This is a genomic window from Vibrio sp. B172a (genome assembly GCF_030248355.1).
Taxonomy (GTDB): domain Bacteria; phylum Pseudomonadota; class Gammaproteobacteria; order Enterobacterales; family Vibrionaceae; genus Vibrio; species Vibrio owensii.
Window position 1 is genome coordinate 57,672 of the sequence record NZ_JAHGAC010000029.1, and the last position, 85,140, is coordinate 142,811.

74 protein-coding genes and 1 pseudogene (1 of these 75 cut by a window edge) are annotated in these 85,140 nt (G+C 44.1%); 19 read left to right on the forward strand and 56 right to left on the reverse strand.

Translation table 11 applies throughout. From position 1 onward, the window contains the following. A protein-coding gene (gene tagH / locus KIT90_RS22905) for a type VI secretion system-associated FHA domain protein TagH (protein WP_285378893.1) crosses the window boundary here: on the reverse strand, positions 1 to 368 show its beginning. 802 nt of this gene lie to the left of the window's left edge; only the first 368 of its 1,170 coding nucleotides appear in the window; it begins with the start codon at positions 366 to 368; its stop codon lies off the left edge, out of view. Between the two features lie 318 nt (positions 369 to 686). Between tagH and KIT90_RS22910 the strand changes: the two genes are divergently transcribed. From KIT90_RS22910 to KIT90_RS22925, 4 genes are all read left to right on the forward strand, one after another. Beyond that, positions 687 to 2,831 (forward strand): serine/threonine-protein kinase, encoded by a 2,145-nt coding sequence (locus KIT90_RS22910; protein WP_285378894.1) that lies wholly within the window; start codon positions 687 to 689, stop codon positions 2,829 to 2,831. Between the two features lie 122 nt (positions 2,832 to 2,953). Then, the gene (locus KIT90_RS22915) at positions 2,954 to 4,498 is read left to right on the forward strand and encodes a response regulator (RefSeq protein WP_285378896.1); all 1,545 of its coding nucleotides are present in this window, start codon (positions 2,954 to 2,956) and stop codon (positions 4,496 to 4,498) included. 3 nt (positions 4,499 to 4,501) lie between these two features. Continuing rightward, complete coding sequence (locus tag KIT90_RS22920) at positions 4,502 to 4,837, forward strand: Hpt domain-containing protein (RefSeq protein ID WP_009705291.1); 336 nt, start codon at positions 4,502 to 4,504, stop codon at positions 4,835 to 4,837. Between the two features lie 45 nt (positions 4,838 to 4,882). Then, positions 4,883 to 5,062, forward strand: a complete 180-nt coding sequence (locus tag KIT90_RS22925) for a hypothetical protein (protein ID WP_285378899.1) — start codon at positions 4,883 to 4,885, stop codon at positions 5,060 to 5,062. A gap of 96 nt (positions 5,063 to 5,158) precedes the next feature. On the opposite strand, the gene KIT90_RS22930 is transcribed toward KIT90_RS22925, so the two are convergent. The 4 genes and pseudogenes from KIT90_RS22930 to KIT90_RS22945 all read right to left on the reverse strand — a co-directional run bounded on the left by KIT90_RS22930 (position 5,159) and on the right by KIT90_RS22945 (position 7,092). Then, positions 5,159 to 5,596, reverse strand: coding sequence for an N-acetyltransferase (locus tag KIT90_RS22930; RefSeq protein ID WP_285378901.1), 438 nt, complete (start codon positions 5,594 to 5,596; stop codon positions 5,159 to 5,161). Between the two features lie 46 nt (positions 5,597 to 5,642). Next, a pseudogene (locus KIT90_RS22935) lies at positions 5,643 to 6,154 on the reverse strand (GNAT family N-acetyltransferase). After that, positions 6,151 to 6,489 (reverse strand): DUF3465 domain-containing protein, encoded by a 339-nt coding sequence (locus KIT90_RS22940; RefSeq protein WP_020196297.1) that lies wholly within the window; start codon positions 6,487 to 6,489, stop codon positions 6,151 to 6,153. The pseudogene KIT90_RS22935 and the gene KIT90_RS22940 overlap by 4 nt, the downstream one beginning before the upstream one ends. A gap of 87 nt (positions 6,490 to 6,576) precedes the next feature. After that, on the reverse strand, positions 6,577 to 7,092 hold the full coding sequence (locus tag KIT90_RS22945) for a MazG-related protein (protein ID WP_285378903.1): 516 nt from the start codon (positions 7,090 to 7,092) through the stop codon (positions 6,577 to 6,579). Positions 7,093 to 7,383: 291 nt separating this feature from the next. Here KIT90_RS22945 and gloA point away from each other — a divergent pair, with 291 nt between their 5' ends. Together gloA and KIT90_RS22955 are read left to right on the forward strand one after the other, a co-directional pair. Then, positions 7,384 to 7,770 carry a lactoylglutathione lyase gene (gene gloA / locus KIT90_RS22950; protein ID WP_010452114.1) on the forward strand — a complete coding sequence of 129 codons (387 nt, stop codon included), beginning with the start codon at positions 7,384 to 7,386 and terminating at the stop codon, positions 7,768 to 7,770. A gap of 11 nt (positions 7,771 to 7,781) precedes the next feature. Then, a complete protein-coding gene (locus tag KIT90_RS22955; protein WP_285378905.1) occupies positions 7,782 to 8,882 on the forward strand; it encodes an alkene reductase in 1,101 nt (366 codons plus the stop codon). A 149-nt stretch (positions 8,883 to 9,031) separates the two neighbouring features. On the opposite strand, the gene KIT90_RS22960 is transcribed toward KIT90_RS22955, so the two are convergent. Then, on the reverse strand, positions 9,032 to 9,307 hold the full coding sequence (locus KIT90_RS22960; RefSeq protein WP_285378907.1) for a nitrogenase-stabilizing/protective protein NifW: 276 nt from the start codon (positions 9,305 to 9,307) through the stop codon (positions 9,032 to 9,034). A 255-nt stretch (positions 9,308 to 9,562) separates the two neighbouring features. On the opposite strand from KIT90_RS22960, the gene KIT90_RS22965 reads away from it, so the two are divergent. Beyond that, positions 9,563 to 11,410, forward strand: a complete 1,848-nt coding sequence (locus tag KIT90_RS22965) for an acyltransferase family protein (protein ID WP_285378983.1) — start codon at positions 9,563 to 9,565, stop codon at positions 11,408 to 11,410. A gap of 47 nt (positions 11,411 to 11,457) precedes the next feature. Here KIT90_RS22965 and KIT90_RS22970 read toward each other — a convergent pair whose 3' ends face one another. From KIT90_RS22970 to KIT90_RS22980, 3 genes are all read right to left on the reverse strand, one after another. Further along, positions 11,458 to 11,928 (reverse strand): RES family NAD+ phosphorylase, encoded by a 471-nt coding sequence (locus KIT90_RS22970; protein WP_005447071.1) that lies wholly within the window; start codon positions 11,926 to 11,928, stop codon positions 11,458 to 11,460. Position 11,929: 1 nt separating this feature from the next. After that, positions 11,930 to 12,382 (reverse strand): antitoxin Xre/MbcA/ParS toxin-binding domain-containing protein, encoded by a 453-nt coding sequence (locus KIT90_RS22975; protein ID WP_045414853.1) that lies wholly within the window; start codon positions 12,380 to 12,382, stop codon positions 11,930 to 11,932. Between the two features lie 113 nt (positions 12,383 to 12,495). After that, positions 12,496 to 14,037 carry a glutamate synthase-related protein gene (locus KIT90_RS22980; protein WP_285378909.1) on the reverse strand — a complete coding sequence of 514 codons (1,542 nt, stop codon included), beginning with the start codon at positions 14,035 to 14,037 and terminating at the stop codon, positions 12,496 to 12,498. Between the two features lie 129 nt (positions 14,038 to 14,166). Here KIT90_RS22980 and KIT90_RS22985 point away from each other — a divergent pair, with 129 nt between their 5' ends. Then, a complete protein-coding gene (locus KIT90_RS22985) occupies positions 14,167 to 14,646 on the forward strand; it encodes an aminoacyl-tRNA deacylase (protein ID WP_009699021.1) in 480 nt (159 codons plus the stop codon). An 87-nt stretch (positions 14,647 to 14,733) separates the two neighbouring features. On the opposite strand, the gene KIT90_RS22990 is transcribed toward KIT90_RS22985, so the two are convergent. Next, a complete protein-coding gene (locus KIT90_RS22990) occupies positions 14,734 to 15,711 on the reverse strand; it encodes a ribonuclease Z (protein ID WP_285378911.1) in 978 nt (325 codons plus the stop codon). 468 nt (positions 15,712 to 16,179) lie between these two features. On the opposite strand from KIT90_RS22990, the gene KIT90_RS22995 reads away from it, so the two are divergent. After that, positions 16,180 to 17,466, forward strand: coding sequence for an outer membrane protein transport protein (locus KIT90_RS22995; protein ID WP_285378913.1), 1,287 nt, complete (start codon positions 16,180 to 16,182; stop codon positions 17,464 to 17,466). Between the two features lie 45 nt (positions 17,467 to 17,511). Further along, positions 17,512 to 20,229: an SO2930 family diheme c-type cytochrome gene (locus KIT90_RS23000; RefSeq protein ID WP_285378914.1), complete on the forward strand. Its 2,718-nt coding sequence runs from the start codon at positions 17,512 to 17,514 to the stop codon at positions 20,227 to 20,229. 125 nt (positions 20,230 to 20,354) lie between these two features. On the opposite strand, the gene KIT90_RS23005 is transcribed toward KIT90_RS23000, so the two are convergent. The 4 genes from KIT90_RS23005 to KIT90_RS23020 form a co-directional block, all read right to left on the reverse strand. Beyond that, on the reverse strand, positions 20,355 to 21,767 hold the full coding sequence (locus KIT90_RS23005; protein ID WP_285378916.1) for a coniferyl aldehyde dehydrogenase: 1,413 nt from the start codon (positions 21,765 to 21,767) through the stop codon (positions 20,355 to 20,357). Between the two features lie 128 nt (positions 21,768 to 21,895). Beyond that, the gene (locus tag KIT90_RS23010; protein ID WP_285378918.1) at positions 21,896 to 22,306 is read right to left on the reverse strand and encodes a GNAT family N-acetyltransferase; all 411 of its coding nucleotides are present in this window, start codon (positions 22,304 to 22,306) and stop codon (positions 21,896 to 21,898) included. A 173-nt stretch (positions 22,307 to 22,479) separates the two neighbouring features. Further along, positions 22,480 to 23,067 carry a GNAT family N-acetyltransferase gene (locus KIT90_RS23015; RefSeq protein WP_285378919.1) on the reverse strand — a complete coding sequence of 196 codons (588 nt, stop codon included), beginning with the start codon at positions 23,065 to 23,067 and terminating at the stop codon, positions 22,480 to 22,482. 17 nt (positions 23,068 to 23,084) lie between these two features. Further along, on the reverse strand, positions 23,085 to 23,537 hold the full coding sequence (locus tag KIT90_RS23020; RefSeq protein ID WP_285378920.1) for an NUDIX pyrophosphatase: 453 nt from the start codon (positions 23,535 to 23,537) through the stop codon (positions 23,085 to 23,087). 150 nt (positions 23,538 to 23,687) lie between these two features. Here KIT90_RS23020 and KIT90_RS23025 point away from each other — a divergent pair, with 150 nt between their 5' ends. Continuing rightward, entirely contained in the window at positions 23,688 to 24,587 is a 900-nt protein-coding gene (locus KIT90_RS23025; protein WP_285378922.1) for a DMT family transporter, read from the forward strand. Between the two features lie 89 nt (positions 24,588 to 24,676). Here KIT90_RS23025 and KIT90_RS23030 read toward each other — a convergent pair whose 3' ends face one another. After that, on the reverse strand, positions 24,677 to 24,991 hold the full coding sequence (locus tag KIT90_RS23030; protein WP_005441333.1) for a multidrug efflux SMR transporter: 315 nt from the start codon (positions 24,989 to 24,991) through the stop codon (positions 24,677 to 24,679). 368 nt (positions 24,992 to 25,359) lie between these two features. On the opposite strand from KIT90_RS23030, the gene KIT90_RS23035 reads away from it, so the two are divergent. Then, complete coding sequence (locus KIT90_RS23035; RefSeq protein ID WP_285378924.1) at positions 25,360 to 26,757, forward strand: endonuclease/exonuclease/phosphatase family protein; 1,398 nt, start codon at positions 25,360 to 25,362, stop codon at positions 26,755 to 26,757. 56 nt (positions 26,758 to 26,813) lie between these two features. Here the strand turns inward: KIT90_RS23035 and KIT90_RS23040 are convergent, their stop codons facing one another. The 5 genes from KIT90_RS23040 to KIT90_RS23060 all read right to left on the reverse strand — a co-directional run bounded on the left by KIT90_RS23040 (position 26,814) and on the right by KIT90_RS23060 (position 30,448). Next, positions 26,814 to 27,353, reverse strand: coding sequence for a phosphatase PAP2 family protein (locus tag KIT90_RS23040; RefSeq protein ID WP_005441328.1), 540 nt, complete (start codon positions 27,351 to 27,353; stop codon positions 26,814 to 26,816). A 365-nt stretch (positions 27,354 to 27,718) separates the two neighbouring features. Beyond that, positions 27,719 to 28,252, reverse strand: a complete 534-nt coding sequence (locus KIT90_RS23045) for a DNA mismatch repair protein (RefSeq protein WP_285378927.1) — start codon at positions 28,250 to 28,252, stop codon at positions 27,719 to 27,721. Continuing rightward, entirely contained in the window at positions 28,246 to 28,632 is a 387-nt protein-coding gene (locus KIT90_RS23050) for an MAPEG family protein (RefSeq protein WP_285378929.1), read from the reverse strand. Before KIT90_RS23050 ends, KIT90_RS23045 begins: the two co-directional genes overlap by 7 nt. A 105-nt stretch (positions 28,633 to 28,737) precedes the next feature. After that, complete coding sequence (gene rarD, locus KIT90_RS23055) at positions 28,738 to 29,643, reverse strand: EamA family transporter RarD (protein ID WP_054823215.1); 906 nt, start codon at positions 29,641 to 29,643, stop codon at positions 28,738 to 28,740. A gap of 82 nt (positions 29,644 to 29,725) precedes the next feature. After that, complete coding sequence (locus tag KIT90_RS23060) at positions 29,726 to 30,448, reverse strand: sulfite exporter TauE/SafE family protein (protein WP_285378931.1); 723 nt, start codon at positions 30,446 to 30,448, stop codon at positions 29,726 to 29,728. Positions 30,449 to 30,802: 354 nt separating this feature from the next. Between KIT90_RS23060 and KIT90_RS23065 the strand changes: the two genes are divergently transcribed. After that, on the forward strand, positions 30,803 to 31,324 hold the full coding sequence (locus tag KIT90_RS23065) for a type II secretion system protein (RefSeq protein WP_039988852.1): 522 nt from the start codon (positions 30,803 to 30,805) through the stop codon (positions 31,322 to 31,324). A 44-nt stretch (positions 31,325 to 31,368) separates the two neighbouring features. Here the strand turns inward: KIT90_RS23065 and KIT90_RS23070 are convergent, their stop codons facing one another. From KIT90_RS23070 to KIT90_RS23080, 3 genes are all read right to left on the reverse strand, one after another. After that, positions 31,369 to 32,349 carry a chemotaxis protein gene (locus KIT90_RS23070; RefSeq protein ID WP_054823213.1) on the reverse strand — a complete coding sequence of 327 codons (981 nt, stop codon included), beginning with the start codon at positions 32,347 to 32,349 and terminating at the stop codon, positions 31,369 to 31,371. Between the two features lie 262 nt (positions 32,350 to 32,611). After that, positions 32,612 to 33,334, reverse strand: a complete 723-nt coding sequence (locus KIT90_RS23075; protein ID WP_285378933.1) for a nitroreductase family protein — start codon at positions 33,332 to 33,334, stop codon at positions 32,612 to 32,614. Between the two features lie 100 nt (positions 33,335 to 33,434). Then, on the reverse strand, positions 33,435 to 35,354 hold the full coding sequence (locus KIT90_RS23080) for a methyl-accepting chemotaxis protein (protein ID WP_285378935.1): 1,920 nt from the start codon (positions 35,352 to 35,354) through the stop codon (positions 33,435 to 33,437). A 366-nt stretch (positions 35,355 to 35,720) separates the two neighbouring features. On the opposite strand from KIT90_RS23080, the gene KIT90_RS23085 reads away from it, so the two are divergent. Continuing rightward, positions 35,721 to 36,329: a response regulator transcription factor gene (locus KIT90_RS23085; protein WP_009705265.1), complete on the forward strand. Its 609-nt coding sequence runs from the start codon at positions 35,721 to 35,723 to the stop codon at positions 36,327 to 36,329. Positions 36,330 to 36,350: 21 nt separating this feature from the next. Here the strand turns inward: KIT90_RS23085 and KIT90_RS23090 are convergent, their stop codons facing one another. The 20 genes from KIT90_RS23090 to KIT90_RS23185 form a co-directional block, all read right to left on the reverse strand. Further along, positions 36,351 to 37,238: a LysR family transcriptional regulator gene (locus KIT90_RS23090; protein WP_038893423.1), complete on the reverse strand. Its 888-nt coding sequence runs from the start codon at positions 37,236 to 37,238 to the stop codon at positions 36,351 to 36,353. A gap of 208 nt (positions 37,239 to 37,446) precedes the next feature. Beyond that, positions 37,447 to 38,808 carry a GGDEF domain-containing protein gene (locus tag KIT90_RS23095; RefSeq protein WP_171371470.1) on the reverse strand — a complete coding sequence of 454 codons (1,362 nt, stop codon included), beginning with the start codon at positions 38,806 to 38,808 and terminating at the stop codon, positions 37,447 to 37,449. Positions 38,809 to 38,819: 11 nt separating this feature from the next. Beyond that, the gene (locus KIT90_RS23100; RefSeq protein ID WP_032802371.1) at positions 38,820 to 39,419 is read right to left on the reverse strand and encodes a response regulator transcription factor; all 600 of its coding nucleotides are present in this window, start codon (positions 39,417 to 39,419) and stop codon (positions 38,820 to 38,822) included. A gap of 4 nt (positions 39,420 to 39,423) precedes the next feature. Continuing rightward, on the reverse strand, positions 39,424 to 40,578 hold the full coding sequence (locus KIT90_RS23105) for an EAL domain-containing protein (protein ID WP_285378939.1): 1,155 nt from the start codon (positions 40,576 to 40,578) through the stop codon (positions 39,424 to 39,426). Next, positions 40,571 to 44,221: an ATP-binding protein gene (locus KIT90_RS23110; protein ID WP_285378941.1), complete on the reverse strand. Its 3,651-nt coding sequence runs from the start codon at positions 44,219 to 44,221 to the stop codon at positions 40,571 to 40,573. Before KIT90_RS23110 ends, KIT90_RS23105 begins: the two co-directional genes overlap by 8 nt. 303 nt (positions 44,222 to 44,524) lie before the next feature. Then, positions 44,525 to 46,450 (reverse strand): diguanylate cyclase domain-containing protein, encoded by a 1,926-nt coding sequence (locus tag KIT90_RS23115; protein ID WP_285378943.1) that lies wholly within the window; start codon positions 46,448 to 46,450, stop codon positions 44,525 to 44,527. Beyond that, positions 46,447 to 46,986 (reverse strand): YfiR family protein, encoded by a 540-nt coding sequence (locus KIT90_RS23120; RefSeq protein WP_285378945.1) that lies wholly within the window; start codon positions 46,984 to 46,986, stop codon positions 46,447 to 46,449. The genes KIT90_RS23115 and KIT90_RS23120 overlap by 4 nt, the downstream gene beginning before the upstream one ends. Further along, the gene (locus KIT90_RS23125) at positions 46,980 to 49,136 is read right to left on the reverse strand and encodes a TonB-dependent siderophore receptor (protein WP_285378947.1); all 2,157 of its coding nucleotides are present in this window, start codon (positions 49,134 to 49,136) and stop codon (positions 46,980 to 46,982) included. Before KIT90_RS23125 ends, KIT90_RS23120 begins: the two co-directional genes overlap by 7 nt. A gap of 236 nt (positions 49,137 to 49,372) precedes the next feature. Next, positions 49,373 to 49,783 (reverse strand): hypothetical protein, encoded by a 411-nt coding sequence (locus KIT90_RS23130; RefSeq protein WP_285378948.1) that lies wholly within the window; start codon positions 49,781 to 49,783, stop codon positions 49,373 to 49,375. 99 nt (positions 49,784 to 49,882) lie between these two features. Continuing rightward, a complete protein-coding gene (locus KIT90_RS23135) occupies positions 49,883 to 50,374 on the reverse strand; it encodes a hypothetical protein (protein WP_285378950.1) in 492 nt (163 codons plus the stop codon). 9 nt (positions 50,375 to 50,383) lie between these two features. After that, positions 50,384 to 50,956: a hypothetical protein gene (locus tag KIT90_RS23140; protein WP_046268337.1), complete on the reverse strand. Its 573-nt coding sequence runs from the start codon at positions 50,954 to 50,956 to the stop codon at positions 50,384 to 50,386. A 357-nt stretch (positions 50,957 to 51,313) separates the two neighbouring features. Beyond that, positions 51,314 to 51,730, reverse strand: coding sequence for a hypothetical protein (locus KIT90_RS23145; protein ID WP_039988835.1), 417 nt, complete (start codon positions 51,728 to 51,730; stop codon positions 51,314 to 51,316). A gap of 50 nt (positions 51,731 to 51,780) precedes the next feature. After that, the gene (locus tag KIT90_RS23150; RefSeq protein ID WP_285378954.1) at positions 51,781 to 52,350 is read right to left on the reverse strand and encodes a hypothetical protein; all 570 of its coding nucleotides are present in this window, start codon (positions 52,348 to 52,350) and stop codon (positions 51,781 to 51,783) included. Continuing rightward, complete coding sequence (locus tag KIT90_RS23155; protein WP_039988209.1) at positions 52,347 to 53,153, reverse strand: AHH domain-containing protein; 807 nt, start codon at positions 53,151 to 53,153, stop codon at positions 52,347 to 52,349. Before KIT90_RS23155 ends, KIT90_RS23150 begins: the two co-directional genes overlap by 4 nt. Before the next feature lie 14 nt (positions 53,154 to 53,167). After that, entirely contained in the window at positions 53,168 to 54,655 is a 1,488-nt protein-coding gene (locus KIT90_RS23160; RefSeq protein WP_114867507.1) for a PAAR-like domain-containing protein, read from the reverse strand. Positions 54,656 to 54,804: 149 nt separating this feature from the next. Then, entirely contained in the window at positions 54,805 to 55,596 is a 792-nt protein-coding gene (gene icmH / locus KIT90_RS23165; protein WP_180913256.1) for a type IVB secretion system protein IcmH/DotU, read from the reverse strand. Continuing rightward, positions 55,593 to 56,918 (reverse strand): type VI secretion system baseplate subunit TssK, encoded by a 1,326-nt coding sequence (gene tssK, locus KIT90_RS23170; RefSeq protein ID WP_285378958.1) that lies wholly within the window; start codon positions 56,916 to 56,918, stop codon positions 55,593 to 55,595. The genes icmH and tssK overlap by 4 nt, the downstream gene beginning before the upstream one ends. 11 nt (positions 56,919 to 56,929) lie before the next feature. Further along, the gene (tssJ, locus tag KIT90_RS23175) at positions 56,930 to 57,430 is read right to left on the reverse strand and encodes a type VI secretion system lipoprotein TssJ (RefSeq protein ID WP_020195819.1); all 501 of its coding nucleotides are present in this window, start codon (positions 57,428 to 57,430) and stop codon (positions 56,930 to 56,932) included. After that, a complete protein-coding gene (locus KIT90_RS23180; protein WP_285378960.1) occupies positions 57,423 to 58,955 on the reverse strand; it encodes a type VI secretion system-associated FHA domain protein in 1,533 nt (510 codons plus the stop codon). Before KIT90_RS23180 ends, tssJ begins: the two co-directional genes overlap by 8 nt. Before the next feature lie 9 nt (positions 58,956 to 58,964). Beyond that, the gene (locus KIT90_RS23185; protein WP_020195817.1) at positions 58,965 to 59,564 is read right to left on the reverse strand and encodes a hypothetical protein; all 600 of its coding nucleotides are present in this window, start codon (positions 59,562 to 59,564) and stop codon (positions 58,965 to 58,967) included. Positions 59,565 to 60,183: 619 nt separating this feature from the next. Between KIT90_RS23185 and KIT90_RS23190 the strand changes: the two genes are divergently transcribed. From KIT90_RS23190 to KIT90_RS23200, 3 genes are read left to right on the forward strand one after another with little or no spacing between them, the layout of a single operon-like run. Then, positions 60,184 to 61,488, forward strand: a complete 1,305-nt coding sequence (locus tag KIT90_RS23190; protein ID WP_285378962.1) for a type VI secretion system ImpA family N-terminal domain-containing protein — start codon at positions 60,184 to 60,186, stop codon at positions 61,486 to 61,488. Positions 61,489 to 61,515: 27 nt separating this feature from the next. Continuing rightward, positions 61,516 to 64,905 carry a type VI secretion system membrane subunit TssM gene (gene tssM, locus KIT90_RS23195; RefSeq protein WP_285378964.1) on the forward strand — a complete coding sequence of 1,130 codons (3,390 nt, stop codon included), beginning with the start codon at positions 61,516 to 61,518 and terminating at the stop codon, positions 64,903 to 64,905. 32 nt (positions 64,906 to 64,937) lie between these two features. Continuing rightward, positions 64,938 to 65,390, forward strand: a complete 453-nt coding sequence (locus tag KIT90_RS23200) for an Lrp/AsnC family transcriptional regulator (RefSeq protein WP_009705245.1) — start codon at positions 64,938 to 64,940, stop codon at positions 65,388 to 65,390. A gap of 138 nt (positions 65,391 to 65,528) precedes the next feature. Here KIT90_RS23200 and tssG read toward each other — a convergent pair whose 3' ends face one another. The 13 genes from tssG to KIT90_RS23265 all read right to left on the reverse strand — a co-directional run bounded on the left by tssG (position 65,529) and on the right by KIT90_RS23265 (position 81,069). After that, positions 65,529 to 66,527: a type VI secretion system baseplate subunit TssG gene (gene tssG / locus KIT90_RS23205; protein ID WP_009705244.1), complete on the reverse strand. Its 999-nt coding sequence runs from the start codon at positions 66,525 to 66,527 to the stop codon at positions 65,529 to 65,531. Beyond that, positions 66,524 to 68,272, reverse strand: coding sequence for a type VI secretion system baseplate subunit TssF (gene tssF, locus KIT90_RS23210; RefSeq protein ID WP_020195814.1), 1,749 nt, complete (start codon positions 68,270 to 68,272; stop codon positions 66,524 to 66,526). The genes tssG and tssF overlap by 4 nt, the downstream gene beginning before the upstream one ends. Before the next feature lie 10 nt (positions 68,273 to 68,282). Beyond that, positions 68,283 to 68,693, reverse strand: a complete 411-nt coding sequence (gene tssE, locus KIT90_RS23215; protein WP_020195813.1) for a type VI secretion system baseplate subunit TssE — start codon at positions 68,691 to 68,693, stop codon at positions 68,283 to 68,285. 61 nt (positions 68,694 to 68,754) lie between these two features. Beyond that, positions 68,755 to 70,230 carry a type VI secretion system contractile sheath large subunit gene (gene tssC / locus KIT90_RS23220; RefSeq protein WP_005437988.1) on the reverse strand — a complete coding sequence of 492 codons (1,476 nt, stop codon included), beginning with the start codon at positions 70,228 to 70,230 and terminating at the stop codon, positions 68,755 to 68,757. Positions 70,231 to 70,238: 8 nt separating this feature from the next. Beyond that, positions 70,239 to 70,745 carry a type VI secretion system contractile sheath small subunit gene (gene tssB, locus KIT90_RS23225; RefSeq protein ID WP_005437995.1) on the reverse strand — a complete coding sequence of 169 codons (507 nt, stop codon included), beginning with the start codon at positions 70,743 to 70,745 and terminating at the stop codon, positions 70,239 to 70,241. A 26-nt stretch (positions 70,746 to 70,771) separates the two neighbouring features. Then, a complete protein-coding gene (gene tssA / locus KIT90_RS23230; protein WP_285378969.1) occupies positions 70,772 to 72,346 on the reverse strand; it encodes a type VI secretion system protein TssA in 1,575 nt (524 codons plus the stop codon). Further along, positions 72,346 to 74,349 (reverse strand): protein kinase, encoded by a 2,004-nt coding sequence (locus KIT90_RS23235; protein ID WP_039841275.1) that lies wholly within the window; start codon positions 74,347 to 74,349, stop codon positions 72,346 to 72,348. Before KIT90_RS23235 ends, tssA begins: the two co-directional genes overlap by 1 nt. 235 nt (positions 74,350 to 74,584) lie before the next feature. After that, positions 74,585 to 75,529 carry a hypothetical protein gene (locus tag KIT90_RS23240; protein WP_171371453.1) on the reverse strand — a complete coding sequence of 315 codons (945 nt, stop codon included), beginning with the start codon at positions 75,527 to 75,529 and terminating at the stop codon, positions 74,585 to 74,587. Next, positions 75,522 to 76,514, reverse strand: a complete 993-nt coding sequence (locus tag KIT90_RS23245) for a DUF2169 domain-containing protein (protein WP_285378972.1) — start codon at positions 76,512 to 76,514, stop codon at positions 75,522 to 75,524. Before KIT90_RS23245 ends, KIT90_RS23240 begins: the two co-directional genes overlap by 8 nt. Next, entirely contained in the window at positions 76,495 to 77,814 is a 1,320-nt protein-coding gene (locus KIT90_RS23250; protein WP_285378974.1) for a hypothetical protein, read from the reverse strand. The genes KIT90_RS23245 and KIT90_RS23250 overlap by 20 nt, the downstream gene beginning before the upstream one ends. 100 nt (positions 77,815 to 77,914) lie before the next feature. After that, on the reverse strand, positions 77,915 to 78,400 hold the full coding sequence (locus tag KIT90_RS23255) for a hypothetical protein (RefSeq protein ID WP_041052772.1): 486 nt from the start codon (positions 78,398 to 78,400) through the stop codon (positions 77,915 to 77,917). Further along, positions 78,400 to 80,478, reverse strand: coding sequence for a type VI secretion system tip protein VgrG (tssI, locus tag KIT90_RS23260; protein WP_285378976.1), 2,079 nt, complete (start codon positions 80,476 to 80,478; stop codon positions 78,400 to 78,402). The genes KIT90_RS23255 and tssI overlap by 1 nt, the downstream gene beginning before the upstream one ends. A 72-nt stretch (positions 80,479 to 80,550) precedes the next feature. Further along, complete coding sequence (locus KIT90_RS23265; RefSeq protein ID WP_009705234.1) at positions 80,551 to 81,069, reverse strand: Hcp family type VI secretion system effector; 519 nt, start codon at positions 81,067 to 81,069, stop codon at positions 80,551 to 80,553. A 455-nt stretch (positions 81,070 to 81,524) separates the two neighbouring features. Here KIT90_RS23265 and tssH point away from each other — a divergent pair, with 455 nt between their 5' ends. Together tssH and KIT90_RS23275 are read left to right on the forward strand one after the other, a co-directional pair. Beyond that, positions 81,525 to 84,203, forward strand: a complete 2,679-nt coding sequence (gene tssH / locus KIT90_RS23270; RefSeq protein ID WP_285378985.1) for a type VI secretion system ATPase TssH — start codon at positions 81,525 to 81,527, stop codon at positions 84,201 to 84,203. Continuing rightward, a partial coding sequence (locus KIT90_RS23275; protein ID WP_285378979.1) for a sigma 54-interacting transcriptional regulator occupies positions 84,190 to 85,140 on the forward strand: 951 nt, incomplete at its 3' end. The genes tssH and KIT90_RS23275, both read left to right, overlap by 14 nt.

Genomic DNA, 85,140 nt, shown 5'->3' on the forward strand with positions numbered 1-85,140 from the left:
TTATTAGCCTCATTTAAAGAATTGTCAATGCGACGCTCTTCAAGGTTGACTTGAATTTGATAATCGCCGAGGGTCACTACATCACCATGATTCAGTGCTAATTCATTTCCTTGACCAACAGGGCTGACTGCGTTGTTTACAAAAGTGCCATTAGTGGAGAGGTCTTTAATCAAGTATTTGTCACCAAACTTGATCAACTCTCCATGCTTACCTGAAATGACTCTTTCAGGATCTGGCAACGTCCAATCGCACTGTTCTGAGCGACCAAAACTGACTTTTTCATGCTCGCCTATCGCGTCAAAAACGAATTCGTTGTCTATCTCTGGTGTGAACTTATGAAAGCTCGTAATGGTTAAAACCAACGTCATGTAAACCTCGCCAAAGGAACTGCTTAATATATAAATTTAGTTCTTAATAGTTAGGCGATATCTTATTAACACTAAAGTTAATAATGCCTAATCAAATAATAATTAGATTTCACGAACGGAATAATGAATTAAATTTTCAGCAAAGCAATCGAGGATTATTACCCAGGACAAAATATACAACGAGGTTCAAATTTTTGACGCTAAATTTTTCATTCGTCAAAAATCCGATGTTAGCTTTACCGAGAAATCAACATTTAACTATTTTTCATTAGTTGATGAATTATATATTCACACCATCATTTTATATGGAGCCTCGTGATGGACGACCAAAGTAAAAACAATTCTATAAATAAAGATTCGAATGGTGATAAAACAAAAATTGTAAAGACTCAAAAAAGAGAAAATACAAACGACAAGATGGGTAATATAAATAATGAAGGCTCAGCCCAAAATAATAATGAGACAAATACAAAAGTGTCTCATAATCAAAACACTATTCCACCAGTGGGTAACCCTCACTCTAACTTCGAGAACAGCGCTCATAAAAAGCGTCCTGATTCTTTACTCGGTGAGACAATCAAAAACAGGTATGAAATCGAGTCTTTAATTGGTCATGGTGGTTTGTGTGACGTCTTTTTAGCGAAAGACAAGATCCTCGAATCGTCCGGTTCCGATACTCCATATGTCGCGCTTAAAGTTCTCCAGAATGAGTATGCCTCGCAGCTTGAGACCGCACGCATGCTGATTCGTGAAGCACAACAAACTCAGAAGTTAAGCCACCCGAATATTATCCGCGTTTACGACTTTGGTGTTGATGGCGACATTTATTTCCTTGTTATGGAGTACGTTGATGGTGAAACTTTGGAAGGGCTAATTCAACGCTCTCGACCGGACGGGTTAAGATACAACGCTGCCCTATCGATTCTTAATCAAACGCTGGACGCGTTGTCGTATGCGCATTCACTCGGCGTCGTTCATGCAGATTTAAAACCTGCCAACGTCATCCTCACGTCTGAAGGAAAAGTGAAACTGTTAGATTTTGGTGTATCAAAAACTCAGCAATTAAAACATGACCAATACGCCGCTAAGCGGAAGTCCCAAGATACAGACACACTTGGCTATACACCAAATTATGCGTCACTAGACATTTTGTCGGGTAAAGAGCCTAAATTCAGTGACGACCTTTTTGCCTTCTTCTGTATCACTTTTGAACTTTTAAGCTGCAAGCATCCTTATGGCCGTACCCCTGTCGACGAAGCGTTGAAGAAAGGTATTAAAGTGAGGAAGCCAACTAATTTACCCTTCTCAAAGTGGAGTCTATTCGCTAATGCTTTTGCTACAGGGACCGTACCTCAAGGCTTAAATTGTGTTGACATAAAAGCGCGACTCAATAGAAACCGTTGGCCTTTGTACTCTGGTATTGCTGCTAGTGTCGCTTTATTGGCGGCACTTGGCATGTTCTATCAACAGCAACAAGGTACGATCTCCAAACTAAACCTAGCACTGGCAGAGAAAGAGCAAACGATCGAGTTGGCCGAACAGTTGCTCAATACATTACCAGAAGACACAAAAGCGTTAATAGATGACAAACAAGGGCTACATCCTGTGATTGAGGCGGGTTTCCTACGCCTGTATAAGCCTCACCTCTTGGGCGAGTTTGAGTCGAAAATTGATGATGTACTGAATTCCGATGTCACCACTTACCCAAATTACGACCAAATTGAATCCATCTTGCAACAGGCAAAGGTTTACTACCCTGACTCACACAAAATTGAAGTGTTGGCATTGGATATTCAATCAAGTAAACATTCAACGCTTCTTTCTATTGCACGTCAGATAAACAGCCACTTAGAAAAATCCGTTTATGCTCAGGTTGAAGGTGAGAAATCGATCTATGATCTCAAGAAAGAGCTGCAAGAGATCCACCAAGACTACCCTTTCACACCTAGCTCTCTAGCAAGTGAAGTATTTGGACAGCATTTGAATGACGCGCTTCAACTGAGAGATGCTGCCGCTTTAGTTACCTTGATTAAGGTTGGAAATACGTTCTTTTCCGAATCTGAAGAACATCAAGAAAACTTGGCTTTCAGCAATGCGATGAAAGATGCCGTGTTGGAGATGAAGTTGTACGAGACAGCCAAAGACAGCACTACCCCACTTGCTTTCCCCTCGGATGCCGCCCGCCTTCTCTATCAAGAAGAGTTTGAAGGGCTGCACTATCGCCTAAAACAGGCTCGCACGACAGTAAATCTAGATAAGTTAGTAAAAGACATTGACGCGTTTGCCGAGAACTTTCCGCCAGGTTTTCAAGACATTAACGACCTTAGGTTCCAAACTGCTGATAAATACCTTCAGTTTTCCGATATCTTGCTGAATAAACGAAAATCCAAGAGTGCAAGGCGTGCAATGAAAAAGGCGAACGAGCTATTAAAACGGTTAGAAAGTGACGCAGAACAGAGTTAATGACTACAAAAGTTGATGAGGGGCATATCGCCCCTTCTTTGTCGCAAAAACCACTTGCCTTTATGCAAACTGATGACTAACTTTATTTTAGAGTGTGCTAATCCGTATAAATAGGTAGAAGTTTGACCGCAGGGAAGATCGAAGTCGATAACATCAGCATTTTAGTCATTGACGACTGCTCCACATCAGCGACGTTGATCAAGCATCAACTGGTTTCGCTCGGGGCAAAATTGGCGAACATCACTTGTGTGAATAGCGCGCAAGAAGCATTGAACGCGGTGAAAACACGCTTTTACTCATTTATTGTAATGGATTATCACTTGTCGACTAAATTGACCGGGCTTGATTTGATCAATTTGATGAGCCGAGCCAAGTTAATCTCTGACACCACTGCGGTTCTTATGATATCTGGTGATGCAACGCAGGAAACGGTACTAACTGCCCTCTCTGGCCGAGTAAGACACCTTCTTACCAAACCACTTCAAACCAAAGCGTTGAAGAACAAGATGCTTGCTGCATTACAAGAGCAGCATAACCTTGCGGAAGTACGTCAATCACTGGGTAAATGTAGTGCTCTCACTCTCGCTGAAGTAGCACGCCTGCATAAAAAGTATGCGACGAGCGTTTGTGTAGAATCACTGCTTATCGATACCTTGGTCGAAACTCAGCAGTTTGATGTGCTTGAGAACTTTCTTCCCTTCTGCAATGACAAAGAACACGCAAGTCGTATCTGCGCCGAAGCCTTTTTACTCCATAAACAAGGAAAGATCAGGGAAGCGGTGGACGTACTAGCAAATTATGTCACGCATAACCCTCTTTGCTTGAGAGCAATTGATAATCTCGTTGGCTTATACGAAACACTTGGCCAGCACAATAATGCGTCCATTCTGGCAAACCGAGCGTTTGAGCTTACACCAAGCAGTAGCGTACGTATGGTCACTGTTTCTCGAATAGTGTCTAAGCTTGGACAGATAGAAAGGCTATACGAGGTTGGGTATCTATATGCTTCGAACGTTTCTTCAACTGATACGCTCTGGTTATCTGCAATGAATTCGTATGTTGATTTGATCAGTGAGCACTTCAAGACGCTTTCGAGCGCCAACGAGAAGAAAAAAGTGCTTATAAAACTGAATGAATTTTGCTTACTGGCGGAGAAACAACTGAACCGAAATCAGCAAGTCGATTTAGCGGCCTTCAAGCAAATGATGCAATGCAAGTTGTTGTTGCTTGAAGCGCGACCAGAATACGCGCACAGAAAGCTGATGAAGTCTCTCAGCTATTACTATGCAACACCAAATAAAACCCCGTTGCCCTTGCTGAAACAAGCGATTCCATTGATGGATTTCTTCGGTGAATTCGCAATTAAACAGAGCTTACTGGCACTACTTGCAGCAAAGTCTGGAGTGCCGATGAAACAAAGCGCTCAAGGAGACAACAACGACAAGCGCTTGAGAGATAGATACCCGTTCTCAACTGAAATGCGTCTCAAAAAACTCTCTGATAACAGCATTGATGCCACAGATATTATATTGGACGAGAGCATTGAGTTTCTTTCTCAGCGTCCTTTACCACCCAATTGGTCTAACTGGCTCAAAGATTACCTATCCGGTTCTTACTCGTCCCAGTTGCCAACCCCTTTTAACCTACAAGCCACACAGTGGAGATGAGCAATGATCAATTTCGAAGTACTCAATACTTATATGGACAACGATGTCGATATTATCTTTGCTGTTTTCTCAACCTATATGGAAGACTACGAAGATGGATTGGACCGTATTAATCAGCTTAACCAAGACCAAAATTGGCCTGAGTTGTTCCTACTGTCACACAGTCTAAAAGGCATCCTTTCAAGCTTTGGAGAGGAGTCAGCAGTATCAGCACTTAACAATATAGAGGAGCACACAAGAGATAATATCGCACCAGATAGCGGGGATCTGGCTATAGTTAATAAAGAGTTGGTTACGATAAACCAACAGATAACTGATTACTTATCCAACATGGATTAGTGACAAAACAATAAAAAATATTACGTTAATTGGAAATGCTAGGCTATGAACAACACAAATTTTAAAGAGTTGATAGATTCGCTTAAGGATCTGACGCCAACTCAAAAAAAATACTTAATAAGCCAGACGCGGCTTTCTTTAGAAGAAAGTGAAGTCCTGAAAAACAAAGACTTACTGACACCTGAAGAGCTCGAATTATTGCTTGCTGTAACAAACGTAAAATGAAAGACCGATAGAGGGAGCTAGACGCGACCATTACGGTTTTTCAAATTCTGAATCAGAGGGGTTAGCTGTGCTGACCCCTTTTTCATGGTATCTGCGTTAGAGTTCGATGATTGCCAACATATCTTCACCATCTTCATCCAGACCAACTTCTTCAAAACCAAACTGACTGTAGAAAGGCTTGGCGACTGGATTAGTCGGGTTGTAACAGATCTCTATTTGTTTGATATTGGGCGCTTGTTTGATCTCTTCTATTGCCAGTTTTAATGCAACTCGCCCTATTCCTTTGTTTTGGTGTTTGGCATCGACCATAAAACGCCAAATAGAAACTTTATCTCTTCCTTCATGAACCCACATGAAAAAACCAACGGCTTCCTCGTCTAGATAGATTGCACGAACCACATGGCCTTCGTTGTAGAAAGACTCCACCAGCGACCACATGTTGCATGCTACAAATTCTTCTTGTGGTTTCGTTACGTCTAAGTCGCAGACGAATTCATAGTTTTGTTTCGTAACCTCTCTCAGAGAGACATTCATGGCATCCTTTCCTTAATCATGTCTAATTTGATATTTTCGATGATGGTTAGTACATATACCCCAACCAATCGAGTGCACCCTTTATCACTATTTGACCACGTAACGGCTTCACATAAAGGTCTTTAAGCCTTTCTTCTGCGACGCCATAATTTTTGTGTTCGTGCACTCTCAACCAGGTCGCCTCTGCCTCAAAACACTGAAATCCGTTTTTTAGATAAAGCGAAGGATCGTCAGCCACAAGAATGATGAAATCAACGTCTTTGTCTTAGGCATACTCTGTAACACGAGTAAGCATTGTTGAAGCGACACCTTTCCCTTGGAAATCAGTATCAACGCATAAATCGATGATCCCCAAAAACTTTGGTTGGCGTTCATCACGCGATAGTCTAGCCCCATATAACCAATCAGCTTTGTATCTTGAAACTCAAGAGCACGATAATGAGGTAACTGCTTGTAATAAGATTGGTCTGACCGATGCTCAGGAAATGCGGTATTTCGCAAATGCTTGATGGCTAGATGCTCGGCTGGGCTTAAATCTAGCTCTGGAACAATATTCATTGGTACGTTCGACCGTTATGTTTCAACCAACCACCTTCATGGCGTCCTTGTGGATCGTGGTGCGTCCAGTGCAAAACACCACCTTTTGAATTCCACTCATATTCACCATTAAATTCAATACGGTCGCCAACGTTCAGATTCGCAACTCTTGGAGCCAAGTCAATATTGTGAGCAACCAAAAGCGTTTGGCGGGATTCTAACTTAAGGATGAATTTTTGATGTCTCGAGCCAACGTTGTCATCTCGTAACACACGAATGACTACACCTGAACCTCGAACTTGTACATCACTTTGCTGCGACTGATAAGCTTGCTTCAATACTTGGTCATTCGCCATTGATACACTCGGTATTACAGCCAAACTGCCGAGTATTAATGCCAATAGAAACTTACTTTTCTTCATAGTTTGTTGCCTTGTATTTCTCTAAATTCTGGTTTGAGTCATTGATTGAGCACTATCCGCTTGTTGGATTTCTTCTAGCTCTTTGATATCGATTTGATCGACTTCTCGATTGAGGATTCGTTTGTACTTAACGAGAGAGATCGTGTTGATTACCGGCAAAGTTAGCCCATGAAAATCGCGCTGTACAGATTCGGCCAAATTAATATCAAGCGATACCCATTGTTGGTTTGAGGTGTTGAAAATCTTCGTCCCCGGAGTTAATCCGATTTCAATTTTCTGGTTTTCATAAATCAGCTGAAGGTATTCTAAGTCCCACCCTTCTTCACAGTAGTGTTTGAGCGGTTTACTTACAAAAGGTTGAAAGAACGGTAGAAGCGCATGTACCTCCTCTTTTTCAATATAGAGGTCAATGTCAGCAATAGGCCGAGAACCACCATGAAGGTGGGCGGCGAAACCTCCGACAATCTGGTAACGAATATCTTGCTTATCCAGAATTCCTTTCAGCCAAGACATTGCACGATACACTGATTCATTCATCCGCTGTCCTTTTGTTTTTATTAGTATGCATTCAATACAATAATCAATCACTGTAAGTAATTTATATTAAAAATAAAAGGTTAAAGTGCCTCGCGCTTTTACTTCGATTAATGAGCCACCAAAATGATCAAATACCCTACGATTTTGATAACAGAATATTATACAAACAATAATCAATGATAATTTCATGTTTGCGTGTAATACCTTTATCTTTAGCTTCAACAACGTTGCTTGTTGAAATGCCTTTGTCACTCCGACATCGCCTCACAAGCCGAGATAAGAAGGTTAAATATGAAATTTCTTCACACTATGATCCGCGTGGCTGACCTGGATAAGTCCATCGAGTTTTACACCAAAGTTCTTGGTATGAGCGAGCTTGATCGCTTCGAAAACACAGAATACCGCTACACTCTTGTGTTTGTCGGTAACGCAGACCAACCAGGCAGCGCAACGATTGAACTGACTTACAACTGGGACACAGATAGCTATGACCTAGGTAATGCGTTCGGTCACATGGCGTTAGGTTGTGAAGATATTTACGCTGCATGCGACAAAATCAAAGCACTTGGTGGCAATGTCACTCGTGAACCAGGTCCAATGAAAGGCGGTGAAACTCATATCGCATTCATTAAAGACCCTGACGGTTACCAAATCGAATTGATTCAAACAAGCAAATAACGAGGTTAGTCATGAAAGATACATTGTTTCAACCTGTACAACTTGGTTCTCTAGCGCTTCAGAACCGTATCGTTATGCCACCAATGACTCGCTCTCGTGCAAGCCAACCTGGCAACGTCGCAAACGACATGATGGCTGAGTACTACGCACAACGCGCATCTGCTGGTTTGATTGTTGCAGAAGGCACACAGATTTCACCTATGGGTCAAGGTTACGCTTGGACACCGGGTATTTACAGCCAAGAACAAATCGCAGGCTGGAAAAAAGTCACTGACGCAGTACACGCAAAAGGCGGCGCGATCTTCGCTCAGCTTTGGCACGTAGGCCGTGTAACTCACCCTGACAACATCGGTGGTGAGCAACCAATTTCTTCTTCTGCAATAAAAGCAGAAAACGTGAAAGTATTTATTGATAACGGCACAGATGAGCCTGGTTTCGTTGACGTGGTAGAACCGCGTGAGATGACAAAAGAAGACATCAAAGTGGTTATCGAAGAGTACCGTCAAGCGGCATTGAATGCGATTGAAGCGGGCTTTGATGGCATCGAGCTGCACGCAGCAAACGGCTACCTTGTAAACCAGTTTATCGATTCTGAAGCAAACAACCGTACAGATGAATACGGTGGTTCAGTTGAAAACCGTCTACGCTTCTTGGGTGAAGTGGTTGAAGCGATGACTCAAGCGATTGGAGCTGATCGCGTTGGTGTTCGTCTTGCTCCGTTTACGTCACTAAACGGTACTGTAGATAAAACACCAGTAGAAACTTACACAGCTGCTGCGGCACTGCTTGATAAGCTAAACGTTGTTTACATGCACATTGCAGAAGTAGACTGGGATGACGCACCAGATACGCCTGCTGAGTTCAAAACAGCCGTTCGTGAAGCTTACAAAGGCACCATCATTTATGCTGGTCGCTACAACACAGAGAAAGCGGCTGAAGCTCTAGAAAGTGGCTTGGCAGATATGGTTGGCTTTGGTCGTCCGTTCATCGCGAACCCTGACTTACCGAACCGTATCAAGAACGATTACCCGTTAGCGGCTCACGATCCTGCGACGCTGTTTGGTGGTAACGAAAAAGGTCTGTTGGATTACCCGACTTACCAAGCAAACTAAACCGTTGAGCTTGCCTAGTTCAGCCGACTTATTTGAATAGGCAAGTTGAATAGACAAAAACCCCGCAGATGAGTTTGAATGCATCTGCGGGGTTTCTTTTTTAGCGCCCAGAGTTGTCTGACATTATGGCTTGGGTATTGAAATGGGTTCTAACGACGCTGACAAGAAGTGCAACCACGACAAGCCGAGCGTGTGGTTTTATCCAACAAACTTCGCTGCACTTTGCAGTATGCGTTCTTTAATGCACGGCGAGCCGCAAACCAATCTTCAGGCTTAGTCAGAATCAAATAGCCATTGAAGCGCTTTACTAACTCCACTCTGTGTTTATCAATAAAGCGGCTGTCAAAACCAATATCGAAATAATCCAAAGCTTCTTCGATACAAGTAAAGCTGACAATCTTGGCTTGAATATCGTTTTGGCTCATAGCCTCGTTTCTGAGTTTGTTCACTTAGCTTGCAGTATAAAAACTTCCGTTCAACCGTTCTTTGATTTACATCCGTAGCACGTCATTTTGCTAGAAACCGCCGAGTTTTAAATTTTCAAAATGAAAATCAATATAAGAAGTCAACCTGCAAAACTCTTCTCATCTTCAAAATGGTTTTTAACTCACTGATTTTATGGCCCTAATTCTTGGTGCGCATTTTGCGTTAGTGAGTTTGTTGATTAGGGAGAGATGATGATGACTTACCGAGCAGAAATAGATGGATTAAGAGCGATTGCCGTCATATTGGTGATCTTCTTCCACGCAGACATCGAAGCGTTTGCTGGTGGCTTTATTGGCGTAGATGTGTTTTTCGTGATCAGTGGATATTTAATTACCACAATTGTGATAAACGATTTGGATAAGAACCAATTCAGCCTTGCTGATTTCTATGAGCGCCGAATTCGTAGGATTCTGCCCTTACTGCTGTTGGTTATTGCAGTGTGTTACCTACTCTCTTGGTGGTTGTTCCTTCCACATGCACACAAAGAAGTGGGCGAGTTTTCTGTGTCTTCCATTCTGTCCGCTTCTAATGTTTTGCTTTACCTCAAAGGGCATAATTATTTTGGGCTGGAAGAACAAGCCAATCCGCTCTTTCATACTTGGAGCTTAGGCGTAGAAGAACAATACTACATTGTCATCCCTCTTTTGCTTATGCTGCTGGCACGTGGCAAGCTCATGTCTTACCTCACCTTCTTCATTGCGGTGTTTGCACTAAGCCTGATGACTATTTGGTACGCCAGTGGTGATCCTGATTTCGCCTTTTACATGATTTTCTCTCGTGCGTGGGAACTGGCGGCGGGCTCTCTGATTGCCCTAGTGATGCGCAAAACCGTCATCAAACCCAACAACACCTTAGCTATGATTGGTTTAACGCTAGTTCTCGCCTCTGCTTTGTTGCTTGATAAATCAAAAGATGGCGCTGGGCTCATACTGTTAATCCCTGTGATTGGCACCGCACTTATTATCTTGTTCTCATCCAAAGACAACACGCTGGGTAAAGCTCTAAGCCTCAAATCAGTGGTTTTTGTTGGGTTGATTAGCTATAGCCTTTATTTGTGGCACATACCATTGCTGGTTTTTTATCGCTACGTACTTACTGCCGGACAAGAGTTCAGCCTCGCGTTTTATCTTGTCGCCCTATTTGCCTTTTCTTACTTAACTTGGCGCTTTGTTGAAAAACCTTTCCGTAGCCGCAAGAAAATCGGCATGAGCACACTTGCTGCTTCACTTGTGTTAATCACCCTGCCGTTGCTTGCTTTTGGTGTCGTCGGTCATAAAAATGGAGGCTTTCCCGACCGTAGTGCGTTTTTCGAAGCGATGCGCGTAAACAATGGCTACGGCATTGCATGTAATGGTAATACAACCATCAACGACACTTGTTCTTCATCTTCAGAGCCTACTGTCGCAGTATTGGGTAACAGCCACAGCATGGTCTTTGTTCAGCAACTCTCGAATGACACGCCAACGGGAGTTGTCCAGCTTACGCAAGATTCTTGTGCAGTCGGTTATGTCGACATGATTGCAGGAGTCAGTAATCTATCTTGTCGAAGCTTCTTCACCGATGCAGTCGAAACCATTCGGAATACGCCTTCAATTCGACGTGTGGTGATTTCATCTAACTTCAATAAAGAGCTCTCTAAGCAGGACTATCAAGCGTCGCTCACCCACCTATTGAACGAGGTAGAAGACAGAGAAATCGTTGTCTTTGGCCCGACACCTTCTGCACCGCATGCTATTGGCGAATGCTTATGGAAAGCGCAATTGTTTGGTGATAACACCGGCAATGAATGTGACTTTGCACCGAAGCAGTCACACCCGCATCATGTAGCAACGCTGGCAGCGTACTTTGAACAATTTGAACATGTGGAGTTTGTCGACCTTACTAACTACATCTGCCAACAGGGCAAATGCGCAATGAAAGTGGGCAACAACAATGCCATGTACACCGATGCAAGCCACCTCTCTTACAAAGGCGCAGAAATTGTATTGAATAGCTATCAGAAGGAGTTGAGTGACAATCAACAGCTGACTGCTCAGCATTAACGCAATGACAAAAGGAAGCTCAGCGCTAATCCAAACGCTGAGCTTTTTTATTTGAAGATTCGTGGGTCGAAAGCAAAATCAAGCTTCTCTGCTTTCTTCAGGATGTCTTTCATCTTGGGATGGTTTGGATTGACGACGTAGTTATTGTCACGAGGAGAAATTGTCGAAGGCACTTGCAGTGCAGCAAACTCAGGATGCGGATCGTTGAGAAACTGGTCGCCAATGTATTGTGTGGATTCACTAGCAGGAATGGAGCGCCAAGTGACCGGCAGATCTTCTTCATCCAGTGCGGCAATTAAGTATTCCGGCATCTCGATACGATACAAATCGTAAAGCTTGGTGATCGCCGGATCATTGTTTACATGAACGAAAACTTCTAACGAGCAAAGAGATTCGGATTGAGAAAAATACAGTGCTTCGGTTCCTTTAGAGTTCCATCGCCCGCCGTACAGCTTGGCACCGATTGGGCTAAATGGAGACTCAGAGAACTTCTTTTGAGTCAGTCGATAGAGCTTCATATTACGAGAATACCCCGTGCTCTAGTCTTCCAATCAAATCTTTGACGATTTCAAAATCAACCGTGGTAGAAACCATGTCTAATGGGCGCTTGCCACCCAAACCGTAAACATTTTCCCGCATCCAACCTAGTGCGCATTCTTCATCATCAAACAATTCTGTTGCTAGCTTAAGTAGCATCGCTAAACGATAGATGGCATCACTCTCTTGCGTGTTGAAGCGCTCTTCGTTTTTGAGTCGACGTTTGATGGTGCTCACCGGGATCAATGTAACGTGTTGGAATTCGCTTTGAGAAAGCTTCACACGCTCGACGATATTACGGTATACCTTTGGCTCAAAGCCTTTATGAACCGCATCGGTACGACCGGTTTCGGCATCTTCAATGCCCAGCATAAACCAAAAGTTTGCCTTATGAGGCAGCTTCGGTTTAAAGCTTTTTAATGTTGCCGTTGCCATACTGAGCTCCTATAGACCAAATGGTCTTAATATTATGGTCCATATGAGCTCAATTATCAATCGCACAAATTGCAGCTACAGTAAAACAGGCACGAATCAGAGCAAGAGAAACGTTAAGGCTTGTCTACGCCTGCGTATTTCACCCCAGAAAGCAACGCCATATCGCGATTCCAAGTGGCGAGGTCGTGTTGATTAAACTTGCTGAGATCATCGTGGCCACACGCCCTTGCCATCACTTGCATCAACTCAACCGAGGCTTCAAAGAAGTTCTTCAATTGAACCGAGGCTTTATCCACATTCAACCGCTGTCTTAAATCGGCTTTTTGCGTTGCAATGCCTGCTGGACAATTGTTGGTATTGCACATTCTCGCGGCTACACAACCTATCGACTGCATCGCACTGTTAGAAATCGCAACGCCATCTGCACCGAGCGCCATCGCTTTTACAAAGTCCATTGGAACACGCAGTCCACCCGTGACAATTAACGTGACACGGTCACTCATACCTTGTGCATCCAGGTAGCGTCTTGCTCTAGCGAGAGCGGGAATAGTTGGCACGCTGATGTGATCACGGAACATAGCAGGCGCTGCGCCCGTACCTCCTCCACGACCATCCAAAATGATGTAATCCGCACTGGCATCGAGTGCGAATTGAATATCTTCTTCGATATGGTTTGCACTGAGCTTGAAGCCTATCGGGATACCACCTGTCACTTCCCGTACCCGATCTGCAAACTTTTTGAAATCTTCTGCGGTATGCAGATCTTTAAACGTCGGTGGTGAAATCGCAGATTGCCCTTCTGGAATGCCACGCACTTGCGATATTTTGCCCACATTTTTATTGGCTGGTAGATGACCACCAGTCCCTGTTTTTGCTCCCTGCCCACCTTTAAAGTGGAAGGCTTGAACATTGAGCAACTTAGATTCGTCGTAACCAAATTGCGCACTCGCCAGTTCATAGAAATAACGCGAGTTCGCCGCTTGTTCTTCTGGCAACATGCCACCTTCTCCGGAGCAGATTCCGGTTCCGGCTAACTCCGCACCTTTCGCGAGTGAGATTTTGGCTTCTTCTGATAACGCGCCAAAGCTCATGTCAGAGACAAACAATGGAATTTTTAGCACTAACGGCTTCTTCGCTTTTGGACCAATCACCAATTCGGTTTTGACTGCCACATCTTCCATCAGAGGTTTGGTTGCCATTTGTGCGACCATCATTTGAATGTCATCCCAATGTGGCAATTGGTCTCTCGGCACACCCATCGCCGTCATCGGTCCATGGTGCCCTAACTTTGATAGCCCTTCTCTTGCCAGTTGGTGAATAAACTCAACCGTAGGTTCTTCTTGTGTCGCGACCGCAATTGGGATCTCGTTATGTCCGGCTTGGATACCCGGACCTTCTTGCCCTACTTGCTCAGAGGTAAACTGCTTATGCGTCCCATCGCAGAAAGGCGCATTTGCGGTGTGCTTACACTGACACAGGTACGCATCTTCATCCTTTTCAGCGACAAAGCTCATGGGTTTAAAATCGGTTCCGGCGTGGGAGCCATCACAATAAGGTTGGTTCTTAGATCGCCCGCATCGACAAAAGTAATATTCTTGCCCTTGCACAAGCTCAACTTTGATCGGTTTGTTATCCGCTATTACTGGTTTGCTCATTTTGCTTCCCTTTTTCAATGCCATACTCTGTGGTTGGCTTTCGTTAAGCGTAGAACAGCTCAAGTAAAGCGTCAGGGGAATAGAGATTTACCTATACTTTATGTGGGTCTCAACACTCAGGAGGCTAACATGACCATGTCAACCCGGCTCGACCACTATTTGACTGAGCACCATATTCACTTTCAAACCGTGAATCACAGTCATAGTAATAGTTCGCTGCAAAGCGGTGTTGCAGCGGGTATCCCTCTCAATAACTTGGCAAAAGGCGTGATTTTGGAAGATCACCAAGGTCGTCATATGATGGCTGTCTTGCCTGCGAATAATAAAATCAGCTTGTCTCGATTGAATGACGAGCTCAACGCCTCTTTCCATCTAATCAAAGAAAGAGAAGTCTATCGTTTGTTTACCGATTGCGATAACGGCGCGATACCTCCGGTGGGTAGCGCTTATCACATGGCAACCATTTGCGATGAAATGCTCGCCAATTTAGAGCATGTGTATTTGGAAGCAGGCGATCACGAAACCTTGATTAAGCTGGATAAAGAAGCGTTCCGTGAACTGATGGGAGAAAGTCGTTTTCTACGTTTTAGTAGTCAGGTATTTCATTAGTCTTAAGCTGCAATGAATGCAGTGCCTAGAACAAGTTGGCTCTTGTTGTGACGATTTCATTTTGAATTGCTTTCGCGACAAGAGCCTTTATTCGTTCTTATCTTTAGCGTCTTTAACCTCCTCAACCAAACCCGCTCTGTCAATTCGATAATGCGCGAGATCGTGAGCAAGAAAGAGATGACCAGAGTAAGCAGTTTGAGCTTCTTGCCGAATCTGCTCAATCGACACTTCCGCTTCAGGGCTGAATTGATAGCGAGGACTAAAGTGAGTGAGAATCAAGCTCGGAATTTGTTTTGTCTGCGCATAACTGGCGACTTGAGAAGAATAAGCGTGACCAACTTCTCCCGCTCGCTCTTTCATCGCTTCTGAGTACGTTGATTCGTGTACCAACAGATGTGCGCCTTCAATTAGACTATCGAGCTTCTCCGGTGTGTCGTTATCACCACAAATGATCGCTTTTCTCGGTGGATGTGCAAGCTTGGTAAATGCCTTACTCATTAAGGTTTGACCTTGGTACTCCACATCATTGCCACGGACAAGTTCTCCCCAGATAGGTCCCCTCGGAATGTTCGATTGCTCAAGTTTTTCGATGTCTGGATACATACGAATAGTTGATTCTTCAAAACAGTAAGCAAAGCTAGGAACGCGATGTGAAAGTCCAGTCGCGGTAATCGTAAACTGACCAATTTCAATCGAATCAAACTGCTCGACTTCAATGAAGTGAAGTTCAAATGGCAGATAGAGTTTGGTGAACGTTTGAGTCGCTTCAAACCACTGTTTAATCCCTTCTGGCGCAATGATCGTCAGAGGATCTTTGCGGTTATTCATGCCTGCACTGGCGAGCAAGCCCGGTAAGCCATAGCAATGGTCGCCATGAATATGGGTAATACAAATAACTCGTAAATAATTAAGTGATAATGGAGTGTATAGCAATTGGTGCTGAGTCGCCTCTCCGCAGTCAACTAGAAACCACCCTTTCCCCTTGCTCTCCAGCAAAGCAGTCGCAGAAACATTACGGGATTTAGTTGGAACCCCAGAGGACGTTCCTAAGAAATACAGCTCCATATGACTTCCCATTCCTTAAGTAAAAGCTCTAATTACTCATAAAGTTTAGCATTCGATCCAGTGATAAATTGCATGATTCTCACCGATTAGAGCACTAAGCCTCAAATACCAATTAAACATCCGTTTAAAACAACCGTACCAAAACACACTAATTACCACTCGATATTCTATAACACTTAAGCCGTACTTTTTGAGTGGACATCAAACACCATAGGGCTATTTCGTGAAACATCCACGATGTATAAATCGAGCTTAACTATAACATTTACAGATATTTACACCCAAAACTACAAACCATTAGTTATATGAGATGGTAATAACAAATCCTGAAATTCAATGTTACAACTATGTTAATTGTTTTTATGCTTGAGCTGAGTGTTTAGCAAATAACCTACTCATCCCCTGTATAGGTTATCAGGCACTTTTATTTAAAACGCATCCTAAAAACACATGGAGTTTCAGAGTGATATGAAGACAAGGAATGCAAAACTCGCGCTTGCAATAGGTATAGCGCTCAGCTCCCCTAAGTTATACGCCGCTGGATTTCAATTATCCGAACATTCAGCCGCTGGCCTAGGGCGCGCTAATGCAGGCGAAGCCGCCATAGCAGACGGTGCATCAGTAGTCGCACATAACCCTGCAGCCATTACGATGTTCGATTCTTATCAATTGTCCGTAGGTGCTACTTACATCATGCCAGAGGTTCGCGTAACCGGTAACGGACCTTCAGAATCCTTCAATAATCAGCTAACCAACAATGACGTCGTCGACAATGTGGTTGTGCCATCTTTTTATATCGCAGCCCCAATCAATGACTCGTGGTCATGGGGGCTTGGTATCTTCACTGACTTTGGTTTGGCAACCGAATACCCTGATGACTATTTAGCCGGACCGATTGGTGGGGAAACCAGTTTAGAAACGATTAATTTTAACCCTACCATCGCCTACCGAATCAACGAAGAGTTCAGTGTTGGTGCTGGCGCTAGCATTGTTTATGGTAAAGCCAAGCTCACACGTACGTTGGGTATTCTTGCCGATGCGATTAATGCTGATACGGGCGCAAATTTTGCTCGTACCGACGTGGCGAAATCACTCGATGGTGATGGCTGGGGTTACGGTTTTAACCTCGGCGCACTTTGGGAGATCAACGAGAAGCACCGTTTTGGATTAAGTTATCGCTCTAAAGTGGATGTGGATTTCGAAGGCGACTACTACTCAGATATTCCAAGTGCGATTTCGATACCGGGTCAAACCGTGACGGGTGATCTAACCCTAAACCTGCCGAGCATTACTGAGCTCTCTGGTTTCCATCAGATCACTGACCCACTGGCTATTCACTACAGTGTAATGATGACGGGTTGGGATGTGTTTGAAGAAATCCGCGCCACCGTCGATGGGCAAGAAGTTCTACAAAAGGATGAGAACTTCGAAAATGCCTTCAAATATGCGCTTGGGGCAACTTACCAACTCAACCCTTCCTTCACTCTGCGCGCCGGTATTGCTTACGACGAAACGCCTAACGTGAACGACAAGAGCATCAGCTTGCCAGATTCCGACCGAATCAATTACAGCTTTGGTGCCACCTACGCCTTCAATCAAAACAGCCGAATCGACTTTGGATTCACCTTTATTGATGCCGAAGAAGTCACGTTCACTGAACCGCTTGAGCCGCACGCTCTACCAGGCGTGGATATCGCTTATCGCTCCGAAGGGGACGCCTACATATACGGAATCCAATACAACCACTCTTTCTAATTATTCCTGACTGAGTCAATAACACTAATTACAGGGAAGCAAATCATGCACGGAATAAACAAAACGGTTGTCGCTGCACTCATCAGTTCCAGTCTTTTGATGGGTTGTAACAGTGACGATTATGACGAACCGCAAACCTCTAGCGGTTATGAATTATCTGAATACGGTACACCAGAATTATGTGGCAATGGTCAGGAATGGGCGAGCGCGGAACAAGTCACCGCGATTGAAAACCTGGTCGAACTTGCCGAAGACAACAGCGTGGTAACACTGCCCGCTGGTTGTTTCAAAATGAACAATCAATTGACGGTCGATTCGAAGAATAACCTCGTGTTACGTGGTGCTGGTATCGACCAAACCTACCTCGACTTCAGTGGCGTGGATGGCAAAGATGGTATTGCCATCAGTGGTGGTTCGAACATCACCGTATCCGATCTCCAAATTGCGGAAGCCTCTAAGAACGGTCTTAAAGCCGACGGGGTTGAAGGCATCATTATTCGTGATGTCGCAGCGGTTTGGCTCGAAGTGCCTCGTGCACGTGACGAAGATGGCAACCTACGCGGCACTTACGGCATCTATCCAGTAAAATCTCAAAACGTCTTGATTGAAGATACATGGAGTTACGGCAGTGCCGATGCGGGTATCTATGTGGGTCAAACCATCGGTGCGGTTATTCGTGACAACGTAGCGGAAAAAAACATCGCCGGTATCGAGATAGAAAACAGTTCGAACGTGGATGTCTACAACAACTTAGCGCTTGGAAACACGGGCGGTGTGCTGCTATTTGACCTACCGGGCGCTACCACTATTGGTCGCTTAATTGATGATGTACGCATCTTTGATAACGTCATTCGTGACAACAACTTAGAGAATTATGTTGATACTACCTGTCAAAATGGACTAGGTGGCTGTGGCGTGGTGGGCATCGTTCCTCCTGGTACTGGTGTCGTTATTCTGTCCGGACGTAATAGCGAGTTCTTCAACAACACGATTACTAACCACGACTCGATGGCACTTGCGATGACGAGTTACTTACTGGTGAATGGCGATCCCAACGCTTACAGCCCACTCAATGGGACATCTGAGGGCAATGCCGTTATGCAGGGCTGGAACCCTGTTCCGACCAACATGTATTTCCACGACAACACCATAACCAACACGGGCGCCAATCCAAATGGTTCTCTGATTGAAGATATGATTTTAGCGTACACGTTAAATCATCAAGCCTTCCCTGCTCTGTTTTATGATGGCGCGGGTGAGTCACTAATCCGTTCACAAATGTTTGCACCATTGCGTGACGCACTCAACGGTATGACAGGAACAACCAACTGGAATTACCTGACCGAGTTTACCGATGCAGATAGCAACTGTTTAGTAAACAATGGCGCAAGTGTTGGTGTATTGGTTGATAACATGGACCCAACCGCGATTGGTCGTTATGCGGAAAACCCAGCCAACGCAGATTTCTTATATGAGAACGAGCAAACAACGCTACTTACCGCAGGTTGTGATTCTAAGACGCCATTAGACATCAATACCGTCACGATTAATGGCGTGGTTTATGGTCACAATCAAACCGAAGACGGAGCGACGGATCCTGATAACCCAGATACACCAAACGGTATCGTTGGCAACACAAGCTGTAGCCTAGACGACGTGGCGGGTATTAACTGGGATGCGATTACTCGTGAAAGCGCGACATACGGTGAAAACTGTGTGAGCTTGTCGCAATACAATCTGTTTGAAGATGCCAAAGATCCAACACAAAACCTTAACTTAGCAGCATCTGCGAAAGGTACTTTGTATGAGATGAACGTTGAACTCTTTACTGACTACGCACGCAAATACCGCTTTGTTGTGATGCCAAACGAAGTCTCTGCAAGCTATCGTGAGCAAGAGGTATTCGACTTCCCAGTAGGTACCGTATTGATTAAAACCTTTGCGCTGCCTTCGAGCACTGAGAATGCCCGTGGCGAAAATGAAGAGCTCATTGAAACTCGCCTATTGATTCGTCGTGACAACGGTTGGATTGCCCTACCTTACGTATGGAACGAAGACAAAACCGACGCTTACCTGACTGCCGTATCGGTACCCTTTGAGCGTAGCGTAGAACATAACGGCGAGACACTGAGCTTCACTTATGAAGTACCAAGCCGAAATGAGTGTACCTTGTGTCACAAAGTAGAATCTGATGTCTCCGATCCTACTGGTAACACACAGCCAAAAGGTTTCTCTCCTATTGGTCCTAAAGCTCGCAACCTAAACAGTGTTCAGGATGTCTCTGATGGATCGCCAGTGAACCAGCTTGTGCATTGGGAAACGCTGGGGCTATTTACAGAAGCTTTACCAGATACACCAGAGAACTTACCTAAGACCCCTGTCTTTGATACCGAAGCGGGAGCAAGTAATCTAACGGATACTGAGCTACTGGATTACGCCAAAGCGTACCTTGATGTGAACTGTGCGCACTGCCATCGCACCGAAGGTAAAGCGGCGAGCAACCCGTTCAAGTTTGAATACTGGCGTGAAGGGATCAGTGAAATGGGTATTTGCGCTCGTGGTATCACCTTCCACAAAGGTCCATCTCCGTATGTGATTGTACCGGGTGATCCAGAAAACTCTGTGTTGCACTACCGCATCAATGTCGACAACGGAAATATGATGCCAGAACTAGGCAGACACGTTGTTCATGATGAAGGTGTTCAGTTAATTGCCGATTGGATTAACTCGATTGATACCACAGGCTGGAACTGTGTAGAGTAATACATTCAATGGCTACCGAATGTTTAGGTAGCCATTAACTTACTTCAACAACCCGATTTAACAACAAACAAAAACCGCCTCACTGGGCGGTTTTCTTATTCTTGGGTGTTCCAATGTCAGTCGCTTTAGCGCATAAAGAATTTCTGTAATGCTTTGATTGCCATGCCACGTCGTTCCATCAACATACCTACACGAGGTAACCACGTTGGTGTATTTAGAACGGTTTTGGCGTGACTAAAGGTTCTAAAGCCTTCTTCGCCATGGTAGTGACCGATACCAGATTCACCAATACCACCGAACGGTGCGTCTTCCGCACCAACGTGTAAGATGGTGTCATTCACCCCAACCCCGCCACTGTGGGTATTACGGGTAATTCGCTCAATAACACTCTTATCTTCTGACATGATGTAAAGCGCAAGTGGGCGTTGATTCTGGTTGATGTAGTCTATGGCCTCTTGGATCTCACGGTAAGACTTAATTGGCATAAGAGGACCAAAAATCTCTTCCTGCATAATGGTCATCTCTTCCGAAACATTGGTCACTAGGTGCGGATATAGTAGTCGGCCTTCTACGCTCGTCTCGGATACGGTATGTATGTCTGCGCCCTTGGCTTTGGCATCTTCCAATACTGCTTTTAAGCGGTCGTACTGGCGCTGATTGATGATATGAGTAAAGCCTTGGTCGTTTTGGCCTTTGAGGTACAGCGCTTCAAAACGTTGTAGAAACAGCGCGACAAATTCGTTGATTCTTCCCTCTGGTACAAAGGCATAATCTGGCGCAACACAGATTTGTCCAGCATTGATGCATTTACCAAATAGAATCGCATCAACTGCTTTGTTCAAGTTAGCGTCATCTACCACGATCACCGGTGACTTACCACCGAGCTCCAACGTAATTGGAGTTAAATTCTCAGCAGCAGCACGAGCAACCGCGCGACCAACGTTGGTTGATCCTGTAAACAGCAGATGATCAAACGGCAATTTACTGAACGCTTGAGCAACTTCCGCTTCGCCCTCTACGACTTCGACATCTTCAGGTAACGCATGGCAAATCTCAGAAATCACTTTGTTGGTCATAGGGGTGAATTCAGAGAGTTTCATCATCACTCGGTTACCTGCAGCAAGTGCAGTCACTAATGGCGATAAACTGAGAATGACTGGGAAGTTCCAAGGCGAAATGATGCCTACAACACCAACCGGTTGATATTCAACGGTGACTTTTGAAGGGGCAAGCAACAAACCTGCATGACGACGACTTGGCTTACACCATTTATTGAGGCGTTTTAGGGTGTAATTGATTTGGGCAACCGTCGGCAATACATCCGTCATTGCCGTATCAAATTCAGAGCGATAACCGAAATCGGCGCTTAACGCTTCCACCAAGTCTTGCTGGTTATTTAAGATGGTTTGTTTAAGGAGAGTCAGCTTTTGCTTTCTCGAATCCAAGCTCGGATAAGGATCCGTGTTGTATCCGGCTTTGAGCTTATCTAACTTTTGTTGCAGCAGTTGACCAACTTCGACGTCTACGATCGCATTCATGATTTTCTCCTTGTACCCCTTACAACTGGCAATGTCGCACTTATGTACGATTTAAACTTAACATAGGTGCAACATTGTGACTATTTAAGAGGTTAGGAAGTTAGAGTTGAAACTCAGATTTCTGTTCATTAGAGCGCAAGCTTCATTTTAAAATACGGCACTTCCGATTTGTAAAAACGTTCACCTTCTGTATGCATTCCAAAACGTTCGTAAAAGATGAGCGCCGATTCTCTTGCATCACACCAAAAATACTCGACAGGAGATAGCTTCAAGTTCACCAAAATATAGCGAACCATTGAAGAGCCAATACCTTGCCCTTGATAGTCAGGTAATATGGCGAACTTACGCAGCCGAGCTTGATTGTCGTAAAGGTATATCGACGCAACGCCGACTAAAACGTCATCAACAAACGCACCATAATGCTCTGCTTCTTCATCACCCTCTACGTGGCAATGTTCCACAGGCTTGTTAGGCCATAATACTTGGTGTCGGATAGGCATGGCTTGCTGCCACGTGATCCGGTTAATTGCAATTTCCATCTCTAAATACCAATGAGTACTCATTCATCGCTGCAATAATGGATTATCTTTTCGAACATGATAAGTTTCTTATCACGAAAACCTGAATGCAGTTTGTAATTTGTGACAAAGGCTTAAATCGAACAATTTACAACCATCACGCCCCTTTTCCAGTAGGCTCAAATTTGTTGCGGTTATACACGCTCTTCTAGCGAATGGCTCGTCCTTGGGTGTGCTTCAAATACCAACTCATAAACTCCTAACCTCTGACGAGAGTCGAGCATTTCAAAATCATGGTCTATGTATTCCTTTAATACCGCCCCTGCTCGCTCTGCAATCTTGATGCTCGGAACATTGCCTTCCATACAATGGAATTGAATCGCACTTGTCTGCCCTCGCTCACGAACTAATGGCAATAGAACAGATAAAACATGATCAATAATGCGATGGCCACGCCCCTGTTCGGCGAGCCAATATCCCACTTCCGCCACACCCGTTTCTTGGTTCACGCCTTTCAAACCGAGCACACCAACAAAGTTCTGATCGAGGCGAATGGCAAACCAATACGCCTCAAACGCGTTAGAGTTAATACGTTGAGATATATAAGCAACGGCCTCTCTGCGATTCGTCACCCAATCCGTCCAAGGTAAATATTGTGACAAGTGTTCACGGCTCTTATTCACCGCCGCAAGCAAAGGCGTCGCATGCTTCGTCAATAAAGGCTCAATTGAAATGCTCTCTGTGATTTGTCGCAATTGGTGTTTTTCATATCCTTGGTACATCTGGAGAACTCGTTGACCTACTTTTGTTTAATCACTGTGAATGGTGAAGGTTTGCTTTCAACATAGTGCTTCCATACATGCTCGTATAGTTGATGTTGATTAGCAAATGGTGCGAGCTGTTTGGCTTCTTCTAATGTACACCAACGATAATCAGTATGTTCATGATTTAGCGTCACCGTTTGATTCGGTTTACAGAACAAGACAAAACAAGGAATGACCATGACTCGATTCTTGTGTGCCTCATAAAACTGTTCTAGAAAGTCGGCGCTATGGAGCTCTACATCTTCGATTTGAGTCTCTTCCTTAAGCTCTCGCACGATGGTTTGCCAACCAGTTTCGCCCTCTTCCACACCACCAGCGACATGACACCAATAACCACCTTTGACTCGCTCTAACAACAGCATTTTCTTTTTGCCGTCGAATTCGGAAATCACCACACCAGACACATGCGTTGCTTGAATAGGAATCATCCTTTTCTCCTTATGTATTTATTGTTTTTATATCTGAACGAGACAGTCTACCTTGGTTCAAGAAGATCCGGAGTCTTAATCACAAGGTGCTGATCTTTTTGTCAGTCTAGTATGCTAAAGTGCGATCTCCCTCAATAAACGAGCAGTAAGATGCCTAACTCAATCAATTCGATGATTCCCATTGGCGTGCGCTTTATGGTGCTGTCCGCTTTTGGCTTTGCACTAATGTCTGCCACCGTAAAGCATGTTAGCTTGCACGGCATTCCTGTATTTGAAATCGTAGCAGCAAGGGCACTGGTCTCATTGGTGATCAGCTATCTTGATGTAAAACGCAAAGGCATTTCGGTTTGGGGTAATAATAAACCTCTCCTTTTCGCGCGAGGCGCTGTAGGCACCATGGCGTTGATGTGTGTGTACTATTCCGTTACAACGCTACCACTAGCTGAAGCGACCATTTTCCAGTACATCCACCCTGTGTTTACTGCCTTACTTGCGGTTTTCTTCCTTAAAGAACGTATCCAGTCTTCGACGTTTATCTGTATCGCTCTGTGTTTGCTTGGGGTATACGTGATGGTGAGGCCAGAAACCGGCCCAGACGCCGAACATGCTTTACCCATGTTCAGTGTGATGATCGCCATCTTAGGTGCTTTTGGTAGCTCCATCGCGTACGTAATCGTACGTAAGTTAAGTCAGACCGAAGACAGCTCGGTGATCATTTTTTACTTCCCGTTGGTGGCGCTGCCTGCATCGATTCTTTTGATTGGGGATCAATTCGTCATGCCAGATATGTATCTGACCATGATGCTCGTTTTAGTCGGCGTCTTTACGCAAATAGGACAGCTGGGCCTCACGAAAGCGATGCAAACCCAAGAAGCAGGAAAAGCATCGGCCTACTCTTATGTACAGATCATTTTCTCTGTCGTTTTGGGCATCGTCTTCTTTGGTGAATTACCTTCGGCGTGGACATACTTAGGCGGCGCATTAATCGTAACAGGCGCGCTGATCAACGTATTTGGTCAACATCTTAAGTTGCCGTTTATAAAACGATAGCAATCGCCCTTCTAATTACGTTTCGTTTGATCGAAAAACAATAAAGCCAGAGCATCACTCTGGCTTTTCTTTTGGCTGTATTTGTAACGCTAAGCTGCGAACTTCAAACCCGCGATACCTGCAACAATGAGCAGTAAACTGATTAGCTTGATTAGTGTGGCCGGCTCATTAAATAAATAGATACTGGCAATTGCGGTACCTATCGCACCAATACCAACCCAAACTCCATAAGCAACGCCTAGCGGTAACGTTCTTAGTGCGATACCCAGTAACCAAAAGCTCAACCCCATAAATCCAATAGTGAATGCAGATGGTGCAAGCTTACTAAAACCTTCGGTGTATTTGAGCCCGACCGCCCATGCGACTTCGCATAGACCAGCAAGAAAAAGAATTGCCCAAGCCATTGAGAGATTCCTAACGATTGGGGTCGTCCCCGAGGAAGAAAAGAGCGGTGAGGTCGTCCTCACTTCTGTTAGACGCCTAGTATAAAGAAAAATTTCCCACTACTAAAACTCAGATGAGTAGCGAACAAAATCTATCCAAACCGATTAATATGAAATATAAAACCAATCACATTAAATAAAATAGGCATCATTATTTAACAGTTTGAATATAACCTTCTGCTGTTGAAAATGATGCGTTTATTGCATTAATCACACAAAAGTTAAGCAAACGTGTAACTACGCAATCGTTTGTGTGACCTAGATCGCTTACAAAAGCTACTGATAACTTTAGTATTTGCGCGAATCCAATTATAAGGTATGACATACCCATGAAATACATCAAAACTCCTCTTGCTCTCCTTGTTGGTGCAGCGCTTTTAACTGGCTGTAATGACGATACGACAAACAACTACTACCCTTCTGAGCCTCCAGTAACAGTTGCAAAAGACGTTAAGTTCGCAGCGTTCAACCTATCATTTGATCGAAACACTTATGAAGATCTTGTTGAAGAAATGAAGCTAACGGCTGAAGAGCAAGAACAGCTCATTCAAGGTTGGAAAGATGACACATTGAATGATGCAGACAAAGCGAAAGCTGAAAAAGTAATTCAAATTAGAAATGTGGCAGCGATCATTCAACATGAGAAGCCTGCTGTTCTTTTGATGGCAGAATTCAATAACGATGGTGAAGGCAAAGATGTTGCTGCAATTACTGGTTTCCGCTTGAATTACTTAGCTGTACCTCAAAGCTTGAATAGTATTGATGGTGGTGATCTGCAAGAACCTATCGCTTTCCCTTATTTTGAAAACTATGCAACAAATACAGGCCTTCAGAGCGGTTATGATCTGGACCGCAATGGTTCGATTGGTGGTGCTAATGATGCATGGGGTTACGGCACATACCACGGTCAATACGCTTTCGCTCTAATTTCTCAGTTCCCTATTGATAAAGAAAACACGCGTACTTTCCAAAACTTTAAATGGAGCGATATGCCTGGAGAAACAAACCCAGTTATTGTTGACTGTGACGACAATGGCTTAACATGTGGTGAAGCATGGTACAGCGAGGAAGCTTGGGCAAACATGCCGCTATCATCGAAAAACCATGTCGACGCGCCTATCAAAATCACTAAAGAAGATGGAACAATTGAAACCGTTCATGTTTTGATGTCTCACCCGACGCCACCAATTTTCAATAACGCTGCAATGCACAACAAAATTCACAATAGAGCCGAGATTGACTTCTGGGTCGACTATGTTTCCGGCGGAGATACAGCAAGTTACATATATGATGATAAAGGCACAAAAGGTGGCCTTGCAGACGGTTCAAAGTTCGTTGTTATGGGTGATTTAAATGCAGACCCATTAAGTGGCGATGGCGATCTGACCGCAATTAATGACCTGATGAACCACAAGAATGTAAATACGAACGCAACATTCGGTACGTTAGCACCTTCAAGTTGGGGTGGTCCAGAGTGTCTTGCAAACGGGGAATGTAAAGCAGAAAACTGGGATACTCCTTACCCAAATCAAGTAACAAGCACGTCTGGATTAAGGCTTGACCATGTAATTCCATCGAGCGAGATGAACGTAGTTGACTCTGCTGTCTTCTGGCCAGCAAGCTTTGAAGATGGAAGAAAACTGATGAATGACGATAGAATTGGCTACGGAAATGCCAAATCTATTTCATCAGATCATCGATTAGTTTCGATCAAAGTAGAGCTTTAATAAGCTACAACAAAGCCTCGGTTTATGCCGAGGCTTTTTGTTTATCAACTGTCAAGCTACCAGCGGTATGTAAGTGATACGCCCATATCTTCGCTCGTTACCCAAGGAACAAGCTGAACATTTTCATCATAAGCGTCAGTGAAGACGTATGCGGTCAAGGTTCCTAAAGCGGCACCAGCAAGTACATCGCGCCAATAGTGTTTCTTCGCCTCAACTCGACCAACGCCAACTAAAGTCGCGACCCCATAAGCAGGTAAGCCCGCTTCCCAGCCATAACGTAAATAAAGGTTTGTCGCCGAAGCAAAAGCGTTAGCCGTATGGTTAGAAGGGAAACTGTCATTACCACTTTTATCTGGGCGCTCCGCATCGATGGTCGTTTTACCAATCAAACCAATTCCTGACGCAGCACCAATACTGAAACCGGCTTGCCAAAAACCTTCCCAGTCCCCTTTATATGCAGGTACTGCGGCAGCCGTTGCAACCAAACCATAAGCACCGATATCGGTAAGCACGTCCCAATCTTTTTCACTCATCGCGTTTGCCGATTGAGCGCCAAAAATAGAGACAACACCAACTAAACGTACAACTTTCTTCATTAATACAACCAATTAGAATTTATATGCGCGCGAAAACTACCACAGCCATCGCCATTGTTCGACTGGAAACTGTAACAATTAAAACGTGAATTGATTGTGAAAAAAAAGCCAACCACAAGAAATGTGATTGGCTGTATATACGTGTGAACAATTGGGTTCACTAACAACGTCAGTTGGCTAGGTGACCCTCGGCTTAAAAGGGTCGCTATAACTAAAGCATTAGGCATGCCAACTTTCTGATGCACTAAAACCGATTGTTATTTAACCATTTGCAGTAAATTTGAACGAATAGTCGCTCTTACGAGATAAAATCATATGCATATTGCAAACAATCTTTTGCAAATGGCAAACAAGTTACACGGCTATTAAGGCTTACGAGCAAGGTCTCGTGCTAAAATCAAAGCTAAGCCAAAAACCTGCAAAAACAGTCCAATGCTTTTGTACCATGCGATCTTTTCTTCCAAACTCGACATAACTTCAGTTATCTCAAGGTTTTCTAGGTAGTAACTGTCGATGCGGTTTCGATAGTTAGTTTGAGCTTGATTGATTTCAGACATAAGGTTGGGCAGTTGGGTGATCTCAATGGCGCTAACCTCCTCCCCAGTCCATGCAGAAAGGTGTCCTTGTAGGACTTGATTCATCTCTTCAGACACCGCTTCGCTTTGGGACAAATGGAGATGCAGTAGCAACACTTCTCGCTTTCTCTCAAGCGTTTCTACACTGTTCCACGCCAATTGAATGGAATACAAGTTGTCGGCCTTTTGATCGGCCAACAAACTGGTTTCTTTTCCTAATTTATCGAGCACAACGCTCGTCAGTACGATCGCCGCGATATTTAGCACCAATCCGATAAGAACCAGTAGCCAAGCTGGCGGTAAGTAAGTCGCGTTTTTTACCATAAATTACCGTAAGGTAAGTAGATTAAGTTCAGCACCACTAAACCAATCATAGTAAAGAAGGTGAACTTCATCCCGGTCACGCGCCCTTTTAAGTCTTCACCTAATATTCCGCGCGCATGAATAATGCGCCCAATGACAAACGCAACACCAGCAAGATGAATCAGCCAAACCGATGCACCGTTGTATTCGACGAGAGCCATTAGAATCAGAGTAATAGGAATGTATTCACTTGCGTTGCTTTGGGCACTTCGGGCGATTTGAAGCGCTTCAATGCCACCGTCAGAGTAGGCGATTTTGTTGCTTCGACGTTGTTTGATGACTTGAAAAGCGAGCCAGATGAGCAGCAAAGCGAGAATGGATGCGTAGAGAGCGGTGATCATAAATCTTCCTTCTTTAGATATTGCGATAGCATTCGAATAACGAAAACTAAGGGCTAACTATATATTAAATATAAGCTAGCCCTATGAATCTAAAGAAGGAATTGGCTAAATTGAGTGGTCAGCAAGCTTTTTTCTTTTTGATAGCTTAGCGATACCCTCGAAGATCGTGAACAGAAGACCCACCCAAATAAAGGCAAAAGTCACCGCTTTAACGCTGTCGAACATCTCACCAAAGAACACAACAGCCAGTACAAACTGCAAGCTTGGCTCAATGTACTGCATCAACCCCACCGTCGATAAATTGGTGATGCGAATCGCAATCGAATAGAAAATCAGCGGCAAAAGTGTCACAGGCGCACTACCCAAGTAGAGCATAAAGGTGGTCATATCCACGGTTGAGGCCAACTCACCCACTGTCACTTGTTTTACGATTAAATAAGCGAGTGCAATTGGCGTCAGCACTACCGCTTCAATAAACAGCGTCGTGCTCCAATCAAAGTTAATCTTCTTCTTAAACAGACCATAAAGAGAGAAGAATATCCCCATTGTCAGAGCGACCAGTGGTAATTGACCGTACTGGATAACTTGATATAACACGCCGATGGTCGCCAGAAGAATCGCAATGAACTGCCCTTTTGAAAGCTTATCGCCCAACACAAACACGCCGAGTGCAACGGAGATTAATGGGCCAATAAAGAAGCCCAAGCTCGCATCAATTACACGGTTGTTCGTTAACGCCCAAGTGAATGCCACCCAAGAAATGCACATTAAGCTACTGGCAACAAACGTGTACCAAAGCGATTTTTTATCCTGCCAGATCGCAGACCATTTGGGCATGTGACGCGTAATCGCCAGAACGAGAACAAAACCTACAGGCACTGAACCAATAATACGCAGCGCAAGCAGTTCATCCATCGATGCGTTTGGTAAAAAGCGATAGTAAATTGGCAACAGTCCCCAAATGACGAAGGACAATGCAGCCATAAAGTTGCCGTAACGATTGCTGTTCATAACTAACTCGACAAATAAAAAGTGACGCGATTCTATAGAGCAAAGTGCTTTTGTAAAGCGAATTTGAAACGATGACTTAACTTTACAGTGCTAGACCTTGAACCACGGCGGTAATACCACTTACAAAACACAGCGTAAGTGCGCCAAAGCGAATCTTTTCTTTCGGCAATGATTGTGTCGTTTTGATTGCTAACCAGTAACCAAATGCAGCAGCTGGTAACAATGGCAACGTGATCACCAAATGATGAAGATTAAAGAAACCAACGGGAATCTGAACTATCAAAGAGATAATAGAGCTAAATACGAAGAATGCAGATAGGTTACCGCGTAACTGATTCGCTTCTTGATGTTGCAATAACAAAGCCATCGGTGGACCACCAATCGCAGAGCTGGTACCAAACAGGCCAGAAAAGAAACCTGCGAACGTCATGCGTCCTGGTGTTGGCTCAATACGGAATGGGAGTACGCTTACTGCTACGGCAAACAGTACGAGAAAACCGATCCAAAGTGTGAGTGCTTCAGTGGAAACAAAGAATAACAGCACCCCACCCGCTAGCGAGCCTGGTACACGACCAATTAAAGCCATTTTTAGGCCACCAATTTCAACACTGCTGCGGTGCTTCATTGCGTTCATTAATGAAATAAACAGAGCAACCAAGCAGATTGGTGCGGGAACATATTCAGGAGCCCAAAGAATCAGTAATGGCGCAGCCACAATAGCGAGGCCAAAACCAATGGCGGTTTGAACATAAGAGCCAAGAAAAATCAGCCCCATTGCAAGCAAATTAGTTGAATCGAAATCCATCGATATGATCTTATATTTTAATTAATTATTAGAGAGTTGATTGAATACACACCACCTATCAATACCTCACTCTCACCCCGCGTAGGATTCACCAAAGCCATTAAAAACACAATCAAAATGTTTCAATATCTGAGTTCTTAAGTCTCACATTTTGCGACTTACAAAATTGGTTATCTCTTCGCCACAAAATTTATGACGTGAATAGTATCTTGGATACAAATATGGAACTATAATCACACTATATTTAGAGTGAATACACCATTAAAATTCACCAAATATGAACTTTAGTAGTCTATAGCACCATAAAATACAAAAATATTAGACTATCGTATCAACCTAACTTAAAGATGGTTTATGAAAAGAAAATCAGGTTTTACTTTAATTGAGCTTGTTGTTGTTATCGTAATTCTCGGCATCCTTGCTGTCACTGCCGCGCCACGCTTTTTAAACATTCAAGACGATGCTCGCGAAGCTCGTTTAGAAGGTATGAAAGGTGCAATCGCTTCAGGTCTAGGAATTGGATATGGGAAAATGGCGATAGCGGGATTGGAAGATGGTTATGTGTCCAACTTTGAACCAAATACACCTAATTTCAACCTTCCGTTTGATGGATGTGACATTGGCGGCACAAAGCGCTGTGCATTTCGCTACGGCTATCCTGATACTGATGAAACGGGGTTAACTCTGATTGTTCCAGAGTTAGATCATCAGTATGGTGATACTGACTGGCAGATTAAGAGGACAGAGGATAAAAAATTTATGTCTGTCACTGTTCGAGGTGACTCCAACTCAAATGAAAACCACTGCAACATATTATATGCCGCTCCACAAAACGAAAATGAAACATACACGTTAAAAATCAATCACTGTTCATAATAAAAAGGCTGCCAATCGGCAGCCTTTTTTAAATCTGTAGAAAGTTACGCGAAACTAAATACGTGCTTATCCATCATGTTCACCATACGCCCGATCTCTGGCTTAGTGATGGTGTCATTCGCACCAAGAGATAACGCTTTCGCACGGTTGTCTTCACTCATCAAAGAAGAGAACATCACGATTGGTGTTTGGCTGTAGGCTTCTGTATCACGTAGTCGTTTCACTAAGTGCATACCATCCATACGAGGCATTTCTACGTCGGTAACAACGGCATCAAGCAACTCACGAACTGGCAAGTTTTCTTCTTTCGCTACGTCGATCAAGCTCATCAGTTTTTCATACGCTTCGCCACCATCTTTACAGGTGATCACGTTATACCCCGCAGAAGCCAATGTATCTTGAATCAATGAACGAATAAACGCAGAGTCATCCACAACCATGATGGTTTTTGCGTTACGCTTACCGACCATACGTTGGTTTAGATCAACCGACTTATCGCCCGTCACGTCGTACTTTTCCATACTCAGTTCTGGGTTGATGTCTGCAATGATCTTCTCGAAGTCTAAGATCATGATCAGATTGCCGTCTTTACGTACTACCGCAACAACGCAGTCTTGTTCCCCCGCTTCTAAGAATTGGCTTGGGGACTCTACATCGTTCCACGAAATACGGTGGATACGCGAAATACTGTCGATCAAGAAGCCATTCGTCATCTTGTTGAAGTCGGTAACAATAACAAACTTACGCTCAAGATCACGACGCGTAGGAACACCAAGCCAACCAGCAAGGTCAACCAATGGCGTTAACACTTCACGCGACGAGAATACGCCGATCATATGAGGTTGTGCATTCGGATAATCAGTAGTCTCCGGCACGCGAATCACTTCACGCACTTTAGCGACGTTAATACCGTAATAACATGTTTTTGTGCTGCCATCTGGCAATTGTTTTTCTAGATGGAACTCAATGATTTCAAGCTCATTGGTGCCACTTTCAGTCAGAATAGTACTGGTTACGTTACTCATAAACCCAATTATCCAAAATACGCATCAAGAAAAAGGCTTGATGCAATGCCACAGAGAATCACTTCACAGGCGTAAAAATCCAAGAGTCCTTTTGTAGTCTTTGAGACAGAATTTGTAAATAATCAAAAGGATGCTGACCGCACACTTCTATATCAAATGATGAAATTTCGTCTCATTTTTGAACAAAACTCAGCCATGAGTTCGATATAGAAAAGACGTCTGTTTAAATAGCGGCAGCAAATAGAAAAAGTTTAGCGATTTATTAGTGTGTTTTAATAACCGACTCATTCGAAACTCGGTGACGCTCACCGTATACGCCTTCTTCCGTTCGAACACCGCAGCTGATGACCATGGTGATTTGGTCACTGTCACGTAAGCCAAGTAAATCTTTCACACGCTTCGAATCAAATCCTTCCATCGGGCAAGTGTCGTAGCCCTTCTCTCTCATGGCATACATAAAGGTCATGGCTGCAAGAGAAACACTTTTGTGCAAGCATACGCGAACATCCGCTTTACTCACCTCACGCACCATAGGTTTATTACGCCCCAACCACCAGCTGTAGAGCTTACGAACGACTCCACGAACACCAAATGCATCGTTGTTATAAACCATCGGGATGAGTTTTTCGTAGTACTTTAGAGCGCGCTTGGCCGCAGCGTCGTCACGGCCTTCAAAAGCTTGGCGCACAGTCTCTGCGTTGCGCTTTGCGCGCTCTTTCCAGTTATGAGTCGTGGCAACAAATACCACCAATTCGTTGGCTGTCTTAGCGGCGTTTTGTCCCATACAAAGCTCAGCAAGCGCTGCTTTTTTATCTTCTGAGATCACACGATGGAATTCCCACATCTGCATGTTGCTGCTGTTTGGACTTAGTGTGGTTAGCTCTAGGGCCTTGGCAACATCATCATGGTTAAACTCAGCGCTCCCGTCGTATTTTCTGACTGAACGGCGAGACTGAACAATAGATTCAAAAGAAGGTTGGTTCATAACGGACTCAAAAGATGGGAAAAACGCGATCTTACTGATTCACACCTCACCTGCAAGCGCAAATACGAAGCCAGACACAAAATCGTGTCTGGCCGTCTTATTATTGAAGTTTGAAAAAACGTATTTGATCTGAAAGGTTAATCGACATTCTTGCCAATTCGTCGGCGGCCTGATTGCTGTCTTGAATCATGTTAACCGTCTGATCGACTTGGTCTCTTACCGATACGACACTTTGGTTGATCATTTCCGCTGTCGCACTCTGCTCTTCTGTTGCCGCTGCAATTTGTGTATTCAGAGCGTTCGTTTGTTCAATATTGTTAGAGATACTAATAAAGGCATCGTTCGCAGATGCAGATTGATGAACCGTCTGCTCAAGCATCTGCTGCCCCGCATCGATGGAATCTACCACTTGGGTCGTGTTCTGTTGCAACGTATGAATTCGATCGCCAATTTTTTCTACTGCTTTTTGGGTTTCTTGAGCCAACTGGCGCACTTCATCCGCAACGACTGCAAATCCACGTCCTTGGTCACCAGCCCTTGCAGCCTCAATCGCTGCGTTTAATGCAAGTAAGTTGGTTTGCTCTGCGATGGTTTGAATGACTTGAGTGATGTCTGCGACTTCGGCCGTACCATTGGACAATGTCGCAACTTTCTGGCTCATTGTGCCCATTTGACTTGCTAGCCCGCCGACTTGCTCAGTCGCACTTTGCATGACAACTTGCCCTTGTTCAGACACCTCCGACGCCACTTCGGCCTCACGAGACGCGCCATTCGCATTTTGTGCAACTTCAGCGATCGCCACCGTCATCTCGTTAACCGCTGTTGCGACTTGGTCGGTTTCCATTTGTTGCGATTGCGCATTGCTTAATATCTCAGAGTTTACCGCTGATAATTCTTCAGAAGCGGAAGCAAGAAGATCACTGCATGAAATGACCTCAGAAACGGTTTTATATAACTGCTCTTCCATGTGATGTAGAGCGTCAAGCATTTCTGCTACCTCGTCGCTCCCCTTCACTTGTTGCTGCTCTGCAGAGATTTCACCGCGGCTCAACTTCTCAGCCACTTGCTTTGCGAACAAGACATTGTTGGTAATATCGCGAGATATAAACACGCACAGCAAAGACAAAGCCGGAAGTCCGATGAACAGCGCTACTGCTACGTTAATCGTCGCTTCTTCAGTGGTTTGTTGTATCTCTTCTTTTAGTACGTTCTGGTCATTGACGGCGTCTGTTTTAATACCGTTGATTTGTTCTGAAATATCGAAACCAATCTCCTTTAACACGTCCCATCGAGCATTTCTTTCTCGAATTAACACAGCCACCTGAGACAAAGAACTTGCAAAGCTGTCCGTTAGTGCATTTAACTGCTCTTGATTAACATAACCAAGTTGCGTCAAATACAATTTCCACTCGTCGAGCTTTGATTCAAACTGCTGATAGTCTCGCTCATTATTAGTCAATAGGTATTCTGTAGCCTCTTGTGTTAGCGCTTTAAACACCAAGGTGGCATCAGCAAGTTCCGCACGATATTGCGTTACATCGGTCGCTTCAGAAAGGCGTTTTTCTAACTTTGATTCCACTTGCTTTTGAAAAGAGACAAGTTCGGCAACCTTTAGATCTCGCTCTTTCATTAATCGAGAAACGTCATTTAGATTGTCCATGTAGCGAACCAATTCAGCAGTCACTTTTTCAAATCGAGTTTTACGCTCTGGATCGAAGGCATTTTCAGCCTGCTTTTGGGCTTCTCGATGAGCGAATTTTAACGCTTCCATAGATTGAGAGAAAAATTGAGGATCGCGATTCGTCCGATACGTAAGTGCATTGGTTCGAGCGGTCAAAAGGTTTGTTTCGATTTCGGTTGCTTCAAACGCAGTGGTATTGATGGTTTGAAAATGAATAAAATTATTGTTGATGTGTTTGGTGGTAACAATACCAACCGCGGTGATTGCAAATAGCACCAAAATAACGGCACTTAAAATCAGGTAAAACTTATGTTTTATTTTTTTAATCTTGTTTAGCATTCCGCCTAACTCCGTGAGAACAGCAAGAATGAAATACTAAAAACCCATGGATTTAGGTGCAAACTGGCCAATCAAAGCGAAAAACCCTATCTATCTGTTATTATTGAATTTATCTCAGAATGTAAGCTTTTTCCGACGAGAAACAAAGATTGATACGTCAATGTAAGACCCTCATTCTCTCACGCGCTATCTAATTGATTCTATTATTTTTAGCGTGACACTTTCTCACATACGAGACACACCTTTTCAAATAATGAAATTGTCATTTTCACCCACTCCTCACAGATTTTTCCTACAATCCTACCTCATTAAATAAGTGCTGAAAGGAAGCGGCAAGTAAATTGAAATATAAGGTGAGGCACAAATATGAATAACGTTCTTATTATCGACGACCAACCGTTATATAGCGAAGCGCTCGCTTCTCTTGTTCAAACCGCTTTCCAATCTGTTAACGTCGTGGAGTCAACAGACAGCGCTGAAGTTATGGAAATCATTCGTAACCAACCTGTAGATTTGGTTATTTTAGACGTCGTGCTAGGTGATCGAGACGGCATGCGCTTGGCTAAGAACATATTAGCGACAGGCTACCAAGGCAAAATCTTGTTTATTTCTTCTCGAGATTATTCAAGTTTGTCTAAAGCCGCATTTGAAATGGGCGCACACGGCTTTTTAAATAAGAATGAAGCGAAAGCCACCATTATGGATGCCATCGTCAGTGTGACACGTGGATATTCGATGTTTAAAGCGACGCATAACCAATCATCGGGTAACGTCACTTTATCTAATCGTGAAGCAATGGTGTTCCACTACCTTGCCCAAGGCTACTCAAATAAGAAGATATCTGAGCAACTGTCACTGAGTGCTAAGACCATCAGTACATACAAAACTCGAATCTTGAAGAAGTATCATGCTGAGTCTGTCGTAGAACTTCTCAACACCCTTCCTCAAGAAGAGTGTGGCAGTCTTTGTTGTTAGTTTCGCTTTAAGGCAGTCAGGTTAGGTAATTACGTATCTCGCGATAGCATCAGTTAATAGCTGGTGCATCGAGTTGTAGCGATGAGTTTGCTTCATTTGTACCACCACTTTTGGGCGCCCTTCAGGATAAAAGGTTTCAGGTACAGGAATAAAATGAAAGCCATCAATCGGTTTTTGATACTCTAGCAAAATTGTCGCTGCGGCCCTTGTTCTGATCACCTTGAGTAAGCTGGTGATATTCCCGATAGTCGCAACTCGGTCAATATTCAATCCGCCCTGCTCAAGCGCTCGCTTGGTGACTTGCTCCCTATCCTTCCAACCTGCGAGCTCAAGCAAAATAAACTTAAGCTCACACGCTTTTTCTAAATCGGTAATACCCAGTTCTTCAGGCACGACAATAACGGCTGGCGCGTAACCGATAAACTGTTGATGAATGGATTTTGGGTATTCTTCATTAAAATAGTGCAGTTGCATGTCTACTTTATCTTCAAGAATATCATCAATCGTATTGTCGGTACTGCTTGCCACATTAACGTAGGCATTAGGAAACAAATCCATTAAGTCACCTAAAAGCAAGTGACCAAAAGATTGTTGCGCAGATTGCGGTAAGCAGATAGTGATGCTCTTGTCATAAGACAGAGGATCAAACTCTCGTCTCACGAGGCAAGACTCAAGCTGGTCGAGAGCATCTGTGATTTCTGGTAGCTTTCGCTTCAAATAGTCTGTCGGTTCAAAGTGATGAGCGTGACGAATGAAAAGCTCATCTTCCAGTTGTGTTCGCAAACGAGTGAGGTATTTACTGATAGATGCTTCGCTTTTACCTAGCGCTTTCGCAACAGGCTTAAGTTGGCGATGTCGTTCTAGCAGCACCAGTATTTTGAGGAGGTTTAGGTCTAGATCTTTATTCACAGCGCGGTTACCAAATAGAATCAAAGATTAAAATTGTGATTTTTATAATTACCTTCAGCCAAATACAAAGAAAGCAGCCTTTGCATAGGCTGCTTTACTATAGAAGACCAAAGTCACGTTTTGGTCAAGTTTATCAAACTCTTATATCGCCACTTACTGACATTTAAGTCATTTACCACGATTTTCAGACATAAGACACTGTCTCAATTTAGCATCGCTTGCGCTTACACTCGTACAAATCCTCGTCAGCACGCATGATGACATCGTTCAGCGTCTCATGCTCGGTGCTCATGGCGATACCAGTACTTACGCTAACGTCGATATCTAAGCTCTTTAAACGGTTCTCCTTCACCACTGAACGTAGTTTCTTGGCCAGCATTAGCGACTTGCTCTCACTACAATCAGGAAGAATCGCGATAAATTCATCACCACCTGTCCGAATCAGATAATCCGTCGCTCTAAAGACTTTTTTCATCGCATCCGCAATTATCGAGATAACCTCGTCACCAACATGGTGGCCGTATTTATCGTTGATACGTTTTACTCTATCGCCATCAATCGCAATGACAGTGAAAGTGGTCATCTTGATCTTGTTCTTGAATGCCTGCTCTTTAAAGACCTTACGATTAAACAACCCGGTGAGCTCGTCTTTGGTTGCATCGCTAATGGCATTTGCTAGCTGAATCTTACTCTCTTTAGATTCCTGCGCCTTAGAGTAATAACCAAAGATTACCGCGAACATAATCAGGTACAAGAACCCAAAGTCGATCAGAATTTTACTAAACGGATACTTATAAACGATGAGGTTATTGTTATCTGCAACATAGGTCTGCGTGTAAGCAAAATCTGGCCACGGGTAATGCGGGAAATAGACCACAACGTGCTTGTTGCCATTATTAATGTCTACCGTGAGTGCTTTACCCTCCGCTCTCAGAGAATCAAGAAATATCTGTTCCCCAAACTCTCCAACAATCTGTCCTTGGTAATACACAGGGCTAATGACACTGAATGCCCTACTGTCCGAATAAGTGGTTTTAAACGGCTGTGAAATCAAAATCCGATCGGCTAATTGATCTTTCCATGCCGCCAAGACGCACGAGTTAGTTTCTTTACACCAATCAACATCAAATGGTGCTGCTAAGTTCTCGAGCTCTTCGATTGGATTTTCAAGAATAAACTTGTTTGCGGTATAGGAACGAAAGTAAAGCACCACGTCAATTCGTTCATAAACGTTTGATAGGTAGCCTTCGGCTTCATGTAAAACTTTACGCGCGACAGATTCCACATAATCAAGCTCACTTCCCGCTTCAAGCGCATAAACTGCATCTTGGAAGCTAAACTCCGTAAGCTCTCCAATTTCCTTTGCCGTTTTCCCCTCGTAACGAGCCAATTCAGATTCCATAAGCAGACCAAGCAAGGTTACCTTCTGCTTGGTCTTAGAAATTCCCTGAGTGTAGATCTTAAATTGTTTCACCTCATGAGAGATCAGCATAGCGCCAATCATGGTCATTGAGGTTGTAAACAAAAGCGTGGCAAAGAAAAAAGACAAATAGATGTTTTTTAAATTCATCCTTTCTCCTGTTAAGTACTCACAACTTTTGCCAGTTCAACGATGTTTTTTACGTTGAACTTATCCAGAACGCGTCGCTTGTAGGTGCTAACAGTCTTGTCACTGATAGACAGCACATCTGCGATATCTCGGTTACTCTTCCCTTGCAGTAGTAACTTCATTACCGCGCTTTCACGGCTGGATAGCGTGGGTACATTTCGATGTTCTTCGACCGTTTGTTTGAATTTGAAGAACGAATACCCTTTCGCTACGGCTTCTATCGCATCTTTCAAAATTTCATGGTTTTCGGACTTACACACATAACCATCAGCGCCCGAGCGAAACGCCATTTGACTATACATGTGGCTGGTCTCAGCAGAGAAGAAGATGACCTTGCCACTAAAACCGTGAGATTTAATACGCTTATAAAAATCGTACCCATCACAGTCCGCAAGATTCACATCCAAAATGAGCAGACCGATATCCGATTCTTTCAGTGTTTTTAGTGCGTCTTTTGAGCTTGTTGCTGTCATAACTTCATTTGCAATGCCTAGGCTTTCGACCAAGGATTTAATAGCAATACAAACCAGTGGGTGATCATCAAAGATCAAGCAGTTCATTTTATTCATCATTCTTTTAATTCAATATCGTTATTGCTTCTAATGGCATAGGTTTATCGATGTAATAGCCTTGGCACACATCAACGGTATATTGGCGCATGGCCTCTAGCGTCACCTCGTCTTCCACCCCCTCTGCGACGACGCTAATGTTTAAGCTTTTTGCTAGTGCGCATATCGCTAACACTATGTTTTTCTTTTTCGGGTCATGAACTAACCCTTGAACGAATGAACGGTCGATTTTCAGCTCGTTGAAAGGCAGTTGAGCAAGCTTTTCTAACGAGGATGATCCGGTACCGAAATCATCAATACTGATCGTCACTCCATTCATTCGAAATTTAAGTAGGTTCTTATAGAGCGCTGGACTGGTTTGAAATGTGTCTCGCTCTGTTATTTCTATCGTAAATCGGTCTGGACTGATGCCATGCTCCTGACAACGGGCGATAAATTGGTTCGCAAATTCCGCATCTTCTAAGTTGTCATGATCGACATTTAGCGACACATGTTGCTTGAGTCCGCGATTTTTCATGTCGTATAACGCGTTGCTAAACACTGCATCAAATAACTCTGCTGACAAGTGACAGCGTTCCACGATCGAAAGGAAATTATGCGGAGCAAGCACGCCGTAAATCGGGTGAAACCACCGAGCAAGCGCCTCATAACCAATAATCTCGCCAGAGTTGGCATCTGCTAAAGGCTGGTAATAGTTTTTGACTTTACCCTCAGCCAATGCGAACAAGAACTCTTGGTCTTGAACGCAGATATCTTGTTGGAAATGTGAATTTTTAACCGGCTCAAGCCCCGATCTTCTCAGCATTTCGACTACTTGGCTTTCATCGTAGGGTTTAAGTAACTTACCCAGTACTTCAAAACTGAACGTCTCGCACATAGCGCGTACAGCTGTAACGATTGTCAGCTCCATAGCACTGACCAGCACGACTTTGCCGCGATAACCAATCTGGTTAAGCATTTCCATCATGTCGATGCCATCTTTGTTTGGCATTTGCAGATCACAAAAGATAATGTCGATATTCGTCAACTTTGCGTGTGCAATGGCTTTATCGACGTCATCGAATGAAGCGACTTCTACGTCGTGACGCAGCAACATTTGCTTCAACAGTGTAATTTGCAGTGGATGGTCATCAATCACCATCGCGTTAAGTGGTTTATTCATGAGCTTTTATCCAATGTTCTGCGAGGTTGATTTCTTGTTCGATTCGGTCGATCAGGCCAGTGACATGTGATTCAAAGTCGGCGTCGCTCGCCTGCTCTGCTTCAACACACAGTTCGGCTAAAATGCTAACCCCAATGGCACCGAGCGCTCCTTTAATGCCGTGGATAATGCGTTTTTTCTCTAACTTGCTTTCAGCTTGTTTTAAGTTGGAAACGTCTTGTGTCATCGAGCTTTTAAACACATTCGCAATCTCATGCGCATCTTGCTTTCTGAACTTCTCGATCCACTCAGGCCATTTCGCCTCTTTTTCTTGACCAAGGTAAGGCAGCAGCTTCGACTTGAGTTTTTCTAAGTCATAAGGCTTGTATAAGATGTCATCAATCCCGATGTTTTTGGCACGCTCATTGGCTAAGCGAGAATCCTCTGCCGTCACGCCAATTACAGGGATCGAAGCGTGCTCTGGTGTTGCTTTAAGCTTCTTCACTAGCTCAAAGCCATCCATCTCTGGCATATGGAAATCGGTCAGCACTAAAATCACTTGATCGTCACGGTTAACGTATTGCCACGCTTCTAGCCCGTTACTGACGATGACAGGCTCAATGCCAAGCTCTCGCAGTTGCATCGTAATTACGCTTTGGTTAATCGGATTGTCTTCTGCGACCAAAACAGAACCGTGCTTCCAATACACATCACTGAGTTTTTTAGTTTGCTTTGGCTTCAATGAACAATCTTGTGTTAACAGCGCCAAAAGTGTGTCGGGGTACTTGGCATCAGAAGGAGAAAGCTCACATTCTCGGTTCTCTCCACACACCAAATTGAGACCTTGGAATTTGCCTTGAGATGAAAACTTACCCGCCAAACATGGCGCTACATCCGTAGACTCCATTCCCCAAACTAGACACCAATCACGCACATTCGCAGGTAAGGTTGGTGAGAAGGTATAACGAATGGCCGCTTGCGGTTCAGCTTCACAGAAAATCACTGGTAGCTTCACCACCATTGTCGTGCCTAGGCCGAATTGGGAATCGATGCAGAGATCCCCGCCCATACATTCCACAAGACGGTCAACAATGCTCAAGCCGAGCCCTGTGCCACCGTACTTACGTGTGATCGTGTCATCGGCTTGCACGAACGGTTGAAGAATGCCATCAAGCTGTGTCTCCGTCATGCCGATACCTGTGTCTGCAATCTTCAGGATCAACTGCCCTTCATTCATTGCAATGCTAACGCTGATCTCACCATCGGTGGTAAATTTCACCGCGTTAGATAGTAAGTTTGTGGTGATCTGAACCAAACGCACGGCATCAACTTTCAACCAAGGATTCACAAACGGTTTGAAAGTCACACGGTAATCCAAACCTTTACTTACGGCCTTTGGCTCGAAGCTACGCACAACATCACTGAGTGTGGTCACCACATTGGTTTTGGTCGGCGTGACTTTTAATTGACCCGCTTCAAGCTTGGAATAATCAAGAACCTCATCCACCAGTAGGTTCAAGTGATTAAGAGAACGCATCGCTTGGGTGATGAGTTCTTTACTAGACTCGCGATTAGTCTGACGGGTCAACAAGTCCAACAAGCCATGTGCCGCAGACAACGGAGTTCTCAATTCGTGGCTCATCGTCGCCAAAAAGTTCTCTCGCGCACGAACCGCAGTTTGTGCCTTTTCTTGGGCATCAATGAGCGCAAACTCTCGCTCTTTCTGCTCGGTGATGTCTTGTAAAACGGTTAAAACGAACTTCTTCTTGCTGCTTGGTGAAAGAATCGATTTGCGCTCTCGATAAACATGTTGAATACCGAGCTTACAAGCATTAGATGCCGTCGTATCCGATATACGCTTTCCTGCAATCACTTGGCGCAGTTCGCGTACGTTGTCCACCAGCGGTTTCGCCCCTTTTCGACTTTGAATCGTACAGCCTTTACAACGATTATTGCGGTACAAAGAACAGTTGCTCATCTGGATCTGGTTGTCTTCACCGTGAATAAAGACAATGCTGTTGATCTCTTGGATTATCTCCATCAACCACTGTTTTTCCTTTTCTTCGTTGGTCGCGTTAAGCTCCGCCAGATTCACTTTTAACTTAAGATGAGCCAGAACGAAGTAAACAATGGCAAGCAAGATGACGAACACCACCGCGACAAACAGCACGATGGTAAAGATATGCTCTTCGTCGTATCCGTATACCAAGTTGAAGTTGCGGTATGTACGGTTGAGTTTGTCTATCTCTTTGGCATCGATCGTGTCGATGATGCTGTCGAGGATCTTCTTTAACTTGGTGTTGTGGTTTGCTACAGCAAAAGCAATAGAAAGCGTAAGGACGTCTTTTTCACTGATAAGCAGCCCATCGATATTATCTTGCGCAATCATGCTGTGAACGATGTCGTCCGGGACATAGGCGACATCGATCTCCCCAGATTTCAAATCGCTAAGCAACTGCTTTAAATCGTCGTAACGAGTGAAACGCTCTTCTTTCCATGAATCTAGATTCACCAACCCCTGCTTCTTTAGGCTCATTAATATGCCCGATTTCGCATCGTGAGGCGGATGACTGTCTACATCGAGCGCTTCAATCGCGACAAAGTTGTTGTGCATAAAAGGTTTGGTGATGAGCCAATCTGAAGAACGCGCATGATCTACGTAGGCGACAGGAACAATGTCGGCGCTAAATGCAGTCAAACCACTGTTTAAGCTGCTGCTAGGTTTTAAATACTCAAACTTGAGTCCCGTCCTAGATTGAATGAGGTCAATAAAATCCGGTAGGAAGCCATCTAAACGACCAGTGTGCGCATTTCTGAACAGAAACGGGAACGCCTCTTCACTACTGCTGTAAGTGATGGTCTCTTTGTTCTTGAGATCACGGCGATATTCCACCAGCAACTTGTCGTTGACGTGATAAGGATTTTTCGATGCAACAGAGCGAATGTTTTTACCATTGCGCTCCCAGCTTAGAATGCGGTCGATTCTATCGACAAGCGCTTGGTTTTCCTTAGAGGTAATAAAGCTCACATCCTCCTCGTTTAACCAACTTGGGATATCAACCGAACCATTCACAATGTCGTTCTGATCTAGATATTGGTTGATCGCGACATAGGTTGAGATCAGCGCATTTGCACGGCCAGTTCTCACCTCTTCAAATGCTTTAGCACGTGTTTGAACTTCGCGAACTTTGGTTGCGCCCATGTCTTTCAGGAACTCACAATATACGGTCCCTACCACGCATACCCATTGCAGTTCTCGAGGGTCGCGTTTGTAGTAACTGTTTTCGCGATACCAAACAGCGACGGTGCTAGAGAAGAAAGGCTCAGAGAAAATGAATCGGGCTTCACGCTCAGGGGTTTTACTAAAACCAACGGCCCCGTCAATCTTGCCACTTTCAATATCATTGAGGATATCGGGAATGTTGTCATAAGAGCGCAGAACAAGTTTGAGATTGAGAACCTTCGCAATGTTCGTGAGGTACTCTAGGTTAATACCATAGAAGGCGTTCACCTTGATGCCGGCGTTAGGGTCATCGGACATTTGTGCGATCACGCCAACCACAACGGCATCAGTTGGTTCTTCCGCAGCGAGAGAATAGTTTGAAGACGCAATTCCGATGAATGCGGCAAAAAATACAACGGTTTTTCTTAGAATGCTGAACATAACGACTTCCACGACTTGGGAGGTCAGACTAATTTGCACAGCTTAAATGTCAAACTTCGACAGTTTGAGAAATGTTTTTATATTACTGTTATTAAAAGATTTTATTCAATTTCGTCAGGACATTCTTACAAAATTATCCACCTTGGACTACAACACATTTGCGTAGACCATCTCATCATCAACACGAAACTGTTTGCACAACAAATAAACAGCATAACGTGCGTCACAATAAACAAAAAAGTATAATTAGACATCAGCTTGTGATGAAAAAAAGGCCACACTGGTTAAGTGTGGCCTTGATGATTATTCAACCAGACATGCTATTTCATTAAGACAATGAAACTGATTTTTCCCGTTATTCTTGGCTAGATACATCGCCATATCGGCTTCATTGATTTTCTCGTCCAATGTCGAACCGTCTTCTCTCGACCAATAACTCACACCGATGCTGGCAGAGATGTCACACGTTACTTCACCAAACTGAAATGGCTTGGATAAACTTTCTATGATGCGTTGTGCAATTGGCTCACAACTTGTTGCATCTCTTACGGCAATCAAAAACTCGTCACCAGCCAAACGCGAAACTAAATCTCTGCGAGCAACGCAGTTCATCAGGCGTTGAGCAACGACTTTGAGCAGTTGATCGCCTATCGCGTGACCATATTTGTCATTGACGGCTTTAAATCCATCTAAGTCGACAAACAAGATATGCTGAGAAGCACCAACATCGTGCTTTTCTTGCAGACGGCGCATTGCTTTAGAGCGGTTCGCAAGCCCAGTGAGCGGGTCATGATTCGCTTGGTAGTTCAAACGCTTCAATTCAATATCAATGGTTAGATCGGTAAAGGAAACCACAAAGGCTTCTGCTCGGCCCGTTTCGCTCTTCAATACACGTACTTTCAACTCACAAGGCATCACGCGCCCTTGTTGGTTTTTGAGCTCTACATGCGTCTTGTAGTGCCCAGTTTTGAGTAATCGCAGTTTGACGGCCTTTGTGACTTCAAAAGGCGATAAAAGCTCTAACGTTTTTAATGCATCCACTTCACCAAACCATTGTGTCGCGGCGTGGTTTTGAGTTTGAATGCCCAATGCTCGATTAAGCACTAAGATTGCGTCTTGGTTTTGATCGAACATCAGATCCAGTAATTTACGGCGTTGCTCGGAAAGCGTTTGCTCCGTGATGTCTTGCAACTGAATCAGACTGCTCTTTTCCGTGTCCATTGGATTACAAGAGATGAGATAACGTTTGGTCTTATCCAAACTGCGAACTTCAACGCCTTTTACCGTCGTGTGAGTGTCGATGGCAAACATCACACGCTCAATTTTTGACAGAGGTTCAAAGCGGCTCACTAGCAAACGTCTGATTTCAGAGTTAACCTCCATGCCTCGTAATTCTTTAGACGCGATCGGGTTAAAGTACGTCACCCTATGACTTGAAGAAACCACCAGAACGCAACGTTGCATTGCATCGAGCGCACTGTGTATATAACGGTTTTTGTCCTCGACCCGCTTTAGAACCTGCGCGACCTGAGACTCACGCTCAGCCAAGCTCATGGTCATTTCATTAAAGCACTCTGTCAGCTTCCCGACTTCATCCTGGTGGTAAACAGGCAGTGCTTTACGAATCACCCCGACTTTACTCATATGCTCTACAGAGCGATGCAGAGACAAAAGCGGCAACGAGATAAGCGAATGCAGCAGCTTCGCCAACGCCCATGCACACATAGACAGCAGCAGCACGATAACGCCAAGCGATAACCACATTTTGCGCTCGTTTATGAGCAAGTTTTCTAACGATACCCAGATCTCTAACGCGCCAAGCTTTTCATCACCTAAGACCACATCATAATGACGCATCACAACATTAAGGTGCGAGCACTTCAAGGTACGGCTTTGCCATTCACAGCCTTTTGGTAGATCTTCAATCGATGCGATGGTTTTATCATGTTGATTCACCACCAGCGCCGAGATCACATCGGGATCAAAACTCAGGTTAATCAGTTGCTCTTTCGCGGTGTATGAATCGTCAAACATCAAAGCTGCTTGAAGTGTATTCGCAACCCCCTGACCAAGAATATTGGTACGACGCTCTAACGCGCTTTCTTGGGCTAGGACTAAGTATTGAATGGCAAGCGTACCAAGACCTATAACTATGAGAGTAATCATAAGCCAAGTTGGAAGCATCATTTTGTGACGCAGTGGTAATCGAGCGAGACGGGAGCGAATCATGGCACCACCCCATCTTCGACTAGAATCGATATACTGAGCAACTGTGCCCGAAGCTGTACTTGAGTGGGTGCCACATGGCCGCGCGATACCATAGGGCGGATGCGGTTATTCACTTTCACAAATGCAACCATTCCTCCCATCAAAACAAACTGTTCACCATTGCTGATTAATAGCGAATGAGGATAAGTTTCTCTCAGCGTCTCAATCTGGGACGGCTTCGCCTGTGGAATATAAAGAATATGGCAAGTACTCGGCTTTACATCGCTCGAAAGGTCATAGTAACGAGAGAGCTGAGGCTTGCGAGCAACAATGCGTTTTAAATGCTCAGCGACGGAGTCACTCTCAGACACGCAATATTCTACAGGCGCAATAGACTTGCCTGTTGCCCCCCAATCGGCGAGTAAAGCAAATCGGTACAAATAGACCGCTTTCAAATCGGCATCGTCATATTGACCGAACGCGAACGTTGCACTTAGCAATGCCCATAAGGTTATGCCCCACTTAAAGGCCGAACTCTTTTCGAATCGTCTCACCATCTGGCGTAATCCCAATCTAGCGTCAACCAATACTGTGTGCCATTAGCAAAAGAGTTGTAATTGTTAGGAAACTCTTTACTTTGGTCAGCCCCTAAGTTCTCGACCGACGCGGTAATCTCTGGCATACAATCGTTGTACTGCCAGCTTAGAGATGCATCAAAGGAAACGACTTCAGGCCAGTTGTAGTCTTTATTGGCAACTGACACTGGATTCAATGCTGACTCATAATCTTCATGCAGTTCCGATTCAGAAACATATTGACCACTGACACTTACCCACCATTGCGGTGTGATGTCCCACATTACTTGTGCATTCACAAAGTGGTTTGGCTCATTTTCAATCATTCGTTTTACCGCATCATTATTTGAGCAGATGGCACCTTCACAATGACCAACAATTCGCTTATAGCTGTAGTTTGCGTTGATTTGAAGATCATCGCGGGGTTGCCATTTGACTGCGACCTCGCCCCCAAAGCTTTCGCTCCATATAGGGTCAATCAGCTTCGATGTATATTGTTCCACCACAGTGCCAATAGTCCCCGGAGATGATCCCTCCGCGATAATGGTTTGAGTCGCAGATTCAGTTTTATAAACGCGAATGTTTTCATGTCGGGTGTAAAAGCCACCGATGCTGAATTGCAAACGGTGTTCATCCCAAAAACGATAACCAAGTTCATACGTAGATACAGATTCGACATCCAGATCTTCATTGCCTTTAAGCAACGTACTATAGTAGTAGTCGTAATAGTTGTTATCGCTGAACATTACGTTCTGCATGTATTGGTTTTCACGCAGATAAGTACTCAACTCAAGGCGTGACGGCGTCACTATTGCTTTACCCCAACCTGCCCAAATTCTTTGGTTGCTTGCAAGCTCATAACTCAAGCGAACTTGTGGTTGCGGATCGATATCATGAGTCAGGTTATTGTATTGCCAACGGTTGCCCAGCGTTAACTTGGTCTTGTCCATGACGGGAATATTCCAGTTCATGTACACGCCATAAGACTGGTTCAGAAAATCAGGGTCTTCCGCTACACGTAAATAAGGCATTGTCACCTCATCACGCTTTGAAAAGGTGCCAAATTGCTCATCAATCAGGCGAGCGTTGCCGCCAAGGGTTAACTCGGTACCCCATAAATCAGAGAAAGTGTAATGTGAATCAAGATCGGTTCTAAAGAACTTTGCATTAGCATGAGTACTGTCGTTAGAGCTGTAGGTAAACCAAACTTCGTTTTCCCAACTGTCGCCATTGGCGCGATCAAAAATATGATGGCCACCAACGAAGTACTCTTGCATCGTCATTTCGGTTTCAAAAGCACGCATGGGCTCTGCACCTGGCATGATGAAATGCGGTTGGAAGTTGCCCCAGTTGTAATCTTCACGGGAACGAATGCCACCAGCCTGAACACTCAATGTATGTTCATGTTTCTGATAATCCAAACGACCACCGAAGCGCTCGGTATACACATTGAAATGCTGAAACGGCTGCACACGCGCTTCATCGCTGGTCCAAGGCATGTGATCAACGAACTCGCCGTAAAGACTGTAGTTTGCGTATTCACCAGCAGAGCCCGCATGATGGAGCTGATATTCACTGTAATCGTAGTTTCCGAAACTGGCTGACACCTTCCCTTTTGCCGCACCCTCTGCCTCTTTTGTGATGACGTTAATAACACCGGTTACGGCATTGCCGCCCCATACTGTGCCAACTGGACCAAGGACAATTTCGATCTGAGCAATGTTATCCATACTGACGGGGATTAAATCCCAATCCACATCAGAAGACATCGGGTTAAACACACTACGACCATCAACCATGACCAGCATTTTATTGTTCAGGGTTTCGTTATTGCCACGCACGGTCACACCCCAATCGTAATTGGAGTATTTCGCGACGTGCAGTCCGGGTGCCAAAGATAACGCATCAGCCACAGAGCGTGCACCAGAGCGTTTAATCTCTTTTGCAGTAATGACATATACAGACGCGGGCGTATCTGCAAGGGATTGCGAGGTTCGAGTGGCCGAAACAACCTTGGTTTCAGCCAAGGAGCACAATGGCATTTCGAGTAAAGAATCTAGATCATAGTTAGCAGAGGCAGGAGCAACAGCTCCAAACGTGGATGCAATCACGAGGTTTAACGACAAACGCATAGGGGTATTTCTCAACGTTTGAACGCAAAAAATGGTATTTGGGGGAAGAGGTTCAAACGTTAAATTACAGTGTATCTATATGAGTACAGTGTACCATTTGCCCTAGTGTGGTTCATTTTAAACCAACGCCAATTACGCTGAGTTATTTTTGTCGAGACGATTAATTGATGTACCAGATAGTGGGAGTTGGGTGTAGAGAGTAAAAAAGCGCCGACAGGCGCTTAAATAGAAACGTTTTAATTCCAAACGGGCTCGCCGTATTCTTCACAGCGTTTTTTATCATAGTATTCAATACGCCCACCTTTACCGACAAACTGCGCCTGCACTACCATTCCTGCATCCACAAACTCTCGGAAATAGTCGCATGACACATAAAAACTGCTGTCCTGAATGACTATAGGTACCCATTCGTAACCGCCGCTACGAGGTAAGTAAGACTTGAATACAATGACCCCGTCATCCGAAACCTCAATCGCTTGGTCATATTCATTAAGTTTGTAGAAACGCTGTCCATCAAGTTCGGCTTTCGCATATTCAATAGTTTCTTGAGTTGCCGTAGAAGTCGGTGTTTGATTCGGCATTGTTTGACAGCCGACGACCGATGTTGCCGCCACCAACAGCAAAGTTAATTTCGTTGTTCTATTCATTATTTCCTAACCACTGTGGATTCATTAGCCACGTTCTCATCATTTATTTGTTAGAGTTGTATCCGATTGAATAAAAGAAAAAGCGCCTTTCGGCGCTTATTATACATCTCTTATCCAAACGTCTCTGACGTCTTTTTTAAGAAGGTCGATCACACTTTGGTGAATGAAAACTAAGCCAAAGTCTTCTTCTAGTTTAAATATTAATCGTTCTTCTAACGGGATATTTTCTAATTTAGAGAAATCAAACTCTGTTGACTCGATGTCTAACCAGTTTAACTTGCCGTATTGTTTTTCTTTGTCCGTCAATTTATAAGTTTGATGGATGTAAGGCATACGATAATCTTCGTAAACTTTAATTTGTTCATCTGTTGGTTGGCTTGGAGAACAATCGACGCGAGCGTCTAACCACTCTACTCCGTGTACAACCAGTTTCTCTACTTCTGATGCGATATCACTGATGATAAATAGCTTCGGAGAAAAGGTCATTTCAATCAGTAAGTCAGGCTCTACGGGTACTATTGGTTTAGGGGTTTGCTGGAATGGGAAGTTAGTTAAGTTTTGCTTTGTTAAAATAATATAGTCTTCTTTCATTATTTTCCCCTAAAATTTAGGTGCACGCATAGATGTATTCTTCTTCATTTTCCTAACTAGAGAAAATCTTGAATCATTACTAATCAAATCATAGATTTCTGGAGCGAAAAATACTGCAGTATCAGCTCCTTTAGCCCTATAAACCACCCGTTTATGGAAGGGGATCTTTAAAATTTTCTCTGGGCTTAGAAACAATCGGTGGACGATTAGGTCCCCATTGTTTGGTGATACTTCTACAACACTTCGTTCAAAGTCGACAACATCTTGAATGTTATTCAGAGCTAGTATGTATCGATCGGTGATGACTCCATCTTTAGTCGATAGTGATGCTGGATAAAACTCTACACCATAAGGATCAAAGCTCATTACAAGATCTGCAAATTCTTTAGTAACACATATGTCACCATTATCCGAAATGGGGTGAACCATGGAGGAAGTTACATTTTTATCCTCCCATCTTATTGGACTCTCCGAACTCGTTGGGTGAAAATTATTTGTACTATATAGAAATTCACGATCATCCACACATTGGAATGCCGTTGAACTTCTCATATAGTCCTCAGAGATTACCGAAAACTCCATCTTATACCTCTTTATTGTTTGGTAATTATCTTGCTTTGCTCTCTTACACCCATAAGGCGATATTACTAGTGAAGGAATTAAAAACACATCAATAATCTTCTGTAGGAGCAAACCTTTTTACAAGCGGAATTGGCTGATTAGGATATGTAAATACGTTGGATGGAACCGAATAAGAGAATTCATCCGGAAAATCATAAAGTGGTGTTTCAACAATTTCTCTAGCAAAGTAATAATCACTCATTTACAACTTCTGACGTTCTTATTTTATTCTTGTTCTTTAATTCAACAGGCATCAGCGGTGCTTCAATCGTAGTATTAAAGAAAAAGCGCCATGAGACGCTTTTCAATGCTGGCAGTCTAATAACGGCCATATGGAGCTGTGGTATCATACCATACATCGACACATCCAGCTGACTTCAAGTCTTTAACGAAGTTCTCACTAATATATAATTCATTATTCTCGTTAAAAACAAAAGCATATTTTTCTTCTACTTCTAAATCTGTCAGGGTTGGAAATTGTAAAAGTTCAATTGTTTTATAATCATCAAACTGTCTATCATAATCGTCAGGATTACTACCAAAATCAAAATTACTATCCCAAGTATCTTTTCCTTCTAACCAAAATTCATTTAACTTTTCTAAAATTTCTTCCCAAATTACGAATCGGATAGTATTGTCAAAAATAATAAACAAGTCAGGGTTAGAAAAAACCATACCTGGTCTTTTTTCTGGTAGAATATTGCTTAAATTTTCTTTAATAAACTTAATATACATATTACTTTAGGATTGTTATTTACATAAAAGTCATTTAAATTTAATTTCATCTATCTAAAGTCTGAATAGCCGTCTGCCGGTATAAATTCCACACCGACTAGCTTAAAATTTTTTATTTTTTCAACTAAACTTTTATGGAAAAAAACACACTTCAACCAACCAGGATCTATCACTATCTGTCTTCTATCTACTGGTATAGTCTGAATTAGTTTTTCATCTAATATAAGATTAAGAATACCACTAATCATCTCATCACCATTAGAGTCCTTTCGGTACCTCTTGATCTTACTTTCAGATCTATCAATCAACTTAATCTCGTTGACAACTTGTAGCATAAGAAAATCATGTTCGCCTTTATCATGAAGTTTAATATCGACCCAATTAACCCCAAAAATGTTATTCAAATTTAATTTCGAAAATTCATTTTTCTTAATCGAGAAATTTGGCATCTCAAGTATATCTGGGATTTCATAATCATCTTGTGGAAGAAATTCGACTATCAAGGGAACAGGTGCTTTAGGGTAAGTAAAACTCGTTAAGGGCACTGAATCGATGTATTCATCTGGAAAACAGTAAATTGGGGAATTGACACACTCTCTTGCAAAAAAATATTCACTCATTTTCCAACCTCAAGTTTTCTAGGTTTCATAGTCTTACCTTTTACATTCTTTATATTGTGTTTTTCTTCCGGTAGCTTGGAAGATCTACTTGGGCATGCGCTTCTTGATTTACTCTTGCTTTCTATATTACTCTCGCCAGCGCAACCTATGTCACTTGCCGGAGAGTAATCATGACCAAAAGTCGAAATTGTATATAAAAAGCTATCTAAACACACTAAAATGTCTTCAGAGACGTCGTCTAAATCAGACTGAAAGTGCCTTTTATTCCCTGATTTGCAATAATAGCCTCTTCTTGCACTTTCTTTTACACCTTTAATATCTCGATTAACTGACTTTATATACTTTATATCATCCAGCCGCAACTTAGATGCTATGGGGTCAGGGACCTTTGTTACCGGAATTGATGTAAGTTCACCACTTTCAGGATCTGAACTTGTTTCCCAAAACTGTTCTTGCTCGGTCTTGAAGTCCAAACCTCCACCATGGCCAGACTTATGGACGTGTGTATTGACTTGACAAGCGATATCCGTTTTGGAGGGGAACATTACCCCATTTTTCCAGGTGTTTATATCATACTCATATGCTTCTCTGTATTTTTTCCAGTCTGGAGTATCTAAGTTTTTAGTTGTTATGATGTGGTGAGCCTGAAGTCCGAACTGTCCGTCATCCCCCTTCAAACGTCCATCCGCCCATAAATGTTCATTGAAGCCCGACTTATAGTGCTTAGATTTAATTGCTTTTGCTAAAGCAGGCCCTGAACCTTTTACAAGACTGTGTGTTTTTACAGTTGAGTTTTTAGCCATGATGGTATTGACCTCTAATAAGCATCACATTTTTCTGGTTTTTTCTTACAAACGGGACAGATAAACTCCTTTTTATCTTTGTCCTCATTCGCCTTTGCAGAGTTCTTTCCTGACTGAGCAGACTCACCTGTATTGTGTTTTACTTTTGCTGGGTACGTTTTCTCGCCCTTACCTAAGATGCGAGCAAAAAGATCATCAAACTCGCCCATCGCTTCTTTTAGTTTGTCCGGCACCATCTTATCGATGATTTTCACTTCATCCGCTAGCTTCAAGAAATACGCGCCGAGCTCATCTGCGCCCATTCTGTTTGCGTATGAAGCCAGCTCAGTTGCCACTTCAATACAAGGTTTTAGAACATCGCTAACAATCTGGCTGGTTTGTTTCGCGTAATCCACCCAATCTAATGTACGCAAGAATTTTTCTGGATCGCCTTTCCCCATGCCTCTTAAAACGGCTAGCAAAGTATCTTTTGATGTTCCTTTACCGCCTTTTAGTGCTACTTTACATGTGCCTTTGACCGCACTACCAAATGTAGGAACGCAGCCGACAAGGGTAAGTGAAAGTGCTAACCAGTTTTCGGGCTTATCACGTTCTTCTTCACTCAACAAAGTCATAATGTTTGCAGATAAATCGCGCACGTCAGCGGCTTGGTCTACGACAGGAATCATCGTCAGCGCTGTATTGGCGATGATCTGCTCTACAGAAGCATCATCGTTGAAATCACCAAGAATCACACCCCAAATCCAACTGGCGGCACCAGACATTCGCGTCCAAGCATTTTCCCAGAAGCCAACTTCACCTTTCTTTGTTTCTTCAATGATCAGTTGAGCGTTCGCACTTGGATTAAAGTTTGGATTGGTCTTCGTTGGGACATTCGGCATAAAGTCTCGGCTGTCCTCGCCGTACTCTATGGCAAACTCACCCGGAGCAACGCCACCAACCGATGCTTTACCGTTGTTGTCTAGTGTTCCTTCAAATACGGCGCCAGATTGATCGGTTAGAGTGTAAGTTGCGCCTTGAACGGGTTCACCGTCTGAGTAAGAGAGGTACAAATCAACCGTATACGTCCCTTCCTGATCTTCCGTAACAGAAACCGATGGGTTTTGAGCGCCACCAAGACACATGGTATTGGCTTTGTTCATGGTCATTTGGTCAGACAAACGACATACGCCCTTGCCTTCAAACTTAACCGTTGGTGAGGCTGAAATGAATTTTGCTTCGGCTTCTATCGTGCCGGATGCGACGCCTTTTTTATCGCCGCCCGCATCACCGGTACTTTTTGAAAACGTACTGCCTTTAATTGCGACACTGTTGCCGCCATCCATAGAGATAGTCGTAGTGCCACCTGCAAGATCTGCTGATTTAGCATTGTTGCCATAAGGGATAGGAACGATCGGCTTGCCGACCTTCGTTAAACAAACATCTGGGAGCGTTGCATTCGCTTCACCACCTGAGCCTTTATGAACTATCGAAAGTCCATTTGCACCAACTGTTACGCCCATAACCAATCCATTTGAATTTTGTTGATTGAATAATAAAAGAGATCGCATATTGCAATCTCTCTAAATGACTAGTGAATTTCACTAAACCGCTAGTGAAATTCACGATAAAGCTTAAAACTGGCAGAAGATCTCATTTCGAGATCTTCTGTTTATCGATACAGTTCAAGCAATTGCTGGAACTTTAAATCTATAACGACGTAGGTCGCGGCATACATGATCGCGAAGGTAATTGCGCTGATGCCTAAAATCAGTTTGGGTGAAATCACCCTTTTTAACGGTTTCTTGAGGTATTTAGCCTTAAGGTTAACGAGAGAGACTTTCTCTTGCTCTGCCAAACGTTCGTCACGTACTAAGCGATAAATGGTATTGCCGATTTCTGCGAGCTTTTCGTTACCGCGTTCTTCACGGCCGTATTTGCCCTGAAAGCCAAGTTGAAGCAGTAAATACAGAAACTCGATAACGTGACGATACTTGCGTGGGTCTGCTTTTAAGCGCTCGAGAATAACGAAAAACTTATCGCCGCCAGATGTTTCATTGTGGAACTCGGACAGCAAACTGTTCTGGCTCCAATGGCTGTTAGCGCCCCACTCTTGTCGGCAAACCGATTCATCAATCGCAGCACACAAACAGTATCGGATGACCAAAATGGATGCGCGGTCCAATTCCATTTCATTGAGCTTACGTTCGCCTTTTCTTATCTCGCGAGCCACTTGCTCACGGAATGGCATTGGATCATCAAGCCAAGGAATTGAGGACATACAAGACAAGCTGGCGATCAACCATGAAAACTGGTCGACCAACGGGTTGATGCCCATGTTTTCGATGTTTAGGTCTTGTACCGCGATATTACGAGACAAGTCAGGCGCTGGCATCACCTCCATCGGTTTGCCAGGCTCTGGTTGGAATAAAACTACAGTGACGTCGGTTTCTGCGTAACTCATAGACGAACAGCCCATAGTTGCAATGACAAGTTAGCAAAGTCACCCGCTACGTGAACCGCAATCGCAGCCGTGTTTTTCAGTGCTGCCCACTCTTCACCGGTCTTATCCAGTTCGAAGTAGGTGTAACCTGCGTGGTAAGGCAATGCACGAGGTACGACTGGCATTGGTTTAATCTCGATACCAGGCAGTTGAAGGTTAATCAAGTCACGAATGTTATCGATAGAACCGATCTTCGTTTGACTAACAAACTGGGTATGAAGCACATCCAAAGTAACATCGGCTTTAACCGCAAGAATAAAGGTTGTTGTATCAATAATCTTGCTGTCTGGAATCGCTGCCGTTCTAATGCCGTAGTTTTGGTCTCTCAACGTGAGTGGCATTGCACGCTGCTCAGACATCACACTTAATGTCATCTTCGCACTATCAAGTGTTCGCGATAGACAGCTGGTCAAATCGCCGTGATTGTATTTGGTAAACTCAACTGGTCGACGAGACACCGAACACAGAGTCGAAAGCTCACCTTCCGCTTGAAGAAGAATGCGGTAAAACGATTCAGGATGAATCCCTTCTGCACTCGCAAAATGCCAGAATAATGGCTCGTATCGGTTTAGAGCTTGGAGCAGCATGAAATCAGAAACTGAAGATACACCTTGTTGGTCGACGACACCTAAGCGCTGAACGATAGACTCTGCGCGGTGTTTCAGCATAGAAGCAAACTCGGTTGCGAACTTGTTCAGTACGGTCGAAGCATGGATATCAATACAAGTCGGAATAAAGCTCTCATCTAAGATGACACTGCCGTCTGGCTTCACTTCTGAGATCTTTAGAATTGGAATCGATGTGTACGCACTCTTGTCTTCGTGGTCGTACATCAAACAAAAGTTAAGCTTACCGACTACGATGTTTGCCATGTCTTCCGAATCATAACAAGCATCGACGGCTTCTTGCGATTCCATGGTGTAACGTGCGCCGTCTTTCTTGGTGCCGAATAGCTCCGAACGTTCAGAAGGTAACGGACAGCAAAGGTAAACCACTTTATCAGCAATCGAAGGATCAACGTCTTTTACTTCTGGCAGTTCAGCGAGCAGTGGCAGATCAAAAGGGGTTCGGTCTTGAAGAATGCCTTCAGCGCGAGTAATACCAATTTTACCCAACGCCAGCAGTTGCGAGTTAATCTCTAAACGCTTAATTCCCCAATGTAGAGGCGATGCATTGGCGCTCAACATGCTCGACAGTTTACTTTGTGAACGATCGAGTTGCTGAAAGTGCTGCGGCTTCATGAACATTCCATCTTGCCAAACAACTGGATTGTATAAAGACATGCTTTTATTCCTTAAAAGTAAACTTGTTCAATGCCGCGAGTGTTGTCAGAAATTAACTCACTGCCTTCTAACTTGAGTTTGATGTAGTACTCGCTCTTCTCTTCAATCACTTCGACTTTACGCCAAGAAGAGCCGTCAATATCGCGAAACGCTACCGAGAACCCTACGGCACGAGTAGCTGGGTCAAGCTCCAAGAACTCATGGATTTTTTCACCCGGTTGCATTTGGTATTCGTAACGTTTGATGTATTCATCACCCAGTGACGCTTTATCATTCTCAAACAAGGCAAAGAAATCTAAGCTTCGAAACAATACTGGTGATGTCAGTTCATGCACGCGCAAAATAACCGGAGAGGATTGCCCGCCTTCACGAACGTTAAGAACCGAAGAAGCCTCAATCACCAACTCGATTGATGACGTTTCAGGTGTAATACCTGTAGATTCTTTAAATTGGTCCCACATGGAACAGCCGGATAGCAAAGCACATCCGAGCAACATCGCAATACTACGCATGGCTTCCCTTAATCGCTTTGGTGTAGTTTTTCTTGATCAAACCTTTCAACGATGTCTCATTCATTTGGCGACGGTTATTCGCATAGAACTCCAGATATTCACCCCACAATTTTGATTTGGTAGTGAACATAGATTTACTTGCGACGTCGTTTGCAAACGTGACAGGGTCATTCGTTTCAGATTGCTCGATCAGCAACTCATTGAGTGCTTTATTAAAAATAATTTGGTGGTCGTTGATTTCATCTAACATCTGTTCGACCAACTCATTAGGAGACAGTAGATTCTGGCTGTTTAGAGTCAGCATCAATTCCGCTAGGTTAGAATCTGCTTCGCTTAAGCCCTGCTCACCTTTAAGTGACTCCACTTCATGAAGGTCTTTTTGCAAGTTGTCGATACACAAACGAAGGCAGGTCCCCATTTGTTTAAACAGGAGTGCTTCATTGCTGATCAATTCTGGATTACTGATCCCCAAACCTTCATAGAACGCTTTGCTAATGTCGGAAGAAAGAGTGCCTTGCTCAGTAGCGATAGATTCATTGCTGACGAAGCCCACTTTGGTTTCCGTAACTTTCGATTCTTGCTGAGCAGATTGCGTCGAAGGAATAAAGGCTTGTGTTACCTCCTCCCATTTCTGACCAACTGGTTCTGTTCTTTGTGCCGATTGTTGGACTGGTGGTGGAGTCGGTTGTTCAAATTGTTGTGGGCGAGATTGGTGTACTTCAGGTTGCACTTTCTCAGGTTGAGACACCAACGCTTCTGAGTTATCTGATCTCTCTGAATTCACAAAATCTTCAGGAATAAAACTGCTATCTCGACGAGGTTGTGTTTCTGGTTCAACAGATGCATTACTCGTGGCGGTTCCAGCCAACCAATCTTCTGGAATTAGGTTCGGAATATCGAATTCAGAGTGGATACTGAAGCTATCATCCACAACTTGTCTTGTGTTTTCGATTGGCTTAGTTTGCACGGCCTCAGGCTTTTCGACATCACGGATAAGATGGTCATCTTCACGCTGCATCGAAAACTTAAGATGTGCAATAGGATCATCGCTGTCCACATCGTCCTGTTTCGTTTCCATGAACAGGTCTTCTAACGCGCCGACTTTTTCGTCTTCCTCAACGACAGCCTCACCCAAATTAACTAGCGGATCATTTGAGACACGTTCTGGAGCAATATCGGCAGCAATATCTTGAGCCGCTGAAACATGCTCTAAAGAAACACCAATTTCGTACTGGCCAAGGGACACCACGTCACCGTCGACAATCGAAACTGGTTGGTTTTTAAGGATCTTATTGCCGTTTACCATAGTGCCATTGGTTGACACATCACTGATGTAATATGTGTCGCCGTAAACACTAATAAGGCAGTGGGTCCCAGAGATAAAACGATTATGGTCAGTTAAAGGTAGTGTACAACTTGGCGCACGCCCTACTGAGCCACCACCTTCGGGCATCTCGATATGCTTAGCGCCTGTGTATTCCTCCGGGCACTTTGAAATGAATAGGACTAGCTGATGTGTTTGCATTGCTAAACCTTAAAATAGTAGGGAAACGGACAGCTCTACTCCACCAATTCCATCATTGACTACTGGAAGAATGTAGGAAGCTTGAGGGATGATCTGGATGTGGGCATCTGGGTTGCTACCAAGTTTGATTGCAGTACCAAGAGTAACAACCGCACCAAGTTCAAACTGGTCAATGTCTTCAATGCTTTCGTAACGGTAACCGTCTTGGTCTACTTTCCAACGGTTTGAATACTGTGAATAGCCGAACGAAAGTCCAGCACCGACGTATGGGGTAAAGATGCTCCAAGAGCTCAGGGCATATTGTGGAACAACGCGAAGCTCGTAGTTTGTGACTTCTTGATAAACACCATTTGAAGGTGCGTCGACATCTTCAGCAAGGTAATTAAGACCCAACCACCAACGCCAGCGATTGTTGTTTTCATCGATAGGACGTGTATGAACTAGACCGTATCGCAACGTATCTACATCACCGCTAGAACCTTCATCATAGTCAATACTTTCGATTGTCAGCATGTTGACTGAGCCACCATATCGTTCCCCCTTCGCAACAGCAAAAGTAGAAAATAGACACATGGCTGAGATTAGCCCAACTTGACTTGGTTTTAGCATTTCGTCCCTCTTTGAAAGCCTTGTAATTATATTCAGGGGCGAAAGATATCAAGTCTCTTTGCTTTTTCAATATGGTAAAAAATAGCCCCATCAAATAAGGCAAATCACCTATAAATAAACGCAATATCACTAGCGATATATTCATATAAACGGTGAAGGTTATTGTGTAAATATAATGAATCTAGCTTAAGTAACTAAATTAGCCAGTTCTTAATTAGAAACACAACCATCACTTAAACAAACAAATGTTAAAGACTTTGATAAGTTTTCACTATTAAAGTATCCTCTAATCAAGGTTGTCTTAATTTTAATAATCTGACATTACTTCAAGTTTTGAACTTTTGTCATAACCACGCTTAATATTAAAAATCTATTAATCTTACTTTTTGTCTCAATTACTGGAATACACATCACCTAAACTAATGCCAAACAAATCAACATAATCAACAATTTTTGTGAACGAATGTCACACTAAGTTAAATTATATTGATTTAGATATTATTTATTATTCAATTTCTTTCTTTTGCCTATAAAATCCCTCAAAAAAAAGATGATAGCAGTGCATTTATAATCATTTGCCAACTGCTACTTTCCATATAATCAGTTGGAATTGGAAAATATGTTTTTCAGCGACTTCACTAGAAGGCCGATCGATGAAAGTAATCCAAGCGGCTCAAACCCTAATGGCTTAGACGATTTTGACGAAATAAAACGTCAAATAAATAACCTTAACAAAGTAACAGGCAGAGTTTCTTGGAAGACTGTGCAAACGCTGTCCAAAAAGATTCTAAGCACTCAAGGCAAAGACTTTCGTTGCAGCTGCTATTTTACGGTTGCAGCAACCTATAATGACGGTTTAAAAGGCCTAGTTGAAGGTTTGAACTCGTTGCTCGATTTATGTGTGGTGTACTGGTACACCGCTTACCCAGAGCATGCAAAAGCGAATGCCCGTATCAGCGCTATCGAGTGGATGGTTGAATACACTGAGAAACGGATTAAAAAGCAACGCGCATTACCAGAGGAGCTTCCTCTTATCGAAGCAGCACATCAACTGTGCTTACGCATCGAGGAAGAGCTGCGCCTTCACTACGGAATTAAAGCCCCATCTTTTGGTCGTATTCGTCGTATCTTAAATCAGTGGATTGAAGAGATTAAGGAAGCAAAAGCCAAAGAAGTCATGGCGTTAGAGGCGAAGCAACCAAAACCAGAAGTTCAAGCGCCATCAACAGGGATTAAAGTTGAAATCGCCCCTCCACCGAAAGTTGACGCCAAACAACCACCAGCAACGCCACAGCCCGAGTCACAGAAATCGAGCCGGTTGGTACTCTTCTCTGTGGTTGGTTTGTTGACAGCAGCATTGGCTTCTCACTTTATTTACAAGCAGCATCAATACGAAACACTGAAAGATGATATCGAACACGCTTCACTGACAGAACTGACTGATATCGTTAGGTCGTTTAACGTTGAAAACAAAGATCACCGACTTTCTTTACGTTCAGCGACAGTAGAACGCCTTGATACATTGATGACCGATTGGACACTCGATCCAGTGAAGGTAAGTAAAGTAAACACCATTGATGAACTGACTTATGAGTTGACAGAAATCTACCCAGACTCGTCATCTGCACAGCAACTTCGAGAGAATTTTTTAGACCAACGTTCTCGTTTCGAAAATGAATTCGATGTCATATACAAACGGTTTGCCTATGCTAGGACGGTATTTGCCAATGTCGCTAAACACAATTCAGATAAAGACTCGAAGAAAGCGTATGAATACAGTAATTCGCTATTTCCACTTCTAGGTCGAATTGAGTACGCAGAAAAGAACACGCAGCAAAAGGAAATTGAGCGCTCCCTCCTTTTACTGAACACCTACCTATATAAAATTAATCAGCTAAAAACTGCGTCAAACGACAATAAATAACAATACAAGTAAAGAAGTTATAGGCTTATGTTCAAACAAAAAATACTGAGAAACCCGATCGTGGTTTCTACCATAGTGGCTCTGGTTTTAGCCGCGATATTTGCAGCAGTATATTTATTCTTACTCGAAGATGCAGATAAGCTTTATCTATGGGTTGGTCTCGGAGTCATTGCCACCTTTTATCTTATATTCCAGTTTTCACTATGGCTTAAGAAAAAGAACAACTCAAAAGCTCAGCGTTTAGAAACAGAAGAAGAAGCCCTTTCGATGGTGATTCGCCCTCTTCTGTCTAATTCAGGCAAGAAGCCAATCTATCTTATGATTGGTAATAAAGCGTCTGGGCGACGTCAATTCTTGTTTAATTCAAGCGCAATTAAACCAATGGATCGTTCTCGCACTGCAAAAAACGATTTCTTTGAATGGTATGAATCTGACAGCGCGGTTTACGTCAAACCAGATCAGCGTCTCGTGTTCCAAGAGGTGTCAAGCAGCGATGCGTCACTGTGGAATACCTTTGTCGATGAAGTGATTCGTCACCGTCCGAGAAAGCCATTTTCCGGTTGCCTGTTCTTTACCGACTTTGAGTTCATGATTGTTTCTGAACCAGAGCAAAAAGATTACACCATCACGGCCTTATTGCAGCGTTTGAGCTCCATCAGTGAAAAAACCTCTTCAGCATTGCCTGTTTACCTGATGATGTCGAAACTCGACAAGCTAGATGGCTTTAAGGAATACGTGCATTTTAGCTCGCTTAAAACGCGTGTAGAGTTCTTGTCTATCCCTTTGAAAGAAGCGAAAGGTGTCATTACAGAGTATTACCGCGATGGTTACCGCAATCTAGTCAAAGTACTTGAAAGCAACGCTTTAGATGCATCAGCAAACTCAACCGATATCGACGAGAAACAAGCAATCCTTGCTTTCCCTAAACAATTTGAGCTTTGCCAAGCGGAAATTAGTTATGTACTTGAACGCCTTTGTGACGCGAACAGCGGCGTTTATTCTCTCGATATCCGAGAGATCTTCTTCTGCTCTAGCTTACAAGGTGGTCGTAAGTACAACCTGTTAGCAAAAAGCTGCAGCAATTACTTTAATTTGCCGATCATTGCGTCAGAGCATACACAACTGACAGAAACGCCCTATTTCTCTCGCTTCCTGATTGATTCTCAGATTTTGCCAGAGAGCGATTTTGCCGGTGAGAACAAAACGTACCTGCGCTTGATCCAACGTCAAAGCCATTTGGCTATGCTTGCGTCCGTTATCCTATTGGCAGGCGGTACCTATTTCTTCGTTACAACACTAGACAGCAACCTACGTGTCATCAATCAACTGATTGGTATTGATGACAAAGGTCAGGTAGAGCAAGAAGCAAGCTTTAACCAGTTATTGGTTAACGCAACACGCGCAATTCAACCGTCATACAGCGCGTGGCTAGAAGGCTCTCGTGCCCTAGACGAAGAAGTCTTGCCATTGAACATCAGTCGCCTAGACCAAAGCACAAGATTGGCTTACGAAGCTCTGCTTAAAGAAGTCGCACAACAGCTTATGCCCGTCGTAGAGAGAGGTTACCGTCTCGAGTTGACTCACAATCAACATGATATTGCCGCGACGTTGCCATTGCTAAAAGGCTACTTGATGTTGAATGACCCATCAAAACGTGACATTCAGTTCCTACGTCGCCAAACACTTCAGACTCTCAACGATTTGAGCGACAAGCCAGATGTTGTTAGCCAAGCAATGCGTTACTTAGATGCCTACTTCCGCACTCAATTTGCACCGGTTGATATCAACATGGACATTGTGCGCGCGACTCGTCGCTCATTACTGGCTAACTCCAACGTAGATCTCGTTTACGCAGGAATTTTGAACCAGGCAGATGCCATTGACCTTGGTACGCTCGATCTCCAACGTGCCGTTGGTTTTGAGTTCAACAACGTGTTTAACGAACCGCTAGACGACAATCGACTTGTTATCGATAAAGTTTACACTTCAACAGGTTTTAGTACCTTCTATCGCCCTCGTGTTGATTTGATGTCACAGCAAGTGATCAGTGATAACTGGGTTTTAGGTTTATCAAACCACGTGATTCCAACCAAGCAAGAGCAGGATGCGTTTAAGACTCAGGTTCGTAAGAAGTACACCGATGACTACATCAACTACTGGCGCAACGCACTGAGTGAGCTAAAAGTTCAGAACTACAACAATGTGGGTGACTTAACGAACGCTATCGACCTTATTTCAGGTCCATCTTCGCCAATGACTACCGTACTTAAGCAAGTTTACGCGAACACTCAGTTCTCTCCTGTTGGCGAAAAGAACGCGTTAATCGCTAAAGTGAACCCGAAACTCGCGGAAGCAGCAAACTCGGCATCAGAAGCAGTAGAAGAAGCCGTACAACCAGATTACTTACTGATGAAGCGCGTTGAGCAAGCCTTCCACTTGTTGAACCAACTTCAAGTTAGTGAAACACCAAACTCCCCTACTCCATGGGATGAAACCATTACAGCCTTGAGCCGTGTTCGTACTTACATGAAAGACATCGCTGATGCGCCTGACCCACAAATGGCTGCGTTGGCCGCTGCTCAACACCGTATGAACAGCACAGAAGCGGATCCGCTTATCAAACTTAAGCAGATTGCTCAAAAGTCACCAGAGCCGGTACGCAGCTGGTTGCTTGATGTGGTTCAGCAAAGCTGGTCAGTGATGATTGCAGAATCAGCAAAAGGCATTCAAACCCAATGGTACAGCGAGATTTACACCAAGTTTAAAGAGCTAGGACTTGGTAAATACCCATTTGATCTAAACGCGACAGAAGAAATCTCGATTGAAGACTTCGAATTGTTGTTTGCATCAGGTGGTTTGTTAGACACGTTTATTCAGAAGAACTTCGCACCGTTCTACGATACAAACTTGTGGACACCAAAACAGGTGGATGGCGAAACAATGCCACTTTCACCTGCCCTATTGGTGCAATTGCGCAATTACAACGTTATCCGCGATACGTTGATCAATAAGAGCACAAACCGAGTTTACATCCCGTTCAGTGCGAAAGTATTAGACCTTGATTCCAGTGCTATCAGAGCCAGTCTGAAAATTTCAGACACTGATATCAACTACTATCACGGTCCGAGCCGAATTCGTGAGATGGAGTGGCCGCCGCAGAACGGTGACTTCAACATTAGTATCACGATCCAAGATGTGACAGACGAGGGCAAGCAGCACGTTCTTAATAAGAGTGGTCAGTGGGCGATATACAGATTGCTAGGTGATTCGACCCTGACAAACACTCATAACGGTAGCTTCGTCAGTGACATAAAAGTGTCTGGGAGGGACTTGAGCCTTCGTATCACTCCTTTGACACAGAAAAACCCATTCACTCTAGCCGAGCTGTATAACTTTACACTCCCAGAGTCGATTTAATAACTATATAAAAACCAGAATAGGCAGAACACATGATTTCAAACATGACTTTACAAGGCTTAGACAAGTTAGACCGCAAAATCCTTTCCAGTCTGTTATCAAACGGACGAGAGTCAATTGCGAATCTATCTAGAAACATCGGTTTGTCTCGTACTGCTGTCGCAGAAAGAATCAATAGGTTGGAAAAGACTGGGATCATCAAGGGCTACACTGCTCAGATCCGAGTCGAAAATGAGGGTCGCAAAGCAGCCAGCTATCTGCTGATCTCTTGTGAAAAGGGCAAGAAAAATGAAGTAACGAGTGCCCTTAAAGAGATTCCAGAGGTACGACTGACAAGCGTTGTGGGTGGTAGCTTCGACATTATTGCTCTTATCGAAGCTCCGGATCTTCAGTCTATTCACCACCTATGTAATGAAATTGAATCTTTCAGCGGAATTCAAAAACTCGATACGACGGTTGTACTCCACCAACCAATCAGTCGCTAAGTTATTTGGTTCCCGCCGAACATTCTTTTCAGACTAAAAAGCCGCGAATACATCGCGGCTTTTTTTGTGTTCTTTTTGTGCCTAGCGTTTCTTACGCATCCGTTTCTCAATCATCCATTTTGGTATCATAGCAAAGCATTAGATACTGCCGATTACACGTATTTTAGCGTCTGCTTCGCTAGGGCTACCTAGCCAAAACGTTTGACCTAAATGGTTCCCTTCCCCATTACCCAGTTGGTTATCTGGAATAGAATCAAGGTTAACCGTCAGCTTAAGATCCCAAGACATCGGGTCACGCAGAATAAAACGCATCAAACCCACCAGCGTCTTATGCAATTCGCCATCGTAGGAGAACTGTTTAAACGTCTCAAAATCAATGTTGTCGATGCACAAGTTAAACTTGCCATTCAAATCCGCAATACTTTGTCCCAAGTGCAGGCTTTGCCCCAACACACAGTTAGCACGATTGAGTTTGTTACGCTGGCTCTCAGCGATTTCTACGCGCCTATAAACCCACTCTTCGATTCGAACGTTCGGTAGTGAAAAGTAGTGCGAAACAATACCGGATATCAGCTTAGGAGAACGTGTACGTGTCGATAACTGGTTAACGTAAGACAGAATCTTCGCTCGGTCCAACTCCGCGACATCACAATCTTGCATCACGCCAGACAGACCTGCCAAATGCAGTATCCTTCCAGAGAACGCGTCGCTCGCCCCACTTTGGTATTGCACGTGATAGCGATACTTCTTCCAAACTCGATACAACAAACTGGTGTAGCGGTTATGGAAAAAGTCGAAGAAGTCTTTTACCGGGTTATCATCAGGATCTCGCCCTGCAAGCTTCTCTGTATAAGAGGCTGGCAGTGGTGAACTTGAACCATGCAAACCGAGGAAGTTCGTCTCAACGCGTGAATATTGCTGCCCATTTCTCTCCATATGAGTGATAAAGTCCATATCACTCTTCGGAAAGCACAGATTTGGCGACACACTGAACTCAATGCGTTCCTGATGGAAGTATTTGTTCTCACCGACCGCGACAAAATTGGAATTTGGCTCTAGTTGGTAGTGTTTCTCCAGCAAAAGCACCGCTTGGTAGAAGCTAAACTCATTCGACTTATCAGAAAGTGTATTAATCATAGAATCGTCTGCTGTCCGATCAGGCTTGCCCAGTTGTACACTTCGCCAGTGGCTTCATCAAACACCTCCAGTTCAGTAAAGGAGTTCACACTCGAATACAGACGGATGAATTCGTTCAGTACCGTTGCCATAAGGAACATATCGCCTTCGTTCACGAAGAACTTAGAGTTGGTCACCAACTTGAATTGGTTACCACGTACAGAAACGCCACGGAACACACGGTCAATTGGCTTCATCTCTGATGAAATAATGCCATCAAGTCGATGAATCGACGCGCGGTGGGCTTGTCTATCGACACGAGAATGGAAGTCGTAAGTAGAGAGCAACACTTTCAACACATCGATATTCGCTAAAGACAAGTAGTTGAGCGACATGTTGGCAATCAGCTGCCATTGAAGCTCACCATTCACTTGTGGGCTTACCGATTGTGTTGGCTTGGTAATGTTTTTAAACGTCGCATACGTTGGTGACTTATGGGTTGCGTAAGTGATGTCACCCACCGAAAGACGTTCTGCCAAATCCGCGTTGCTGCATTGCAGTTTCATCAATACGGTTTCAGTCCCAAGATCCGCAATGTCGCCATTGTGAGTATGGAATGAGATATAGCGCTCTAGCCCTCTTCCGCTTACTCGCTCACCCACTTTGGATTTGTAGAATTCTCGTTTATCACGTTGGTTGATTTGGTGCTCAAACGACTCAAATTCGATTAACGGTTTACGGCGGCGTTCGTCCTTACTCCAACTCTCCACTTGCTCAATCCCATACACTTCATAGTGTTCTTGAGTATTGCTTTGAGGGCGCACTTTGTATTCATTGCGACGGTGCTCCAAACGAATTGGATCACCGTCTTTCTCGAACAAGTTAACGGCTGGCGTACAATGCAATCTTAAGTGCTTATCTTTCAAAACCACTTCAGAAGGTAAAGCACGCTTAAAGTGGAATTTGATTTTGACCGTGCTGCGTTGCGGAATGCCTTTTAGCCACTCTAAGCCCTTGATGTCGAAGAACATGAACTTATCTGGCAAAGAGAAGAATTCTTGCAGCAAGCGGTAACCTGCGAAGGAGTTTTTACTGTAAGGCAGCAGCGCTTCGTCTTCTTCATGCCCTACTGGCTTAACGTATTCTGGCCCTAGGCGGTGTTTGTAGCCACCACCGACATCTAGCTCGACGTAATCTAGGTAGCGGAACAACCATAAGAAGACGGTGCGAGTAATATGGATCTCACCATGCAAGTGCAAGCGCAACGTATCTAAACCGATACGAGACAGTTCAAGACCATGTTCCGTTGATAACGTCACATCAATCGCTGAACTGGTGCGGCTGTTGGTTTGTTCGATATTAGTGATCGTGATTGGGTACAGATTCACATCGTAACAAGTGCGGAACAAACACTGCGTGCCTTCGACTTGTTCACTGGCCATCTCCGCGCCACGTTTCACCACGGTTTTCTCAGTAACACTTCCCGTATGTGGTTTCAGCTCGCTGATGCACAAAGACGGAATTGAACGCATGTAATGCGGCCACAGCAAAGTCATCAGAGATTGCGTCAGCTCTGGCAGTTCGTCGTCAATCTTTTCACGGATACGTCCGGTCAGAAATGCAAAACCTTCAAGCAGTCGCTCGACGTCTGGGTCGAAGGTTCCTTCAGAGAGAAAATGAGTTAACTTCGGGTGATATTTGGCAAACTCACTACCCGACTCGCGCAAATACGTGAGTTCATCTTGAAAGTATTTACTGTTACTCAAGTGGCACCTACTAAACGTTAAATTGGCCGTCAGTTCCCATGTAAACATCGATCGACATTGGGACTTTACCGCCGTTATGGGAAACTTCGCCGCGAATACCAAAGCCGAGTTGTAATGGGTTATGGTGGTCTTCACGGTAATGAACCTCGACATTCAATAGTCGGGGCTCAAAGCGTTCTATGGTTGATGTGATGTTTTTTTGAATGTGACGAACGAGGTTTGTGTTATTGGAAAGCACATCGTTGAAATCAGGCAGGCCGTACTCATCATCAATCATGGCGTTGCCAGAATGTGTGTTCAATAAGTCGGCAAGGTGCGAATGAATAGACTCAATCAGATGCTTGTGAGACACCACTTTCTCGTAGCAGTTTTTTGGCTCACCCAATTCAATCCGTTCTAGAAGACGATAACCTTTTTCCATGTTCGGTCCTACGAAAAAAGCAGCCAGTGAAGACTGGCTGCTTGATGGTTTCAGTAATGGGTTATTGGTCTAGTTTACCAACTAGAGACAAGTCGAAGCTTGCGCCCATGTACTTGAAGTGAGGACGTACAGACATCGATACTTTGTACCAACCTGGATCGCCTTCTACGTCTGATACCTCTACCTTCGCAGCGCGAAGTGGACGGCGACCACGAACTTCCGCTGGCGGATTCTCCTGGTCAGAAACGTATTGACGGATCCACTTGTTCAGTTCGATTTCTAGGTCAGAACGCTCTTTCCAAGAACCGATTTGCTCACGCTGTAGCACTTTGATGTAGTGCGCCAGACGGTTGATGATGAACATGTAAGGAAGCTGAGTACCTAGCTTGTAGTTCATCTCTGCTTGTTTGCCTTCTGGCGTGTTCGCAAACACTTTTGGTTTTTGAACAGAGTTTGCAGAGAAGAACGCCGCGTTGTCAGAACCCTTACGCATGGTTAGAGCAATGAAGCCCTCTTCTGCTAGTTCGTATTCACGACGGTCAGAAACAAGGATCTCTGTTGGGATCTTAGTTTCGATTTGACCCATTGCTTCAAAGTTGTATACCGGTAGATCTTGAACCGCACCACCACTTTGAGGACCAATGATGTTCGGACACCAGCGGTATTTAGCGAATGACTCACTGATCTTAGATGCCATCGCGTACGCTGAGTTGCCCCATAGGTAGTTGTCGTGGCTGTCTGTTACCTTCTCATCGTAGTCAAACGCCTTAATTGGGTTATCTTCTACAGAGTAAGGTGTACGTAGCATGAAGCGAGACGTACATAGACCTAGGTAACGCGCATCTTCGTGCTCACGCAGACCACGCCATTTCGCGTACTGTGGACCTTCGAATACAGACTTAAGGTCTTTTAGGTTTGGTAGCTCTTCGTAGCTGTCTAGGCCAAAGAATTTAGCCGATGCAGACGTGATGAACGGCGCGTGAGACATTGCGCCCACGTTCGCCATGTATTCCATCAATTTGATATCAGGCGTTGATGCTGACATGTCAAAATCACAGATTACTGCACCAACAGGTTTACCACCGAATTGGCCGTATTCACGTGTGTAGATCTGCTTGTAAAGACCAGACTTCACCACTTCTGGTGCGTCTTCGAAGTCATCAAGAACTTCGTCTTTCTTCGCTGAGATCAATTCAATTTGAATGTTCTCACGGAAGTCAGTGTGGTCAACAAGGTACTTAAGACCACGCCACGTTGATTCAACCGCTTGAACTTCTTCGCTGTGAAGAATCGCATCAACCTGGTTCGACAGTTTTTGGTCGATTTCAGAGATCATCAGATCAACCAAAGATTGGTCTACTTTCTCTGTGTTCGAGCTGCTTAGTAGCTCACTGATGAATGCTTCTACGCCGCGTTTTGCAACGTCAAAACCTTCATCACTTGGCTTTAAACGAGTTTCATTAAGAATGCTATCCAGAAGTGAGCCTGATTCAACTAAGGCTGCTTCTTGTTCTGGCGCTTGTGCTTCTGCAGACATGATATCCCTTACTCTTCTTTCGCTTCTTGGTCGGCGCCAATGCTTAGTTCATCCAACAGTTTCTTTCTCGCTTCTTCGTCTTGAAGAACCGATGCGATCTTCTTACGGAACGCAGGAACGTTTCCTAGAGGACCTTTCAGTGCAACCAAGGCTTCGCGAAGTTCAAGCAAGCTGTTTAGCTCAGGTACGCTTTTCGCAATTGCTTCAGGAGAGAAGTCCTTCATGTTTTGGAACGTTAGATCAACGCCGATTTGACCACCTTCTTCTTCAGAAAGACGGTTTTCAACATTCACTTTAACGTTTGGAGACATGCCTTCTAGCACTTCGTTAAAGTTGTCTTTATCGATATTGATTGGAGTACGTTCTTCGATTGGCGTCTCATCTGCACGTGCAGTAAAGTCGCCAACTACCATCATGCTCAGCGGCAGCTCTACGTCGTCTTGCGTATCACCAGTTGCTGGAACATAACGGATATTAATTCGCTCTTTAGGAGCCACCGAGCCGTCACGTGACATAATTAGTTCCTTATTTAACTCTTTAATTAGTCATAAATTGCTTTCCACTCTTCATACTTCTCAGGCAAAAGATCCTTACTTCTGAATAACTGATGGAGTGTTTTTCGAATCAGGTCTTCTAACTGTGACGATAAGTGGGGTTCCCAGCTCGCGAGATTAAACGCTTTTTGTACTTCCCAACCCTTCTCAAGATAAGGCAGACACAACGGGTATAATCCAACAGACTGGTAAGCTGCTATCAATTGTAAATACAGCATAAACTGACCACGTCCCGAGCTATCCAGCTCGAGTTTGCGGGCAAGTTCTGCGGCATATTCCCCTAGGTTTTCTAGAGTGATATCCTCCATCGGCAGCGAATCTTCTTGCGAAATAACAACCGTTTGAACAACGGATTGAGACGTCGAAGAAGTTGCATCCTGAGTCGATAACCAGCTCAAGGTCGCTTCATCTGCAAATGGTAAAGAATTCTTAAATGAGAGGTGCTCGATGCCCTCTAGCGAATCAACAAAACGCTGCACTTCTTGTTTCACAGCCGTCGCTGCATCGTCGAAGCCCAAATTAATGAGCATCGAATACACGAAGTAATGACCTGTCAGCCAAAACGGCGCATCCGTTAATGTGCGCTCCAAACGCTTAATGGTGTCGATGTCGCTTTCTTGATTGGCTTTGTCTCGGTATTCCGCTTGTTGATCGGAAGACACCGCCAAGCTCAATGGCGTTTGATTGTTTTGGTGATCTGGGAGACCATCAATATCATCCCAAGTCAGATGACGATAAATTCGGTAAGCCAGCGGATCACTTGGATTTGCATGAAGCATGACTTCTGCAACCTTCTTCAAGGTGCGCTTAGAAGCCGTCGGTGAAGAGAAGTCCGTATCGACATCCACTTCTTTTGCTACCGCTTTCTTAACTGGTGCAGGTTTAGGGGCCGGCGTAACCGTCTTTTCTGGAGCGGTTTGCACTTCGCTCTGTGCCGGCTTTTCTACTGCGGCAGGCTGTGCAGTTGGCGTAGATATTGCCTGTTCAACAGTGACCGATGCGTCATCGATTTGGTCATCAGCCGCAGCTTGTTGAGATAAGACGTTGAGCTGAGTGCGAATCTCAAAGAAATCCGCTTCTGAGTCTTGGTAAACATCGTCGAACTGTCGCTGAACCTCTTCAATGGTCGAAATGCAGCTTGAAACCAGCTCCCATGACTGGGCACTTTCTGCTAACTTACCGCTTACCAATTTGAACTGATGGTTCAGCCATTCGACCGCGCCATCTCTGCCCCGCTTTCGCGAAGGATACAGTTCAACACCAAAGCGACTTAACGCCTCACTAAGCAGCTTTAGACCTTGCTCAAAACCTTGAAGACCAAACTCTTCCGTTAACGCGCGTACAAGGTAACAAATGGCTTTTAAGTCTTTGCTGTGGTGCTCTAGCACTTCAGTCGCATGCGTTTTTACGACGCCCCAATCGACCGTTTCACCAAATAAGGAACCGAATTTCTTTACTTCAGATTCCATCATCTCGTAGCAAAACTCGTAGCGAGCATCTTCACCCACTGGCGTTGCATCAGAGATAGGGGCCAATAAGCGTTCGATATCGATAACAGACATTAGCCTCTCCCCTCTGCTAGATAATCTCTCAGAGCGCGCTCAACGGCGATTGCACCACGTGCAGGGCGAGAAAGTTGATGACTTTTATCGATAGAATCCGTTGCCATGCTCTCAAGCAGATCGGTAATCTCACTAAACTTCTTCGGTGCGTTTCGCTCAAGGTCAGCCAATGAATCGTGTAATTTTTGCTTATCAAACACTGACTGTTCAGTCACAGTGCTAAATAGAATGTATTCGCTACGAGCAACAATCAGATCCTTGACCTTTTTGTTCAGCGCCGGCGTGTTACCAAAATAAGTCTTAGCGGCCTTCGCCTCTTCAATGGCTTTGGTGTAGTAGTGATCTTTTGCATGCTGCTCGATAGACTCGTTGATGTTTGCCATTACTTTATTTGGCAATACTTGGCTGTAGAAGTAAGCTTCCGATTGATTTAGCAACCAAGCCGCTTTCATCTCTTCGTCAGCCAACTTAGCTTCACCATCAAGGATTAAATTAGCAATCTGCTCGTCTTTGCTTCCCGCAACCGCAGAGATTTTCATCGAATCGACCGACGCGACATTCAAACCTGCCATCACTTTGGTTAAGGTCTTGTCTGCGTATGGGAATAAAGCACCATCATCGACCAATTTTTCTCGTAACGTCACCAACTCTTTACGCAAATCTACTAGCGTCTTCGGTAAGTCATCCGCTAGAGCTTGATAAGAGGTCAATTGCGCCTGATTATTTTTGTACAGCTTAGACAGTTTCATTTGCTGCACTTGGTAAGCTTCACGATAAGGTGCCGTCGACATGACGTCTTTTTCCATATCATTGAGCGCCTGCTCAATCGCCCAAGGAGGCTGAGCCAAGAAAGAAGCGGTTTGTGCTGGTTTGATCGTACTCGCCAACGGGGTTTCGTTTTGTGAAATTGTCGGTTCCGACTTCACAATCGTTTTCCACTCAGGCTGGTTTTGTTCATATAAGTAATGGCCTGTAATTGCCATCACGCTCAATACCAAGCTGGCTTCGAGCACTTTAAAGCGACCGTAACCGGCTTTGTCTTGCGGTTTACAATGCGTCAGCAATAAGTCGGCATTACGCAAGCTGCTGAAAATTGGCGCATTCGACTGTGAATCAATAGATTGAGTGTCAATGCGTGCAAGTTGCTGTGCAAATGAAATAGCAGTGTAGCCATGCCCTCTTGGGTTATTAATCACTTGCTTGAGCAGCTTCCAAATATGGTTTGGAATTAATGCCGGACGCTTGCGATCTTTTAATTGCTTGTGCCAAGCGTCACCAAAGATCGAACCAATAAATAAATGGCCCGTCAGTAATGCAAGTGAATAAACATCGTCTTGTGGCTCGGTTGTACCTGTCTCAAGATAAAGAGGTGAAGCGTAACTTAAACTTGCCTCGGCATGAGATTCTGTCTCACCAATATAGCGAGCCGCACCAAAGTCAATGAGCTTGACGTAGTCGCCTTCGCTAACCAAAACATTTGATGGTTTGATATCAAGATGGCAGATACCTCGGGTATGCATAAATTCCAGCGCACCTGCGAGTTGGTACACTAACCAAGCAATATGGTCATGACGGAAACCTTTAGAGGAGTGACGCTCCATTTTTTCTGCCAGTGATTCACCTTGAATCCACTCGTACATTAAGTATGGGCGTTCAAATTCGTTACCGATTTTAATGAAATCCGCAACGCTAGGATGTTGAGAAAGTTCTAGTCTGCTTGCCTCATTGACCAACATTTTATTGGCAATGTCTGGCGCATCTTCGTTGACGACTTTACAGCAGATTTGTTTTTCTGGTTGGCCTTTTTTGGCGAGATGGTAAACCGTAGTTCTACCATTTTTCGATGGCAGCGTGTCTAGAACATCAAATTGTGAAAAAAGCACGTACTCAAGCTTTGGCTTATTTTTCTGCGCCAACCTTTGCTCGTTCTGTTTCTTTTTCTCAATGGCTTTGACAACCAATTGATCAATATATCCTTTGGCTGCTCCCTGCTTATCAGACACTTTGCACTCTTTTATCGAACAAATATTATTAGGCCGAAATAATATTTGCTGAAACATCCTTGTTTCAAGGCTGGTATTTAAAACGAACAGTAACGCTATTACTTTAGTTATAATTACTAAGTTATTAGACTCTTTGACTTACGCTTTCACTACATAAGTTATGTTGTTTTCATCGATTAAATACCTTGCCGAGATTATGAGAGCATTTTAATAAGGTTTTGCGTGTTGTTTGGTACTAGCACGCCAGTAATTGAAGCAACCCTTTATCACCATTAAAATCAAACATTAATAGCGATGCAGGTTGGTTAAAATGATGATTTTTAACCGTAAATCCAATCAAAGCGAGTGAAGAACTACTGCCCATCGTGCCCCATAACTCATTGATAAGCTGTGGCTGTTCTGGATTGGTGAAACGTTCTGCTTTGGCCCCCAATGCAAAGCCGTAATCTTCCGTGTGCATGCGGAGATTCGTCATATCGGAATACACTTCACCAAATGAATCGAGCTTTTTACTCGCACGCTGAACAAGGCGAAACATGCCTCTTCGGTCTGACGTATTTAATTCCGTATCAATATAGCCAAGCTGCGCTTGAGGTTTAAGTTTCAATGTTTCTACCGTATTTCTTCGACAGAGAATTAAACCAGCCCCTCCCTCACTCGGAATAATGCCCCACGGATTATTGGTACTCATAACCATGGCATCATCGATGAGCGCTTGCATCGTATCCACCATAGAATCGACGCTAATACACATCATGGCATCGTATTTATCCAAAGACTTCATAGCCTGTAGCACGAAGCTAGGCCCACTGGTATGCACTGCTTCGACCACAGAAAGAAAGTCAGAATAGTCACTTTCACCAAGCCATTCTTGCATCTTCACTAATGAAATTGTCGTTGGCACAGCAATAAGTAATGGAATCGGCTTCAAAGAACGAGGTAACTGCACAAGCAAAGAATCCAGTAAATTTGCAGTTAACTCGCACGTTTTTTCAAATAACGCGCTCTCTTTTGTGTACTCGATTTTGGCAAACGTGAAACGCTCAATGCCGTCTTTACCAACCACTTGATCAAATCTGGCTAAATCAGCGTTTGCGACACTGGTTGCGATATCCAGATTCATGCCAGTAGGTGTCATCACTTCCATCCCCAGCACGTAACGGCCTGTTGAATTATGCATGCTCACTTACCTCTTCCAACTTAGTGATCGATGTCGACACCAACAAATGCTCTTTACCCTGACAAGGAAACGCAGCGGTGTAACTGATTGATATGGTTTTCTTTTCAGCATCCACGAACAAGGTGTACATCGCCATATCGGCTTGGTAGCTGTTGTCTTTGAACGTCGCAATTGCGCGATATTTCTCTTTAGGAATTCGGAATGAAAGCGTGTCATCATGACAGAAACCACTCATCATCAAGCGCTCACCACCATGAAGAAAGCCCTTACATTGTTGGTCAACAGGTGCGCTTTGGAAGAAACGCTTATCAAAGTCGAGCGGTAGCATTGGCTTGCGGTTTTCAATCCAATCCTCATCAAATGTCCCCGCCAGTTTTTGGCGCGATTCAAAGAAAGGAGGAACAGGACCAAAGCCCGCTACGCGAAGGTTTTTCGAAGTAGAACTCCACTCTTCTCTCGGGTAGAAAACCGAGGGTACTTTCTGTTCGAGCAGTTCTTTGTTGGAATCGGCAACCCCACCACCAACTCGGTTACGTAAATCACCGCCAATTGCACAGGTGTAATCAATGTCTTTTTCAATAAATGGAATAGGCTTACTGAGCGTGATACTGCCACCATGTTCAACCCAAACGCGTTCACCATGAATCGCGAGGGTTTTATCAATGTGGCCATCAATCAACACGCGACACTCTTGGTATGTCACTGGCTTTTTCGCGTAACTGCGCGCTTTGCCGTAAACAAGCACATCTGTGTTGTCTTTGGTATACGCAAACTCGTGGTCAACTTTCATCGCCGAGAAACCTTCTTCGCCCAAATATTGGGGATCATCAAAGATTTCACTTTCACCTAATTCGTGCCAAACCGCACCATCGAATTGCCAAGTACGTTTAGCGACCACAACCCACACTTCATCGCCGTTTTCGTCACGTTGAAAACGACCTTTAAGTGATAGCTCAGGGTGCGCTTCAATATCCCATAACTGCATTGCTATTCCTTAAGTTGAATCGTTCGCTCGCAGAAGGTGCGGCCTTTAAATTGTTGAAGTTCCAGTCTTGCTGATGTATCGGCATCGCCATATCCCAAGGTACGTACGCTCTGGATTGAATGCAGATTTGGCGCCATAACCAATCACGGAACAGTACATCAACGTTAGGATCTTGCATCGCAGCTAAAGTAGATTCGAAGCTCAATGCATAACCTAAGCGACTTGGTAGATTTTGGATGTGTTTTTCATCTTCCACCCATTCATTGAGCAGGTCGACGATCTCTTCCCACTCATATTCGACACCAACGTCTTTCGGAGTCAGGGGTAGAAGCTTTCCGTAAACCACAAACAAAGCTTGAATCCAAGTTTCACCGTCATCTTCTTCCAGAGTTTCCAAGTGCTCGATGATTTCTGGCACTAACTTCCAATCGCCACTCAGAGCAAAATCAACGGGGGCTAATGACGAAGAGATATCAAACGCTTCAAACTCTTTGAGTTCTAATAGCTTCGCGAAGGTCAGTACTTGAGCAGAAGGCAAACCACTCGGCTCAATACCAAAACACTGACGGAACCAGGTGCCTCTGTCGCGTTTAGTGATCAAACGTTCAAACAGATATTGTTCAGAGTTCGCATTGTCATTAATCCATTCAATCCCCTCTTCCACATCTTGTAATGCCAGTAGAGGCAGCGCGATATTAGAACGAATAACTTCCGCTTTATGCCAACGTTTAATTAACGCAACACTCAAAGCTTGACGCAGACGCAAGCACTCAAAGTACAACGTACTGGATTGTGCCTTACCCTCGATGAGTTCAGACATCACGCTATCAATGTGTTCAACTGGAGATTGCGTGACAATGACCATAGCCGTTTTAGTATCTAACGCCTCGAGTAAACTCAATCCACATAAAAGATTATCCAACTCAGAGCCCAATTCATCCTGAAGCATCAACCAGCCGTAGATTTCTGGCTCTTGGCCTCTTAATTGATGAATCAAGCCCGGTGCTAATCGATAAAACGACAAGTACACCTGCTTGAGCTCTTCAATTTGACGTTCAATCAGTTTGAGGTACTCCAACTCACGACTTGGATAGCCCCGCTTGTGAATTTGAATTCGCTGCTTGATTAAAAATCCGATGCTTTCAGAAGCAATGGACAGCTTTTCATTACAAAAGCTCAGCCAAGTTGGTGGTAATTGGGAAAGGTCGTTCACAGCACGCTCAGCTCTTGCTAACGCGCCTTCGACTTCTTGATTGGTTATGGGTGCCTTTAGGTGCTCGACACCGATTCTTTGTCGCATCTACTTATCCGTTTTTAGCGTGCGATAACGCGATTGCAGTTAGTTAACTCGAGTGGCTAGTCAATTCGTTACCACGAGATAAAGAGTTAAAACGAGCTAACTAGTTAATTGCGATCGTTCCGCCTTGAATTTTTTGTGCTTTCTCTGCTTGAGAAGTGACATATTTCGCTTTAGTGGTAATTCGGCCATCACGCCCGCTGTAACGAGTTTCTGTCTCACCACTTCTGACGATCAGTTCTTGCTCTGTCTCGATGACCATCTTCTTCGCTCGCAGTACAAACTCATCAGAGTCATCCAGAATTGAGAAGAAAATGTCCGTCACAAGAGGCAGGCTTAAGTCGTCGTTCAGAAATTCGATTCGACAACTTAATCGATTATCGATAGCCATTTGCAGTTCAGAGCGACGAAAGCCACGCCCTAACCTTGCGGTAAGTGGTTGGTTAAATGGGTTGCCATCAAAATCAACGCGGACACTGCCCGTTGATTCGTTGATGGCGACTATGGTTCCAAAACGCGAAAAGCAAGCCGGTGTTTCGGCTTGCTGATTCGTGATGGTTTCTGTAATAAGAGGTTGTTTTTCCATCATTAGTTAATCGCTACGTTACCACCTTTCACGACGACTTTATCGCTACCTTCAATGGTGATTGAAGAACCAGAGAGCTTGATTGAACCGTCACTGTTCATTACTAATGAAGAACCACCGGTTTTCAGTACAATCTTGTCACCACTGATGATTTGTGTTGCGCCATCGGCTTTGTATGACGTATTCCCTTTCACCGATACGGTTAAGTTGCCGCCAACGGTTTGGTTATCGTCCGCGCCAATGTCTGAGCTCTTCGATGCACCAACGGTTAAGTTGCTGTTTTCACCCACATCCAGATCATCATTCTTGCCAATCTTGGTCGTGCGGTTATCACCAATCTCTAAATCAGAATTGTTTTTCACATACTGAGTTTCGTTGGCGTTGTAAGTGACAGTGACGTCTTGCTCTACTGTCTCAGTAAAGGTGCTGTTTACTTGCGTTGTCTTGTGACCATCAATGGTTTCCTTGTGGTCACCGTGTACTTCGTTGGTTTGATGACGCGCTACCTTTAAGAACTCATCCTGACCGATGTCTCGGTAACGGTTGTTGAGTACTTTCGTCGACATGTCTTTTTGAGCATGAATGTAGACTTCTTCTTGGTTCGCTTCGTCCTCAAAGCTCAGCTCGTTATAACCAGTGCCTTTGTGCGTCTGAGTACGGAACGTGGTACGCGTTTTGTTTTCTGGCAACGAGTACGGAGGGAAATGCAGGCCGTTATAAACCGCGCCTGTCACTAGCGGACGATCTGGATCCCCTTCAAGGAAGGTCACTACAACTTCATGGCCAATACGTGGCAAATAAACCGCACCCCAAGTCGGAGCCGCCATAGATTGGCTTACACGAACCCAACAACTTGCATGTTCATCATTGTCGCCATAGCGGTCCCAATGGAACTGAACTTTGATTCGTCCAAGCTTATCAGTGTAGATCTCTTCGCCTGCTGGGCCTACGACAACAGCGGTTTGCGGGCCATCAACTAGTGGCGCTGCCATTTTTGGAGCTTTAAATACTACATCGCGTGGAATACAAGAAAACTGGTTGTAGTAGGTAGTCGGCATCCCACTGGTTTCGTCTTCATGCACTTGTGGATCTTGCCCAGTATGCATGACGGACAGCATGATGTAATCACGGTTAATTTCTGAACGAGGATGCTCGCCGATATTGAAGCTGTAACCAGACGCCAAACGCATTACGTCACTGCTTGCTTCCACTTGTTGGTTGTCAACAATGTGCTCAGACATCCATTCCGTCGTTCTTACCTGCCCCATTGCAGGATCAACATAACGACCTGGGTAATCAAACTGCTTCAAATCTTGGTCAAGGTCACCCGCGTGCGTCATCTCTTGCGGGATCTTTGGTTGCTCGTAGTTGTAATCCGTGTACGTAACCTGACCAGTTCGAACGCGGTTAACAAGCTCTAGATCAGAGATGTGCTCGCGATCGGCAACACCGCCGCCATCAGCGTGAAACACAATGGGCCCGATGTATGATGCATTGATTGGTGAACTCACCAAAGGCGCGATAGCATCGTTACTATCCACAATCACCATGGTGTGGTTTGAATCGGTATGGTCAAAGTAATACCACATACCGTGCTCAGCCATCATTCGTTGAACGAAGTGCAGGTCAGATTCGCGATATTGCAGAACGTATTCTTTTGGAGGGTAAGTACCCGAGACTTCAAATCGGTAATCAGTAACCGCTCCATCATCTAACACTTCAGTGATGATATCTTGCGCTGACTTTTGTTGGAAAATGCGACAATCTTGGCGCTGAGATAAGAACCAAGCTTGAGGAACCAAAACTAATTGATAGCGAGAAAAACGACGCCCCGTACCTAGGTAACGAACTTCGTTTACTACGCCGTTGAATACGCGCGCAGCACCGACACCCTGCCCATAAAGAGTCAGCGTGCCCGCTTTACGAATGAGAGCATCAAAAGAGATATCTGGATCAAGTGAAAGTAATGAGAGACTGATGTGAAAAGGCTTCGAAAGCTCTTCATTCACTTGAAAGCTTTCTACTCGAAACTCGTGCCCACACCCTGGCACTTCAAATTTAAATTCTACGTCATTCACCATATCTTTTACCTGATACAAATAATCGAATTAGGGCCAACAATTGTTGGCCCTGAATCTTTACGCAAAAAGCAATTATGCTTCGCGTGGAGCACGCCAGTCGTCGTTACCAGCTGTACCACAGTTTTCGTGAGTTACTTCGATTGCACGGTAAGTCAGCTTAAGAACTTCTTCTGTCACGCGGTCTGCAGTTGCAGCATCTTGACAGTGGTTCATGCGAGTTTGGATATCTACAAGTAGCGCATCAATCAGTTTGATTGAGTAGTAGTGCTCTTGCTTACCTTGAACTGAAGTACGGTAGAAACGAATCACACACTCAGGAAGTTTTTCACCAGATACTAGTGCGTTGAATAGCAGTGGAGAAGAACGGTCTTGAACTTTAGTTACAACAAGTGGGCGGTGTACACGTTGACCTGTTGGCTGACCGCTTTGTGGGTCACGTGGCACTGTTAGTACGTGGTCTAGCTCTTGTACTAGGAACTCATCAACGTGAGCTTCTTGCCAAGTGTTACCTACAGAATCTGCAGAGTAAGTATCTTTAGTGATGTGACCTTGAGTTTCACCTTGGATAGACATATATGCTGGAGTTGGCATCGTTATTTCCTTTTCTAAAATCTGTTTTGTTTAAATCACCAAATCGCTTATCACCGCGACTACTTGGTATAATCAAACTCCGTGCCAACTTTTATAAACCTTTAAATACAACAACTTAGAGAAAATCTAGCTCTATTTATCAATTTATTAAGTACAATTTATTGGATGAAAAACCAAAAAGTTGGATTCAAATAATAATAAATTGTTTCGATTATAAAAAGTGAAAATAACCATATATTTAAGGCAGAATAAAGTTAATAACACTGGCAATTTAGGCATATTAACCAATAATTAATTCACAATAACAATGAATATTTATCAGTGGTAAATATTCACACTAATATCATCATTAAAATCACCAACAAACGATAGTCAAAATATCTTGATAAAAAAACCGCACAGTCACTTTTAGTATAATAGCGGCTACCTCTTTTCCTCTAAAGAATAAAATGGCTATGATAAATATAAACCTTTCTTCATTAATTCAGCGTCTACACCCGATTGCAAAAGTGGCATTAGAAGACGCCGCTGCACTTGCAGTCTCTGAAAAAGCAAACGAAGTTCAAATTGAGCATTATTTACTGAGTCTATTAGAAAGGCCAAATAGTGATTTTGACGTCTTATTAAGTCATTTTGATTGTTCTGAGAACTTATTAAGACAATCGGTTCGATCCACACTCGACACCAACGCCAAAGGAAATGGCAGCAAACCTGTTTTTTCTGCTTTATTAATCGAATGGTTACAAGAAAGCTGGCTGGTTTCTTCTTTAGATCTATCCGAAACACAAATCCGCTCTGGCGCCCTACTCCTTACTCTTGTTAGCAACCCTCTACGTTACGGCCAACACGGTTACGCCTCAATCCTTGAAGCGGTAAACCCTGACAGCCTTAAGCGTAACTTTGCAGAGCTAACAAGCCATTCTATTGAGGCGCAAGTCGCGACTTCTGAGAAAACACAAGCTCGTGAAGATGGTTCAGCACTGAGCAAGTTCACGACAGACTTCACTGGTAAAGCCCGCAAAGGCGAAATCGATCCTGTTTTCTGCCGCGACCAAGAAATCCGCCAAATTGTGGACATTCTTGCTCGTCGCCGTAAAAACAACCCTATTGCTGTTGGTGAACCGGGCGTTGGTAAAACCGCAGTAGTAGAAGGCTTGGCACTTAAGATTGTACAAGGTGACGTACCAGACAACCTCAAAGGTGTTGAGCTTTACGGCCTAGACATGGGTCTTCTGCAGGCAGGTGCAAGCGTAAAAGGTGAATTCGAAAAACGCCTAAACGCGGTATTGGATGAAGTGAAAAACTCGCCAACCCCTATCATTCTTTTCATCGATGAAGCACACACCCTTGTTGGTGGCGGTAACCAAGCAGGCGGCAGCGACGCAGCAAACTTGTTAAAACCTGCCCTAGCACGTGGCGAAGTGAAAACCATCGCTGCGACAACATGGTCGGAATACAAGAAGTACTTCGAGAAAGATCCTGCCCTTGCACGTCGTTTCCAATTGGTAAAACTCGACGAACCGTCTCCTGAGCAAGCAGCATTGATCATTCGTGGTCTGCGCCCAGCATACGAGAAGTCACACAATGTTTACGTGCGTGATGACGCGATCACTGCTGCAGCAGCGCTTTCTGCGCGTTATATCTCTGGCCGTCAACTGCCAGACAAAGCGATCGATGTACTAGATACGGCGTGTGCACGAGTGAACATCAGCCTGAATGCCATTCCTGCTTCTGTTGAGACTCTGCAGCAAGAACTTGCAGCTCAACAGCGCGAGCTAGAAGCTCTTGAGCGTGATGCTCTGCAGCAAACTGGCGACAAGCACAGCCTTGCTAACATTCCAGATCTAAAACTGGCAATGGAAGCAACGAAAGAAGAGCTAGCAGAACAAGAAGCACAATGGCACAACGAAAAAGAGCAGATCCAAGAGATGATTGCTCTACGCTCTCGCTTGCATGAACTGGTGTTTAGCGAAACAAATGAAGAAGAGCTTGTTGCAGACGAAGATTCAGAACAAGAGCAAGACGTTTCTCCATATGCAGAAATGGATGAAGAAGCCGTTCGCATTGCAATTTCGGCCTGCCAAGAACAGCTAGACGCAATCCGCAATGGCAACCCATTGGTTCACTTTGAAGTGGGTCCAGATGAAGTTAGCCACGTGATCTCGGACTGGACTGGTATTCCAATGGGTAAGATGCTTCAAGACGAAGCAGAAACCACCCTAAAACTGAAAGAAAGCCTAACACAGAGCATCAAAGGCCAAGAATACGCTATCGATGCACTGTCTGAAGGCATCCAAACAGCAAAAGCTGGCCTAGGAAACCCAGATGCACCGACGGGCGTATTCCTGCTGGTTGGCCCAAGTGGTGTGGGTAAAACCGAAACGGCTCGTGCGATCGCTGACCAAATGTTTGGTGGTGAGCGCTTTATGACGACCATCAACATGTCTGAGTTCCAAGAGAAACACACGGTATCTCGCCTAATTGGTTCACCTCCGGGTTACGTAGGTTACGGTGAAGGCGGCATGCTGACAGAAGCGGTACGTCAGCGTCCATACTCTGTTGTACTTCTTGATGAAGTAGAAAAAGCCGACCCAGAAGTGTTGAACCTGTTCTACCAAGTGTTCGACAAAGGTACGCTGAACGACGGCGAAGGCCGAACCATCGACTTCAAGAACACGCTGATCATCATGACCAGTAACCTTGCGACGCACGAGATCGAATCTTTAGTTCATCAATCAAAAGACATCGATGCAAACATCATCGCAGAAGCTATCCGCCCTACTTTGAACCAACACTTCAAACCGGCGCTATTGGCACGTATGTCTGTGCTTCCGTTTGTTCCGCTGTCTGATGAAGCAATGACAGAAATTATCCACCACAAACTCAACAAAGTCTCTCAGCGTCTACAGAGCCATCACAAGTTGTCTCTGAGCTACGAAGAAAGCTTAGTTGAGTTCGTACTAGGTAACTGTCGCCTTGCTGAAACGGGGGCGCGTAACATCGACGCGGTAATCAACCGTCAGTTACTGCCTCAGCTCTCGACTCAGCTATTAGTGCATGACAAGGATGATTCACATACGCAAATCGAAGTGTCTGTCGATGAGCAAGGAACACTAACCTATGCGTTCAGCTAACCATAGCGAACTTAGCAACGCCCTACTTGCGATCAGTCAGTCTTTGGCTGATCGCAGCCAGCTTACCCAAACCTTGGATGCTGTGTTGACTGCGGCGAGACAAATGACCCTCGCAAAGCACGGCATCATTTATGTTTTGGATCAGACTGGTCAGGCGTTGATTCCAAGTACCGCTCACCATAACGATAAAACGATTGTTTCCCACCCTTGGGAGGCATTGCAGATTGATTCCGCTAGTGAGAACGACCCATTTAACTTTGCCATTCGCAATGGTGAAGTGGTATTGATTAACGAATTGTATAAGTACAACGGCTATGACTGTGACAGCATCTATCAAACTGAGCAGACGCTAGGGCTAAAAAGCGAGAATTTACTGGCTTGGCCTTTGATTGATAGCGAAAGTAAGACCATTGGACTCTTGGTCTTGCTCGATTTAAGTGTTATCGACAATGAGGCGGCATTGACTGAGTTTTGTCGCATGGCCGCAAGTAATATTCGCCAAGCAGTTTGGTTAGAGCAATATGGGCAAGTGATTAAAAGCCTCAGTGCCGATAATCAAGCCCTAGTGCGTGAGAACACTCAGCTCAAAAAGCGTACCCAAAAAACCTATCAGGGCCCGATTGCAGAGAGCGAAGAAATGCTCAATGTCTTGAATCGTCTTGATAAAGTGCTGTCTCTTCCTGTCGACGTTCTGTTACGTGGTGAGACTGGTGCCGGTAAAGAGGTGATCGCGAAATACATTCACGAAAACTCTAACCGAGCAGAACAACCTTTGATCGTTCAAAACTGTGCGGCTATTCCAGAGCAGTTATTGGAGTCTGAGCTTTTTGGGCATAAGAAAGGTTCATTTACGGGCGCAGACAAAGACAAAGTTGGCCTGTTTGAAGCAGCCAACGGCGGCACACTTTTCTTGGATGAGATTGGTGATATGCCAATG

Bases quoted from the DNA above. Each gene is read 5' to 3' on its own strand.
- KIT90_RS22910 (WP_285378894.1), top strand. From the start codon at position 687: ATGGACGACCAAAGTAAAAACAATTCTATAAATAAAGATTCGAATGGT.
- KIT90_RS22920 (WP_009705291.1), top strand. From the start codon at position 4,502: ATGATCAATTTCGAAGTACTCAATACTTATATGGACAACGATGTCGAT.
- KIT90_RS22925 (WP_285378899.1), top strand. From the start codon at position 4,883: ATGAACAACACAAATTTTAAAGAGTTGATAGATTCGCTTAAGGATCTG.
- KIT90_RS22930 (WP_285378901.1), bottom strand. From the start codon at position 5,596: ATGAATGTCTCTCTGAGAGAGGTTACGAAACAAAACTATGAATTCGTC.
- KIT90_RS22940 (WP_020196297.1), bottom strand. From the start codon at position 6,489: ATGGCGAATGACCAAGTATTGAAGCAAGCTTATCAGTCGCAGCAAAGT.
- KIT90_RS22945 (WP_285378903.1), bottom strand. From the start codon at position 7,092: ATGAATGAATCAGTGTATCGTGCAATGTCTTGGCTGAAAGGAATTCTG.
- gloA (WP_010452114.1), top strand. From the start codon at position 7,384: ATGAAATTTCTTCACACTATGATCCGCGTGGCTGACCTGGATAAGTCC.
- KIT90_RS22955 (WP_285378905.1), top strand. From the start codon at position 7,782: ATGAAAGATACATTGTTTCAACCTGTACAACTTGGTTCTCTAGCGCTT.
- KIT90_RS22960 (WP_285378907.1), bottom strand. From the start codon at position 9,307: ATGAGCCAAAACGATATTCAAGCCAAGATTGTCAGCTTTACTTGTATC.
- KIT90_RS22965 (WP_285378983.1), top strand. From the start codon at position 9,563: ATGACTTACCGAGCAGAAATAGATGGATTAAGAGCGATTGCCGTCATA.
- KIT90_RS22970 (WP_005447071.1), bottom strand. From the start codon at position 11,928: ATGAAGCTCTATCGACTGACTCAAAAGAAGTTCTCTGAGTCTCCATTT.
- KIT90_RS22975 (WP_045414853.1), bottom strand. From the start codon at position 12,382: ATGGCAACGGCAACATTAAAAAGCTTTAAACCGAAGCTGCCTCATAAG.
- KIT90_RS22980 (WP_285378909.1), bottom strand. From the start codon at position 14,037: ATGAGCAAACCAGTAATAGCGGATAACAAACCGATCAAAGTTGAGCTT.
- KIT90_RS22985 (WP_009699021.1), top strand. From the start codon at position 14,167: ATGACCATGTCAACCCGGCTCGACCACTATTTGACTGAGCACCATATT.
- KIT90_RS22990 (WP_285378911.1), bottom strand. From the start codon at position 15,711: ATGGAGCTGTATTTCTTAGGAACGTCCTCTGGGGTTCCAACTAAATCC.
- KIT90_RS22995 (WP_285378913.1), top strand. From the start codon at position 16,180: ATGAAGACAAGGAATGCAAAACTCGCGCTTGCAATAGGTATAGCGCTC.
- KIT90_RS23000 (WP_285378914.1), top strand. From the start codon at position 17,512: ATGCACGGAATAAACAAAACGGTTGTCGCTGCACTCATCAGTTCCAGT.
- KIT90_RS23005 (WP_285378916.1), bottom strand. From the start codon at position 21,767: ATGAATGCGATCGTAGACGTCGAAGTTGGTCAACTGCTGCAACAAAAG.
- KIT90_RS23010 (WP_285378918.1), bottom strand. From the start codon at position 22,306: ATGGAAATTGCAATTAACCGGATCACGTGGCAGCAAGCCATGCCTATC.
- KIT90_RS23015 (WP_285378919.1), bottom strand. From the start codon at position 23,067: ATGTACCAAGGATATGAAAAACACCAATTGCGACAAATCACAGAGAGC.
- KIT90_RS23020 (WP_285378920.1), bottom strand. From the start codon at position 23,537: ATGATTCCTATTCAAGCAACGCATGTGTCTGGTGTGGTGATTTCCGAA.
- KIT90_RS23025 (WP_285378922.1), top strand. From the start codon at position 23,688: ATGCCTAACTCAATCAATTCGATGATTCCCATTGGCGTGCGCTTTATG.
- KIT90_RS23030 (WP_005441333.1), bottom strand. From the start codon at position 24,991: ATGGCTTGGGCAATTCTTTTTCTTGCTGGTCTATGCGAAGTCGCATGG.
- KIT90_RS23035 (WP_285378924.1), top strand. From the start codon at position 25,360: ATGAAATACATCAAAACTCCTCTTGCTCTCCTTGTTGGTGCAGCGCTT.
- KIT90_RS23040 (WP_005441328.1), bottom strand. From the start codon at position 27,353: ATGAAGAAAGTTGTACGTTTAGTTGGTGTTGTCTCTATTTTTGGCGCT.
- KIT90_RS23045 (WP_285378927.1), bottom strand. From the start codon at position 28,252: ATGGTAAAAAACGCGACTTACTTACCGCCAGCTTGGCTACTGGTTCTT.
- KIT90_RS23050 (WP_285378929.1), bottom strand. From the start codon at position 28,632: ATGATCACCGCTCTCTACGCATCCATTCTCGCTTTGCTGCTCATCTGG.
- rarD (WP_054823215.1), bottom strand. From the start codon at position 29,643: ATGAACAGCAATCGTTACGGCAACTTTATGGCTGCATTGTCCTTCGTC.
- KIT90_RS23060 (WP_285378931.1), bottom strand. From the start codon at position 30,448: ATGGATTTCGATTCAACTAATTTGCTTGCAATGGGGCTGATTTTTCTT.
- KIT90_RS23065 (WP_039988852.1), top strand. From the start codon at position 30,803: ATGAAAAGAAAATCAGGTTTTACTTTAATTGAGCTTGTTGTTGTTATC.
- KIT90_RS23070 (WP_054823213.1), bottom strand. From the start codon at position 32,349: ATGAGTAACGTAACCAGTACTATTCTGACTGAAAGTGGCACCAATGAG.
- KIT90_RS23075 (WP_285378933.1), bottom strand. From the start codon at position 33,334: ATGAACCAACCTTCTTTTGAATCTATTGTTCAGTCTCGCCGTTCAGTC.
- KIT90_RS23080 (WP_285378935.1), bottom strand. From the start codon at position 35,354: ATGCTAAACAAGATTAAAAAAATAAAACATAAGTTTTACCTGATTTTA.
- KIT90_RS23085 (WP_009705265.1), top strand. From the start codon at position 35,721: ATGAATAACGTTCTTATTATCGACGACCAACCGTTATATAGCGAAGCG.
- KIT90_RS23095 (WP_171371470.1), bottom strand. From the start codon at position 38,808: ATGAATTTAAAAAACATCTATTTGTCTTTTTTCTTTGCCACGCTTTTG.
- KIT90_RS23100 (WP_032802371.1), bottom strand. From the start codon at position 39,419: ATGATGAATAAAATGAACTGCTTGATCTTTGATGATCACCCACTGGTT.
- KIT90_RS23105 (WP_285378939.1), bottom strand. From the start codon at position 40,578: ATGAATAAACCACTTAACGCGATGGTGATTGATGACCATCCACTGCAA.
- KIT90_RS23110 (WP_285378941.1), bottom strand. From the start codon at position 44,221: ATGTTCAGCATTCTAAGAAAAACCGTTGTATTTTTTGCCGCATTCATC.
- KIT90_RS23115 (WP_285378943.1), bottom strand. From the start codon at position 46,450: ATGATTCGCTCCCGTCTCGCTCGATTACCACTGCGTCACAAAATGATG.
- KIT90_RS23120 (WP_285378945.1), bottom strand. From the start codon at position 46,986: ATGGTGAGACGATTCGAAAAGAGTTCGGCCTTTAAGTGGGGCATAACC.
- KIT90_RS23125 (WP_285378947.1), bottom strand. From the start codon at position 49,136: ATGCGTTTGTCGTTAAACCTCGTGATTGCATCCACGTTTGGAGCTGTT.
- KIT90_RS23130 (WP_285378948.1), bottom strand. From the start codon at position 49,783: ATGAATAGAACAACGAAATTAACTTTGCTGTTGGTGGCGGCAACATCG.
- KIT90_RS23135 (WP_285378950.1), bottom strand. From the start codon at position 50,374: ATGAAAGAAGACTATATTATTTTAACAAAGCAAAACTTAACTAACTTC.
- KIT90_RS23140 (WP_046268337.1), bottom strand. From the start codon at position 50,956: ATGGAGTTTTCGGTAATCTCTGAGGACTATATGAGAAGTTCAACGGCA.
- KIT90_RS23145 (WP_039988835.1), bottom strand. From the start codon at position 51,730: ATGTATATTAAGTTTATTAAAGAAAATTTAAGCAATATTCTACCAGAA.
- KIT90_RS23150 (WP_285378954.1), bottom strand. From the start codon at position 52,350: ATGAGTGAATATTTTTTTGCAAGAGAGTGTGTCAATTCCCCAATTTAC.
- KIT90_RS23155 (WP_039988209.1), bottom strand. From the start codon at position 53,153: ATGGCTAAAAACTCAACTGTAAAAACACACAGTCTTGTAAAAGGTTCA.
- KIT90_RS23160 (WP_114867507.1), bottom strand. From the start codon at position 54,655: ATGGGCGTAACAGTTGGTGCAAATGGACTTTCGATAGTTCATAAAGGC.
- icmH (WP_180913256.1), bottom strand. From the start codon at position 55,596: ATGAGTTACGCAGAAACCGACGTCACTGTAGTTTTATTCCAACCAGAG.
- tssK (WP_285378958.1), bottom strand. From the start codon at position 56,918: ATGTCTTTATACAATCCAGTTGTTTGGCAAGATGGAATGTTCATGAAG.
- tssJ (WP_020195819.1), bottom strand. From the start codon at position 57,430: ATGCGTAGTATTGCGATGTTGCTCGGATGTGCTTTGCTATCCGGCTGT.
- KIT90_RS23180 (WP_285378960.1), bottom strand. From the start codon at position 58,955: ATGCAAACACATCAGCTAGTCCTATTCATTTCAAAGTGCCCGGAGGAA.
- KIT90_RS23185 (WP_020195817.1), bottom strand. From the start codon at position 59,564: ATGCTAAAACCAAGTCAAGTTGGGCTAATCTCAGCCATGTGTCTATTT.
- KIT90_RS23190 (WP_285378962.1), top strand. From the start codon at position 60,184: ATGTTTTTCAGCGACTTCACTAGAAGGCCGATCGATGAAAGTAATCCA.
- tssM (WP_285378964.1), top strand. From the start codon at position 61,516: ATGTTCAAACAAAAAATACTGAGAAACCCGATCGTGGTTTCTACCATA.
- KIT90_RS23200 (WP_009705245.1), top strand. From the start codon at position 64,938: ATGATTTCAAACATGACTTTACAAGGCTTAGACAAGTTAGACCGCAAA.
- tssG (WP_009705244.1), bottom strand. From the start codon at position 66,527: ATGATTAATACACTTTCTGATAAGTCGAATGAGTTTAGCTTCTACCAA.
- tssE (WP_020195813.1), bottom strand. From the start codon at position 68,693: ATGGAAAAAGGTTATCGTCTTCTAGAACGGATTGAATTGGGTGAGCCA.
- tssC (WP_005437988.1), bottom strand. From the start codon at position 70,230: ATGTCTGCAGAAGCACAAGCGCCAGAACAAGAAGCAGCCTTAGTTGAA.
- tssB (WP_005437995.1), bottom strand. From the start codon at position 70,745: ATGTCACGTGACGGCTCGGTGGCTCCTAAAGAGCGAATTAATATCCGT.
- tssA (WP_285378969.1), bottom strand. From the start codon at position 72,346: ATGTCTGTTATCGATATCGAACGCTTATTGGCCCCTATCTCTGATGCA.
- KIT90_RS23240 (WP_171371453.1), bottom strand. From the start codon at position 75,529: ATGCATAATTCAACAGGCCGTTACGTGCTGGGGATGGAAGTGATGACA.
- KIT90_RS23245 (WP_285378972.1), bottom strand. From the start codon at position 76,514: ATGCAGTTATGGGATATTGAAGCGCACCCTGAGCTATCACTTAAAGGT.
- KIT90_RS23250 (WP_285378974.1), bottom strand. From the start codon at position 77,814: ATGCGACAAAGAATCGGTGTCGAGCACCTAAAGGCACCCATAACCAAT.
- KIT90_RS23255 (WP_041052772.1), bottom strand. From the start codon at position 78,400: ATGATGGAAAAACAACCTCTTATTACAGAAACCATCACGAATCAGCAA.
- tssI (WP_285378976.1), bottom strand. From the start codon at position 80,478: ATGGTGAATGACGTAGAATTTAAATTTGAAGTGCCAGGGTGTGGGCAC.
- KIT90_RS23265 (WP_009705234.1), bottom strand. From the start codon at position 81,069: ATGCCAACTCCAGCATATATGTCTATCCAAGGTGAAACTCAAGGTCAC.
- tssH (WP_285378985.1), top strand. From the start codon at position 81,525: ATGATAAATATAAACCTTTCTTCATTAATTCAGCGTCTACACCCGATT.